The organism is Bradyrhizobium sp. BR 10261 (assembly GCF_019455395.1).
Classification (GTDB): domain Bacteria; phylum Pseudomonadota; class Alphaproteobacteria; order Rhizobiales; family Xanthobacteraceae; genus Bradyrhizobium; species Bradyrhizobium manausense.
The window spans coordinates 1-112,826 of sequence record NZ_JACOFQ010000019.1 but is presented as its reverse complement, the minus strand read 5'-3'; the positions used below and the strand labels follow the sequence as shown (position 1 = coordinate 112,826).

The 112,826-nt window shown below is 64.1% G+C and carries 108 protein-coding genes and 1 tRNA gene (1 of these 109 running past the window's edge); 38 read left to right on the top strand and 71 right to left on the bottom strand.

Translation table 11 applies throughout. The features are described from left to right. The 11 genes from HYH07_RS22340 to nac all read right to left on the bottom strand — a co-directional run. Positions 1–625 carry the 5' portion of an amino acid ABC transporter ATP-binding protein gene (locus HYH07_RS22340; RefSeq protein ID WP_409363905.1) on the bottom strand. The gene continues 152 nt to the left of window position 1, outside the view, so only the first 625 of its 777 coding nucleotides appear in the window; its start codon is at positions 623–625; the stop codon falls past the left edge of the window. After that, on the bottom strand, positions 622–1,380 hold the full coding sequence (locus HYH07_RS22335; protein WP_228749701.1) for an amino acid ABC transporter permease: 759 nt from the start codon (positions 1,378–1,380) through the stop codon (positions 622–624). The genes HYH07_RS22340 and HYH07_RS22335 overlap by 4 nt, the downstream gene beginning before the upstream one ends. Before the next feature lie 2 nt (positions 1,381–1,382). Further along, a complete protein-coding gene (locus HYH07_RS22330; RefSeq protein ID WP_220004522.1) occupies positions 1,383–2,084 on the bottom strand; it encodes an amino acid ABC transporter permease in 702 nt (233 codons plus the stop codon). A gap of 14 nt (positions 2,085–2,098) precedes the next feature. Beyond that, on the bottom strand, positions 2,099–2,866 hold the full coding sequence (locus HYH07_RS22325; RefSeq protein ID WP_220004521.1) for an SDR family oxidoreductase: 768 nt from the start codon (positions 2,864–2,866) through the stop codon (positions 2,099–2,101). Between the two features lie 89 nt (positions 2,867–2,955). Then, a complete protein-coding gene (locus tag HYH07_RS22320; RefSeq protein WP_220004520.1) occupies positions 2,956–3,744 on the bottom strand; it encodes a LamB/YcsF family protein in 789 nt (262 codons plus the stop codon). After that, on the bottom strand, positions 3,741–4,160 hold the full coding sequence (locus HYH07_RS22315; protein WP_220004519.1) for a hypothetical protein: 420 nt from the start codon (positions 4,158–4,160) through the stop codon (positions 3,741–3,743). Before HYH07_RS22315 ends, HYH07_RS22320 begins: the two co-directional genes overlap by 4 nt. After that, entirely contained in the window at positions 4,157–5,143 is a 987-nt protein-coding gene (locus HYH07_RS22310; RefSeq protein WP_220004518.1) for a biotin-dependent carboxyltransferase family protein, read from the bottom strand. The genes HYH07_RS22315 and HYH07_RS22310 overlap by 4 nt, the downstream gene beginning before the upstream one ends. Further along, entirely contained in the window at positions 5,140–5,799 is a 660-nt protein-coding gene (gene pxpB, locus HYH07_RS22305; protein ID WP_220004517.1) for a 5-oxoprolinase subunit PxpB, read from the bottom strand. Before pxpB ends, HYH07_RS22310 begins: the two co-directional genes overlap by 4 nt. Beyond that, complete coding sequence (gene accC, locus HYH07_RS22300; protein ID WP_220004516.1) at positions 5,796–7,148, bottom strand: acetyl-CoA carboxylase biotin carboxylase subunit; 1,353 nt, start codon at positions 7,146–7,148, stop codon at positions 5,796–5,798. The genes pxpB and accC overlap by 4 nt, the downstream gene beginning before the upstream one ends. A gap of 4 nt (positions 7,149–7,152) precedes the next feature. Beyond that, entirely contained in the window at positions 7,153–7,593 is a 441-nt protein-coding gene (locus HYH07_RS22295) for an acetyl-CoA carboxylase biotin carboxyl carrier protein subunit (RefSeq protein ID WP_220004515.1), read from the bottom strand. A gap of 112 nt (positions 7,594–7,705) precedes the next feature. Then, positions 7,706–8,644, bottom strand: a complete 939-nt coding sequence (gene nac / locus HYH07_RS22290; protein WP_220004514.1) for a nitrogen assimilation transcriptional regulator NAC — start codon at positions 8,642–8,644, stop codon at positions 7,706–7,708. Between the two features lie 142 nt (positions 8,645–8,786). Between nac and HYH07_RS22285 the strand changes: the two genes are divergently transcribed. Together HYH07_RS22285 and HYH07_RS22280 are read left to right on the top strand one after the other, a co-directional pair. Next, positions 8,787–9,995 carry an aspartate transaminase gene (locus HYH07_RS22285; protein WP_220004513.1) on the top strand — a complete coding sequence of 403 codons (1,209 nt, stop codon included), beginning with the start codon at positions 8,787–8,789 and terminating at the stop codon, positions 9,993–9,995. Between the two features lie 21 nt (positions 9,996–10,016). Continuing rightward, positions 10,017–10,682, top strand: a complete 666-nt coding sequence (locus HYH07_RS22280; RefSeq protein WP_220004512.1) for an RraA family protein — start codon at positions 10,017–10,019, stop codon at positions 10,680–10,682. Positions 10,683–10,763: 81 nt separating this feature from the next. On the opposite strand, the gene HYH07_RS22275 is transcribed toward HYH07_RS22280, so the two are convergent. From HYH07_RS22275 to madL, 3 genes are read right to left on the bottom strand one after another with little or no spacing between them, the layout of a single operon-like run. Continuing rightward, positions 10,764–11,480, bottom strand: a complete 717-nt coding sequence (locus tag HYH07_RS22275; protein ID WP_220004511.1) for a GntR family transcriptional regulator — start codon at positions 11,478–11,480, stop codon at positions 10,764–10,766. Continuing rightward, positions 11,481–12,245: a malonate transporter subunit MadM gene (gene madM, locus HYH07_RS22270; protein WP_220004510.1), complete on the bottom strand. Its 765-nt coding sequence runs from the start codon at positions 12,243–12,245 to the stop codon at positions 11,481–11,483. Continuing rightward, positions 12,242–12,676, bottom strand: coding sequence for a malonate transporter subunit MadL (gene madL / locus HYH07_RS22265; protein ID WP_220004509.1), 435 nt, complete (start codon positions 12,674–12,676; stop codon positions 12,242–12,244). Before madL ends, madM begins: the two co-directional genes overlap by 4 nt. 194 nt (positions 12,677–12,870) lie before the next feature. Between madL and mdcA the strand changes: the two genes are divergently transcribed. From mdcA to HYH07_RS22205, 12 genes are all read left to right on the top strand, one after another. Further along, positions 12,871–14,517, top strand: coding sequence for a malonate decarboxylase subunit alpha (gene mdcA, locus HYH07_RS22260; protein ID WP_220004508.1), 1,647 nt, complete (start codon positions 12,871–12,873; stop codon positions 14,515–14,517). Between the two features lie 10 nt (positions 14,518–14,527). After that, the gene (gene mdcC / locus HYH07_RS22255) at positions 14,528–14,845 is read left to right on the top strand and encodes a malonate decarboxylase acyl carrier protein (RefSeq protein WP_220004507.1); all 318 of its coding nucleotides are present in this window, start codon (positions 14,528–14,530) and stop codon (positions 14,843–14,845) included. After that, positions 14,842–15,756, top strand: coding sequence for a biotin-independent malonate decarboxylase subunit beta (locus HYH07_RS22250; protein ID WP_220004506.1), 915 nt, complete (start codon positions 14,842–14,844; stop codon positions 15,754–15,756). The genes mdcC and HYH07_RS22250 overlap by 4 nt, the downstream gene beginning before the upstream one ends. Further along, positions 15,743–16,480, top strand: a complete 738-nt coding sequence (mdcE, locus tag HYH07_RS22245; RefSeq protein WP_220004505.1) for a biotin-independent malonate decarboxylase subunit gamma — start codon at positions 15,743–15,745, stop codon at positions 16,478–16,480. The genes HYH07_RS22250 and mdcE overlap by 14 nt, the downstream gene beginning before the upstream one ends. Further along, complete coding sequence (gene mdcG / locus HYH07_RS22240) at positions 16,473–17,120, top strand: malonate decarboxylase holo-[acyl-carrier-protein] synthase (protein WP_220004504.1); 648 nt, start codon at positions 16,473–16,475, stop codon at positions 17,118–17,120. Before mdcE ends, mdcG begins: the two co-directional genes overlap by 8 nt. After that, on the top strand, positions 17,117–17,965 hold the full coding sequence (mdcB, locus tag HYH07_RS22235) for a triphosphoribosyl-dephospho-CoA synthase MdcB (RefSeq protein ID WP_220004503.1): 849 nt from the start codon (positions 17,117–17,119) through the stop codon (positions 17,963–17,965). The genes mdcG and mdcB overlap by 4 nt, the downstream gene beginning before the upstream one ends. Further along, positions 17,965–18,882, top strand: a complete 918-nt coding sequence (locus HYH07_RS22230) for an acyltransferase domain-containing protein (protein WP_220004502.1) — start codon at positions 17,965–17,967, stop codon at positions 18,880–18,882. The genes mdcB and HYH07_RS22230 overlap by 1 nt, the downstream gene beginning before the upstream one ends. Before the next feature lie 432 nt (positions 18,883–19,314). After that, positions 19,315–20,751: a sugar ABC transporter substrate-binding protein gene (locus HYH07_RS22225; protein WP_220004501.1), complete on the top strand. Its 1,437-nt coding sequence runs from the start codon at positions 19,315–19,317 to the stop codon at positions 20,749–20,751. A 61-nt stretch (positions 20,752–20,812) separates the two neighbouring features. Then, positions 20,813–21,736 (top strand): carbohydrate ABC transporter permease, encoded by a 924-nt coding sequence (locus tag HYH07_RS22220; protein ID WP_220004500.1) that lies wholly within the window; start codon positions 20,813–20,815, stop codon positions 21,734–21,736. After that, the gene (locus HYH07_RS22215) at positions 21,733–22,572 is read left to right on the top strand and encodes a carbohydrate ABC transporter permease (protein WP_220004499.1); all 840 of its coding nucleotides are present in this window, start codon (positions 21,733–21,735) and stop codon (positions 22,570–22,572) included. Before HYH07_RS22220 ends, HYH07_RS22215 begins: the two co-directional genes overlap by 4 nt. 10 nt (positions 22,573–22,582) lie before the next feature. Next, a complete protein-coding gene (locus HYH07_RS22210; RefSeq protein ID WP_220004498.1) occupies positions 22,583–23,683 on the top strand; it encodes an ABC transporter ATP-binding protein in 1,101 nt (366 codons plus the stop codon). 31 nt (positions 23,684–23,714) lie between these two features. Continuing rightward, positions 23,715–24,605: an SMP-30/gluconolactonase/LRE family protein gene (locus HYH07_RS22205; protein WP_220004497.1), complete on the top strand. Its 891-nt coding sequence runs from the start codon at positions 23,715–23,717 to the stop codon at positions 24,603–24,605. A 33-nt stretch (positions 24,606–24,638) separates the two neighbouring features. Here the strand turns inward: HYH07_RS22205 and HYH07_RS22200 are convergent, their stop codons facing one another. The 5 genes from HYH07_RS22200 to HYH07_RS22180 all read right to left on the bottom strand — a co-directional run bounded on the left by HYH07_RS22200 (position 24,639) and on the right by HYH07_RS22180 (position 30,336). Continuing rightward, on the bottom strand, positions 24,639–26,477 hold the full coding sequence (locus HYH07_RS22200; RefSeq protein ID WP_228749715.1) for a TRAP transporter large permease subunit: 1,839 nt from the start codon (positions 26,475–26,477) through the stop codon (positions 24,639–24,641). A 47-nt stretch (positions 26,478–26,524) separates the two neighbouring features. Continuing rightward, entirely contained in the window at positions 26,525–27,550 is a 1,026-nt protein-coding gene (locus HYH07_RS22195; RefSeq protein ID WP_220004495.1) for a TRAP transporter substrate-binding protein, read from the bottom strand. A 165-nt stretch (positions 27,551–27,715) separates the two neighbouring features. Beyond that, on the bottom strand, positions 27,716–28,726 hold the full coding sequence (locus HYH07_RS22190) for a transketolase family protein (RefSeq protein WP_220004494.1): 1,011 nt from the start codon (positions 28,724–28,726) through the stop codon (positions 27,716–27,718). Further along, a complete protein-coding gene (locus HYH07_RS22185) occupies positions 28,723–29,562 on the bottom strand; it encodes a transketolase (protein ID WP_220004493.1) in 840 nt (279 codons plus the stop codon). The genes HYH07_RS22190 and HYH07_RS22185 overlap by 4 nt, the downstream gene beginning before the upstream one ends. 24 nt (positions 29,563–29,586) lie before the next feature. Beyond that, positions 29,587–30,336, bottom strand: coding sequence for an SDR family NAD(P)-dependent oxidoreductase (locus HYH07_RS22180; RefSeq protein ID WP_220004492.1), 750 nt, complete (start codon positions 30,334–30,336; stop codon positions 29,587–29,589). A gap of 110 nt (positions 30,337–30,446) precedes the next feature. On the opposite strand from HYH07_RS22180, the gene HYH07_RS22175 reads away from it, so the two are divergent. Continuing rightward, positions 30,447–31,343 carry a LysR substrate-binding domain-containing protein gene (locus tag HYH07_RS22175; protein ID WP_220004491.1) on the top strand — a complete coding sequence of 299 codons (897 nt, stop codon included), beginning with the start codon at positions 30,447–30,449 and terminating at the stop codon, positions 31,341–31,343. A 342-nt stretch (positions 31,344–31,685) separates the two neighbouring features. Here the strand turns inward: HYH07_RS22175 and HYH07_RS22170 are convergent. The 5 genes from HYH07_RS22170 to HYH07_RS22150 all read right to left on the bottom strand — a co-directional run bounded on the left by HYH07_RS22170 (position 31,686) and on the right by HYH07_RS22150 (position 36,916). Then, positions 31,686–31,761: transfer RNA gene (locus tag HYH07_RS22170), tRNA-Lys, on the bottom strand. A gap of 168 nt (positions 31,762–31,929) precedes the next feature. Beyond that, on the bottom strand, positions 31,930–32,508 hold the full coding sequence (locus HYH07_RS22165) for a Spy/CpxP family protein refolding chaperone (RefSeq protein WP_220004490.1): 579 nt from the start codon (positions 32,506–32,508) through the stop codon (positions 31,930–31,932). A gap of 188 nt (positions 32,509–32,696) precedes the next feature. Beyond that, positions 32,697–33,698: a TRAP transporter substrate-binding protein gene (locus tag HYH07_RS22160; RefSeq protein ID WP_220004489.1), complete on the bottom strand. Its 1,002-nt coding sequence runs from the start codon at positions 33,696–33,698 to the stop codon at positions 32,697–32,699. Between the two features lie 308 nt (positions 33,699–34,006). Then, positions 34,007–35,569: a 2-isopropylmalate synthase gene (locus tag HYH07_RS22155; protein ID WP_057750443.1), complete on the bottom strand. Its 1,563-nt coding sequence runs from the start codon at positions 35,567–35,569 to the stop codon at positions 34,007–34,009. 1,029 nt (positions 35,570–36,598) lie between these two features. Next, positions 36,599–36,916 carry a hypothetical protein gene (locus tag HYH07_RS22150; protein ID WP_220004488.1) on the bottom strand — a complete coding sequence of 106 codons (318 nt, stop codon included), beginning with the start codon at positions 36,914–36,916 and terminating at the stop codon, positions 36,599–36,601. A 230-nt stretch (positions 36,917–37,146) separates the two neighbouring features. Between HYH07_RS22150 and HYH07_RS22145 the strand changes: the two genes are divergently transcribed. The 9 genes from HYH07_RS22145 (at position 37,147) to HYH07_RS22105 (ending at position 47,951) form a co-directional block, all read left to right on the top strand. After that, a complete protein-coding gene (locus HYH07_RS22145; protein WP_220004487.1) occupies positions 37,147–38,370 on the top strand; it encodes an SMP-30/gluconolactonase/LRE family protein in 1,224 nt (407 codons plus the stop codon). A gap of 134 nt (positions 38,371–38,504) precedes the next feature. Further along, positions 38,505–39,623, top strand: coding sequence for a D-alanine--D-alanine ligase family protein (locus HYH07_RS22140; protein ID WP_220004486.1), 1,119 nt, complete (start codon positions 38,505–38,507; stop codon positions 39,621–39,623). After that, on the top strand, positions 39,595–40,761 hold the full coding sequence (locus tag HYH07_RS22135; RefSeq protein WP_228749700.1) for an FAD-binding oxidoreductase: 1,167 nt from the start codon (positions 39,595–39,597) through the stop codon (positions 40,759–40,761). The genes HYH07_RS22140 and HYH07_RS22135 overlap by 29 nt, the downstream gene beginning before the upstream one ends. A 213-nt stretch (positions 40,762–40,974) precedes the next feature. Continuing rightward, entirely contained in the window at positions 40,975–42,219 is a 1,245-nt protein-coding gene (locus HYH07_RS22130) for an ABC transporter substrate-binding protein (RefSeq protein ID WP_220004485.1), read from the top strand. Between the two features lie 109 nt (positions 42,220–42,328). After that, entirely contained in the window at positions 42,329–43,204 is an 876-nt protein-coding gene (locus HYH07_RS22125; RefSeq protein ID WP_220004484.1) for a branched-chain amino acid ABC transporter permease, read from the top strand. Position 43,205: 1 nt separating this feature from the next. Continuing rightward, positions 43,206–44,132 carry a branched-chain amino acid ABC transporter permease gene (locus tag HYH07_RS22120; protein ID WP_220004483.1) on the top strand — a complete coding sequence of 309 codons (927 nt, stop codon included), beginning with the start codon at positions 43,206–43,208 and terminating at the stop codon, positions 44,130–44,132. Beyond that, positions 44,132–45,613, top strand: coding sequence for an ATP-binding cassette domain-containing protein (locus HYH07_RS22115; protein ID WP_220004482.1), 1,482 nt, complete (start codon positions 44,132–44,134; stop codon positions 45,611–45,613). The genes HYH07_RS22120 and HYH07_RS22115 overlap by 1 nt, the downstream gene beginning before the upstream one ends. Before the next feature lie 41 nt (positions 45,614–45,654). Then, a complete protein-coding gene (locus HYH07_RS22110) occupies positions 45,655–46,893 on the top strand; it encodes an ABC transporter substrate-binding protein (RefSeq protein ID WP_220004481.1) in 1,239 nt (412 codons plus the stop codon). Positions 46,894–47,051: 158 nt separating this feature from the next. Then, a complete protein-coding gene (locus HYH07_RS22105) occupies positions 47,052–47,951 on the top strand; it encodes an SMP-30/gluconolactonase/LRE family protein (RefSeq protein ID WP_220004480.1) in 900 nt (299 codons plus the stop codon). A gap of 11 nt (positions 47,952–47,962) precedes the next feature. Here the strand turns inward: HYH07_RS22105 and HYH07_RS22100 are convergent, their stop codons facing one another. Genes HYH07_RS22100 through HYH07_RS22065 form a run of 8 tightly spaced genes read right to left on the bottom strand, consistent with a single transcriptional unit; the run spans position 47,963 to position 54,892 of the window. Beyond that, positions 47,963–49,261: an MSMEG_0569 family flavin-dependent oxidoreductase gene (locus HYH07_RS22100; RefSeq protein ID WP_220004479.1), complete on the bottom strand. Its 1,299-nt coding sequence runs from the start codon at positions 49,259–49,261 to the stop codon at positions 47,963–47,965. A 12-nt stretch (positions 49,262–49,273) separates the two neighbouring features. After that, positions 49,274–49,561 carry an MSMEG_0570 family nitrogen starvation response protein gene (locus HYH07_RS22095; protein ID WP_220004478.1) on the bottom strand — a complete coding sequence of 96 codons (288 nt, stop codon included), beginning with the start codon at positions 49,559–49,561 and terminating at the stop codon, positions 49,274–49,276. After that, positions 49,554–50,720 carry an MSMEG_0565 family glycosyltransferase gene (locus HYH07_RS22090; RefSeq protein ID WP_220004477.1) on the bottom strand — a complete coding sequence of 389 codons (1,167 nt, stop codon included), beginning with the start codon at positions 50,718–50,720 and terminating at the stop codon, positions 49,554–49,556. The genes HYH07_RS22095 and HYH07_RS22090 overlap by 8 nt, the downstream gene beginning before the upstream one ends. Further along, complete coding sequence (locus HYH07_RS22085; protein ID WP_220004476.1) at positions 50,717–51,712, bottom strand: sll0787 family AIR synthase-like protein; 996 nt, start codon at positions 51,710–51,712, stop codon at positions 50,717–50,719. The genes HYH07_RS22090 and HYH07_RS22085 overlap by 4 nt, the downstream gene beginning before the upstream one ends. 2 nt (positions 51,713–51,714) lie before the next feature. Then, positions 51,715–52,263 carry an MSMEG_0567/Sll0786 family nitrogen starvation N-acetyltransferase gene (locus HYH07_RS22080; RefSeq protein WP_220004475.1) on the bottom strand — a complete coding sequence of 183 codons (549 nt, stop codon included), beginning with the start codon at positions 52,261–52,263 and terminating at the stop codon, positions 51,715–51,717. After that, the gene (locus tag HYH07_RS22075; protein WP_220004474.1) at positions 52,260–53,390 is read right to left on the bottom strand and encodes an MSMEG_0568 family radical SAM protein; all 1,131 of its coding nucleotides are present in this window, start codon (positions 53,388–53,390) and stop codon (positions 52,260–52,262) included. The genes HYH07_RS22080 and HYH07_RS22075 overlap by 4 nt, the downstream gene beginning before the upstream one ends. After that, complete coding sequence (locus tag HYH07_RS22070) at positions 53,305–54,372, bottom strand: Nit6803 family nitrilase (RefSeq protein WP_220004473.1); 1,068 nt, start codon at positions 54,370–54,372, stop codon at positions 53,305–53,307. The genes HYH07_RS22075 and HYH07_RS22070 overlap by 86 nt, the downstream gene beginning before the upstream one ends. 37 nt (positions 54,373–54,409) lie before the next feature. Continuing rightward, the gene (locus HYH07_RS22065) at positions 54,410–54,892 is read right to left on the bottom strand and encodes an MSMEG_0572/Sll0783 family nitrogen starvation response protein (RefSeq protein WP_027526573.1); all 483 of its coding nucleotides are present in this window, start codon (positions 54,890–54,892) and stop codon (positions 54,410–54,412) included. A gap of 333 nt (positions 54,893–55,225) precedes the next feature. Between HYH07_RS22065 and HYH07_RS22060 the strand changes: the two genes are divergently transcribed. Then, the gene (locus tag HYH07_RS22060) at positions 55,226–56,614 is read left to right on the top strand and encodes a PLP-dependent aminotransferase family protein (protein ID WP_220004472.1); all 1,389 of its coding nucleotides are present in this window, start codon (positions 55,226–55,228) and stop codon (positions 56,612–56,614) included. Between the two features lie 10 nt (positions 56,615–56,624). Here HYH07_RS22060 and HYH07_RS22055 read toward each other — a convergent pair whose 3' ends face one another. The 4 genes from HYH07_RS22055 to HYH07_RS22040 form a co-directional block, all read right to left on the bottom strand. Further along, positions 56,625–57,584: an ABC transporter permease gene (locus tag HYH07_RS22055; RefSeq protein ID WP_220004471.1), complete on the bottom strand. Its 960-nt coding sequence runs from the start codon at positions 57,582–57,584 to the stop codon at positions 56,625–56,627. Further along, entirely contained in the window at positions 57,581–58,693 is a 1,113-nt protein-coding gene (locus HYH07_RS22050) for an ABC transporter permease (protein ID WP_220004470.1), read from the bottom strand. Before HYH07_RS22050 ends, HYH07_RS22055 begins: the two co-directional genes overlap by 4 nt. Beyond that, entirely contained in the window at positions 58,686–60,233 is a 1,548-nt protein-coding gene (locus tag HYH07_RS22045; protein ID WP_220004469.1) for a sugar ABC transporter ATP-binding protein, read from the bottom strand. The genes HYH07_RS22050 and HYH07_RS22045 overlap by 8 nt, the downstream gene beginning before the upstream one ends. A gap of 63 nt (positions 60,234–60,296) precedes the next feature. After that, positions 60,297–61,427 (bottom strand): sugar ABC transporter substrate-binding protein, encoded by a 1,131-nt coding sequence (locus HYH07_RS22040; RefSeq protein ID WP_057750525.1) that lies wholly within the window; start codon positions 61,425–61,427, stop codon positions 60,297–60,299. 438 nt (positions 61,428–61,865) lie between these two features. On the opposite strand from HYH07_RS22040, the gene HYH07_RS22035 reads away from it, so the two are divergent. Both HYH07_RS22035 and HYH07_RS22030 read left to right on the top strand, forming a co-directional pair. After that, positions 61,866–63,176, top strand: a complete 1,311-nt coding sequence (locus tag HYH07_RS22035; protein WP_220004468.1) for an ABC transporter substrate-binding protein — start codon at positions 61,866–61,868, stop codon at positions 63,174–63,176. 474 nt (positions 63,177–63,650) lie between these two features. Then, the gene (locus HYH07_RS22030; protein WP_220004467.1) at positions 63,651–63,830 is read left to right on the top strand and encodes a hypothetical protein; all 180 of its coding nucleotides are present in this window, start codon (positions 63,651–63,653) and stop codon (positions 63,828–63,830) included. Between the two features lie 14 nt (positions 63,831–63,844). Here HYH07_RS22030 and HYH07_RS22025 read toward each other — a convergent pair whose 3' ends face one another. From HYH07_RS22025 to HYH07_RS21985, 9 genes are all read right to left on the bottom strand, one after another. Continuing rightward, positions 63,845–65,014 (bottom strand): Gfo/Idh/MocA family protein, encoded by a 1,170-nt coding sequence (locus HYH07_RS22025; protein WP_220004466.1) that lies wholly within the window; start codon positions 65,012–65,014, stop codon positions 63,845–63,847. Positions 65,015–65,058: 44 nt separating this feature from the next. Then, complete coding sequence (locus HYH07_RS22020) at positions 65,059–65,373, bottom strand: septal ring lytic transglycosylase RlpA family protein (protein WP_057750533.1); 315 nt, start codon at positions 65,371–65,373, stop codon at positions 65,059–65,061. A 102-nt stretch (positions 65,374–65,475) separates the two neighbouring features. Continuing rightward, entirely contained in the window at positions 65,476–66,321 is an 846-nt protein-coding gene (locus HYH07_RS22015; protein WP_220004465.1) for a CmcJ/NvfI family oxidoreductase, read from the bottom strand. Between the two features lie 303 nt (positions 66,322–66,624). After that, a complete protein-coding gene (locus HYH07_RS22010; protein ID WP_220004464.1) occupies positions 66,625–67,563 on the bottom strand; it encodes an ABC transporter substrate-binding protein in 939 nt (312 codons plus the stop codon). Then, the gene (locus HYH07_RS22005; RefSeq protein ID WP_220004463.1) at positions 67,560–68,654 is read right to left on the bottom strand and encodes an LLM class flavin-dependent oxidoreductase; all 1,095 of its coding nucleotides are present in this window, start codon (positions 68,652–68,654) and stop codon (positions 67,560–67,562) included. Before HYH07_RS22005 ends, HYH07_RS22010 begins: the two co-directional genes overlap by 4 nt. Before the next feature lie 27 nt (positions 68,655–68,681). Continuing rightward, positions 68,682–69,854 carry an acyl-CoA dehydrogenase family protein gene (locus HYH07_RS22000; protein WP_220004462.1) on the bottom strand — a complete coding sequence of 391 codons (1,173 nt, stop codon included), beginning with the start codon at positions 69,852–69,854 and terminating at the stop codon, positions 68,682–68,684. Next, positions 69,848–70,642, bottom strand: a complete 795-nt coding sequence (locus tag HYH07_RS21995) for an ABC transporter ATP-binding protein (RefSeq protein WP_220004461.1) — start codon at positions 70,640–70,642, stop codon at positions 69,848–69,850. Before HYH07_RS21995 ends, HYH07_RS22000 begins: the two co-directional genes overlap by 7 nt. After that, a complete protein-coding gene (locus HYH07_RS21990; RefSeq protein ID WP_220004460.1) occupies positions 70,636–71,658 on the bottom strand; it encodes an ABC transporter permease in 1,023 nt (340 codons plus the stop codon). Before HYH07_RS21990 ends, HYH07_RS21995 begins: the two co-directional genes overlap by 7 nt. Further along, the gene (locus HYH07_RS21985) at positions 71,636–72,736 is read right to left on the bottom strand and encodes an ABC transporter substrate-binding protein (protein WP_220004459.1); all 1,101 of its coding nucleotides are present in this window, start codon (positions 72,734–72,736) and stop codon (positions 71,636–71,638) included. The genes HYH07_RS21990 and HYH07_RS21985 overlap by 23 nt, the downstream gene beginning before the upstream one ends. Before the next feature lie 489 nt (positions 72,737–73,225). Here HYH07_RS21985 and HYH07_RS21980 point away from each other — a divergent pair, with 489 nt between their 5' ends. Continuing rightward, positions 73,226–74,206 carry an ABC transporter substrate-binding protein gene (locus HYH07_RS21980; protein WP_220004458.1) on the top strand — a complete coding sequence of 327 codons (981 nt, stop codon included), beginning with the start codon at positions 73,226–73,228 and terminating at the stop codon, positions 74,204–74,206. 244 nt (positions 74,207–74,450) lie between these two features. Here the strand turns inward: HYH07_RS21980 and HYH07_RS21975 are convergent, their stop codons facing one another. After that, positions 74,451–74,870 (bottom strand): hypothetical protein, encoded by a 420-nt coding sequence (locus HYH07_RS21975; protein WP_220004457.1) that lies wholly within the window; start codon positions 74,868–74,870, stop codon positions 74,451–74,453. A gap of 325 nt (positions 74,871–75,195) precedes the next feature. On the opposite strand from HYH07_RS21975, the gene glgC reads away from it, so the two are divergent. Both glgC and glgA read left to right on the top strand, forming a co-directional pair. Then, the gene (gene glgC / locus HYH07_RS21970) at positions 75,196–76,458 is read left to right on the top strand and encodes a glucose-1-phosphate adenylyltransferase (protein WP_220004456.1); all 1,263 of its coding nucleotides are present in this window, start codon (positions 75,196–75,198) and stop codon (positions 76,456–76,458) included. Further along, positions 76,455–77,906: a glycogen synthase GlgA gene (gene glgA, locus HYH07_RS21965; protein ID WP_220004455.1), complete on the top strand. Its 1,452-nt coding sequence runs from the start codon at positions 76,455–76,457 to the stop codon at positions 77,904–77,906. The genes glgC and glgA overlap by 4 nt, the downstream gene beginning before the upstream one ends. A gap of 105 nt (positions 77,907–78,011) precedes the next feature. Here the strand turns inward: glgA and HYH07_RS21960 are convergent, their stop codons facing one another. Further along, positions 78,012–78,806 carry a class III extradiol ring-cleavage dioxygenase gene (locus tag HYH07_RS21960; protein ID WP_220004454.1) on the bottom strand — a complete coding sequence of 265 codons (795 nt, stop codon included), beginning with the start codon at positions 78,804–78,806 and terminating at the stop codon, positions 78,012–78,014. 163 nt (positions 78,807–78,969) lie between these two features. Between HYH07_RS21960 and HYH07_RS21955 the strand changes: the two genes are divergently transcribed. Then, positions 78,970–79,149, top strand: coding sequence for a hypothetical protein (locus tag HYH07_RS21955; RefSeq protein WP_220004453.1), 180 nt, complete (start codon positions 78,970–78,972; stop codon positions 79,147–79,149). Positions 79,150–79,156: 7 nt separating this feature from the next. Here HYH07_RS21955 and HYH07_RS21950 read toward each other — a convergent pair whose 3' ends face one another. Both HYH07_RS21950 and HYH07_RS21945 read right to left on the bottom strand, forming a co-directional pair. Then, the gene (locus HYH07_RS21950; protein WP_220004452.1) at positions 79,157–80,641 is read right to left on the bottom strand and encodes a carboxylesterase/lipase family protein; all 1,485 of its coding nucleotides are present in this window, start codon (positions 80,639–80,641) and stop codon (positions 79,157–79,159) included. Between the two features lie 81 nt (positions 80,642–80,722). Continuing rightward, the gene (locus HYH07_RS21945; RefSeq protein WP_220004451.1) at positions 80,723–80,932 is read right to left on the bottom strand and encodes a hypothetical protein; all 210 of its coding nucleotides are present in this window, start codon (positions 80,930–80,932) and stop codon (positions 80,723–80,725) included. Positions 80,933–81,160: 228 nt separating this feature from the next. On the opposite strand from HYH07_RS21945, the gene HYH07_RS21940 reads away from it, so the two are divergent. From HYH07_RS21940 to HYH07_RS21930, 3 genes are all read left to right on the top strand, one after another. Next, positions 81,161–83,836 (top strand): alpha/beta hydrolase fold domain-containing protein, encoded by a 2,676-nt coding sequence (locus HYH07_RS21940; RefSeq protein ID WP_220004450.1) that lies wholly within the window; start codon positions 81,161–81,163, stop codon positions 83,834–83,836. A gap of 129 nt (positions 83,837–83,965) precedes the next feature. Beyond that, on the top strand, positions 83,966–84,241 hold the full coding sequence (locus HYH07_RS21935) for a hypothetical protein (RefSeq protein ID WP_220004449.1): 276 nt from the start codon (positions 83,966–83,968) through the stop codon (positions 84,239–84,241). Positions 84,242–84,364: 123 nt separating this feature from the next. Further along, entirely contained in the window at positions 84,365–84,670 is a 306-nt protein-coding gene (locus tag HYH07_RS21930; protein WP_057750574.1) for a hypothetical protein, read from the top strand. A gap of 398 nt (positions 84,671–85,068) precedes the next feature. Here HYH07_RS21930 and HYH07_RS21925 read toward each other — a convergent pair whose 3' ends face one another. The 7 genes from HYH07_RS21925 to HYH07_RS21895 all read right to left on the bottom strand — a co-directional run bounded on the left by HYH07_RS21925 (position 85,069) and on the right by HYH07_RS21895 (position 93,774). Next, positions 85,069–85,221 carry a hypothetical protein gene (locus HYH07_RS21925; RefSeq protein ID WP_220004448.1) on the bottom strand — a complete coding sequence of 51 codons (153 nt, stop codon included), beginning with the start codon at positions 85,219–85,221 and terminating at the stop codon, positions 85,069–85,071. A gap of 84 nt (positions 85,222–85,305) precedes the next feature. Then, positions 85,306–85,833 carry a septal ring lytic transglycosylase RlpA family protein gene (locus HYH07_RS21920; RefSeq protein WP_220004447.1) on the bottom strand — a complete coding sequence of 176 codons (528 nt, stop codon included), beginning with the start codon at positions 85,831–85,833 and terminating at the stop codon, positions 85,306–85,308. A 153-nt stretch (positions 85,834–85,986) separates the two neighbouring features. Next, the gene (locus HYH07_RS21915) at positions 85,987–86,151 is read right to left on the bottom strand and encodes a hypothetical protein (RefSeq protein WP_220004549.1); all 165 of its coding nucleotides are present in this window, start codon (positions 86,149–86,151) and stop codon (positions 85,987–85,989) included. Positions 86,152–86,318: 167 nt separating this feature from the next. After that, on the bottom strand, positions 86,319–88,832 hold the full coding sequence (locus HYH07_RS21910; protein ID WP_220004446.1) for a M56 family metallopeptidase: 2,514 nt from the start codon (positions 88,830–88,832) through the stop codon (positions 86,319–86,321). After that, a complete protein-coding gene (locus HYH07_RS21905; RefSeq protein ID WP_220004445.1) occupies positions 88,813–89,220 on the bottom strand; it encodes a BlaI/MecI/CopY family transcriptional regulator in 408 nt (135 codons plus the stop codon). Before HYH07_RS21905 ends, HYH07_RS21910 begins: the two co-directional genes overlap by 20 nt. Before the next feature lie 254 nt (positions 89,221–89,474). Continuing rightward, complete coding sequence (locus HYH07_RS21900; RefSeq protein ID WP_220004444.1) at positions 89,475–91,127, bottom strand: NAD-dependent malic enzyme; 1,653 nt, start codon at positions 91,125–91,127, stop codon at positions 89,475–89,477. 313 nt (positions 91,128–91,440) lie between these two features. Continuing rightward, on the bottom strand, positions 91,441–93,774 hold the full coding sequence (locus tag HYH07_RS21895; protein WP_220004443.1) for a mechanosensitive ion channel domain-containing protein: 2,334 nt from the start codon (positions 93,772–93,774) through the stop codon (positions 91,441–91,443). Positions 93,775–94,341: 567 nt separating this feature from the next. Between HYH07_RS21895 and HYH07_RS21890 the strand changes: the two genes are divergently transcribed. After that, positions 94,342–95,226 carry an MBL fold metallo-hydrolase gene (locus HYH07_RS21890; RefSeq protein WP_220004442.1) on the top strand — a complete coding sequence of 295 codons (885 nt, stop codon included), beginning with the start codon at positions 94,342–94,344 and terminating at the stop codon, positions 95,224–95,226. Positions 95,227–95,516: 290 nt separating this feature from the next. On the opposite strand, the gene HYH07_RS21885 is transcribed toward HYH07_RS21890, so the two are convergent. The 11 genes from HYH07_RS21885 to HYH07_RS21835 all read right to left on the bottom strand — a co-directional run bounded on the left by HYH07_RS21885 (position 95,517) and on the right by HYH07_RS21835 (position 105,674). After that, positions 95,517–96,554 (bottom strand): patatin-like phospholipase family protein, encoded by a 1,038-nt coding sequence (locus tag HYH07_RS21885; protein ID WP_220004441.1) that lies wholly within the window; start codon positions 96,552–96,554, stop codon positions 95,517–95,519. After that, on the bottom strand, positions 96,551–97,480 hold the full coding sequence (locus tag HYH07_RS21880; protein WP_220004440.1) for a polyphosphate kinase 2 family protein: 930 nt from the start codon (positions 97,478–97,480) through the stop codon (positions 96,551–96,553). Before HYH07_RS21880 ends, HYH07_RS21885 begins: the two co-directional genes overlap by 4 nt. Further along, on the bottom strand, positions 97,440–98,459 hold the full coding sequence (locus tag HYH07_RS21875) for a branched-chain amino acid ABC transporter permease (protein ID WP_220004439.1): 1,020 nt from the start codon (positions 98,457–98,459) through the stop codon (positions 97,440–97,442). The genes HYH07_RS21880 and HYH07_RS21875 overlap by 41 nt, the downstream gene beginning before the upstream one ends. Next, positions 98,456–99,337 carry a branched-chain amino acid ABC transporter permease gene (locus HYH07_RS21870; RefSeq protein ID WP_057747268.1) on the bottom strand — a complete coding sequence of 294 codons (882 nt, stop codon included), beginning with the start codon at positions 99,335–99,337 and terminating at the stop codon, positions 98,456–98,458. Before HYH07_RS21870 ends, HYH07_RS21875 begins: the two co-directional genes overlap by 4 nt. 7 nt (positions 99,338–99,344) lie before the next feature. Next, on the bottom strand, positions 99,345–100,049 hold the full coding sequence (locus tag HYH07_RS21865) for an ABC transporter ATP-binding protein (RefSeq protein WP_220004438.1): 705 nt from the start codon (positions 100,047–100,049) through the stop codon (positions 99,345–99,347). Next, on the bottom strand, positions 100,049–100,819 hold the full coding sequence (locus tag HYH07_RS21860) for an ABC transporter ATP-binding protein (RefSeq protein ID WP_220004437.1): 771 nt from the start codon (positions 100,817–100,819) through the stop codon (positions 100,049–100,051). The genes HYH07_RS21865 and HYH07_RS21860 overlap by 1 nt, the downstream gene beginning before the upstream one ends. Before the next feature lie 15 nt (positions 100,820–100,834). Next, positions 100,835–102,145, bottom strand: coding sequence for an ABC transporter substrate-binding protein (locus tag HYH07_RS21855; RefSeq protein ID WP_220004436.1), 1,311 nt, complete (start codon positions 102,143–102,145; stop codon positions 100,835–100,837). Between the two features lie 93 nt (positions 102,146–102,238). Then, the gene (locus HYH07_RS21850) at positions 102,239–102,943 is read right to left on the bottom strand and encodes an NUDIX hydrolase (RefSeq protein ID WP_220004435.1); all 705 of its coding nucleotides are present in this window, start codon (positions 102,941–102,943) and stop codon (positions 102,239–102,241) included. 29 nt (positions 102,944–102,972) lie between these two features. Next, entirely contained in the window at positions 102,973–103,998 is a 1,026-nt protein-coding gene (locus HYH07_RS21845) for an ABC transporter substrate-binding protein (protein WP_220004434.1), read from the bottom strand. Positions 103,999–104,070: 72 nt separating this feature from the next. Then, entirely contained in the window at positions 104,071–104,856 is a 786-nt protein-coding gene (locus HYH07_RS21840; RefSeq protein ID WP_220004433.1) for an ABC transporter permease, read from the bottom strand. Continuing rightward, positions 104,856–105,674, bottom strand: a complete 819-nt coding sequence (locus HYH07_RS21835) for an ABC transporter ATP-binding protein (protein WP_220004432.1) — start codon at positions 105,672–105,674, stop codon at positions 104,856–104,858. The genes HYH07_RS21840 and HYH07_RS21835 overlap by 1 nt, the downstream gene beginning before the upstream one ends. Positions 105,675–105,818: 144 nt before the next feature. Here HYH07_RS21835 and HYH07_RS21830 point away from each other — a divergent pair, with 144 nt between their 5' ends. Together HYH07_RS21830 and HYH07_RS21825 are read left to right on the top strand one after the other, a co-directional pair. Then, on the top strand, positions 105,819–106,604 hold the full coding sequence (locus HYH07_RS21830) for an ABC transporter ATP-binding protein (protein ID WP_220004431.1): 786 nt from the start codon (positions 105,819–105,821) through the stop codon (positions 106,602–106,604). Further along, positions 106,601–108,160, top strand: coding sequence for an ABC transporter permease/substrate-binding protein (locus HYH07_RS21825; protein WP_220004430.1), 1,560 nt, complete (start codon positions 106,601–106,603; stop codon positions 108,158–108,160). Before HYH07_RS21830 ends, HYH07_RS21825 begins: the two co-directional genes overlap by 4 nt. A 124-nt stretch (positions 108,161–108,284) precedes the next feature. On the opposite strand, the gene HYH07_RS21820 is transcribed toward HYH07_RS21825, so the two are convergent. Together HYH07_RS21820 and HYH07_RS21815 are read right to left on the bottom strand one after the other, a co-directional pair. Further along, positions 108,285–109,997, bottom strand: coding sequence for a sulfatase-like hydrolase/transferase (locus HYH07_RS21820; protein ID WP_220004429.1), 1,713 nt, complete (start codon positions 109,995–109,997; stop codon positions 108,285–108,287). Positions 109,998–110,192: 195 nt separating this feature from the next. Continuing rightward, complete coding sequence (locus tag HYH07_RS21815; RefSeq protein ID WP_228749699.1) at positions 110,193–110,846, bottom strand: TetR/AcrR family transcriptional regulator; 654 nt, start codon at positions 110,844–110,846, stop codon at positions 110,193–110,195. A 113-nt stretch (positions 110,847–110,959) separates the two neighbouring features. Here HYH07_RS21815 and HYH07_RS21810 point away from each other — a divergent pair, with 113 nt between their 5' ends. Then, positions 110,960–111,580: a hypothetical protein gene (locus HYH07_RS21810; protein ID WP_220004427.1), complete on the top strand. Its 621-nt coding sequence runs from the start codon at positions 110,960–110,962 to the stop codon at positions 111,578–111,580. A 183-nt stretch (positions 111,581–111,763) separates the two neighbouring features. Here HYH07_RS21810 and HYH07_RS21805 read toward each other — a convergent pair whose 3' ends face one another. Both HYH07_RS21805 and ilvC read right to left on the bottom strand, forming a co-directional pair. Then, positions 111,764–111,952: a hypothetical protein gene (locus tag HYH07_RS21805; protein ID WP_220004426.1), complete on the bottom strand. Its 189-nt coding sequence runs from the start codon at positions 111,950–111,952 to the stop codon at positions 111,764–111,766. 43 nt (positions 111,953–111,995) lie between these two features. Further along, the coding region (gene ilvC / locus HYH07_RS21800; protein WP_220004425.1) for a ketol-acid reductoisomerase at positions 111,996–112,826 on the bottom strand (831 nt) is incomplete at its 5' end.

Sequence of the window (112,826 nt, the reverse complement as noted above, 5' to 3'; positions counted from 1 at the left end):
TTACGCACATCATGGTCATTCCATCACGCGCGAGCCTGCGCATGACCGAGAGCACCTCGCCCACCATCTCCGGATCGAGCGCGCTGGTCGGCTCGTCGAACAGCATCGCCGGCGGCTCCATGGCGAGCGCTCGCGCGATTGCAACGCGCTGCTGCTGTCCGCCGGACAGCTGCGCCGGGTAGTTCTGCGCCTTGGCCGAAAGGCCGACGCGGTCCAGTAGCCGAAGGGCTGTTTCGCGCGCGTCACTGCGCTTGACGCCGTTCACCTTCATCGGCGATAGCATGACGTTGTCGAGCGCGCTCAGGTGCGGAAACAGGTTGAAGCTTTGAAAGACGAAGCCGATACGGCTCCGGAGGTGGTTCAGCGCCGAGCCCCGCAGCTTGGCGTGCACGTCCTTGCCCTCGAACAGCACCGAGCCGGACTGGATATCCTCGAGCCTGTTGACGGTGCGGATGAGCGTCGACTTACCCGAACCGGACGGCCCGCAGACCACCACCACCTCGCCTTTCTTGACCTCGGCGTTGACATCCGTCAGCGCGGCCAACGCTCCAAAGAATTTGTGGACAGCGACGAACTGGATCATGGGAGCGGCATCTGGGGATGGAGTTTCATGCGTCATGGTCATGCCCCTGATACGCTTGCGGATGTGGCGGGCAGTGTGGACGCGGCGGGCACACTTGTAGTTCGGCGCGCGGTAATCCGCCGCTCGACCATGTTGATGGCCTGCGTCAAGGTCCAGCAAACGATGAAATAGCTGATGGCGAGGATGAAGTAGACTTCGAACGGCTTGGTCAGCAAGCGGTTGTTGATCTGGCCGGCTGCAAAGGTGAGCTCCGGGACGTTGATGATGTAGCCGAGCGTGGTCTCCTTGATGGTGGAGACGAACTGGCTGAGGATGCTAGGTATCATGTTGAACAGAGCCTGCGGCAGAATCACGTAGCGCATCGCGCCCAGACGGCTGTGTCCGAGCGCCCGGGCGGCGTCCATCTGACCTTGTGGCAGCGCCTGAATGCCGGCACGCACGATCTCGCTCAGGAATGCGGCTTCATAGCCGACCAGCGTGACCAGCATGGTCGCGAACGCCGGTACGCTATGCCCGATCAAGAGCGGCAGCACGAAATAGACCCACAGGATGATCAGCAGCAGCGGCACGCCGCGCGTGACGTAGACCAGAGCCATGACCGGCCAGCGCAATGCGCGCCACGGCGACAGGCTGGCCAGCGCCATCGCGACGCTCAGCGGAAAGGCCAAGGCAATGCCGAGGACGGAGAGGATAAGGGTGGCCGCGATGCCGCCTAGCGGGCCGTTCGGATACTGGCCGACAAGCAGCAACAGCCAGTTTTCCCTGACGATCTCGATCATGCTCAGGGGCTGCGACATGATCAGACCGCTCCGGCCATGCGGCTGCGCTGCTCGAGATAGTGACCAAGCCACATCAGGAGCAGCGAGCAGACGAGGTAAACGATCGTGGCAATCAGGTAAGTCTCGAACGGACGAAAACTCTGGTTCTCGACCTCCTTGACGGCGTGGGTCAGCTCGGCGACGCCGATCGCCATCGCGAGGCTGGAGTTCTTGAACAGCGAAACCGTATGGTTCACCAGCGCCGGCATCGCGTTGCGGACGGCCTGTGGCAGCAGGATGTAGACCATGGCTCCGAGGTAGCTGTGCCCCAAGGCACGGGCGGCTTCCCACTGCCCCCTCGGCACGGCACGCAGACCGGAGCGTTGATCTTCGCTGAAATACGCAGCCTGGCACAACCCCAGAGCAACGACCGCGAACACCGCTTCCCCATTATGATCGCCGAGCCACATCTGGAGCGAGTCCGGCAGCAGGCTCGAAATGCCGAAATACCAGAGCATGAGCTGCACCAGCGTCGGCACGTTGCGGTGGTAGGAGACGTAGATCGCGACAAAAGCGCTGGCGATCCGGCTCGGCAGCATCCGGACCGCGAGAAGGATCATTCCAAGGCTCATCGCCAGCAGCCATGAGCCAATGAAGATGATAAAGGTCATCTTCACCCCATGGACCAGCATCCGGCTGAACTCCGGATTGAGCAGGACGGCCATGAGGTCGAAACCCTTCATCGCGCGCCCCTCATCTAGGTCGGGAGAAAGGGTTCTGAGGAGCCCCCGGGGCGAGTGGTCGACAAGCCACCCGGCACCTGCAAGGTCGGTGTGATTTCGATGTAACCCACATTCACCGCGACCGGAGCCGCAATCGCAAACGCGATCGCGTCGGCAATGTCCTTTGCCTCGGGCAGTTCAAAGCCGTCGATGAAGTTCGCGCGCGTTTCTGCGCTGTCGCCGTGGACATGGGCGAAGATATCGGTTGCAACCCGCCCCGGGCATATCTCGGTGACACGCACGCGCCTGCCGAAGCAATCGACCCTGAGCTGACTGGTCAGCATGCTGACGGCCGCCTTGGTCGCGTGATAGCTCGAATTGCCTGCGAAGTTGTAAGCGCCGGCGATCGAGGTGATGTTCACCACGTGACCGCGATCTCGCTGAGCCATGCCCGGCACGAGCAGGCGGCATAGATGCAGGATCGCGCGCAGGTTGACGTCGACCAGGAGATCGATGTCTTCCGCATCCGCCTGAAGAAATTTCTTCGGCCGATCGACACCCGCGCTGTTGACGAGCACGTCGACTTCGATGCTGCGAGCAAGCTTGGTGACAGCCGCAATATCCCTGACATCCATCGCGTGCGGGATGCAGCCGGTGCGATCGGCCAAAGCCTTCAGCGCATCCTCGCTCCGTGCGAGCGCATGAACCTTCAGGCCCTCACGCGCCAGTCGCTCGACGACCGCCAGGCCGATTCCTGACGAGGCGCCGGTGACGAGGGCAGTCCTGTAATCGGAGAATGGCATCTGGTTTCTCACCTTCCCAATACGCTAGACGATCGCGTAACTTCCCCGCCAAGACGGATTAACTTTGGTGGGATAAGGTCGCCTTATGATCACCCACCCGCTCCGCCGGAGCCCGCCACAAGCCGGGAAACCGGCACGATCTCCCCGCCGGCAGCCTCGATCGAGGCGCGAATCCCTCGGGCCAGTTCGACGGCGCCCTGGGTATCACCATGCAGCAGGATCGATTTGACCGGCATCGCGAGTGCCTTTCCGCTGGCGGTAATGACCACGCCGTCGCGCAGCAGACGCTCGACGCGCTCGGCGACCGCCCCGGCATCGTGAATGACCGCACCCGGCTTTGCCCGAGACACCAGCAGGCCCTCGTCGTCATAGGCCCGATCAGCCAGCAACGTCGTGGCGACCCTGATACCGCACTGCGCGGCCGCACTCTCGATCGCGCGGCTACTGGAGGAAACGATCAGGAGGTTGGGATCGAACGCCGCGACCGCGCGAACCAATGGTCGGGCAAGATCGGCGTCAGCAGCAGCCATGTTGCCCAGCGCCCCGTGAAAGCTCATATGCGTGACGCGATGCCCGACGGCACGCGCGATGCCGTCGAGGGCGCCGAGCTGGTAGGTGACCATGGCAGCGAGCTCGGTGGTGTCGATCTGCATCACGCGCCGGCCAAATCCCTGACGGTCCGGAAAGCCGACATGAGCCCCAAGGTCGACGCCGCGTGTCTTGGCGCGCTGCGCCGTGCGCTGCATGATCAGCGGATCGCCGGCATGAAAGCCGCACGCGACGTTGGCCGAAGACACGAGGTCGAGCAGCGCCTCGTCGTTGCCCATCGGCCACGGACCAAAACCTTCGCCCATATCGGCGTTGAGATCGATCTTCATGATGCCTCACCTTCGATCGGCTGTAGTACGAACAGCGGGGTGCCGTAGCCGACGATCGTGCCGTGCGCGACCAACACATCGGTCAGCGTTCCTGCCCGGGGCGCGGGCACGGCTAAGAGCAGCGGCCCGATTTGCAGGAATCCGAGAGGATCGCCAGCCTGCACATCGGCGGCGACCAAAGCGATTGCGCACTCGTGAAGCGGGTGACGATCGAGAAAGATGCCCGGCGATGGAGCGCAGACGGTCATCGACGGCGCGTCAACGGACGGCGATTCCTCGCCCTCGACGACGCGCACCGATGCGCCATCGTTCACCAGGCGCAGCCTCGCGCTCGGACCGCGCAGCTCGAGCACCGCGAAATTGGCGTCCTTGAGCCAGGTGCTCAACTGGTCGACGTGATCGAGAGGATTGCTCATCTGCCTCCCCCCTCGCCGCACTGAAGCTCGACGAGACGACGGGCGTTTGCAAGCCAGCGGCGGATATCCGCCGAGGCACGCAGCGCTTCATCCCAGCTGCAGCGGACGAAGCGAACGTTGCTCCCTATCGGCGCCTGGCCGAGACGCCAGAGATCTGCCTCGATCACCGTACCGATCTTGGGATAGCCGCCTGAGGGCTGAGCATCGCGCATCTGGATGATGGGCTGGCCGCCATGGGGCACCTGAATGACGCCGGGCACGATGCCGTGCGAGCGCAGTTCCAGCGGACGCAGCGGATTGAGCTCACGGCCCGCGAGCCTGTAGCCATAGCGGTCGCTCTGCGCGGTAATCTTCCAGGCCGTCGACCACAATGCATCCTGCGATGGTCTGGTGAAGCAGTCGTACTCGGCGGCCGGCAGCACACGAACGGCGGGCACGCCGTCGGCCTCAAGCGGGAGCCCCAGCCCGGGCGGGACCAGACCGAAGCCGGGCACGGCGCGGCCATTCGAACGGCCGGTCGGCAGTTCGTCGCCATCGCGGAGCGGCCGCCCCTCGTGGCCACCAAACGCGCCTCTCAACTGCGTGCTGTGCGAGCCGAGCACGACCGGCACGTCAACGCCATCCGCAATGCAAAGATAGGCGCGGGTCGCCCGCCATGTCGTCGGCTTGGGAAGCGAAAGCGACAGCACCTGCCCGACTTCGGCGCGATGCGCCCACCACGGCAACACCGGCGCCCCATCAAGCCGTCCCGCACAATCGGCGCCGGTGACGGCAAAAACAGTCGAGCGCTCGAAACGAACCTTGAATGGAAAAACCGGGACCTCAACGGCCGCGGCGTTCTCCTCGTTACGCAGCAGGATGTTGCCCGCCGCAAGCGCGAGCGGATCCATGGCGCCCGATGTCCCGACGCCGAGATTGAGTCCACCGGTACGGCCGAGATCCTGGACCGTCGCAAGCGCGCCTGCTGACAAAATCTTGATCATCGCAGCACCCGGGCAACCCTGAAGCGGATGCTGTCGCCTGGCTGAAGCAGCGCGGGCGGGCTGCGATTCACATCGAAGAATGCGACCTGCGTGCTGCCGATCGTGTTCCATCCGCTGGGTCCGTCGGAAGCGGACACGCCGGTCTGATTACCGCCGATCGACACGGCTCCGCGCGGAATCTTCAGCACCGGTACCTTGCGACGTGGCGTCGCGATGCGCGCGTCCATGCCACCGAGGTAGCAGTAGCCGGGGTGACTTCCGAGCGCGAACACAATGTAGGTTGGCGCGCTGTGGCGTTCGACAATCTCATCGACACTCATACCGGTGTGCTCGATAACGTCGGCCATATGCGGTCCAGCTTCGCCACCATAGGCGACAGGAAGGTCGATGCAGCGCCCGACGATCGGAAGCGGCGCGATGACATTCCAGAGTTCGAGAAGCCTTTGTTCGATCTCTTCCGGCCGCCGCGGCGGCTCGACAAAGACCAACATGAGGTTGTTCATGCCTGGCACAGCCTCGCGCACGCCGGGAAATCCGGCAGCCGCGTGCGCCATGGCCCAGATCCGCCGCTGCGCTTCAAGCGTGGTCTCGCCGGGCGCCTCGAACAGCAGGGCCGTCGTCCCGAGCAGGCTTGTACGCGGCCGATCCGTCGTCATGGCTGCCCACTCCGGCGAAGTTTCGCCTCGAGATGGTGGATACTAACACCACCGCGGATAAAATCGGGATCGGCGACGAGGCGCCGGTGCAGCGGCAGGTTCGTTGCAATCCCTTCGATCCGAGCCTCGTCGAGCGCCACCCGCAACCGCGCCAACGCCTCCTCGCGCGTCGCGCCGTGGACGATAAGCTTGCCGAGTAGCGAGTCGTAATACGACGACACGCGGTAACCGCCACTCGCGTGACTGTCGATGCGCACGCCAGGCCCGCCTGGCATCTGCCAGATGTCAATCACGCCGGGTGAAGGCACGAAGCTGTCCGGATCTTCGGCGTTGATGCGGCACTCGAAGGCATGACCGTGACAGGCGATGTCACCCTGCCTGAACCGCAGCCTTTCACCCTGCGCCACACGGATCTGAGCCTCGACAAGATCGATCCCGGTGGTCATCTCGGTCACGGGATGTTCGACCTGGAGGCGCGTATTCATCTCGATGAAGTAGAATGCGTCATCTTCGACCAGAAACTCGAAAGTGCCGACGCCGCGATAGCCGATCTGCCGGCAAGCCTCCGCGCAGCGCTCGCCGATTTCACGGACGAGCGCATCCCGGATTAGCGGAGCTGGCGCCTCCTCAATCACCTTCTGATGCCGCCGCTGCAGCGAGCAATCGCGGCTGCCAAGCCAGACCGCGTCGCCGTGGGTATCGGCGATCACCTGGATCTCGACGTGGCGCGGGCGGCCCAAGAATTTCTCGACATAGATCTCGCTGTTGCCGAACGCCCGCCGCGCCTCTTCCCGGGTCAGGAGCAGCGCGTCGCGCAAGCCGTCGTCAGCCTCCACCACCCGCATGCCGCGACCGCCTCCGCCACCCGCAGACTTCAGGATGACGGGATAGCCGATCTCCCGCGCCGCCGCGCGCACGACATCGATATCCTCAGTCAGGGCTGCATCGGGACCGGGAACGCAGGGAACGCCTGCCGTTCTCATGGCGCGCTTGGCGGCGATCTTGTCACCCATGACACGCATGCTCGCGGCGGTCGGACCGACGAATGTCAGGCCCGCGGTCTCGACCTGTTCGGCAAAGCCGGCATTTTCGGACAGAAATCCGTAGCCGGGATGGACCGCCTCGGCGCCGCTGACCTCGGCCGCAAACAAGATCGCCTTCTGGTTCAGGTAGCTCTGCGCTGCCGCGGCAGGCCCGATACATAGCGCCTGGTCGGCGTGGCGTACATACAGTGCCTCCCGATCGGCCTCGGAATGGACCACGATCGTTCGCAGCCCGAGACGCCGGCACGTCCGCTGGATGCGCAGGGCGATCTCTCCCCGATTGGCGATGAGAACCGAGTTGAACATGGGATCACGCGAACCGTATCAGTTCTTGTCCGGCCTCGACTTCCTGACCGGACGCAACCAGGATCGCCGACACCGTGCCGTCGTGTTCGGCGCGAACCTCGTGAAACATCTTCATCGCCTCGATGACGCAGAGCGGCGTTCCGGCCGTCACGGCCTGCCCTACCGAAACGAAGACCGGCGCATCCGGCGCCGGCTGCAGATGGACAATTCCGAACAGGGGCGCTGCGACGTTCGCCACTCTCTCCGGCGCTACATCGGGCGCGGCGCGAGTTGGCCGCTGTCTGGAGTGCGCGGATGGGACCGTGTTGACCGGAGCCCGAACCATATCGTTCGGCTGCGCCCGACGGACCAGCCTGAGCGACCAGCCGTCTTCGCTAAATTCCATCTCGTTTAGATCGGACGCAACCAACGCATCGATCAGGGTCTTGATCCGGTCCAAATCCATGTTCCGCCACCCATAGGGGATCGTGGCCCTGCACGTGCAACGCCGGCCTCGACGCTAGCGCTATCGATTCCTGCCGACCAAGACGGATTGGCTTTGCCCCTATAAGGGAGCGCTATGACGCCTTTGGGGAGCGCTCTTCGTGCGCAAGGAGGTTTCCCGGCAGACCGGCCACAAGCTCCATCAGGATTTCCTTGATCGCCTGGGCCGGTTCGGAGAGCGGCAAATGATCGGATTGGCACAACGCCAGCGGCGCCTCGATCACCGGATCGATGATGCAAGATTGCCAGGCATCGCAGGACGAAGCGACCTGCCGCGCCATCGATTCGGGCAGGATGGTGGCGCCAAGCCCGTCGGAAATCACAGCGGTCAGGGTGCTGGCGGATTCGATTTCCGCCACGACCTTCGGCACCTTGCCGATGGCCGCGAACGCGTCGTTTACCATCTTGCGGACCACATTGTAGGGACGCGCGAGGTAGAGCTCGGTGTCGACCAGCATCGCGAGCGGCACTTCGGCTGGTGGCGCCACCACGCTACCGCGGCCGACGACGTAAAGCGGCTCGCGCAGTAGCGGCTGGAACGCGAGGCCGTGGACGGCGGTCTTGCCGCCGTACAGAACCGCCAGATCCATGCGGCCATTCATGACGAGTTCGGAAAGCGTGGTGCCGTAGGTCTCGTTCAAATAGAGCAGAATGCCGGGGTGGCGCGCCCGCACCGTTCGCAGCAGCGGCAAGGCCAGTCCTGCCGCTGCTGTCCCTGGCGCGAGTCCCACGGCCACGGCGCCGGAGATGTTCTTCGCGGCCGCATTCATGTCGGCGCGCGCCTGGTCGCATTGCCGGAGAATGAGCTGGGCGTGGCGATACAGCACCTTGCCGGCCTCGGTTGGCACTACGCCGCTTTTGGTGCGCACCAGAAGCTGCTGACGCACCTCGCCTTCCAGCGTCGCGAGCTGTTGACTGAGCGCCGGTTGCGCCACGTGCAGCACATCGGCGGCCTGCGTCAGGCTGCCGACGTCGACGATCTTCACGAAATACTGCAGTCGCCTGAGATTCATGTCGTGTCCTCAGACTACCTTCTGCTTGGGACCGGGAGCAGAGTATCCATAAGATATGCCTATCAGGCCAGATTGAACTCGTGTTGGCCAGCGCCCGGCTCTGTCTCTAGCGTCGCACCTCGCTTAGCCAGGGTCAATCACTATGAACCATCCTCGTATCTCCGCACGCGTGAGGCGCATCAAGCCTTCGCCCAGCTCGGCGGCAGCCGATCGGGCAACGGCGCTGAAGCGGGAGGGCAAGAACATCGTCAGCCTCGTCGTTGGCGAGCCGGATTTCGATACGCCCGCGAACATTCGCGCCGCGGCCTCAAAGGCAATGGACAAGGGCGCAACCCGCTATACGATGTTGGCCGGATCCGTCGATCTCCGCCAGGCGATTGCCGCGAAATTGAAGCGCGAGAACAATCTCGTCTACTCACCTTCCGACATCATCGTCACCAACGGCTGCAAAAGCGGCATCTACAGCGCGCTGGAGGCGACGATCGAGGCCGGCGACGAGGTGATCATCCCGGCGCCCTACTGGGTATCGTACCCCGATATGGTGATCGCCTGCGACGGTGTTCCTAAGATTGTCGCGTGCCCGGAGAGCCAAGGCTTCAAGATCTCGCCGGCGCAGCTTGACGCTGCAATCACCGACAAGACGCGCTGGCTGATCATCAATTCGCCGTCGAATCCGACGGGCGCGAGCTACTCCGCGGCAGAATATCGCGAGCTGGCCGAAGTCCTCGCGCGGCATCCCCATGTGCTGGTCATGACCGATGACATCTACGAACACATCCGCTTCGACGGTCGCGCAACGCCGCATTTGCTGAACGCTGCACCCGAGCTGGCGAACCGCGTGCTCGCGGTCAACGGCGTGTCGAAGACCTACGCGATGACCGGCTGGCGGATCGGCTGGATCGCCGGGCCCTCCGACCTGATCGGTGCGCTGAACACGCTGCTGTCGCAGGCCGCCGGTAACGCCTGCTCGATCAGCCAGGCCGCCGCCGTCGAAGCCCTCAATGGCGATCAGAGCTTCGTTTCCGAAAGCGTCGCTACTTACCGTACCCGGCGCGACCAAGTGCTGACGCGTATCAACCAGATCGAAGGCTTGAGCTGCCTGCCGCCCGACGGCGCATTCTATCTCTACGTCAATTGTGCCGGCCTGATCGGCCGAAGCACACCGGCGGGGGCGCGCCTCGAAACCGACAGCGACGTCGCCATGTACCTGCTCGAAAGCGTTGGCGTCGCCGTGGTTCAAGGCAGCGCCTATGGCTTGTCACCATACTTCCGCATCTCGATCGCCGCGTCGCTCGATGTGCTTGACGACGGCACCAACCGCATCGCTCACGCTGTTTCCCAACTCCGCTAATACCCCGATCGAAGACATCCCATGTCAAACGCTGGCATCGCAAAGAATCCCTCGGCTGCGCAAGTCGATCCTGCGGTGATCGCAAAACTGCGAACCATTCCGGTCGCCCTGCTCAGCGATCAGCTGCACCGCAATTGCGGCAGCACCGGGCTGATCCCCTATCACTCGCCGGCGCCGATGGTGGGCACTGCGGTGACGGTGAAGACGCGCGGCGGCGACAACCTCGCCATCCTGCGCGCCTACGACTTCTGCCGTCCCGGCGACGTGATGGTTGTCGATGCCGGCGGTGATATCTCCAACGCACTGGTCGGCGGCATCATGACACTTGGCGCGGCCTCGCTCGGGCTTGCCGGCATGGTGCTCGACGGCGCCATTCGCGACGTTGCGGAAATCCGTCAGCGAACCTTTCCCGTGTACGCGCGCGGCGTGACACATCGTGGTCCCTACAAGGATGGCCCCGGAGCGATCAACGTCCCGATCACCGTCGGCGGTATGCCCGTGAACGCGGGCGACATCATCGTAGGGGATCAGGACGGCCTTCTCGCTTTCCCACCGTCCCTGGCTGCAACGGTCATCGAGAAAGCACTGGCTCAGGAGCAAAAGGAACACGGCACCATCCAGGCAATCCGTGAGGGCCGATGGGATCGCGCCTTCGTCGATGCGCTCGAGGCTCGTTGCGCGAATTGAGTGCTACACGGTACTTGCACCTCGCCGCGGCGCATCATTTAAGGCCGTTTCCTCAAGAGCCTGTCGCGTTGCCGGTTGTTGTCAGAGATTGTCGGGCTCAGGCCCGTCGACGGGTCTGACGCGGTCTTCGATATAGCGCCGGAGCGCCGCGGCGGCGTTCAGCATGTGCGCCCGCATCCGCCGTGAGGCGGTCTCGCCGTCACCTTCGGCGATCGCCTGCATGATGGCCTCGTGCTCGTCGCGGGACTTGCGGATGCGGTCGCCCTGCCGCAATTGGGTGCGGCGGAAAGCGCTGAGCCGCGCGCGGACATCCTGCGCCTGCTCTGCCATGAACGAGTTGTGGGTCGCGCTGTAGATGCATTCGTGGAAGGTGCGGTTGAAGGCATCATAGGCATCGACATCATTGGCCTCGACCATCGCCAGCGAGCTCTCGTGAAGCTCGATCAAATGACTGCGCTCGAGCGGCGTCATGCGAAAGGTCGCGAGGCGGACGCACATGGCTTCGACCTCTGCGCTGGTCTCGAACATGTCCATGATGCGCTCGGGCGTCATCCGGGCCACCACGACGCCGCGACGGCCGCGGACCTCGACCAGCCCGCTGACAACGAGCTGTCGCAACGCCTCCCGCACTGGCGTGCGGGAGGCGCCAAAGCGATCGGCAAGCTGCTGCTCCTCCAAAGCCGAGCCGGCGACGAGCGCACCGGAGGCAATCTCGTCCGTGAGCGCATTGCGGATGCGATCGGAGAGAAGCCGGCCATCTTCTTCGGCTTCGGTTGCAACTTTGAACAGGCCTGCCATTCAGCTTCCTAAGATTGCGCGCACCGTGAAGTAGAGAATGGACGGTGCGACCAGGCATCCAAGCCCGGTATGAAACGTCGCGGTCAATGCGCCGTAAGGCACCAGACGCCGATCGGTTGCCGCAAGGCCTCCGGAAACACCGCTGACCGTCCCCATCAAGCCGCCGAACACCATCGCGCTGCGCGGATTGTTGAGGCCGATAATCTTCGCGACGAAGGGTGTACCAATCATCACGATCACCGCCTTGAATACACCGGTCGCGATCGAGAGCGCAATGACCGGCGATGACGCGCCGATCGCGGCCCCGGTGACCGGACCGACTATGTAGGTGACCGCACCCGCGCCGATCGTCGTGAGCGATTCGGCATCAGTGTAGCCAAAGGCTGCGGCGACGAGAACGCCCAGAACGAACGGAACGACCGTCCCCAGGCCAAGCGCGACCGCACCGATCAGTCCGGCCTTGCGCGCATGGACGACGTCGACCTCGAAGGCGGTGGCGACGATGGCGAAATCCCGCAGCATCGCGCCGCCCATCAGGCCGATTCCGGTCAGCGCCGGCAGGTCGGCGACGCCCTTCTCTCCGCCGGTGGCGAGCCCGCCGAAGAAGGCCAGCACGAGACCGAGCATGATCGCGATCGCCGAGCCGTGTATGCGGCCGAAGGTGAGGTATTTCGAGATCGCTCCCGAAATCCACATCAGGATCCCGACGGCGGCGAATGCCGTGATCAGCGCATTGGCGGCGAGAACGTGAGAGATCATGGTCATCCGACCCTCCCGGACTTGAAGTGGGGCACATTCGCCTCGATCGCCTCTCGGGCCTCGATCTCGTCCATGGTTTCGACGCGGCCACTAAGCCGGCCGATCAGGGCCACCATCGCGAAGCACACAGCGACCGCGCCGGCGCCCGCAATGAGGACGATCGGACCGCCTTTCGCCGCGGCGACGACGTTCTGCTGCGCGGCCATGGCAACCACGATCGGAATGTAGAAGCTGCCCCAGAACTCGACGCCGGTATTGAGCCCGCGGCTGAGCAGGCCGTGCCGCACCAGCCAGAGCCGGGCGGCAATCAAAAACATCATCGCAATGCCGACGCCGCCGACATTGGCCTTCACACCGAGGGCAACGCCGAGCAGGTCGCCGAGCAGGCTTCCGAGCAGCGTGCAGATCGCGAGGAGCGCGACGCCGGAAATGGTCACGGGCGCCTCCCCTTGGCGAGCGGAGCATCGACTCCCTGATACGGGCCTTCTGCATGCATTCGCATCATAAATTCCCTCCTGTGTATGCGAACATCGGTCGCTTATGGATTAACGTATACAATAATTGACATTGTAAAGGCAATACGCATACATTAACCCCCTCGAAGAGAGTTCCCGCATGCCAAGGAGCCGAAATGAGCGATTGGGGTATGCAAAAGGCCGCCCTCAGTGAGCGCCTCACGGCCGGCCGACAGCACGCCAAAGGGAAGGTCGTCCCGATCCCGAGCCTGCCCGCCTTTCTGAAGGCGGTGATCCGGTCAGGCGACCGGGTGTGCCTGGAGGGCGACAATCAAAAGCAGGCCGACATCCTTGCCTCGGCGCTTGCGAACCTCGAGCCTGCGGATATTCACGACCTGCACATGGTGCAATCAGGCGTGGTGCTGCCTGCGCATCTCGACATCTTCGAGAAGGGCATCGCGCGGCGGCTCGACTTTTCCTATTCGGGCCCGCAATCGTCGCGCATCGCGCGCATGCTGTTCGGCGGGAAGATCGAGCTCGGTGCCGTCCATACCTATCTCGAGCTGTTCGCGCGCTACTTCATCGACCTCACGCCGAACGTCGCACTGATCGCGGCGGTCAGCGCCGACAAGGACGGCAATCTGTATACCGGGCCGAACACCGAGGACACGCCGACCGTCGTCGAGGCGACCAGCTACAAGAACGGTCTCGTGGTGGCGCAGGTCACCGAGATCGTCGACAAGGTGCCGCGCGTCGACATCCCCGGCGACCTAGTGCATTTCGTCGTCGAGGCTAACAGGCCCTTCTATGTCGAGCCGCTGTTCACTCGCGATCCCGCCGCCATCACCGAGACTCAGATCCTGACGGCGATGCTCGCCATCAAGGGCATCTACGCGCCCTACGGCGTGCGCCGGCTCAACCACGGCATCGGCTTCAACACCGCCGCGATCGAGCTGTTGCTGCCGACCTATGGCGAGAAGCTCGGCCTCAAGGGCAAGGTCTGCACCCATTTCGCGCTCAATCCGCATCCCACGATGATTCCGGCGATCGAATCCGGCTGGGTCGAGCAGATCCATTGCTTCGGATCGGAAGTCGGCATGGAGGATTATGTCGCATCGCGCTCCGACATCTTCTTCACCGGGCCCGATGGTTCGCTGCGCTCGAACCGCGCCTTCTGCCAGACGGCGGGCCTCTATGCCTGCGACATGTTCATCGGATCGACGCTGCAGATCGACCTCGAAGGCCACAGCTCGACGGTGACGACCAGCCGCATCGCCGGCTTCGGCGGCGCGCCCAACATGGGCTCCGATCCGCGCGGCCGCCGCCATCCGAGCGAACCCTGGCTCAAGGCCGGCGCCGAAGCCGATCCCGATTCCAGCGCGGCGCTGCGCCGCGGCCGCAAGCTCGTGGTGCAGATCGGCGAGACCTTCGGTGACAGCAATGTCCCGCTCTTCGTCGAGCAACTGGATGCGCTCGAGCTGGCGCGCAAGCTCGACCTCGATCTGGCGCCGGTGATGGTCTACTCCGACGACATCACCCACATCGTCACCGAGGAAGGCATCGCCAACCTCCTGATGTGCCGCAGCAAGGACGAGCGCGAGCAGGCGATCCGCGGCGTTGCCGGCTACACCGACATCGGCCGCAGGCGTGACGCCAAGCTGGCCGAGCAGCTCCGACAGCGCGGCGTGATCCGCCGCCCCGAGGATCTCGGCATCGACCCGCTCGATGCCGACCGGCGCCTGCTGGCCGCACGCTCGATCAAGGACCTCATGCTGGCCTCCGGCGGTCTCTACCGTCCGCCCAGCCGCTTCCGCAATTGGTGAGGAGTTTTGGATGGAAAAGCTCAGCTTCAAACTCTCTGCCCCGCAGCGCGCCAGCGGCACCCGCACGCAGGCGATTGTCGGCGTCGTCGCCTCTGGCAATCTCGAAGTGCTGCTGGAGCGCAGCGCCCCGGCCGACACCTGCACGATCGACATCGCAACCGCGGCCCATGGCTTCGGCGCGGTGTGGGACGCCGTGGTCCGCGACTTCGTCGCCCGCCGCTCTGCAGGCGGCTTGCGCATCTCCATCAATGACGGCGGCGCCCGGCCCGACACGGTCGCGCTGCGACTTGCCCAGGGCGTCCGCAAGATCGAGGAGCCGGAACGATGACAGCCGTCACAGCCAATGATGTCTCGCTGAGCTGGTACGAGGCGAGCGCGCGGCAGCGCATCGAGGCGCTGGTCGATGCCGGCAGCTTCTGCGAATTCATCGGCCCGGAGCTGCGCGAGATCAGCCCGCATCTTGCGATCTTCAACCTGCCGGAGCAGTTCGACGACGGCATCGTCATCGGCCGTGGCCGCCTCGATGGTGCACCCGTGCTCGTCGCGGCGCAGGAAGGACGCTTCATGGGCGGCGCCTTCGGCGAAGTCCACGGCGCCAAGCTCACGGGATTGCTGCGCGCGGCCCGCGCGCTCAAGCAGGACGTGGTGATCATGTTCGACACCGGCGGCGTGCGGCTTCAGGAAGCCAATGCCGGCGAGCTCGCGATCGCCGAGATCATGCGCGCGGTGATCGAGGCGCGGTGTGCCGCCATCAACGTCGTCGGCCTGATCGGCGGACGCGCCGGATGCTATGGCGGCGGCAGCCTGATCGCCGGCACTTGCTCGCGCCTGGTCATCTCGGAGCAGGGACGGCTCAGCGTCAGCGGCCCCGAGGTGATCGAGACCAACAAGGGCATCGAGGAGTTCGACTCGCGCGATCGCGCGCTGGTGTGGCGCACCATGGGCGGCAAGCACCGCTACCTCATCGGCAGCGCCGACATTTTCGTCGACGACGAGGCGCTAGCGTTCCGCGAGGCCGCGATCGTCGCGCTCAGGGCCGGCAGGGGATGCGACGTTACGGTGCTCGAAGCCGAGCAGGCGCGCCTCGAGCGGCGGCTGCAGCGTTTCGGCGAGGCCGAGGACGCCGTCGAGATCTGGCAGTCGCTCGGCATCGAAGATCCGACCGATGTTCCCGCACGTCCGACCGGCGCATTTCTTCGCACGGCCAATCACAGGGAGAACGCTGATGACGCTCGATGACATCCTGGCCGGCCTGTTTCCGAACGGTCGCAAGATCGACACCAGCGGCACGATGATCTCAGGGCAGGCGCTGCTGCCCGATGGGGGACCGATCCACGTGCTCGGCTTCACGCAAGGGCAGCCGCTCGGCGTGGACGAAGCCATCGTGCTCGCAGGACGCGTGATCGAGATCGTCAAATCAGGGGATCGGGCACCGATCCTGTTCCTAGTGGACTCCGCCAGCCAGCGTATGAGCAAGCGCGACGAGCTGCTCGGCCTTAGCGAATACCTGTCACATCTCGCCAAGGCCCTGCTGCTCGCCGAAGCCGAAGGACACCGCACCATCGGCCTGCTCTATGGCGGCAGCGCCGCCGGTGCGTTCATCGCCACCGCGCTCGCCACCGGCACGCTGGTGGCGCTGCCCGGCGCGCATCCCGCCGTGATGGATCTGCCGTCGATGGCGCGGGTCACCAAGCTTCCGATCGATGTCCTCAAGGCCAAGGCCGAGGCTACGCCGGTGTTCGCGCCCGGGCTGGACAACATGGTGCTATCAGGCGGCGTCCATTTCGTCTGGGACGAAGCCGCTCCGCTGGCACCGCAGCTTGCCGCCGTGCTGCAGCGGCCGCACCGACAGGACGATCGCGGCCGCCTCGGTGCCGAGCGCGGCGGACGGCGAAAGGCCGCCGAGCTTGCCGAGCGCGTCGCGCGCGCTGCGGTCTCGCATCAAGGGGCGCGACATGGCTGAAGCCCTCGCGCGCCACAGCATGGTGAAGGCTTCGGCGGCGGGATGGGCTGCGGTGATGAACCGCTATCCGGAACTCGCCAGCGAGCCGATCGTCGCGGGCTGGGCGCATGCGGGACGCCCTCTCGTCGTGCGCCGGCCGGCCTGCAGCGATACCGCAGGCCTCGTTCCACTCGGCCTGCCGCTACCGCCGAGCCATGGCAAGCGGCGCATCGCGGTCTCGCTCGCCGCAGTCGATATCGTCGCGGCCGCGCCGCCGCCGCTATTGGCCGAGGCCGCCGCCGCGGCACCAGCGGCCTGGCGCGCGACGATCGACAGGCTCGTCCAGCTTCTGCCGGAGACCCGCGCCTATGGCAGCCTGGCCTGGCAGCATCTCACCGGCCTGCCCTATCTTTCGGACAGCTCGGACCTCGATCTGCTCTGGCCACAGCCCACCGCAAGGCACGCCGCACATCTGTTGTCCGGCATCGCGGCAATCGCGAAACAAGCGCCGATGCGGCTGGACGGCGAGATCACCGGTCCCGTCGGGGGCGTTCAATGGCGCGAGCTGACCGGCACTGACGAGGACGAAGTCCTCGTGAAGGGTCCTGCAGGCGTCACCACGACGACGCGCGCGGCCTTCCTCGCGGGCCTCGTGTCATGACCTTAGCGCTCAGATGGCAGTCAACGCCGAGCCGCACGCTTGATGCACAGCAACTCGGCCATCTCGCTTCGCTCTGCCTGAAGCTCGAGGTCGAGACCCATCCGAAGCCCGGGCTTGTCAGCCATGTCGACAATGGCGCGCATCGCGACATGGACGCCGCGCTGCTCTGCCTGAGCGCCACAACCCTGATGCCGTTCTACGGCGAGCTTGCCGCCGCGGGCGCCGAGGGCGCGGGCATGAACCGGCTACGTGCCATCGGCGTTGCCGCCGAGCGCGCGATGCTGGCCGCAACACACGGCGTGAATACGCACCGGGGCGCGATCTTCGGGCTGGGTCTGCTTTGCGCTGCGGCCGGATACCGGAACGCCGTCGGCATCCGCAAGTCACTCGGCCAGCTGGTTTCGGAGCGTTGGGGCGACGACATCCTGTCGGGCCCGATCTCGCTACGCAGCCATGGCGCCGTGGCCTCACGGCGCTACGGCGCCGGCGGCGCCAGGGCGGAAGCTGCTTACGGCTTTCCGTCGATCTACGACATCGCCCTGCCCGCGCTACGTGCGGCGCGCGAGCTCGCGCCCCATGACGAGGAGGCCGTGCGTGTTCAGACCTGCATACGGCTGATCGCCGAGGTCACCGACACCAACCTGCTGCATCGGGGCGGAGCGGAAGGATTAAGCTTCGCGCAAGCGAGTGCGTCCGGCTTCCTCGCCGCCGGCGGCGTCGGATCGCCGGAATGGGGCAAGCGCGCGGCCGACATTCACCAGGCGTTCGTCGCTCGCAATCTCAGCCCCGGCGGCTCCGCGGACCTGCTCGCGATGGCGCTGTTTGTAGATCGGCTGGAGGCCTGATGCTGGCCCTGCTCTGCGGCGGACAAGGTACGCTCTCGGACACGATCTTTGATCTTGTCGCGGACCAGCCTGCTGCGGAGCCGGTCTTCGCGGCCGCGGCCGCTTTGCTCGGCGCGGATCCGCGGGAGTTCGTCAGGACGCGGAGTGCGGATGAGCTCTCCGCCAATCATTCCAGCCAGATCCTAACCGTCACCTCGGCGCTCGCGATCCACGCCTGCATCGCCGACCTGTTGACCGAGCAGACCGCCGTCACCGGGTACAGCGTCGGCGAGATGGCGGCCTGGAGCATCGCGGGGATCTGGACCGCCGACGAGGCCTTGCGGCTCACGGATATTCGCGCCCGCTTGATGCTAGATGCGGCGGGGCCGGATGGCCGCCTGGGCTATGTTCGCGGGCTCGACCGGGGTACGCTCGACTCTCTGCTTGCAAAACATGGCTGTGAAATCGCGATCCGTAATCCCGACCTCCTTATCGTTATCGGCGGCGCGGAGCGGGACATCATCGCGCTCTGCGAAGAGGCCACCAAGGAAGGCGCGCGCACGGGCCTTCTCGCCGTAAAGATCGCCTCGCACACAACAAGGCTGGCGCAGGCCTGCACACCGCTTCGAAAAGCGCTCGAGGCAAGCCGGCGCGCGGCCGTTGCGAGTGGGCGCGTACTGCTCGCCGGCGACGGCGGCGAGCGCATCTTCGCCGCAGAAGATGCCACAGCGAAACTCGCAAACCAGGTCGCCCATCCCGTCGATTGGGCGGCAACGCTGGAGGTGCTTTCAGAACTCGGGGTGACCCGCGTGCTGGATCTCGGCCCCGGACATGCGCTGGCCGAGATGATGCAAGCCTTTCGATCCTCTACCCCTTGCTACGCGGCCGACGGATTCCGCACCATTGCGGGCCTGCGCAATTGGATCGCTTCGGCTTGAGCATCGACCGAGCTCCCAACATTTCTGTCGAATCGGCTGGTCGGTGCGAGGCGAGTGGAGTACGTCCTCCGAGGTAGGCCCCTCCGCTTTCAGGTGAACGCTGCTCACGCATGAGTGCAAAGTTCTCATTTGTCGGCCGGTTCCGCCCCGACGCAGACTAGCCCTAAAGACGACGCTCTCGAGCGTTTTGGGGAGGATGCGTACATCTGCAACGCCAACTGGCGTCCATTCAGGTTGCGGGCGATAAGCCCGGACCCGCGATGCGCCTGCGCTGCAAATCCTCGACATAGATGAATTTGTTTCTTCCGGCCAGGTTCGCCGCCGACAGCCTCCATTCAGGACCCGCGGCTGGCTAACCAGGCAGGGATCACGTGAGAAGCGCTCTGAAGCCGGCTCCGCCGGACTCCGGACGCCCAAGAGGAGGAGGAAGGGATGAAGTTCAGGACGTTTCTCGGCGCGTTCGCTGTCCTAGTGCTCGCTGCTTGCTCAGTGCAGGCTGCCGACAAGGATGCGGCCGACACAGCGGTGGAAGCCGCGAAGAAGTATGCGGGTACAACGATCAGCATCGTCTGGGAGGCCGGTCTTCAGTCGCTGGACCCGTTGAACTATTCGGGCCCGCAATGGGAGAAGCTCACCGGCATCAAGGTGAAGGTGGTCGAAGTGCCGACCGACCAGATGTTCACCAAGATCATGCAGGATTTCAAATCGGGCGCCGGAGCGTATGACGCGCTGAACGTCATCCCATCCTGGATGCCCGATCTTGCACGCGCGGGCGCGCTCGAGCCTCTCGACAAGTATGTCGACAAGTTTGGCTACCGCGACGAGCTGCAGGACATCGCGGCCGCCTATCGTGACAACCAGATGCAGTATGACGGGAAGATCTACGGCTTCCCGGACGATGGCGACGTGATGCTGCTCTACTACCGGAAGGACGTCTTCGAGGAGCCGAAGATGAAGGACGAATTCAAGGCCAAGTTCGGCTACGAGCTCGCGCCGCCAAAGGACTGGAAACAATTCGACGAGATCGGCCAGTTCATCACCGACAAGATGGCGCCGAAGGTCTACGGCGCGGGCTTCTTCCGCACCGCGCCCTATCCGCAATACATGTTCCAGGAGCGCTTCCGCATGGAGGGCGGCAAGTTCTTCAATGCCGACACGATGAAGGCGACGGTGAATGGTGAGGTCGGTCTTAAGGTGTTCAAGCAGATGCTGGCGGAGAACAAGTTCATGCCGCCGGGCGTGGAGCAGTGGAATTTCGTCGACAATCTCGCCGCGTTCCTTCAGGGCGCGACTGCCATGACGATCTCCTGGCCGCCCTACGGCCGCTGGGCCGCGGGCTATGGCTCGGGCGAAGAGGCGTTGAAGTGGGTGCCGAAATCGCAAGTCGCAGGCAAGGTTGGTTACGCGCTCACCCCACTCGGCCGTCCCGAGCTCGGCGTCGGCTTTGACTTGTCGGTGTCAGCCACCAGCAAGAACAAGGAGGCTGCGTACCTCTTCATCCAGTGGCTGAACAGCAAGAAGACCAGCCTCGAGCGCGTTCAGCTCCCCTATACGCTGCGCGATCCATTCCGCCTCTCGCACTACGCGAGCGAGAAATACCGTGCGCTCTGGCCCGATGCTCCAGCCTATCTCGATACGATCAAGACATCGGGCGAGAAGGGCCTGCTCGATCTCTCTTTGCTACAACAGGACAAGTACGACGAGGCGATGACCAAGGCGATTTCGAGCCTCTGGGCCGGCGAAGATCCTAAGACCATTCTCGACCGCATGGCTCAACAATTCGACGCGATCACCGACAAGGTCGGCATCGAGAACCAGAAAGCCGTCTACAAGGTCTGGGCCGCGAAGCCCGGCGCCTATCCGCAATAACTGACTGGATACCGCACGGGAGGCATCGCTCTCCCGTGCGGTGCCGTTTTCCGGACCGATGATGACAGTTTCTGTGAGCCTCAACTCTGCCGAGCAACGCCGCCCCAGCCGCTTCGGGCGCGTGCTCGAGGACCGCCTGCCCTATCTCATCGTCGCGCCGGCCATCCTGATCCTCCTCCTGGTTGGCTTGTTCCCCCTGATCTACTCGCTGATCGTGAGCTTCCAGCGCATCACGATGACCGAGAACGATACCTCTTTTGTCGGCCTCTTGAACTATGTGGAGTTGTTCAGGGATACCCGCCTCTGGGCTTCGCTCGGTCATACCGTCATCATCACCGCGATCGCCCTCCCCCTGGAGCTGATGGTCGGCTTCCTGATGGCGCAGCTCTTCATCGATCGCATGCCGGGCCGACAGATCTTCGTCGCGCTGCTGGTGCTTCCGACGGTGATCTCTCCGATCGTCGCGGGCGCGACCTGGCGTCTGATGTTCGACGTCCGCTTCGGCCCGATTGGGCAGATTCTGAGCTTCGTCGCCGGTGAACCGGTCCGGATCCTGTGGACGGTCAATCCTGCCTACGTCTATCCGGCGATCATCATCTGCGAGGTCTGGCAGTGGTCGCCATTCATGTTCCTGCTGCTGCTCGCCGCGCTGTCGAATGTGGACCAGTCGCAGCTCGAGGCTGCGGAGATCGATGGGGCGTCGTACCTGCGCGTGCTTCGCGCGATCGTTCTGCCGGCGATCGCGCCGGTGATCGCCGTGGCCTGCCTGATCCGCGGCCTCGATCTCGTACGCATCTTCGACATCATCTGGGCCCTCACCGAAGGCGGTCCGGGCTCGATGACCGAGACCATCTCGCTCTACACCTATGTGCAGGGTTTCTCGCAATTCGAGACCAGCTACACAGCCGCGATTTCCTTCCTGGTGATTGCGCTGCTGACGCTGATCACGACCCTGGTCCTCAAGCGCATGGAGCTTGTGCGATGAGGATCGGCAGGCTTCCGGCCAGAAAAGCGCGCATTCTCGCCGTCCGCTATCTCGGCGCCGGCGTCGTGACCCTGCTGTTTCTGTTTCCGGTCTATTGGCTGTTCATGATCTCGTTCAAGACACCGGACGAGATCTATCATGTTCCGCCCTTGTGGATTCCCGGGCAGATCCAGTTCTCGAATTATTACGTCCTGTTCAGGGATGGCGACGTCCTGGCGATACTGAACAGCCTGATCGTCGCCGGAGTCAGCTCCGGCATCGCAATCGTTCTCGGGACGCTCTGCGCCTACAGCCTGGCCAGATTCAGCACCGGCGGCGAGAACCTCGCGATGTGGATCATCTCCCAGCGCATGATCCCGCCGATCGCTGTCGTCTTCCCGATCTTCCTGATCTACGTGTATTTCGGCCTCGTCGACGGTTATTTCGGCCTGATCCTGCTCTACACCGCATTCAATCTTCCCTATGTGATCTGGATGATGCGGGGCTACATCGTCGACGTTCCCCTGGAGCTCGAGGAAAGCGCGCTGGTCGATGGCCTCAATCGATGGGAGGTGATCTGGAAGGTCGTTTTCCCGATGGTTCGCCCCGGCCTCATGGCGACGTCGGTCTTCACCTTCGTCTTCGCCTGGAATGACTTCCTCTTCGCACTCGTGCTCACGCGCACCGAGGTCATCACTTTTCCGGTCATGCTCACGCACTATTTCGGCGGCCAATCGAATTTCTGGGCAAAGATCGCGGCGATGTCGGTCCTGGGGACGTTGCCGATCTTCGTCGCGGTCTCGGTAATGCAGCGCTATCTCGTGCGCGGCATCTCGCTGGGCGCGGTCAAGGGTTAGGGAGAGCGGAGTGGCAGACGTTAAGCTGTCCGGTGTACACAAATACTACGGCAACGTGCATGCAGTCCGCGGGGTGGATCTCACCATCGCCGACGGCGAATTCGCTGTGCTGGTGGGGCCGTCGGGCTGCGGCAAGAGCACTCTCTTGCGAACCATTGCCGGTCTTGAGGATCCGGATGGTGGAACGATCACCATCGGGGGCGCGGTGGTCAACGATCTGCGCCCGCGCGAGCGCAACATCGCGATGGTGTTTCAGAACTATGCGCTCTACCCCTATCTGACCGTCGGCGAGAACATCGCCTTCGGTCTGCGCGCCCGCAAAACTCCCGAGATCGAGATTAGGAAGCGGGTCAGTGAGGCCGCCGAGATGCTCGGCATCGGCAATTTCCTGCAGCGCTATCCACGGCAGCTCTCCGGTGGACAGCGTCAGCGCGTCGCGATCGGCCGCGCCATCGTCCGCAAGGCCGACCTGTTCCTGTTCGACGAGCCGCTCTCGAATCTCGACGCCCAGTTGCGTGACGAGATGCGGACCGAGATCAAGCGGCTGCATCACGAGATTACGACGACGATGATCTACGTCACCCATGACCAGGTCGAAGCGATGACGCTCGCCGACCGCATCGTGCTGCTGCGTGACGGAAAAATCGAGCAGCAGGGCGCTCCGCTGGAACTGTTCGAGCGGCCCCGTACGGGTTTCGTAGCTGGCTTTCTCGGCTCCCCGTCGATCAACCTCATCCCGGCGACCCTCAGGACAAACGGTCCCGAGGCGGCAGTGGTGTTTCAGTCCGACGGAGAACTGACGCTTCCGAGCGCGAAGGCGACACCGCTGGCCAGTATGAATGGGCGAGAGATTCTCGTTGGCATTCGGCCCCAGCACTTCAGTCGGGCCGGCGGGCCGCTGCGCGACGGCGTGGTCTCCTATTCGGCCACTGCCGATCTCATTCAGCCGACGGGGACTCGCACCTTCACCACCATCAAGATCGGCGGCGTCGATGCGGTTGCCGAGCTGCAGGCGCACGACGTCAGCAGCCACGGCGAACGAATCGACCTCGCCATCGACCTCAATCGTGTGGTGCTGATTGATCCGGCCAGCGGCCTTGTCATCGCATAATGAGAGCAACGTTCGAGAATGGGAGGGATGAATGGCGTCGAGACTGTTTGCAACCGGAATTGGCGCGCCCGAGGGTCCGGTGTGCCTGCCAGACGGCTCGATGTATGTCACGGAGATGTCCGCGTCGACCCTTTGTGTTACGCGGCTCGATGCTCGCGGCAATCGCCGCGTGATCCGAACAACGGGTGGCCGTCCGAATGGACTGACGACCGATGGCCACGGCCGGATCTGGATCGCGGAAGCTGGCCTCCGGGCCTTGATCTGCATCGACGAGAGCGGCAACGAGATCCGGCGCATGCAGGGCGAAGGCGCTGATCGCTTCCTGTTTCCGAACGATCTCTGCTTTGGTCCGAACGGATTGCTCTACATGACTGACTCCGGAATGGCCGCCGAGGATTTCATCAACGGCCAGGCCTTCGTCGACGGTTATATGGATCTCGACTGGGACGGCCGTGTATACGAGATTGATCCCGCAGCCATGAAGGTGCTCCGCGTGTTCGATCGCAAGATCCGCTTCACCAACGGCATTGCCTTCGGACCCGACAATCACCTTTACGCCAACGCATCCTTTACCGGCGAGATCTACCGATATGACGTGCTTGGCGATGCAGCGCCGAAACGCGTCCTCTTCGGCAACGTGCTGCAGCCGGATTCCAATCCGGACTTCAAAGGGCCGGACGGGATGGCCTTCGGAACGGACGGCCGGCTCTATTGCACGGTCTACAACCAGAGGAACGTTACGGTGCTGGACCGCCGGGGTGAGGTCGTCGATCGTCTGGTCCTGGACGGACCGCAGCCGACGAACTGTGCCTTTACGCTCGAGGGCCGGAAGCTGCGCGTCACCGAGGTCGGCAAGGGGCAGGTCGAGGAGATCGACATGCCCTGCGATGGTCTGCCGCTGCATCTGCCGAAGTTCGCCTGAGGAGGTACCTCGCGGTTTGTCCTCTCCTAGGCGTCAAAGGAAGCCGATCGATAGCCAGGGCACTGCTGCGACGATGAGTGTGCCGATCAGTAGCGCGATCATATAGCCCACGATGGGTTTCATGCCCTCGTCCGGGTTGATGCGGCTGATGGCGCAGGCGGCATAATAGCCAACCCCGAACGGCGGCGCGAACAGGCCGATGCCCATGGCCAGAACGACGACCATTGCGTAGTGCACGTCGTGCACCCCGACCTGCCGCGCGATCGGGAATAGCAGCGGGCCGAAGAGGACGATGGCCGGAATTCCTTCCAGCACGCTGCCGAGGATCACGAAAGTCACGATCGTCACCGCGAGGAAGACCGGTACCCCGCCCGGCAGGCTGGTCATGAACTTGGCGAGCGAGGCGGAAAATCCCGATTGGGTCAGGGCCCAAGCCATCCCTGTCGCCGCGCCGATGATGAGCAGGATCGCCCCGGACAGCGAGGCCGTCTCGACCAACATCGGATAGATGCGACGCCAGTCGAACTGGCGGTAGATGAAGAGACCTGCGCAGAACGAATACAGGATCCCGATAGTCGAGACCTCCGTTGCGGTCGCGACGCCCTCGACAACGGCGGTCCGGATGATAAAGGGCAGCGCTATGGCTGGAATCGCGATCACAAAGGCGCGGCCGATTTGCCGACCGGTGGCCCGTTTGACGTGAGACAGGTCCTCGCGGCGGTATCGCCACCATACGACAGCCGCGAGCATGACCGCGAGCACCACGCCCGGGAGCAATCCGCCTGTGAACAGTGCGGAGATCGACACGCCTGTCACCGAGCCGATCGTGATCAGGACCAGCGAGGGCGGGATCGTCTCGGTCTGGGCGCCGGTCGCCGCGAGAAGCGCAACGAGGTCTCCTGGTTTGGCCCCGCGCTGCCGCATCTCGGGAAACAACACCGGAGCGACCGCCGCCATATCCGCCGCCTTGGAGCCCGAGATGCCCGAGACCAGGTACATCGCACCGACCAGCACATAGTGCAGACCGCCGCGGACGTGCCCCAAGAGGCTCGCCAGGAAGCCGACCATGGCCCGGGCCATGCCCGTCATCTCGATGAGAAGGCCGAGAAAGACGAAGAGAGGCACGGCCAGCAGGATCAGGTGGCTCATGCCCTCGTCCATTCGTCCGATCATCACCACGTCGGGCGTGCGGGTTGTGAGAGCGAGATAGCCGACGGTGGCGAGGCCGAATGCGAAGGCGATCGGGACGGCCGCGAAGACCATTGCGCCGACGACGAAAACGAAGAAGATCAGAAGATTCAGATTGCCAAGCGGCTTCAAGACGGGAGCGAGCAGAACGAACGTCGCGAGGATGCCTGCGACCATCGCGACCGAAGCCAGCAGGTTGCGCAGGGTCGCGATGCGGATCAGCCGGATAACCGCTGCGATCAGCATCAAGCTGATGCCGATCGGTAGCGCCGCCGCGCGCCAGCTGTTGACGATCTCGAGCGCCGGCGTCGTGACAAAGGCCTCGTCGGCCGCAAATTCATAGGCCGGCCAGACAACGAGCGCAAGAAATGCCAGCGATGCTGCGGCCGCGACAACATCCAAGAATGCGCGGACTTCCGCACTGAGGACGCCGACGATGGCGGTCATCCGCATGTGCTCGCCGCGCTGGAACGCAATCACCGATCCGAGCATTGCAAGCCAGAGGAAGAGAATTCCGGCAAGCTCGTCAGACCAGACGATTGGCGAGCGGAACACATATCTGCCCACAATGCCGGCGGACAACACCGCGATTTCCGCGAGCACAAGCAGTGCCGCAGGTACGGCGACGATATGGCTGAGCACAGCGTTCGCTGTCACAACCCAGCTGCGCCGGCCCGCCTGCAACGCGCCGGCCGCCACACCGGCATCGACATGCGGCTTATTCACGCTGGTCACGATAACTGGCCCGCGGCTTTTTCGAGCTGCGACCACGCCTCCTCGCCAAACTTGGCTTTCCAGTCGGCGTAGAAGCTGGTTTTGGACAATGCCTGGCGGAAGGCGGCGCGGTCGACGTCGATGAATTTGAGGCCCTTGGCCGAAAGATCGGCGCGAAGTGACTGGCTGAGCTTTGCGATGTCCGCGCGCTGATCGACGGCAGAGCGGTCGAGCTCGCGCGTCACGATCTCCTGCACATCCTTCGGCAGGCGCTCGAAGGCGCGCTTGTTGCCGAGGATCCAGTAACCATCCCAGACGTGCCCCGTCAGGCTGCACGTGCTCTGCACCTCATAGAGGCGCGCGGTCGCAATGATCGGCAACGGATTCTCCTGGCCGTCGACGACCTTGGTCTGCAGCGCGGAATAGACCTCGTTGAAGTTGATCGGGGTTGGCCCGGCGCCGAGCGCCTTGAAGAGCGAGGTGAGCAGCGGTGCGGGCGGAACGCGGATCTGGAAATTCTTGAGATCATCCGGCGTCCGCACCTCGCGGCCGGACGAGGTCACTTGGCGGAAGCCGTTGTCCCAGGTCTTCGATACCGCCATGATCGGCGTCTTGGCGATCTGCGTCCGGATGTAGGTGCCGAGCTCGCCGTCCATCGCATTCCACACGCTGTCGTAGTCGGTGAATGCGAAGCCGGTGTTCACGATGCCGGCGCTTGGCACCAGGGTGGCAAGGATCGAAGAGGATTGGTTGAAGAACTCGACGCCGCCGCTGCGCACCTGGGTCAGCAGCTCAGTGTCGGAGCCGAGCTGATTGGCCGGGAACAGCCTGATCTCCAACCGGCCGCTGGTTGCTTCGCGGATGCGATCGATCGCCTCTTGCGCGCGGATGTTCACCGGATGGGTCGGGTCCTGTCCGGTTGCGAACTTGTAGACGAACTCGGCGGCAGACGTTGGACGGGTCAGAATCCCGCAGAGAGGTACCGCGCTCGCCGCGATTAATAGCGAACGGCGGCTGATGCGTCCGGACTTCGAGACAGTCATGTTTTCCTCCTGATGCTGTATTGACGTTGTGCAGGCTGTATGAGCCAGCTGTCCGGGCTCTTCGACCGCCGCATTCGGGCGACAGCCATCGCTCGCCCGCCGCAACATGCGGCGGGTGGAACTCTTCACTCGGATTTTGCCTGACTGGCGGTTAGTGCCGGTGCGCTAAAGCCACTGCTTGATCTGCCTTGCGACCTCGGCGGTGGAAATGCCGTAGCGGTCGTGCAGCGTCGGCAGTGCGCCGGCGTCAAGAAACTCGTCCGGCAATGCAATCTGGCGAAACGGCGGATGGACGCCTGAACGCATCAGGAGCGCCGCGACCGCCTCGCCGAGACCGCCAATCGTCGTGTGGTTTTCGGCAACGACGACCAAGCGGCCTGACTTGCCGGCTTCACGCAGTATCGTCTTGGCGTCGAGCGGCTTGATGGTCGGAACGTGGAGCACCGCGGCATCGACGCGGTCGTTCTTCAGAGTTTGGAACGCCTCGATTGCACGCATGGTCATGATGCCGGATGAGATGATCAGAACATCCTTCCCGTCACGGATCAGCTTGGCTTTGCCCAGCTCGAACTTGTAGTCGTATTCGTCGAGCACAACCGGCACCTGGCCTCGCAGCAGGCGCATGTAGACCGGCCCCTGATGCGCCGCGATCACGGGCACCAGTTGCTCGATTTCATGGGCATCGCAGGGGTCAATGACGGTCATGTTCGGCATGGCGCGAAACAGCGCGAGATCCTCCGCGGCTTGATGGCTCGGGCCATAGCCTGTGGTCAGCCCGGGCAATGCGCAGACGATCTTCACGTTGCGGTCTTCCTCCGCAATCGTCTGGTGGATGAAGTCGTAAGCGCGTCGCGATGCAAACACCGCGTAGGTGGTTGCGAATGGCATGAAGCCTTCGGCGGCAAGGCCGGAGGCCGCGCCGAACAAAAGCTGCTCGGCCATGCCCATCTGGTAATAGCGATCCGGAAATTCCTTCGCGAAGATGTGCAGGTCGGTGTACTTGCCGAGATCGGCCGTCATGCCGACCACATCGGGACGGCTGCGCGCGAGCTCGACGAGTGCGTGTCCAAACGGCGCCGGCTTCGTCTTCTGTCCCTCGGCCGCGATCGAGGCGATCATGGCCGAGGTGGTCAGGCGCGGTTTGCCCGGCTGGGGTGCTGATCTGACGGTCTTCATGCCTGCCTCCCGGCTTCCAGCGCAGCCAGCGCGAGCTGCCATTCGTGCTGCTCGACGCGGATGAAATGGTTCTTCTCACGCTGCTCCAGGAAAGGAACGCCCTTGCCCATCAGCGTGTCGGCGACGATCATCCGGGGTTTTGGCGCGGGATGAGACCTGGCGACATCGAACGCGGCAACCACGGCATCGAGATCATTGCCGTCGATCCGCTGCACGAACCAGCCGAAGGCTTGAAGCTTCTCGACCAGCGGCTCGAACGCCATGACCTGTGTCGAAGGACCGTCGGCCTGCTGATTGTTGACGTCGACAATGCCGATCAGGTTGTCGAGCTTGTAGTGGCCCGCCGACTGGATGGCCTCCCAGACCGAGCCCTCATCGAGTTCGCCGTCGGAGAACAACGTGTATACCCGCGCCTCGGATTTCTTGCGCTTGAGCCCGAGGCCCATGCCGACGGCGATGCTGAGCCCAAGCCCGAGCGAGCCGCCCGACATTTCCATTCCGGGCGTGTAGGAGGCCATGCCCGACATCGGCAGGCGGCTCTCGTCGCTGCCATAGGTTTCGAGCTCTTCCTCGGGGACGATCCCCGCCTCGATCAAAGCCGCGTAGAGAGCGATGGCATAGTGGCCATTGGAGAGCAGGAAGCGGTCGCGCTCTTCCCAGGAGGGATCTTCCGGCCGGTAGCGCATCGCGTGAAAATAGGCCACGGCGAGGACGTCGGAGATGTCCAGCGCCTGTGCGATATAGCCCTGGCCCTGGACTTCGCCCATGCGCAGCGCATTGCGGCGAATGTTGTAGGCGCGGTTCGCCAGCTTGGGCGTGTTGGTCAGCGTTTCCATCGATCTGGACCTTATCTGAGTGGCTCAGTGAATGAGCATGCCACCATTGACGTCGATCACGGCACCAGTCACGTAGGCGGAGAGATCCGAAGCCAGGAAGGTGTAGATGCCAGCGACATCGTCCGCCGTGCCGAGGCGATTGAGCGGAATGCCCTCCAGGATCTTCGCCCTCATCTCGTCGGTCAGCTTGCCCGCGGTGATATCAGTGCCGATCAGGCCGGGCGTGACGCAATTGACGCGGATGCCGTCCGGGCCGAATTCACGGGCCATTGCCTTGGCGAGACCAAGCACACCCGCTTTGGCCGCCGAATAATGCGGACCGCCAAATATTCCGCCGCCACGCTGGGCCGAGACCGACGACATGCAGGCGATTGATCCGGACTTGCGCGCGCGCATGTGCGGGATCACGGCCTGGGAGAGGAACAGAACACCTTTCAGATTGACGTCCTGGATACGATCCCAGTCGGCGGCCGAAATCTCCAGGAGCTTCACCGGCTGCGTGATGCCGGCATTATTGATCAAGATATCGATTCCGCCGAATGCTTCCATTACGCGACCGACCGCCCGCTCGCACGATGACTTGTCGGCGACGTCGCACGACACCCCGATATGCTCTGTACCAAGAGTGGTCGCTGCACCTGCGGCAGCTGCGGCATCGATATCGAGAATGGCAACCCGCGCGCCCTCGGTAGCGAACCGGCGCGCCGTGGCAAGCCCAATGCCGCGCGGCGAAGCCGCGCCCGAAATGATGGCCGTCTTACCGCTGAGCAGCATCAGTTCCTCCCACTGATTGTTTTTCCTTGGCAAGGCTAGGAATGCATCGCTGACGCGCAACAGACAAACGCACAGTTGTCACGGATGGATGAATCTGGTTCACTTATGAGATGCTGTCGAATGTCCCGATATCGGCAATTCGCGCCTTTGAGGCCGCCGCTCGCACCGGATCGTTTCGCGATGCGGCGAATGAGCTTCACCTGACGCCGAGTGCTGTCAGTCATGCCATCCGCAAATTGGAGGACACGCTTCGGACCGTCCTGTTCGAGCGCAGCGCGCGGTCCGTGCGGCTCACGCCAGCCGGCGAAAACCTGATGCGCCACACGGGAGCGGCCTTCGATCAGCTCCGCCGCGGTCTGGAGGAAGTCGCCGCGCGCGGACCGCAATTGGTGCGCGTTCACTCCGCGCCAAGCTTTGCCGCGCAATGGCTGGCGCCGCGGCTCGCACAGTTTCTCGCTGCTTATCCGAAGCTCGAAGTTCGATTAGCCGCAAGCACGGACTACGCTCGCTTCAGCAACGATGATTTTGATATCGACATCGTTTACGGTCCGCCGCGTGCGGAGGGCGTGGAGGTTGTTCCTCTCCCGGAGGAGACGGTCACCCCACTCTGCTCGCCTGCCCTCGCGAAATCGATAATGAAGCCTGCCGATCTCCTCGATCAGACCCTGATCCGCTCCGACGTGAAGCAGGTCCAGTGGCACCAATGGTTCACGGCGAACGGATTGGAAGCACCTGCCCTCCACGGCATGAGGTTCGATCGAAGCTTTCTTGCAATAGCGACGGCTGCCGAGGGGTTGGGCGTTGCGTTGGAATCAACACTTCTCGCCGAACGCGAACTGGCGAGTGGACGATTGGTGGCGCCATTGGCGGGCCGCGCCAACGATATTTGCTACATCGGTCACCGCTTGATCTACCCGCGCGCAAGCCGACAACGATCGTCGGTGCGAGCTTTTGCGGATTGGGTCGTGACGCAACTTGAAGGTCAAAATACGCGCTCCAGAGAGTGACCACATCTTTTGGCCCGCCTCTCGGCTTACTTCGCAACGTTTGGTCGGTTTGTGCCGGCCGGATACGGTTTACCGCAGCGCCTGAAGGCGCGGTCGTTGAGGGTTCTCGCGGTCGAGTCGCAGCATGCGGGACCTTCCACAGCGAGGCGTCGAGATCCGTCATCCGCCCCCCCGTTCAGTGCGGCGGAGATTGGGAGTCAAACCGACGGTCACGATCTCCTTCCATCACGCGCGCATCGAGCATCCCACCGCGTGAACCATATGGACTATTTTGCTGTAGCCGCTGACTCGGCTTGTCGGAATGAAGAACCAACAACCCTTTATAAGTACTTGATTTCACAATGGTGGGCGCACCAGGGCTCGAACCTGGGACCCGCTGATTAAGAGTCAGCTGCTCTACCAACTGAGCTATGCGCCCGAAAGGCGGTCAATGCCTTGCGAGGCCGGTCGTTTAGCAAAGCGATCCGGGTCTGGCAAGCGATGCGAGGCATGTTTTCCAAGGTTCTTCCACAGCCCCCGGAAAGGCGAAAAGCCGCTGGATTCCAGCGGCTTCGCAGAGGTTAATGCCCGGGAAATCCCGGTCCGCTCAGAGCCGGCCTTCCCGGTCAGCGCCCTCGTCCCGGTCGCCGCCGCGCATGTGGTCCATGCCGTGATCCATCATGCGGTCCATGCGCTCCCTGAAACGGTGGGGCGGGCCGTCTTCGCCACCGCCGAACGGGCCGCGATGGCGGGTCAGCAGGGCAAGGCGGCGCTTCTGGCCGTCATCGAGGCTCTTGTAGAGCGGATCGGCGGCATCGGCGATCTTCTTCAGGGCTGCCGAGCTCGCGCCCATATCCTCGGCGCGCTGGCGCAGGCGGGCGACCGGGTCATCCGGCTTGTCAGAGTCGCCGGGACCATTCATCCGCGCATTGGCGCGGTCGAGCCGCAGCTTGGCGAAGTCGCGCACCGCGGCCTCGACCGGCGGCCACAGCTTCTCCTGATCGGCGTTGAGCCTCAAGCCGGCATGGACGGCAGCAATACGCGCGTCGACCAGGGCGGCGCGGTCTTCCGGGTTTATGCGGATGTGGTGGAAGTGCTCCATCCACGGGCGATGAAATTGGGCATAGACCGCGCCCGAACCGGCGATGCTGAGCACAGCGATGGCGGCGATGGTGAACTTCTTCATCCGAACCTCCTCTGGAAGGATACCCTGAAGATGAGCGTCGGAAGGCCCGTGCGCAACTTACAACTTGGACAGGAAGCCCGTTCTTACGAGATGTAACGCCTATTAATTTTGGTTCAGCCGCAACCGGAAATCATTCGCAACAAAGAGCTTCCGTGCGGCTCGCACGGAAGCCTCATCGTTCATCCAGACTAGTTGGTCGTGCTCCTGGCTTCCTTCTGGAATTCGTCGATCAGCGGCTGGCCGACGCGGCTCGCGGCGTCCTTGTAGACCGGCTCCATCGCCTTGCGCATCGCTTCGTCCTGCTCGCTCGTAAGCTTGATGATCTCGCTCTTGCCGCTCTTTTTGATCTCGGCGAGCGCGTCGTCGTTTTCCTTCTGCGACTGCGCGTTGTTGAAATCGGTCGCTTCCTTCATCGCCTTCGCGAGCTGGTCGCGGATGTCGGCCGGCAGCTCGTCCCAGAACTTCTTGTTCACGATCACGACATAGCCGATATAGCCGTGATTGGTCTCGGTGATGTACTTCTGCACCTCGTGCATCTTCTGGGTATAGATGTTCGACCAGGTGTTCTCCTGCCCGTCGACCACGCCGGTCTGCAGCGCCTGATAGACCTCGCCGAACGCCATCACCTGCGGCAGCGAGCCGAGCGCCTTGAACTGGGCCTGCAGCACGCGCGAGGACTGGATGCGGAACTTGACGCCCTGATAGTCCGCCGGCGCGATGAGCTTCTTGTTGGCGCTCATCTGCTTGAAGCCGTTGTCCCAATAGGCAAGGCCGGTGATGCCCTTCGGCTCGAGCAGCTTGAGCAGCTTTGCGCCGAGCGGGCCTTCCGTCACCTTCCGCAGCGTCTTCAGATCAGGGAGAATGTAGGGAAGATCGAACACCTCGAATTCGCGGATGCCGAGCGGGCCGAACTTGGAGTTGGACGGCGCCAGCATCTGCACGCTGCCGAGCTGCAGCGCCTCAAGCTCTTCCTTGTCCTTGTACAGCGTCGAGTTCGGATAGACCTCGACCTTGACCTTGCCGTTCGTGTACTTCTCGGCGAGCTCCTTGAATTTTTCCGACGCCTTGCCCTTCGGCGTGTCGGTCGCGACCACGTGGCTGAATTTGATGATGATCGGGTCGGCGCTGGCGGGGCCGGCAAGGCCAAGGGCCAGTGCCGCGACGGATGCCGCGATCGCGAAGCTGCGCATAATCTCTCCCTGTTGTTATTTGGGCCGCCCGCGCGCGGACGGCCGATCTTGAGCCGACAGCACCAATAGCGGCTCGCGCATCGAGCCGCTATTGGCCGTTCGCAGGGCAGCTATTCAACGCGAATGCCGCTGCGCCCCCTCTCCCGCTTGCGGGAGAGGGTCGGGGAGAGGGTCTTTCCACAGCGGGACAATCCCGATGAGGAAAGAACCCTCACCCGCCAGGCGCGGGACGATGCTCCGCATCGCCCGGGCGTGTCGGCCTCTCCCGCAAGCGGGGGAGGCGAAGGCCACTCACAGCAGAGCGCTACTCAGCTCGCCGCGGCTGTCGTCACGGTGTCGCGCTGGCGCTTCATGACGATCTTGTTGAGCGCGCCGAGATAGGCTTTGGCGGACGCCACCAGCGTGTCCGGATCCGCCGCGCGGGCCGTCATCGAACGTCCCTCCTGCGACAGCCGTACCGACACTTCGGCCTGCGCATCGGTGCCCTCGGTCACGGCGTGGACCTGATACAATTCGAGCTTGGCCTCGTGCGGCACCAGGCGCTTGATGCAGTTGAACACCGCGTCCACTGGACCGTTGCCCTCGGCTTCCTCGATCTTGATCTGGCCGTCGACATCGAGCTTCATGGTCGCGCGCTGCGGGCCATGGGTGCCGGCGATCACGGTCAGCGAGGTCAGCTTGATGCGGTCGTGCGAGGCCGCCATCTCCTCATCGACCAGCGCCTCGATGTCCTCGTCGTAGATGTCCTTCTTGCGGTCGGCGAGCGCCTTCATCCGCGTGAACGCATCTTCCAGCTGGTTCGGCCCGAGCTTGTAGCCCATCTCCTCCAGCTTGTGCACGAAGGCATGGCGGCCGGAATGCTTACCCAGCACCAGCGAGGACTGCTTCAGGCCGACCATCTCGGGCCGCATGATCTCGTAGGTCGAGGCATCCTTCAGCACGCCGTCCTGATGGATGCCGCTCTCATGCGCGAACGCATTCCGGCCGACGATCGCCTTGTTGTACTGGACGGGGAACGAGGTTGCGGCCGACACCACCTTCGAGGCGCGGGTCAGCTGCGTGGTGTCGATCTTGTTCCAGTAGGGGAATTTGTCGTTGCGCACGTTGATCGCCATCACGATCTCTTCGAGCGCGGCATTGCCAGCGCGCTCGCCGATGCCGTTGATGGTGCACTCGACCTGACGCGCGCCGCCGACGACGCCGGCCAGCGAGTTCGCCACCGCCATGCCGAGGTCGTTATGGCAGTGGACCGAGAACACGGCCTTGTCGGAGTTCGGCACGCGCTCGATCAGCGTCTTCATGAAGTGGGTGTATTCCTCCGGCACCGTGTAGCCGACGGTGTCGGGAATGTTCACCGTGGTCGCGCCGGCCTTGATGACGGCCTCGACGATGCGGCACAGATAATCCATCTCGCTGCGGGTGCCGTCTTCGGCCGACCATTCGACGTCGTCGATCTGGTTGCGGGCGCGCGCGACCATCGCGACCGAGGTCTCGATCACCTCTTCGGGGGTCTTGTTCAGCTTCACCCGCATGTGCAGCGGCGAGGTCGCGATCACGGTGTGGACGCGACCGCGTTTTGCAAACTTCACGGCTTCGGCGCAGCGGTCGATGTCGGCCGGGTGCGCACGGGACAGGCCGGCGATGACGGCATTCTTGGAGCGGCGGGCGATCTCGCTCACCGCCTGGAAGTCGCCCTCGGAGGTGATCGGGAAGCCGGCCTCGATGACATCGACGCCCATATCATCCAGCAGTTCGGCAACCTCGAGCTTCTCCTCGAAGGTCATGGTGGCGCCGGGGCATTGCTCGCCGTCGCGCAAGGTGGTGTCGAAAATGATGACGCGGTCCTTGTCGGACTTGTTTACGGAGGCCATTCTAAATTCCTTTTGAGCTTTCGCGCCGTCAGTCTGAAGGGCGCCTGAGGTGTCCGGTGATCTCGACCAACCCCTGAGTGCCCAGGCGCGCAGCGCCCAGCCGGCCCTCAGGGGCAGCTAAGAAGAAGCCCGCCAAGAAGCAGGGTGGGCAGCGCGGCCGGGATCGCGGCGGCGGCCAGAGCCACCTCCTCAGAAATCCCATCGATTTGGCCGCGAATCAGCATTGCCAGACCCTTTTGAGCCCCAAAATCCTCGGTCAAAACCGTTGACGGTTGGTTGCCGGGAGGCTCGGTGCACCGTTTCTAGACGACAAATGGCAGCAACTGCAACGCCAAAAGATGGTCAGGGGGATTGACCTGGTTGGGGGATGATTGCGTCGGAGCGACCATATCGATCCCCGTCATCCTGAGGCGCGAGTGGCGCGATGCTAAACCATCGCGCCGGGAGCCTCGAAGGATGCACGGCTTGGCTGGCGCAGCCGGGCCGTCGCCCTTAGAGGCTTGCCCTGCGGCGCGGTGCGCCCCAGGGCGCGCACCTCAGGGTGACGGTCATGGTCGGTGGCTGCGGCTCCCTCAACATCGTCATTGCGAGCGCAGCGAAGCAATCCAGAATCCCTCCGCCGGAGCAGTCTGGATTGCTTCGCTGCGCTCGCAATGACGGAGTATGAGCCGACAGCCTCGCCCGCCAAATGACGCTGTCATTCCCCGCGAAGGCGGGGAATCCAGTAGCCGCGGCTCCTCTGCTAATCATTGCTGTCTCGGAGTACTGGATCGCCCGGTCGAGCCGGGCGATGACAGCGAGCGAGGAGACGCAAACACACCTTCGCCTTCTCGCGGCGCGTTTCGCCCGAGTCCGTCATTCCGGGGCGCGCCCGTTGGCGCGAGCCCGGAATCCATTCACCCCACAGCGCGCCGCATGATGCATTCCGGGCTCGCGCTTCCGCCTTCGCTCTTCGAGCTTCGGCGGACAAGTCGCGCGCCCCGGAATGACGGTCGAATCTTTTGTTGGATTGCGCTTCCGGCGCTCGGCCTATCCCACCCGGCGCGCGCGGGCCCTGCTCTCCCAGCGATCCAGCATCAGACCGAGTTGACCAAGCTCCCCGGTCGCCGCATGTGCAATCTGATTGGCCGCGGTCATGTCGTTCGTGTTGGCGGGTGCATTGGCGTTCAGCCAATCCGGTTGCGCGTAGTCGCTCCGACGGCGGGCTTCCGCACGACGTTTGCGAGACCGCTGATCGCGCAGGAAATAGCCCGCCGCAAACGCAATCCCGAGCAGCACGATCAATATGACGACTTCCACAACCAACTCCGACCTTTCGCCCCAAACAGTTTTTGCGAAGCATCGCATGCGAGGTCAAGGCTTGACATGAGCGAAGCTCGCTTCCCGCGAACTGCAGACACAGAACGAACTGCCGCCCGCCCGAACGCGGCCGCAATGCGGCCATGTTTCGACCTCGACACACCGGATTGTCTCGTAGAGGATGCGAACCTTCCTCTCGCAACCAGGCGCGGACCGGACTAACCTTGCACCTGCTCGGCCGGATCAACCGGCCAGCCAATATGACCGGGAGGACGCGAATGACACGCCAACAGCCGCGTGAGCACGATGCTGCGCTTTCACGACGAACGCTGGTTCAGGGCCTTGCACTCGGAGCCGCGGCCACGATGGCCGGAACAGGCTCGGCGCCCGCCCAGAACGGCCCCGCTGCCCCGCCGACGACCATCACCACACCGCCGCGCGACTTCAGCCCCCGCGGCGCACCGACCACTTATTTCTGGGACCCCGACATCATCGCGGTCGATCCGTCCTTCAACGATCTCGCGCAGCCCAACACTGCGATCAAGCGGCTCCATACCGGCCTGTTGTGGGCGGAAGGCCCGGCGTGGAGCGCACAAGGACGCTATCTGCTCTGGAGCGACATTCCCAACAACAGACAGATGCGCTGGAGCGAGGATGACGGCCATGTCAGCGTATTCCGCATGCCCTCCAACAATTCCAACGGCAACTCGTTCGATTTCCAGGGGCGCCAGCTGTCCTGCGAACATCTGACCCGGCGGGTGACGCGCTACGAGCATGATGGCACCGCCACCGTGCTCGCCGATAATTACAACGGCAAGAAGCTGAACTCGCCGAACGATGTCGTCGCCCATCCTGACGGCAGCTACTGGTTCACCGATCCGCCCTATGGCGGCCAGCTTTACGAGGGCGAGCCCGACGGCCCGGGCGGACCGAGCAATGCGGCCGGCAAGCTCAATCCGAAAATCGGGCAGCCGGCCGGCTTCGCACCCGGCAAGCGCGAGCTGCCGACCAACTGCTATCGCATCGACCCCTCAGGCCGCGTGGATCTCGTCGTCACCGAAGATCAGGTGCCCGACCCGAACGGCCTCTGCTTCTCGCCCGACTACAAGAAGCTCTACGTGGTCTCGACCGGCAAGGGCCCCGGCGACACGGGTGCCGGCGGCAAGGGCGAGGTGTTCGTGTTCGATGTCGGCAGCGACAACAAGCTCTCGAACCAGAAGAGGTTCAGCGACTTCATAATCGATGGCGTGACGTGCGGGCCGGACGGCGTGCGATGCGACGTCAACGGCAATGTCTGGGCCTCCAGCAATGCCGGCCGCGCGGTCGGCTATAGCGGCGTGACGGTGTGGTCGCCGGAGGGCAAGCTGCTCGGTCGCATTCGCCTGCCCGAAGTCTGCGGCAATGTCTGCTTCGGCGGTCCCAAGCGCAACCGCCTGTTCATGGCCGCGAGCCAGTCGCTCTATGCGGTGTACACGGCGACGCAGGGCGCGGGGCCGGGCTGAGGGGGTGTAGGCTGAATTGCGACGAGGCGCCGGCGTGCCCCGCCGGCGCCGACTTGTTTCGAATGTTCATCACCGACGGGTGAACATAGAGGCAAGAGAGGTGACTTCCGCGCGAAGCGCGTGATAGTTGAAGCATGGCAGACAAAATTCGCGTCGTTGTTCTCTATGGCGGCAGGTCCGGTGAGCACGAGGTCTCGCTGAAATCGGCCGCCTCCGTGCTCCGGCATCTCGACCGTGCGCGCTTCGAGGTGATCCCCGTTTCCATCGACAAGACCGGCCGGTGGCAATGGAACGATCTTGCGGCGATCGACCCGGCGCAGCCGTCCTTGCCGATCCTGCTCGATGCACCCGAGATGCGGCTCGCCAGAGGCACTGACGGACGCGGCGTTCTCATGCCTGTTTCCGCAGGCGCAGGCGGCCCGATCGAGATCGACGTCGTGTTTCCAGTCATGCACGGTCCCCTGTGCGAGGATGGCACCGTGCAGGGCCTTTTGGAGCTCGCCGATATTGCCTATGTCGGATCGGGTGTTCTCGCCTCCGCCGTCAGCATGGACAAGGATGTCGCCAAGCGGCTTGCCGCCTTCGCCGGCGTGCCGATCGCGCCCTATCGCGTGCTCACCCGCAAAGCCTTCGTCGCCGATCGCGCCGCCTCTCTCGCCAGGGCGATCGAGGGCCTGAGCCTGCCGGTGTTCGTCAAGCCGTGCAACATGGGCTCCAGTGTCGGCATCCACAAGGTGAAGACGCTGGATGCGCTTGGGCCCGCGCTCGATGATGCGTTTCGCTACGATCTCAGGGTGCTGGTCGAACAGGGCATCGACGCCCGCGAGATCGAGGTCGCCGTGCTCGAGGGCGAGACGCTGTTTGCGAGCATTGCCAGCGAGCTCAATCCCAACGCTCAGCACGAATTCTATTCCTACGAGGCCAAATATCTGGATCCCGACGGCGCGCGCGTCGATCTTCCGGCCAGGCTCGATGCAGCCCAGATGGCGCGCGTGCGCGCGCTCGCGGTGCAGGTGTTCGCGGCGCTCGAATGCAGCGGCCTTGCGCGCGTCGATTTCTTCCTCGATCGGCAAACCGGCGAATTCTGCTTCAACGAGATCAACACGCTGCCCGGCTTCACCTCGATCAGCATGTATCCGAAGATGATGGAAGCCTCAGGCGTGCCGTATCGCGAGTTGCTGACGCGCCTCGTCCATCTGGCGCTCGACCGCCATCAGCAGCGTCATGCGTTGGAACGCGGCTATTCGAGCTAGGTTGTTTTTTCAGGCTTACGGCGGGAAACAGGCCATGCGCGTTGTGATCTGCGGCGGCGGCGTGATCGGGGCCTGCACCGCCTACTTCCTCCGCCGCCACGGCGCCGAAGTCATCGTCGTGGAGCGGACCGAAGTCGCGGCCGCGGCCTCCGGCAAGGCCGGCGGCTTTCTGGCGCGCGACTGGTGTGCGGGCACGCCGATCGATGCGCTGGCGCGGCGCAGCTTTGCGCTTCATGCGCAACTGCCCAAGGAGATCGCCGGCGATTGGGGCTATCGCCCGATGAATGCGTATAGCGGCTATGTCGCGACCGATGACGATGCGCGTCGGACTACGTCGTCCGCGCTCGACTGGCTGAGCGATAGTATCGTCCTCGCGCAACGCATCGGCACGCCCGAGTCGACCGCGATCGTTCACCCCAGAAAGTTCACCTCGGCCGTGATGAATGCGGCGATCGCGCAAGGCGCCGAGCTTCGCCATGGCCGCTTTACTGGCATCGCGCGCGACGCAGATCGCGGCGCTGTCAAGGGCGTCGGGGTGGAAGACGATGTCATCGAAGCGGATGCCGTCGTGATCGCAATGGGGCCCTGGTCGCTTCTCGCTGCAAGCTGGATGAGTCTGCCAGCCCTCCATGCCCAAAACAGCCCGAGCATTTTGTATGACACAGGCACAAAGGTCTCGGCAGACGCCTTGTTTCTGGATACGGAGATCCACGGCCACGCCACCAGCATCGAGGTGTTTCCTCGCCCGGACGGCAGCACCTATGTCACCGGCTTCCCCGACACCTCTGCCTTCCCCACTGATCCGGCCGACGTGAAGCCCGATCCGTACAGCATGAAGTGGTTGCAACAAATATCGGAGCAACTGTCGCCGCTGTTCCGGCCGGAGAAGATCATGGCGAAACAGGCCTGCTTTCGTCCGGTGACGGCGGACGGCTTGCCGCTGATTGGCCGCGTGCCGCAGGATGAAGGGCTCTATGTTGCGACCGGACACAGTGTCTGGGGTATCCTGAATGCCCCTGCAACCGGCGAAGCGCTGGCGGAGTTGATCGCCGAAGGCGCAACGCGCAATGTCGACCTCGCGCCATTCGATCCTGCCCGGCTCAAGCCACTCGATCTGCCGCGGCGGCGATGGCGATGAATGCCGGCGCGCCTGCGATACACGCGCATGCCCATCGACGAAATCTGCATGCCTGCGTGCGGAATAGCGCTCCGCCCTGCCCGATATCTACGCAGCTAGACTTTAGTCCCCATCGTACACTCCTGAATACAGTTCCACTTGCCGAGGATTCTCTCGCCGCTATAGTCGCGCCCCAATAGCTCAAAGAAGCTTGGTTCAAAGGGAGAGAACAATATGAATAAAGCACTCTCTGGTGCATTGCGAAGTGCGTTTGGTGCCGCCGCTGCGGGCGTGATGTTGGCAGCCTCAGGTGCGGCCTTTGCGGCTGATCCAATCAAGATCGGCGTGATCGCGGAGGCGCAGGCGATCGCCGGCGCATCGATCCCGCAGGCGGCGCAGCTCGCCGCCGACGAGATCAACGCCAGCGGCGGTGTCGACGGCCGCAAGATCGAGATCATCGGCTATGACAATCACTCCTCCTCGGCCGATTCCGTCCGCGCCTTCCAGCGCGCGGTGAACGAGGACAAGGTCAATGTCGTCATCGCCAGCTACATCAGCGAAGTGGTGCTGGCGCTGGAGCCCTGGGCCTCGCGGCTGAAGACGCCGTTCGTGACCCCGGGTGCTGCCTCCAACGAGATCAGCAAGAGCGTCCACGCCGATTACGAGAAGAACAAGTACACCTTCCACGGCTATCTGACCTCGGCGGCACTGGCGCTTTCTGTGTGCGACGGCGCCAAGGATCTGCTCGTCGACAAGATGCACATGAAGACCGCGGTCATCATGAGCGAGGACGCCGCCTGGACCAAGCCGCTCGACGTCGGCTACGAGGAGTGCCTGCCCAAGGTCGGCCTGAAGGTGCTCGACCACATCCGCTTCTCGCCCGATACCACCGACTTCACCCCGATCTTCAACAAGATCGAGGGCGCCAAGCCCGACGTGATCATCACCGGCATCTCCCATGTCGGCGTGCAGCCGACGGTGCAGTGGAAGAACCAGCAGGTGCCGATCCCGATGTTCGGCATCTCCTCCCAGGCGACCAACGAAACCTTCGGCAAGGACACCAACCAGGCCGCCGAAGGCGTGCTCTATCAGGGTGTCTCCGGGCCCGGCGTCGCGGTGACGCCGAAGTCGGTGCCGTTCGCGGAGAACTTCAAGAAGAAGTACGGCAACTACCCGTCCTATGCCGGCTACACCGCCTATGACGAGGTCTATTACATCGCCGACGCCGTGAAGCGCGCCGGCTCGCTGGATGCCGACAAGCTGGTCGATGCGCTGGAGAAGACCGACTGGGAAGGCACGATCGGCCGCGTCCAGTTCTATGGCAAGGACGATCCGTTCACGCACTCGATCAAATACGGCAGGGGCCTGATCACCGGGCTGATGCTGCAATGGCAGGACGGCAAGCAGAGCGCGGTCTGGCCCAAGGAGGTCGCCAAGGTCGACATCAAGTTCCCGAGCTTCATCAAGCTCAGCAACTGATCGGAACAGCTCCCGGGACCATCGCCCGGGAGCTTCCACTTGCGGCGCAGCACCTTTCCTCAAAGCGGCAGCCCGACTGCCAGCCCATAGACCGGATTGCCAATCTTCAATGCGAGCTTTCCAGATTCTGATCGATGGCTTTGCCATCAGCGCTCTCTACGCTCTCGGTGCCACCGGCTTCACACTGATCTTCGGCGTCTCCGGCGTGCTCAACCTCTCCCACGGCGCCATCATGGTGGCGGCGGCGGTGGCGGCATGGGCCGCCGCGAGCATTCTGGGCGTCGGCACCTATGCCGGCGCACTTTTTGGCGTCGGCGTCGCTCTCCTCACGGCCTTCCTCACCTACTTCGCCGTCGTGAAGCCGATCCAGGATTCCCGGCGCATCCCGAATGAGGAGAAGGAGATATTCGTCCTCACCGGCACCCTGCTCTGGGGCATCATGATCCAGGAGCTGATCGCCTATTTCTTCACCAACAACGCCAAGACCGTGCTGCCGATCGTGGAAGGCGTGGTCGAGATCCTCGGCGTCCGTACGCCCACGAACGAGATCTTCACCGCGATCGTGTGCTGCCTCGTCATCGCGCTGTTGTGGCTCCTGGTGAACCGCACCCGCACCGGCAAGGCGGTGCTGGCGGCCTCGATGAATCCACGCGGCGTGACCCTGCTCGGGCTCGAGCTCACCAACATCTATATCGTGGTGTGGGCGATCTACGGCATCCTCGCCGGCATCGCCGGCGTGCTGCTCGGCATGTTCCTCGGGGTCAGCTCCTACAGCGTCGGGCCGCTGACCGCGAGCGCGTTCTCGATCGTGGTGCTCGGCGGCCTCGGCAGCGTCTCCGGCTCGTTGATCGCCGCCTTCGTGGTCGGCTATCTCGAAACGCTCACGGCCTATCTGGTCTCGCCGGCCTATCGCACCATTCCGGCGCTGCTGCTGCTCGTGTTCGTGATGTACATTCGGCCCCAGGGCCTGCTGGGGAGGCGCTGAGATGGCCGGCTTCTTGACCTCGCGCCTGTTCTTCGTCTCGCTGGCGCTCGTCGTCATCGCGGCGACGCTGCCGCTCTACGTCTCCGGCTACGTGCTCGGGCTGCTCACGGTCGCGTTCTATTTCGGCGTATTCGCGATGGCCTGGGACCTCTTGTTCGGCTTTGCGGGCGAGGTCAATTTCGGCCCGACCTTCCTGATCGGCGTCGGCGCCTACACGGCTGGCATCCTCAATGCCCAGTTTGGCTGGTCGGTCTATCTCTGCATCGTGCTCGGCGCGCTTGCCTCGGTCATCGCGGGCCTCGTGCTGGCGCTGCCGGCGCTGCGCGTGCGCGGACCGTATTTCGGCCTGACCACGCTGGTCGCGGTGCTGATGCTGCAAAACTTCGTCGTCGTGTTCGCCGACCTCACCGGCGGCGAAATCGGTCTCACCATCCCTGACGTCATCACCATCAATGCCGGCGCCAATTACTGGATCGCGCTCGGCTTCATGACGATCTCGGCCGCGATCCTCTACGGCCTGTCGCAATCCCCTGTCGGTCTCGTGCTGCAAGCCAGCGGCCAGGATCCGGTGCAGGCCGGCGCGCTCGGCTTCAACATCGTCAAGCACAAGCTCGCCGCCTTCATCGTCAGCGCGTTCTTCTCCGGGCTGTCAGGCGCGCTGCTGGTGTTCTACTTCGGCACCGCATCGGTCGGCACCGTCGTCGACGTCGCGGTCGGCGTCAACGTCATCGTCTCGGCCGTGCTCGGCGGAAGGCGCACCGTGCTCGGCGCGGCGCTGGGCGCGATCTTCCTGATCGTCGCCGGCGAGTTTCTGCGCCCGACCGGCGAGCTTGCGACCTTCATCGTCTCGGCAGTGGCGCTGCTCGTCGTCCTGTTCTTCCCCGGCGGCTTCCTAGGGGCGGCCCTCTCGCGCGAGGCTCGCTCGTAATGGATCAGAGGCTTTCCAACCGGCCCGTGCTCGAAGTCCGCGGCCTCACCAAACGCTTTGGCGGCCTGACCGCGGTGAAGAACCTCAACTTCGACGTCAACAGCGGCGAGATCTTTGGCCTGATCGGGCCGAACGGCTCGGGCAAGTCGACCGCGATGAAGAGCGTGATGGGCATCGAGCGCCCGACCGCGGGCGACGTCGTGTTCGAAGGCGAGAATGTCGCCGGCCTGCCCGCACACAAGATCGCGCGCAAGGGCTTTGGCATGGTGTTCCAGCACTCGCGGCCGCTGAACCGGCAGACGGTGCTGGAGAACATCATGGTGGCGCTGCTGCCGGACAGCCTGTTCATGCTGCTTCCGGACAAGGCGCTGGTCGAGCGCGCCAAATGGATCGCCGACCGCGTCGGCTTGGGCTCCGTGATGAACCGCCGCCCGCCGACGCTGCCCTTCGCCGATCTGCGCCGGCTGGAGCTTGCAAAAGCGATCGCACGGGACCCAAAAGTGGTGCTGGTCGACGAGCCCTTCGCCGGTCTCACCCGCGCCGAGGTGGACGTGTTCTCCGACCTGATCCGCAGCTTCCGCGATGACGGCCGCGCGGTGATGCTGGTCGACCACAACGTCAAGAGCGTCGCGGCCCTCGTCGACCGCGTGCTGGCGATGTATCTCGGCGAGGAGATCGTCACCGGCAGGGCCGACGACGTCATGCGAAACGAGACCGTGCGGCGGGTCTATCTCGGCGGCGCCATCGAGACCCATGCGCGGCCCGAGACGAGCTTCAAGGACAAGGTGCCGCTGCTCCAGGTCGAGAATGTCAGCGTCCATTACGGCAAGGCGCAGGCGCTGGAGAATGTCTCCATCCACATCCACGAAGGCGAGTTCGTCTCCATCGTCGGCCTCAATGGCGCCGGCAAGACCACGCTGTTCAACACCATCTCCGGCTTCCTGCCCTACACTGGCGAGATCGTCCGCGGCGGCGAGAAGCTGCGCGGCACCAGCCCCGCCAAGATCGCGCGCAGCGGCCTCGTGCAATGCCCTGAGTCCCGCGAACTGTTCGGCGAGATGACGGTGCGGGAAAATCTCGATCTCGGCGGCCAGCATCTGGACGACGAAGCAAGGGCGAAGCAGCTCGCCTGGCTGTTCGAGCTGTTCCCGATCCTGAAGGAGCGCCAGGGGCAGATGGCGCAAACGCTGTCAGGCGGCGAGCAGCAGATGCTGGCAATCGGCCGCGCGCTGATGATGCAGCCGCAAATCCTGATCCTGGACGAGCCGACACTCGGCCTTGCGCCCGTCATCCTCGAGCTGCTCTCCAAGGCGCTGGAGAAGTTGCGGCAGACCACATCGATCACCGTGCTGCTCGGCGAGCAGAACGTGACCTTCGCGCTGCCCCATGCCGACCGCGTCTATGTGCTGGAGCACGCCAGGATCGTCTGGGAGGGCGATCCCGGCCGCTTCGCCGCGGAAGCCGGCGCCGATTTTCTCTAGTCGCGCGTATCAACAAAGAAAACAACGAAAGGGAAACGACCATGCGATCATCGACAGCTTTCGGCTCTGCCCTCCTCACCTCCGCGCTGGCGCTGTGCCTTGCTGCGCCCGCCTATGCGCAGTCGAACGAGCCGATCAAGATCGGCGTCATCGCCGAGGTGCAGGCGATCGCCGGTGCTGCGACCCCCGGCGGGGCGCAGATCGCCGCCGACGAGATCAACGCGAAGGGCGGCATTCTCGGCCGCAAGGTCGAGATCGTCACCTATGACAACAAGAGCTCCTCGGCCGACTCGGTGCGCGCGTTCCAGCGCGCGGTGAGCGAGGACAAGGTTTCTGCCGTGATCGCGAGCTACATCTCCGAGGTCGTGCTGGCGCTGGAGCCCTGGGCCGCGCGGCTGAAGATGCCGCTGATCACGCCGGGCGCCGCCTCGAACGAGATCACCAAGGCGATCCATAACGACTACGAGAAGAACAAGTACACCTTCCACGGCTATCTGACCTCGGCCGCGCAGGCCCAGCTCGTCTGCGACGCCGCCAAGGACCTGCTGGTCGACAAGATGCACATGAAGACCGTCGCGATCATGAGCGAGGACGCCGCCTGGACCAAGCCGCTCGACGTCGGCTACGAGGCCTGCCTGCCCAAGGCGGGGCTGAAGGTCGTCGAGCATGTGCGCTTCTCGCCTGACACCACCGACTTCACACCGATCTTCAACAACATCGAAGGCAAGAAGCCTGATGTGATCGTGACAGGCATCTCCCATGTCGGCGTGCAGCCGACGGTGCAGTGGAAGAACCAGCAGGTGCCGGTGCCGATGTTCGGCATCAGCGCGCAGGCGCTGAGCCCGACCTTCTGGAAGGACACCAACGGCGCAGCCGACGGCGTGCCCTCGCTTGCGGTCGCGACGCCCGACGTCGCCGTGACCTCGAAGACCAAGCCGTTCGCGGCCGCGTTCAAGGCCAAGTTCGGCGCGCCGCCGGCCTATACCGGCTACACCGCCTATGACGAGGTCTACATCATCACCGATGCAATCAAGCGCGCGGGATCGACCGACCCGGACAAGATGGTCGCCGAACTCGAGAAGACCGACTACGAAGGCACGATCGGCAAGATTCAGTTCTACGGCAAGGATGACGAATTCACCCATGGCATCAAGTCCGGCGCCGGCTTCATCACCGGTCTGGTCTTCCAGTGGCAGGACGAAAAGCAGGTCGTGGTCTGGCCGGAGAAGATCGCGGAAGGCAAGCTGAAGTTTCCGAACTTCGTGAAGCTGTCGCAGTAACAGGCCTAAACGCCAGATCACATGCGCGATGCCCGGGCCCTCCCGGGCATTTCGTTTTCGACCCTTGAAGCGAACCACGCTTGCAAAATTGTCAGGGTCGATCAAAGTAACGACCGCACGCAGGCCCCTCAAGAATCTGCGGCCATCACGGAGGACGCATGCTTCCCTATGTCGTTCACGACCCTCGCTTCGAGAAGCTGGTCATCGGCCATGTCAATCTCGAAAAGCTCTTCACCGGCTGCCGCTGGGCCGAAGGCCCCGCCTATTTTCCGGCCGGGCGCTACCTGATCTGGTCCGACATTCCGAACAACCGGATGATGCGCTTCGACGAGACCGACGGGTCGGTGTCGGTGTTCCGCTCGCCGAGCTTCAATTCCAACGGCAACACCACCGACCGCCAGGGCCGGCTGGTGAGCTGCGAGCACTTCATGCGGCGCGTCAGCAGGACCGAGCATGACGGCTCGATCACCGTGCTGGCTGACGCGTTCGAGGGCCACCGGCTGAATTCGCCCAACGACGTCGTGGTCAAGTCGGACCATTCGATCTGGTTCTCCGATCCGACCTACGGCATCGACAGCGACTATGAGGGGCAGCAAAGCCCGTCCGAGATCGGCGCCTCCAACGTCTATCGGATCGATGCCAACACCGGCGCCATCACGCGCGTCGTGTCCGACCGGGTGCAGCCGAATGGCCTCGCCTTCTCGCCGGACGAGACCCGGCTCTACGTCGCCGACACCGGCGCGACGCATGTGCGCGGATTGCCGCCGACGATCTGGTCGTATGAAGTCAGGGGGCAGACGGTCGGCGAAGCCTCGCTGTTCGCGACCTGCCCGGACGGGCTCTATGACGGTTTCCGCGTCGACATCCATGGCAACATCTGGACCTCGGCGGGCCGCAGCGTGTTCTGCTACGCGCCTGACGGGACCCACATCGGCACGGTCCCGATCGGCGAGATCGTCGCCAATGTCTGCTTTGGCGGCCCGCGCCGCAACCGCCTCTATATCTGCGGACAGACCTCGCTGTATTCGATTTATCTCAACACGCGAGCGGCGGTGTAGGGCGTGCGAGGCTACACAGCCTCGCTCGCTGCATATTGCTCGCGTGGGGCTGCCTGATACTGGCCGGCGTGCGACACGCTCGATCGCGCCTCGATGTGGTCTGCGACAAACTCTGCATCACGCCCGATGCCGACGAACCGGCCCGAGCCCCAGGTGTAAAGCCAGGGCAGGCCGATCACATAGGCGCCGTCGACCGACGTGACGCCCCGCTTGTGGGTTGGATAACCGGTGCCGTCGAACATCGGCAGGTCGACCCAGGACCAGTCGGAGCGGAAGCCGGTCGTCCAGATGATGCTGGTGATGCCGCTCGCTGCGAGATCGAGCTCCTTGGGCACCGCGGTGGGAGTCCACACCGGCTCGTAGTGAGGCGTCTCGGGCGCGGCGATCCTGTTCCTTGCGATGTGCTCGTCGATCATCCGGCAGATGCCGTTATAGACCCGGTCGGCATTGTCGAGATTGACCTGGAGATCATCGCCAAGCTGCAGGCGCGTTCCACGACCGTCCTTGAGGCGACCGTAGAGCTTCATGCCCTCGAGCGCGAATTTGCGCAGATCGATGTCACGGCCGCCGTCCCGTCCGGTCAGGTAATGGTTGGCGTTCTTGCGGACCCCCTCTTTCAACGAATGCTTGTCGACCGGCAGGTCGTACTGGCCGAGATCGTCGAGCCAGTCGACGGCGTCGCGGCCGCGATAGAAACGCGGGCACCGCGGCGCGCTGCCGACGGCGAGATGCACCTTGCGGCCGGCCAGGTGCAGATCCTCCGCGATCTGGCAGCCCGATTGCCCGCTTCCCACCACGAGGATCTCGCCCGGCGGCAGCTGATCCGGATTGCGGTAGGCAGAGGAGTGGAGCTGCATGATCGAGCCATCGAGCCGGTCGGCAAACGGCAGCACTTTTGGAACGTGATAGCCGCTGACGGCCAGCACGACGCTGTCAGCAGCGATCTCACCTGCGGTGGTCTCGAGCATGAAGCCGTGGCCGGATTGCCGCAGGCGCGTCACGGCGACGCCCTCGCGGACTGGCGCATCGATGTGCCTGGCGAAATCCTCGATGTATCTGACGATCTCGTCGCGCAGCATGAAGCCGTGCGGATCGCTGCCGGCATAGGGAAATCCCGGCAGCTTGCATTGCCAGTTCGGCGTCACCAGGCAAAACGCGTCCCACCGCTGCGTCTTCCAGGAATGCGCGATCGTGTTTTTCTCCAGCACAATATGCGCGATGCCATGCGCCTTGAGCTGCGCGCTCATCGCCAGGCCGGCCTGGCCGCCGCCGATCACGACGACCGGATAGTGGGTGTGAAGGTCGGACATGATCAGCTCCTGCTAGTCTTCAAACGAGACGATGGTGACGGAAGCGCCGGGCGTAGCCTCGAACTGTGCGGCCGCCGTCTCGATCCGGGCGAGCTGACCGAGGGCACGCGAGCAGAGGAAGCCGTACTTCTCGCGGACGCGCTCGGCCGCGATCGTCAGCGCGATGCGGCTGCGCTCGCGGAAATCGTCGAGCGCGTAGGTCGTGCCGGCGACAAAATGGTCCTTGATGACGAATGAGGGCGAATAGCAGGCCTCGATCCGCTCATCGGGCCAGCGCACGTGAAAGTGCATCTCAGGCATGTTGCACCTCCCGCATGTCCTGATAGGTCGCCATATGGGCCTTGGCGGTGCGGCGCCAGTCATGAAGCCGGGCGACCCTGGCGCCATTCGCAATCAGGCGCGAGCGCAGCGGCTCAGCGAGCGCGCTGAGGGCGGCATCCGCGATCGAGCCGGGATGATGCGGATCGCACCAGGCAACATCGTCCGCGCCGAGATATTCCGTGAACGGCGCGAGATGCGAGACCACCGCGGGCACGTCACTCGCCATCGCCTCCAGCACCGCCAGGCCAAAGCCTTCGCGCAACGACGGGAACAGCAGCACATCGGCCAGACGAAACAGCGATGGCATCTCGGCATCCGCCAGCGGACCGGTTTCGATGACGGTATCAACAGGCAAGCCCGCGCCGCGCAGCCGCGAACTGAACTGCTCTCGATACGCGCCATGATCCAGCAGAGAAGCCCCGCCGGCGATGACGAGCTGCGCGGACCGGTGCACGGCGTGCACCTGGCGGAAGGCCTCAAAAATGCCGAGCGTATTCTTGCGCTGCTCGACGCCGCCGATGGAAAGCAGGATCGGGCCCGCGCGAAGGCCGAGCCGGGCACGCAACACCTCATCGCCAGGAGCGACAGTGGGCGAATAGCGCGCCGTGTCGACACCATTGCCGACCAGCGTCGCCGCGCGTGACATCTCCGCCTGCAGTTGCGCCTGCCAGAAACGGCTGACGACGAACAGGCCGTCGGCGTGGACGATCGAGCGACGGTCGAGCTCGCTGAGCCGCTCGTCGGCGAATGCATCGATGTGATGAACGGTGCGGACATAGCGCTGGATCAGGCCGCGCTGTTTCAGCGTCGCGAGCGCATTGCCGGAAATGCCGTCCTGGGCGTGGAAGACGTCGAACTGGCGATGCGCTGGATCCTCAAAATATTTGACATAGTCGGCGATACGCGCCTCGACCATCGCGACGACGTCGCCCGAGACTGATGATGCCGGCACCGAGCGCGTCGCGGCGACGCTGCGGCGGAAGAAGCCTTTGCCTGTCGGGTCCGGCGCATGCGCGACCGGCCTATGTCCGAGGTCCGCAAGGGCGTCCGCCAGCGCGAGCGCATGCACCACGCCACCTCTTGGATTGGTGGAGTGCGCGAGGATCGCGATACGAAGCCGGGGCAAGTCGCCGCTCATGCCACGCTCCGCTGCTGATGGCTCTGGCCTGGCGCACAGCCGATCAGTGGCTGCGCCGCAAAATCCCAGACCGTCGCACGAGCGGAACCGGCGCTGATATCGACTGATGTCCCGGCGCTGACCTCTCCGATCGCGGCGGCCGCGATGCCGCGCCGCTGGAAGCGCGACAGGATCTCGTCGACGTCTGCGGGCCTGGCCGACAGGAGATAGCCGAAGCTCGGGAACGTCAGCAGCCAGCGCTCGAGCGGCACGCTCGCGGGAATCGGAATCGCCTCGATGTCCAGCGTGATGGCGACCTGCGAGCACTCGGCCAGCATCGCCGCGGTCCCGACGATGCCGCCCTGGCTGATGTCCTTGGCGGCAAGCGCGAGCCCCGCCTCGGCAATCGACGGCAGGATCTCCAGATCGCCGCGCAACCGCTCCGCCGGCGCGTCGGTCGCCGCCTCCCAATTGGCGAACGGCTCGCGGTAACGGCCGCGCAGATCGATCGCAGCGATGAGCCTGTCGCCGGGCCTGGCGTCGAAGCTGGTGAGAAGCCGCTTGGCGCGGCCGAGGATCGCGACGGCGAACTGGCTCTGGCTGCTGCGCACATTGGTATGCCCGCCGATGACGGGCACGCCGAATGTCTTCGCCGCAGCTTTCAATCCTTCCAGAATCGGCGCGGCCTTGTCCGCACCATTGGACCAGACCGCGTTCACAAGTGCGGTGGGTCGTCCACCCATCGCGGCGACATCGGAGATGTTGACCATGGCGCCGCACCAGCCGGCGAACCAGGGATCGGCAGCGACGAATTCGTTCATGAAACCTTCGATGGCGAACAGGGTGTAGCCGTCACCCTCCGGGATCGCCGCGCAATCGTCCCCCACCGCGATGGCGTCGCTGCCCGACAGGTCGAGCGCAGCGGCAACCGCCGCGATGTCAGCCTTGGCGGCGATGCCGCGGCTATTGCGGAGCGTTTCGGCGAGGCTTGCGAGCGCGGCGTCCGTCAGCATGATCAGGCCGCCAGCTTTGCCAGTGAGAGGAAGCCGGTCTCGGGCGTGCGGAATGGCGGGTAATGGTCGAGGTCGGCCTCCATGCGATGGTGCGGCCGGCCATGGAGCTCGAACTCGCCCAGGGAGTGCCAATGCATGTGCTGGAACAGCAGCGCGTTCTGACTTTGCACATTGGCGAGGAAACGCCGGCAACCGCGCGCATGGGCGGAGGATACCGCAAGCCGGATCAGGCCGGCACCGACTGCGCTGAGACGCCGATAGCTCTTCGCAACGGCAAGGCGGGAGCCCCACCACACATCCGCCTCGTGCTCATCGGCGTGAATGCGCACGGTGCCGACGACCTCGTCCTCGGCGACGCCGAGCAGCGACACGGCCACGAGCGGAATGGCTGAAACGTCGATCGCATCGCGATCATCGCCCGCAAACACGCCCTGCTCGTCGCAGAACACCTTGCGACGCAAGGCTGCGGCCGCGTTGCGCTCCCAGGCTTCGGTTGCGAACTTCACCTGGAATTCCGGTGCAACGAACGGCTTGAACGGCTCGAACATCATGCGCTTGCTCCGCGTTCATAGGTGGACAGGGCCGAGCAGGCGCCGCATTTGCCGCAGCCTGCCTTGATGTCGGTGGCGCGCAGACCGCCGGCGCGCAGCATCTCGGCGAGCGGACGCAGGATGTCATGCATGAATGCCGCGGACGGCGTCGGATGGCTCTCCAGCGGCGTACCGGCGATCGGCACGAACGGCACGACGAAGGGATAGACGCCGAGATCGATCAGCCGGCGCGACAGCGCGAGAATTTCGGACGGCTCGTCGCCAAGTCCCGCGAGGATGTAAGTCGAGACCTGACCGCGGCCGAATACCGGAACGGCCGCGGCAAACGCGTCCATGTATTGCGCGACCTGGACCTGCGCCTTGCCCGGCATGATCCTTTGCCGCACGGCGGGCCCGATCACCTCCAGATGCATGCCGAGCGCGTCGACGCCGGAACTCTTCATGCGCTCGAACCAGGCAAAATCATCCGGCGGCTCGCATTGCGCCTGGATTGGCAGGTCGACGGCGGCTTTGACGGCCTCTGCACTCTCGGCAAGGATACCGGCACCGCGATCGGACGTGTGCGGCGTGCCCGTCGTCATCACCATGTGCCTGACGCCGTCGAGTTCGACGGCGACCTTGGCGACCTCGGCGAGCTGCGCCGGCGTCTTGCGCTCGACCGTGCGTCCCGCCGCGAGCGACTGGCCGATGGCGCAAAACTGGCAGGTCTTGGTGCGGCTCTGATAGCGGATGCAGGTCTGCAGCACGGTAGTGGCGAGAACGTCGCGGCCGTGCAGGGTCGCGATCTTCCAATAGGGAATGCCGTCCTCGGTGGTGCGGTCGTAGAATTTCGGTCGCAGCGGAAACGAGACGTCGGCCAGCACCACGCCGTCGCGCGAGATGCGGCTGCGCCCGGCCGCGTCCGGGCGCTCGACCAGATAGGGGCTCTCGAAGGCCGGCGCGTTGTGGACCGGGATCATCACTGTGGCGCCGTCGATCGTGAACGGCGTGTGATCCGACGGCCCGGCGCCGCCGCGGCGGCTGGTTCCCCCGGTCTTGGGATCAGCGAGCCGGACCCCGAAGGACTGCAACTCGTTGATCAGCTGCTCGGTCGGCATCGCCATTGGAAGCGCCTTGGGCTGCGGCATCTGCGGTCTCATCTGATTGGTCCTTCGGAATGGGTGCGAGGCGGTTCGGGTGAAAGCCGTGCATCGGACGCGCAGGCGCGTCGTTCAGCACCAGCGACAGCAGCTCGGGCCGGGCGTAGTGGCCGACCGAGTCCATCATCCGCTTGCGCTTGGTGATCAGTGCGAGATCGAGATCGGCGACAAGGATGCCCTCGCCGCTGGTCAGCGGCGGCACCAGATGATTGCCTTCGGGCGAGACGATCGCCGTCATGCAGCCGCCGCGCAGGCCCTTGCGCAGGCCCTCCTCCGGCGAGATTTTCGCGATCTGCTCCTCGGTCAGCCAGCCAGTGGCGTTGACGACGAAGCATCCGCTTTCCAGCGCATGATGCCGGATCGTCACCTCGATCTGGTCGGCGAAGACCTGCCCCACCAGCGAGCCCGGAAACTGGGCCGCGTGAATCTCTTCGTGCTGGGCCATCAGCGCGTAGCGGGCGAGCGGATTGTAGTGCTCCCAGCAGGCCAGCGCGCCGACACGGCCGACCGCGGTCTCGACCACCTTCAGGCCGGCGCCATCGCCCTGCCCCCAGATCATGCGCTCGTGAAACGTCGGCGTGATCTTGCGCCGCTTGAGCAGAAGCGCGCCGTTCGCGTCGAACACGAGTTGAGTATTGTAAAGCGAGCCGTGATCGCGCTCGTTGACCCCGAGCACCACCACCATGCCGTAGCGTTTGGCCGCCTGCGCAACGGCATCCGTCACCGGACCAGGAACGACGACGGCGTTGTCATAGAGCTGGATGTGCTCGGCGCCGCTGAGGACCGGCGGACGGACAAAGGAGAAATACGGGTACCAGGGAACGAACGTCTCCGGAAAAACGGCGAACTGGACGCCCTTGCCCGCCGCCTCCGCGATGGCCGCCAGGATCCGGTCGACCGTTCCGGTCGGCGTGTCCAGATCCGGCGCGATTTGAATCGCGCCAGCCCTGACCGTGCGTTTCGCTGTCACTGTATCCTCCCTCGTCCGTCGCGTGGGCCGACCGAGGTCAGACGGTCCAGGTGTGGATCATGAACGCGTCGTCCCTGCGGTGAAGCAGGATGAGGTCGAGCACATCGAGCGGGTTGATCGGCCGGATGCCCGGAATCAGCGACGGCTCGCCATGGCCGTAGAGCGCCTGCAGCGCGAACCGGCAGGCATAGACCTTGCCGCCTTCGTCCATGAATTTCGCGAGCTGGTTGTTGAAGTTCTGCGCGCCGGGGAAGGCCTCGTCGCCGATCTTCGGAAAGCCGCGCTGAATGCCGAGCGTGACACCGGGACCGTAAAGCAGAACCGAGGTCTCAAAGCCCTTCCGCTTCAGGCGCAGCGCCTGCAGAATATTGACGAGGCCGATCGAGCCTTCGAACGCGACGGTGTGGAAGGTGACCAGCGCCTTCTCACCCGGCTTTGCTTTGACGTCCTCGAAAACCTTCTCTTCGTAGTCGACAAGAAAGTCGCCCTTCTGACGCGCGGGCATGTTCACTGCTGGCATAGACACCTCCTGTTCACGTCCGGCCCTCCCGGATCGAGATCAGGTTTTGCAATCAATGTGCCAAGCAGCGTTCTGCACTACAAATCATCAAACCATACAATATGCATTCATTTGTACATTCAATGTTGAATGGAGACCTGACTGGATTTGGTTATGTTCGCGTGACGATCGTAAAATACTGCCTGAAAAATACTGGGCAGCGCGCTCGATCTATGTGCAACGCGCTCAACCGGCACGCCTCGCCAAGGCGATCAAAAAGGCGCAATACAATTGCCTCGACGCTTGCAACAATATACAGTCAATTCTACTGACGTAATTGACCGGAACCGAGCAATGGCCGACTGGCGCCCCGATCTCTCGAACAGCGACAAGCCGCGCTATCTCGCCATCGCCGACGCGATTGCCGACGACATCGCGGCCGGACGGCTGGTGATCGGCGACCGCCTGCCGCCACAGCGGAAACTGGCCAAGCGTCTCGACGTCGATTTCACCACCGTCGCGCGAGGCTATGTCGAGGCGCAGAAGCGCGGGCTGATTGAATCCAAGGTCGGACAGGGAACCTTCGTTCGCGACAAGCCGCGGCCGCGACGTTCGACGACAAGCTTTCCGCCCCGCCCCGTCGACCTCTCGATGAACCTGCCGCCCGAGCCTGACGATCCTGAATTGATCGAGCGCATGCAGGCCGGCGCCGAACATGTGCTGCGCGACATCGCATCGCTGCTGCGCTACCAGGGCTTTGGCGGCACACAAGCCGACAAGGACGCCGCCTCGAGCTGGCTCGGCCGCCGCGCGCTGGTGCCGGCACAAAACCGTATTTTCGTCTCGCCGGGCGCCCATCCGGCGCTGCTCGGCATCCTCTCGATCCTGGCAAAGGCAGGCGAGGTGGTGCTGTGCGAGGCGATCACCTATCCCGGCATCAGGTCGATCGCCGCGCAGCTCGGCATCACCCTCGTCGGCCTGCCGATGGATCAGGATGGCATCGAGCCGCAGGCGTTGACCGATGCCTGCAAGAAGCTGAAGCCGAGGGCTATCTACCTGAATCCGACGCTGCAGAATCCGACGGCGCTGACCATTCCGGACTCGCGACGGCGCGAGATCGTCGCGATCGCCCGCCGCTTCAAGCTACCTGTTATCGAGGACGACGCCTATGGCTTCATTCCCGAGCATGGCCACGGCCACGCGCCCTTTGCCGCCATCGCGCCCGATCTGACCTGGCACGTCGCGGGACTGGCCAAGTGCATCGGAGCGGGCTTGCGCGCCGCCTATGTCGTCGTGCCCGATACGCGCTCGGCCTGGCCGTTCGCCTCGGCGCTGCGGTCGGCGACGGTGATGGCATCCCCCCTCACCGTGGCGATCGCGACGCGCTGGATCGAAGACGGCACTGCGGACACGATGTTGCGCTTCATCCGCGCCGAGACATCGGCGCGGCAGAAGCTCGCCGCCGAGATCCTGCCCAAGGGGTCCTATCGCGGCGATCCCCTCAGCTTCAACCTCTGGGTCGAGCTGCCGACGCCCTGGAGGCGCTCGGCTTTCGTGGAGCATATGCGGCAAACCGGCATCGGCGTGGTCGCAAGCGACGCCTTTGTCGTGGCCGATCCACCGCCCGAGGCCGTGAGAATATGCATCGGCGGCCCGTCAACGCGAACGCAGATCAGGGGCGCGCTCGAATACGCCGCTCACGCGCTGGCCGAAACGCCGGCCCTGGCCTCGCCGTTTCTCTGATGCTGCGGTGTCAGCTCGTGACACGCTCACCGCGGCCGTAGACCAACAGCATGAAGATGATGACGAGGCCGTAGATCACCTGGCGGCCGGCCTCGGGCATGTCCATGATCGAGAGCACGCTGTTGAGCAGCACGATCAGCACGACGCCGATCAGCGTGCCGAGATAGCGGCCGCGGCCGCCGAGGATGTTGGTGCCGCCGATCACCACCGCCGCGATCGACGGCAGCAGATAGGCATCTCCCATGCCCTGATAGGCCTTGGTGGAGTAGCCGGCGAGCAGGACGCCGGCGAGCGCGGCGGCGAGACCGCAAAGCACGAAGCAGATCACCGTGACGCGGCGGGTGTCGACGCCGGCGAGATACGCGGCCGCCTCCTTGTTGCCGATGGCGTAGACGTAACGTCCGAGCGCCGTGCGCTGGAGGATGATCGTGACGATCACAGATACTGCGGCCCAGACGAACAGGGCATTGGGAATGCCGAGCGTGCGCTCGCCGGCCAGCATCCGCATCAGGTCTGTCGCAGCCGTCTGTGGCGCGTAGCCGCCGGTATGCGCGACCATCAGGCCGCGCATCACCGCGTTGACGCCGAGGGTGAAGATCATCGAGGGCACGCGCAGATACGCGACCCCGATGCCGTTGATGAGACCGACCACGAGGCCGACGCCGAGCCCGACCGGAATGGCGAGCGGCCCGCCGATCGATGTCGCCATCATCGCAGCCGCGGCGAGCGTCCACGGCACCGACAGGTCGATCTGCGCGATCAGGATCACCATCATCATGCCGGCGGCAACAATGCCGAGGAAGGCGCCGATCTGGAGTTGCTGCAGCAAATAGGTCGGCGACAACAGCGGCGCGCTGCCGAAACGGGCAAAGGTATAGACCGTGCCGGCGACCAGGATGACGAGGATGAACAGCGCCGCGATCAGGATCGGGCGGTCGTCGCGGGAGAGTCCGAGGGACGCGGTCGTCATCGAAACAGCTCCAGCGTATTCTTGACGCGCAGCACGCCGAGCGCGCCGATGCAGACCGCCCCCAGCAGGATCAGGCCCTCGAACAGCGGCTGCAACAGCGGCGCGATGTCGAAGATGCGGAAGAAGAACGAGATGACGCGCAGCACCATGGCGCCGAAAATCGAGCCGATGGCGCTGCCGGTGCCCCCTAACAGCGAGGTGCCGCCAATGACGACGGAGGCGATCGAGTTGAGCGTATAGGCGCCGGCTTGCGGAATGTCGGCATTGCCGGAAGAGGTCTGGATGGCGAGGAACAGGCCGCCACAGCCGGCAAAGAAGCCGGCGAGCGTGAAGGCCGCGATCTTGGCGCGATCGATCGGCAGGCCGGACATGTAGGCGGCGCCCTCGGCCGAGCCGACCGCATAGACAGCGCGGCCGAGCACGGAGCGGCGGAACGGCACCCAGACCAGAAGCGCAATCAGGATCAGCAGCACGAACGGCACCGGGATCCAGGCCAAAGGGGCGAACCACGCCGCTGCGCCATCGCCAAAGATATGGACGGTCGCGGCGAAATCGCCGAGCGAGTTGGTCAGCGCCCAGTTGAGATCCTCATCGATCTTGCCGCCCGGCGTCGGCCGCAGGAACAGCGCGATGCCGATATAGACCGCGCCGGTCGCGAGCGTCGCGATGATCGGCTGGATGCGCCCATAGACGACGATGCAGCCGTTGATGAAGCCGGCCAGCGCGCCGGTCGCAAGACAGACGACGATCCCGAGCAGGATGCCGCTCACCCCGCCGGGAAAAGTGCCGAGGCCGAGATGCAGGCCGAAAATGTCGAGATGCAGCGGCGTGCCGCCCGCCGCCCCCGTCAGCAAGTAGCTCGCAAAACACCCCACCATGGTCATGACGGCGCCCACGGAGAGATCCAGCCCCGACGCCAGCACCGGCACGGTCTGGGCCATCGCCAGCATGGCGAGCGCAAAGATCTCGTCGCCGTTCTGCACCAGAACCGCCGACGAGAAGCCCTTGGGGTGCGCGAGATTGTAGAGCAGATACAGGATGGTGAACAACAGGACGGCGGTGACGATGCCGATGTTCTGGCGGGCCCTGATGGCGATATCGTCAAGCATGGGTGGCTCCGGCAGCGTCCGGCGCCGCGGCGTCGATGTTCAGCGCGCTCGCGATGATGTTGGTCTCGGTGAGCTCGTCAGCTTCGAGCTCGCGCACGATGCGCCCGTCATACATGATCGCCACCCGGTCGCAGCAGCCGATGAGCTCGTCATAGTCGGTCGAGTAGAACAGGATGGCGGCGCCCTGGTCGGCGAGCTCGCGCATCAGCCGGTAAAGCTCCTGCTTGGTGCCGACGTCGATGCCGCGCGTGGGATCGTTGAGCAGGATGAGCTTTGGCTCGGTCATCAGCCATTTGGCGAGAACGACTTTCTGCTGGTTGCCGCCTGACAGCGTGGAGACCGCATCGCCCGGCGCGCCGATCTTGATCTGCAGGCGCGCGATGGCGCGCTTGATCATGTCGCTCTCGCGCGCGCGGTCGACCAAGGGGCCGGTCGAGATCGCATCGAGCGAGGCGATCACCAGATTGTCCGCGATCGACATCGGCAGCATCAGGCCCTCGGTCTTGCGATCCTCCGGCACCAGCGCGATGCCGACCGACTTCGCCGCCGCCGGAGAACCCGGCCGCACCTCGCGGCCTTCGACGGTAACCTGCCCGGTGACGCCGCGCAGCACGCCGAACAGCGCCAGCAGCAGGGATTTCTGGCCCTGGCCATCGAGCCCCCCGAGGCCGACGATCTCGCCGGCGCCGACGCGGAGCGAGATACGATCGAGGCGCCGGTCCCAGCTCAAATTCTCGATATCAAGCACCGGCGGCGGCGATCCGCGCGGCGGCTTCGGCGGATATTGGGTCGCGATATCGCGCCCGATCATGAGCTGAACGATATCAGCGGTCGAACGCTTGCCCTTGTCGAAGGTCTCGATATGGCGGCCGTTACGGAACACGGAGGCGCGGTCGGCCAGCGCCTCGACCTCGTGCATGCGGTGCGAGATGTAGAGAATGGCAACGCCCTCGGCCTTGAGCCGCGCCAGCATGGCGTACACCTTCTCGACGTCGGCGCTGGTGAGGGCCGAGGTGGCCTCATCCAGGATCAAGAGCTGCGGCTTCTTGCCGAGCGCCTTGGCGATCTCCACCACCTGGCGGCGCGACAGCGGCAGGTCACGTACGCGCATCAGGGGATTGACGTCCTCGCAGCCGATCTCGGCCAGCAGCTGTTCGGCACGGCGGCGCTGCGCCCGCGCGTCGATCAGGCCGAAGCGGCGTGGCGGCGATGAGATCGAGATGTTGTCCGCGACCGAGAGATCGGGCATCAGCGACAGCTCCTGGAAGATGCAGACGACGCCGGCGGCATTGGCGGCGGAGGGCGTCGCGAAGCTGACGTCCTGTCCGGCAAGCCGCATGCTGCCGGAATCGGGCTGCACCACACCCGAGATGATCTTGATCAGCGTCGACTTGCCGGCGCCGTTCTCGCCGAGCACCGCATGGATCTTGCCGCGCTCGCAGGCGAAATCGACCCCTTCGAGCGCGCGCACGCCGGCGTACCGCTTGGAGATTCCTGACAGCGTGAGGAAGGCGTGACGGGTCAGAACGGCATCGGACATGGCGGGCTCACGCAGCGGCGGCCCGGCGAAGGCCGGGCCGCAACCGTGACGTCTCCAGCAGGCTCACTGGGTATTCTTTTCGCTCTGCGACATGATCTCCGGCGCCGTGAAGTTGACGCCACAGGGCGTGAACTGGTTCGGCGCGAAGAAGTTTGCATTCAGCTCCGGCCAGTAGTTCTCGCCGGGCTTGAGGTCCTTGTAGGTCGCGACCGGAATCGGGATCGAGATCAGCTGCGGCATGACATTGCCCTGCAGCGCCGAGATCGCCGCCTTGGTGGCAATCGCGACCAGCGCCGGCGACTGGCCGTAGGACATGCCCTTGAGCCCGTCCTTGGCGTGATCGGCGATCTGCTTGCGGAACTCGTTCTCACCCTCGCCCGACATCGGCACGAAGGGGTGCTTGGCCGCCATCATCGCCTGCACGGTGCCGTCGGAGCCGCCTTGCGTGAACACGCCGTCGAAATGGCCGTGCACCGCGAGCGCATCCGCCGTCACCTTCTGCGAGGTGCCGGTGTCCCAATTGCCGACCACTTCGGTGATCTTGAAGCTGTTGCCCGGCGCCTCCATCACCTCGCGGAAGCCGAGATGGCGGTCGCGGTCGACCGAATTGCCCGGCAGGCCGCGCACTTCGAGAATGTCGCCGCTCTTCTTGCCGCTCTCATCGATCAGCCATTTCGCCGACATGCGGCCCATTTCCTTCTGGTCCTCGTTGACCATCATCACCTTGTCGGTGTCGAGGACGTTGTCGAAGGGCACCACGACCACGTTGTTCTTGTCGGCGAGGCGAATGATGCGGTCGAAGCCGTCAGGGGCGACCGCGATGGTGACGATGGCGTCAAAGCCCTGATTGATGAAGTCCTCCATCGCGCCGAGTTGCGCTGCAACATCGGTGCCGGTCGAGACCACCTTGAACTCCTTGATGTTCTCCTTGATGCCCGGCTGCGCGGCGAAGGCCTTTGCGGTCTTCACCATCTGGATGCGCCAGGTGTTGCCGACGAAGCCGTTGACGAGGGCGATCTTGTAGGGACCGGGCTTCTTGTCCCACTGGAAGAACTTGGTCTCCGATGACCAGGGCTTGAAACATCCGGGATCAGCGCCCGGACCGGATACGACCTTGGGCCCTGCGAGGGCGCTGACGGAGGACAGCAACAGGCCAACGCAGGCGAGCCCCGTAAAACGAAGCGTCCAAACCATATCTCTTCTCCTGAGCTTTTGTTTCCACCCATAATGCGGCGCAATGCCAAGCCGGGAATTGGGCTTCCCGTGCAATTTACCGCGCTAGGATGCCACGCAACCTCCGAGGCGCACAAGCCGAATGCCGGTCATCGGCCCTGCCCTGCTGCGAACGCGTGATGCAATGCCATCGCATCGGCGGGAGACGATGTCGCGTCGCGGCGAAGCTGAAAACCCGCGCGTGACAAGCGGATGTTTGCTCCCCCTGATGCAGCGCAATCGAATGATTGCGAACCAAAGAACGGCGCAACGCAAAAAGAATGAGACTCAGGGAAAAATGCCGCGCGATCATGCATCCGAATTGCCTAGAGCGGAGCATGTTGACTTTGGCAGACGCCCTCCAAATACTCGCCAGAAAATAAAAGCCAGTCGCAAATGACTGATCCGAGGGAGGATAGGATGCCGACTTCACGCAGGCAGCTGCTGAAGGGTACGGCGGCGGCTGCCGCCACGCTCAGCCTCGATTGGACCCGGGCCCAGGCGCAAGCCGAGACTCTGCGCATCGGCCTGATCTACGATCTCACCGGACCATTCGCCGCGGGCGGCTCGGTCGCCTCCTCGGTCGGCGCGCAGATCGCGATCGATCTCGTCAACGAGAAGGGCGGCATTGGCGGCAAGACCAGGATCGTGCCCGTCGCCGCAGATTCCCAGAGCAAGCCCGACGTGGCGATCAACGAGGCCGAGCGCCTGATCAGCCAGGAGAAGATCGACATCCTGAACGGCGTCTATGCGAGCGCGCATGCGGTGCCGCTCGCAGCCAAGGTCGAACAGCAGAAGAAGATCCTCTGGATCACGACCGCGGTGTCGACCGCCGTGTTCAAGGACAAGAACCTGCAATATGTGTTTCGCGCGCAGATCCATTCGGATCAATACGGCCAGGCCTTTGCTGGCTTCATGAGCGAGCATGCCAAGGCGAAGCTCGGCATGGAGCCGAAGGACGTCAAGATCGCGCTGATCCATGAGGACGGTCCCTATGGCGTCGGCGTCGCCGCTGCGGACGAAGCCTATGCCAAGGAAGCCGGTCTCCAGATCGTGCTGAAGGAGGGTTATTCGGCATCGGCCCCCGATCTTTCGGTGCTCGTCACCAAGATCAAGCGCGCCAAGGCCGACGTGATCTCGCATGCCGGTTACAACCCCGACATCACCCTGCTGCTGCGGCAGGCGCGCGAGAGCGGGCTGCGCTTCAAGATGCTGTTTGGCAACGGCGCCGGTTACAGCCAGCTCGACAAGTTGCGGGCGACCTTCGGCACCGACATCGACAATTTCTGCAACATCGATCCGGTGCCGGCGCAATTGCTGGATCCGTCGAAGCTGGCGCCGGGCTTGGGCGAGCTGATCAAGACCATGGTCACGCGCTACCAAGCCAAGACCAATGCAACTGACGTGCCGCCGCACTGCTCGATGGGCTTTAATCAGACCTGGGTCTTGCTCAACAACGTGCTGCCGGTGGCGAAAGAGAAATACGGCAGCTTCGAGCCGGAAGCCATTCGCAAAGCCGCGCTCGACGTCGACATCCCGCCCGGCGGCACCATCCAGGGCTACGGCGTCAAGTTCTTCCCGCCGGGCACGCCGCTATCAGGCCAGAACGAACGCTCCACGCCGGTGGTGATGCAGAACGCCGGCGAGCACATTTCCGTGGTGTGGCCGACCAACATCAGGACACAAGACCCGGTGTTTCCGCTGCCGAAGGGATCGACCTACGGGGCCTGAAAGAGGCGACTTGCCCTCCGCAGATCTATCGCAGATGGATGCACGATGCGACGGCATCGGCACTGGGCTCCCTCTCCCGCAAGCAAGCGGGAGAGGCGGAGCAAGCCCGCAGGTCGTCGTCTATTCCAATGGTGACTGCCCGGAGGGGGAAGAAAGCGGCGTCGACAACACGTCGGCGCCGACCGCGTGCAAGCAGGAACACTTACACCCACCGGTCATTGTTTGCGCGCTATGGTTGGATTTTGGGCCGCCCGGCAACTCGCGCTGGTTGTGAGACGAAGTCTCTTTGAAACAAAAGCCATCTAGAGTGTGAACTGGGTTACTGGCGGCGCTCGATTTTCGTGCGTACAAACCGGACAGCCAACGGCATTTCAGCTCGGGTTGGCCTCTCAGGCAAACCGGCTCGCATCTTCGAAGAAGCCGTGCAGCGGGATCAGATATTTCAGAGCTTGAATTGCAGCGATGGGGGTGACAATGCCCGCCATATTCGAACTGCTCTACAAGGAATTCTGCCGTGCCCGCCTTGCCGAGATGCGCAAGCAGCTTCTGCTCATCCGCAAGCATCCAGCGCAGTTTCTGCCGGATGACGCTCCTTCCGACCCTGATGGGATGGACGGGCAACACGACGCAGAATTGAAGCGCTCGAGGGAATAGTCGCTTGGCGACAGCTACAGCACCACCCGCCGCCCCTCCTCCGCCGCCCAATAGCCGGCATAGTTGACCTTGATCGTCTCGTAGGCCAGCGCGAGGTCCGACAAAGGCTGTCGTCCCGTGGCGGCGCATTCCATGAAATCCTGGATCTCCTGGAGATAGCCTCGCGTCCATTCCTCCTCGAGGCAGACATATTGCCAGCCGGTTTTGCGGTCGACCTTCTCGGTGATGTAGACACTCGCGAGCTTCTCCTCGGAGGTCTGGTAGCTCATCAGATGATTGTTCGGCGTGATGTTGGCGAACAGCGATCCGCCCGACGTGTAGGTCTCGATCAAATTGCGCACGCCGCCCATGATCATGTCACCGGAGAATATCGTGGCCTTGGTGCCGTCGGAGAAGGTCGCGGTCAGCGTGCCCCAATCCTCGACGTCGACGGGCTTGGCCTTGATGTAGGTGCGTTCGTCCGGCCTGAGGACGGCGGTGACATTGCCGATATCGCCGGTGACGCTGACGACATGGATTTTCTCCGCTCGCGTGCGCGCTTCGACCTGCTTGAGATAGAGCACCGCCGAGAGCGGATGGCAGCCCATCCGGATCAGCGAGCCGCCGCCGGTCATCGCCCATTGTGCGGCATGCGCGGCGTGCGAGCCGGAATGGCTCTCCTCGCCCTTCATGAACAGGATCTTGTCTTTGGTGGCCTTGAGGATCTCGGCGGTCTTGGTCACTGCAGGCGCGTAGATCCAGTCCTCGGCATACATGAAGAGTTTTCCGGTGCGCTCGATCGCGGCGCGGGTGGCGTCCATCTCCTCGATCAGGCGCTCATACATCAGGGCCTTTGGCACGTGCCTGCCGATCGGCTGCTGGTCCCCATCGCGGCCGAAATAGCCGGCAAACGGCTTTTCGCAGATGACGTGCTTGCCGGCCTGCATGCTGGCGACGATCATCTCGGCATGGAGATTGGGCGGCGTGCAGATGTCGATCACATCGAGCTCGCGGTCCGCGATCAGCTCCGCAAAGCTGCGATAGACGCGCGGGATGTTGTGGCGGCCCGCGAATGCGACGACATGATCGCCGCGCGCGGCGACCGCGGTCACCTCGACATCCACGCCATAGACGCGCCGGAAGGCATACATATGCAGCTCCGACACGAAGCCGCAGCCGACGAGTCCCACCCTGATGCGAGCCATAATGCCCCCCTTGCCTCGGGCGGCACTATAGCGCGAAGGCAGAGCTATTCCACCGAGACCCGCACCACGCCTGCACTCATCATGCCGAGCGCACGGGCGGCGGGCACCGAGAGATCGACGATACGGCCGCGGATGAAAGGGCCGCGATCATTGACGCGGCACTGAATCGTCCGTCCGCTATAGGACACTTTCAGCACGCTGCCGAACGGACGCGTCCGGTGCGCGCAAGTCAGCTCGCCGCTCCTCGCGGCTTTTCCATATCCATAATATGAGGCAAGTCCGCTTTCGGCGTGGGCGACGGAAAATGCAGAAAGCGAGAAAATCGTCAGGCAATACAATAGCGTCGGCTGCGCTCGCACGGCACCGCTCCCGGTTCGCCCTGCCCGGCGCGGCAACGTCGTCCGGTTCCAATGGTTCCGGGAACTCCGCCGGGCCATGCCCGGCGGGTCCATCACACATTGTTACTGTTTATGAAAGACGAGGGTACGCACCTCGATGCTTTCGCGCGGCGGGGCATCCGGTGGCGTGGTCGGATCGACGAAGGCGGTGTGCGGCGCGAAGCGGGTGCGGCCGTCAGTTGCGGAATCATAGCATTTGAGCAGCAGCGCCTCGTCCGGTGTCATTTCGGGAAAATAGAACCAGCGATGATCAGGATTGTATTTCACCGAATAGGTCTCACCGCGCCGATTGGGATAGATCAGGTCCGAAGCGACGAGATCTTCTGAAGCCACCGTCGTGCCGTCGGCGATGGCGAGCGGTGAATCGCGCAAGGGACCGCGGATCGGCCGCCACAGATTGATCACCTGCACGCGGCCCTTGAGCAGCTCCTCCGCCTCGTCAGGCAGATGCTCGCGCACGCGATTGGCGCCGGAGACCACGGTCTGGTCGACATGCACGCGCGTCGCAGGCTGGCGTGGCCCGCCGTCGCGAATGTCGGGAGCACCTTCGACGCGCTTGCGGACGGTATGGTCGAAGATGAAGACACGGTCGGCCTTCAATGTCGCGCGCAGGAAAGCCTCGACGGCAGGATAGTAGACGCTGCGGATTTCCTCATCGTTGTAAAAATCCTTCACTTGATGCGGATGGCGCACCAGCGCAAAACCTTCGCGATCGAGCGAGAAATTTTCTGCGATCAGCCGCGCATCGAAGATCGGCACCAGATGCGGCTCCGGCAGCGAGGTGCTCTTCGGCTCCCCCGGCGGTGGATCGAAAGCATAGGTGCGCGGCTTGCCTGACACAGGCGCGAGGTAATTGAGTTCAGCGGTGGTGAAGGGAAGCGATTCGATTTTTGTTTCTTGCAGGCCCATGGCCGGTCTCCCGATGTGGTCGTCTGGATGATTTTTGAGGGGATGGAGCGGCCCGCAAGGGAGGTGGTGCAAATAGAAATGAGGGTGTTGTCGGCGTCACGAAATGCAGAAGGAACGTTTCGAGGATCGGGATAGTGCTGGAACGTCTTCTTCCTTCCTCACGGATGCTTGAGGGGCCCGTGAGGTCTCATACCCACAGCCGTCATTCCGGGGCGCCCGAAGGGCGAACCCGGAAATATCGCGACTTCGTCGCGCCCCGGAATGACGCCGGTGTTACAGCGCGTCCCGGATACCGGCGCGTCGCTACAACCCCGCCTTGGCGATCGCGTCCGCAAAGGAGCGATCGACGATCTCGCCGGCATCGAGTTTCTGCTTGATCAGGCCCCAGCGGAAATAGAGATCGATCGTGCTCTGCTCGTCCGCAACCACGCCGTCATCGATCGGCGCGATCCGGATTTTTGCGCGCGAGAGCCAGTTCTGCGGCACGGCGGTCGGGATGTTCATCAACCTGCCCCAGGTCGCGGCATAGCTGTCGATGTTGTTCAGCGACCACGCCCGCGCCGCGGTGAGGCGGCGGACGAAGTCGGCCAGTTCGGCCCGCTTGTCGCGGATCGCGTCCGGCCGCGCCACCTGGAAGCTGAGGCCCGGCGTCAGGCCTTCCGAGCTGATGACACGGCGCGATTTGAACAGCACCTCCTCCTGGCTGACATAAGGCTCCCAGGTCGACCACGCATCAACCGAGCCCTGCGTGTAGGCGATCTTGGCATCGGACGGCGCCAGGAACGCGATCTGCACGTCGCCAGCACTCCAGCCGTTCTTTTCGAGCGCGGCGAGGATCAGCTGATGCCCGATCGAGCCGCGGCCGGTCGCAATCTTCTTTCCGCGGAGATCGCCGAAGGTCTTGATCGGTGAGTTCTCGGGCACGAGGATCGCAAGCCCCTCGCGGGTCTGCCGGATCGCCGCAATCGCCTTCACCGGCGCACCGGAGGCGGCGGCAAAGGTGAAGGGCGCATCGCCGACGAGCCCGGTCTCGATCGCGCCGGCGCTCAGCGCTTCCAGCAGCGGCGCCGCGGCCGGAAACTCCTTCCACTCGATCTTGTAAGGCACGTCGTTGAGCACGCCCGCGGCCTCCATCACTGCCCGCGCGTTGCCCTTCTGGTCACCGACGCGCAGCGTCGTTTGCGCGACCGCGAGATCAGCGCCCGCAAGCGCGAGCGCCACAGCAACAATGAGTCGGATCATTCCGCCGCAATCCCCCGCTGCTGGTCGCGTTCGGCGATCAGCTTGCGCGTCAGCGGGATCAGCTCACGGCCATAGTCGATGGCATCGGGCAGCGGATCGAAGCCGCGGATCAGGAAATGGCTGACGCCGAGGTCGTAATAGTCGGCGAAGACCTCGGCGACCTGCTCCGGCGTGCCGACCAGCGCGGTCGAGTTGCTGTTGGCGCCGGTGAGTTTTGCAATTTCGGTCCACAGCCGTTTGTCGATGCGCGCGCCCTGATCGGCCAGCGCAAGGAGACGCTTGGCGCCGTCGGTGGCGTGATTAGGCCGGCGATAGCCGGTCTGGTCCTGCAGCGCTGTGGCACGCTCGAGGATCCCTTCGGCCTTCTTCCAGGCCTTTTCCTCGGTGTCGGCGAGGATCGGCCGCACCGACAGGCTGAAGCGCGGGCTCGGCCGCCCATGCTTCGCGGCCGCCGCGCGCACCCGCGCGGTGACGTCGCGCACCTGCGCGTAGGATTCGCCCCACAGCGCAAAGGTGTCGGCGTGCTTGCCCGAGACCTCTATCGCAGCGTCCGATCCGCCGCCGACGAAGGTGTAGATGCCGCCCTTCTGCAGCGGCTTCACCTGCGAAAAGCCGTTCTCGACGGTGTAGTACTTGCCGCTGTAGTTGAACGGCTTCTCGCTGGTCCATTCCAACCTGACAACGTCGAGGAATTCGCTGGTGCGGGCGTAGCGCTCGTCCTTGTCGTCGAGCGTGTTGCCGTCCTGACGCAGCTCGATCGCGTTGCCGCCGGTGATGACGTGCAGCGAGACCCGGCCGCCATACAGCTGGTCGAGCGTGGCGAGCTGGCGCGCCAGCAATGTCGGCGCGGTGAAGCCAGGCCGCTGCGCGATCATCACCTTCAGCTTCTTGGTGATGGCCAGCACATGCTGGGCGACCTGGAGCGAATCCGGCGTGGTCGAATGGAACGCCAGCAGCGCTCGGTCGAAGCCGGCGAGCTCATGCGCCTTGGCCACCGTCTCGATATAGTTCGGATCGAGGATCGGTCCCTGGCGTACGATGGTCTCGGAAGCGTTGCTGTTGGCGATAAAGCCGATGAATTCGACCGACATGATGGTCTCCCTGTTGTTTTCTGAAAGCTAGAGGCCCAATGCGGCGCGGCCGAGGCCGGTGCGCGTGGCGTCATCCTGCGGCGTATGCACCCGGCCGCACAGGACGTCGCGATAGTGCCGCTCCAGCGGATTGCTGCGGGACAGTCCGTGATTGCCGGTCAGCGAAAGTGCGTCCTCGACCACAGCGACCGCGTTGTTGGTCACCGTCAGCTTGATGACGTTGGATTCGCCGGCGGAGAGCCGGGCCCCGTCATCGAAATCGCGGGCAAACGTGTCGAGCAGCCGTGCATTGACCGCGAGCCTCGCCTCGATCGCTCCGAGGATCTCCTGCGCGCGGGCCAGGGTCGCGAGCGGCGCGCCAAGACTGGCGGGGACGCGCTGCTTCAGGAACCGGACGAACCAGTCGCGCGCGGCGCGGGCGATGCCGTCATAGATCGCGGCGACGAAGACGGTATGCACGGTCGCCTGCGCGATATCGGGCGCGCGCCAGTCCGCCGGCTTGCGAACATCGATCTCCGCATCGAGCGGGATCACCACGTCGTCGAAGATGATGTCGTGGCTCCCACTGGCCCGCAGGCCGTGGTGATCCCAGGTCTCGACGATGCTGGTGCCCGGCAGGCCCGCCGGCACCAGGAACTGGCCGACCCGCGGCTCGGCTTCGTCCGTGCGGGCCCAGATCAGATACCATTTCAGGATGGGCGAGCCCGTCGAGTAGATCTTGTGGCCGGAAAGACGCCAGCCGGTTTCGGTGCGGCGCGCGATCGTCGCCGGCAATCCGCCGCGCGCCGGCGAGCCGAGCTCGGGCTCGACCCGCAGGGCGTTGATCAGCGCGACGCCTTCGACGGTCTCAATTGCGAGCTTGCGCGAGAGTTTCAACGGCCAGCTCGGGCTGCGTGCCATCACCAGATGGTTGATGTAGTGCATCGACAGCACCAGTGCCGTCGACGGGCACGCCTTGCCGATGAGGCCGAGGACGCGCGCGGTGTATCTTGCGCCGGCGCCGGCGCCGCCAAAGGCGGCCGGCACCGTCAGCGAGAGCAGGCCGGCCTCGGAGAGCTCGCGAAAATTCTCGAAGGGAAAACTGCCGGTGCGGTCATGCTCGGCCGCACGCGCGGCAAAGGCTGGCGCCAGCGCCTCCGCGCGCGCGATATAATCGGGCTCGCTACGAGCCACCCGTCCCTGAGCGACAGACGTCACCATGTGGCATCCAATCCCAACAGGCCCAGAATCTGGCGGCGCAGATCGGCAAGATACGGATCGCCGCGATGGCGCGGATAGGGCCGGTTCACCCGGATGTCGGCCTTCACGCGCGCGGGGCGCTCGCTGAAGACGATGACGCGGCCCGCGAGCACCAGCGCCTCCTCGGCATCATGCGTGACGAGCAGGGTGGTAAAGCCCTTGCGCTGCCACAGCGACACCAGCTCGGCCTGCATGGTGATGCGGGTCAGCGAGTCGAGCTTGCCGAGCGGCTCATCCAAAATCAGGATCTTGGGATCGTTGACCAGCGCGCGCGCCAGCGCCACGCGCTGCGCCATACCGCCGGAGAGCTGATGCGGATAGGCATTGCGGAACGAGGACAGCCCGACCAGATCGAGCGCGTCGTCGACGCGCTGGCGCTGACTCTTGAGGATACCCTGGGCCTCGAGGCCCAGGGCGACATTGTCCCAGACCGACCGCCAGGGAAACAGGGTCGGATCCTGGAACACGACGACGCGCGACGGATGCGGCCTGACGATGCGAACCTCGTCCTCGCGCAGGCTTCCCGCCTTGGGCTTGTCGAGGCCGGCGACGAGCCGCAGCAAGGTCGACTTGCCGCAGCCGGAGGGGCCTAGCAGTGCGACGAACTCGCCGGGCTCGACGGCGATGCTGACATCGCTCAGCACAGGCAGCTCGGCGCCGTCGATATCGAAGGCGTGGCTGACCTGCTCGATGTCGAGGGCGGCGCCGGCGGACGGATATGTGACCGCTTCGGCGAGAGCAGCTACCATTTCACGGTCCCCTTCTGCCAGACCAGCAGACGATCGCGGATCGCAAACAGCAGCGTGATCGCGCCAGAGCAGAGCAGCGACATCACGATCAGCGCCGCATACATGTTGGCATAAGCCGCCCAGCCCTGCGCCCATTGCAGATACCAGCCGAGCCCGGCCTTGACGCCGATCATCTCGGCGACGACAAGCACGGCAAAGGATGCACCGAGCCCCATGAACAGGCCGACGAACACGTGCGGCAAGGCGGCGGGGATCGCGACCTTCAGCACCAGGAAGGATGGCTTTGCCCCGAGGGTGCGCGCAACATCGTAATAGGCCGTGCTGACGCTCGCCACGCCCGACCAGGTCAGCACCGTGACCGGAAAGCCGGTCGCCAGCGCAATCAGGAAGGTCGAGGCGCTCCAGCTCGAGGGGAACGTGAAGAAGGCAATCGGCAGCCAGGCGGTCGCCGGCAGCGGGCCGATGAAGCGCAGCACGGGATGCACCCAATAGCCGACCGCGCGCGACCAGCCGATCGAGACACCGGTCAGGAAGCCGACCACGGCGCCGATGATGTAGCCGCCGAGCTGGAGCTTGACCGATGCGAACACGCTGTCGAGCAGCTTCGGCAGATCGTCGGTATAGACCTCGATGATCGCCTGCGGCGGCGGGAAGAACGGCAGCGGCAGCCAACCGAATTTTGCGGTGGCGACCTCCCACACCGTGAGGAATACCCCGAACGCGGCGAGCCAGGGCGCGCGCTGACGCAAGCCGCGACCGGCTGAACCGACATAGTCGGCACCGACCGTTCCGAACAGGGCGACCGCAGCGATGATGAACGCCGCAATGCCGAGCGAATGCGTGCGTGACCAGTCGCCGACGTCCTCCCACCACAGGCAGGACAGACCGAAGGCGATCCAGGCGGCGCTGGCGGCAACACCGGCACCGGACTCCCTGAACCAGGCGGCAAGCCAGGGCGCGCGCGAGACTCGCCTCGCGCCCGAGGCTAGCCCGTCAGACAGAGAATACGTCGACATAGATGCGCTCCGCGAATTTGGTCGTATCGGTGCTTTGCTTGAAGACCTGCACGCTCTTGAGATCGTCGGCGTAAGCCTTCAATTCGCGCTTCAGCACCTCGCCGGTGGGGTGATGGTGATGCGTGTGGTAGCGCACCATGCCCTCGATATCGGCCAGCGTTGCGGCCTTCGGCGCATAGGGCTGGAATGACTTCGCCGCAACGGCCGGACTCTGCGAGGTGAACATCGCGGCATCGAGCAGCGCCTGCGTGATCGCACGCGCCACCTGCGGCTCCTCGCGCACCAGGCTGCCGCGCAGGCCGACGATGCAGCAGCTCTTGTCGCGATAGTCACCGTCGAGATTGGAGGCAACTTCCCTGTACTGCGTATCCTTCAGCCAGAGATAGGCGAGCGGATCGGAGGACAGGAAGGCCTGCACCTCGCCTTTCTGGACCGCAACATCGAGCAGATTTCCGGGATAGGCGCGCCAGTCGACATCCTTGTTCGGATCGATGCCGAGTTTTGCCAGCTGGATCGAGAAGAAGTTCTTGTCGGGGCCGGCGAGATCGCCGACCGCGACGCTTTTGCCCTTGAGATCGGCGAGCTTGGCCACGCCGGAATCGGCGCGGCTCAGCACGCGCATGCAGCCGCCATGGGTGCCGGCCGCGATCTTGACGTCAAAGCCCTGCTCCAGCGGCTTCAGCCAACGCAGCGCCATGCCGAGGCCGGCATCGCTCTTGCCGGTGGCGATCGCCTCGAGCAGCTGGTCGGTCGAGCCAGAATAATTGACGAGCTCGACGTCGAGATTCTGCTTCTGGAAGAAGCCGTGCTCGATCGCGACCGGCAGCGGCGCAAGGCAGACCGCGCCGGCATTCCACGACAGTTTCAGCTTGCGCGGCGCGCCTGATAGTGCTGGCGCATCGGAAGCTGTGCGGCAGAGCGGGAATTCCGAGAAATCGATGCCCGATGCAGGCGCCGGTGGCACGAAGGCCTGGGCGCCCAAGGCTCCGAGCGGCGCGGCGAAAGCCGCCGCCAGACCCGCTTGAAGCAGGTGACGCCGGTCGAGTCCCGATCCAGCGCGCTTGTTGTCGTTGCCCATCAGCCCCGCTCCTTAAGTTGGCACGACTCCGCCGTCCGCGCAACGCATCGCGTTGCGCATGTTCCGTACGGAGCTGCGTTGAGAGAATATTTTCTCGCGAGCGCTTCCGGCGTCGCGTTGATGCGATGTGCAAATCATGCGGCGCGGGTGCCGCATCGTCAATAAAATGGAATTTCGAATGTAGGGCGCCGCGAAGTCATTCTCTCCATTGGTGCGCGCTGCAACGATGAAAGGATTTTTCGCAGATTCATCAGCTCGCGCGCACGTTACGACTCTGCGAGAGGCGTCCCCGTCACGCAGTCCCAGGTCAACGCGCGCCGCTTTTCTCGAAAGCACTCGTTCGTTGAAATGTCCTTGCTCGATGCGCGCGCAATACGGTTGGCCATTTCATTGACTGAAGACCGCGCGATCATAGACTTGATCGCCTCGCTGCATCGTTCGCTCTCACGTCGTGAGCCAAAGTAACAAACAAGCAACAAGACAGATCACATGAGCCTCAACTCTTCGGACCATCCCATCACGCGCCGCCTGGCCGCCTCGCTGTTCGCCGCGGCCGTCACCCTGTCGACGGCGGCCGCATCGTTCGCCGCCGACAATGTCGTGCTGCGCGTCGGCGATCAGAAAGGCGGCAACCGCTCGCTGCTGGAGATCTCCGGCTATGCGAAGGAACTGCCTTACAGGATCGAATGGTCGGAATTCCCCGCGGCAGCTCCAATCCTGGAAGCGCTCAACGCCGGCGCGCTCGACGTCGGCTATACCGGCGATCTCTCCTTCCTGTCGGTCTACGCGGCCGGCGCGCCGATCAGGGCGATCGGCGGCACCAGGTCGGATGCGAAGACGCAGGCGATCCTGGTCCGCCAGGATTCGCCGATCAAGTCGGCCGCCGATCTCAAGGGCAAACGTCTCGCCGGCACGCGCGGCGGCTGGGGCCAGTTTCTGATCGACGCGACCTTGGAGAAGGCGCAGATCAAGCTGGAGGACGCGACCTTTGCGCCGCTCGGCCCTGTCGATGCCAAGGTCGCACTCGTCGCCGGCTCGATCGATGCCTGGGCGGTGTGGGAGCCCTACGTGTCGTTCGCGACCTTGAAGGACAAGGCTCGCGTCATCGCCGACGGCGACGGCCTGACGCCGACCATCACCTTCATCGTCGCCTCGGACAACGCCATCGCCACCAAGCGCGCAGCGGTGCAGGACCTCGTGCAGCGGCTGAACAAGGCCCGGCTGTGGTCGCTGGATCATATTGCCGAATACGCCAAGAACACGGCCGAGCTGACGAAACTGCCCGAGGATGTGCTGCTATCGGCCTACACCGCGCAGCGTACCAGCCCGATTCCGATCGACGAGGTCGTGATCAGGGAGGTGCAGAAAGCCTCCGACCGCGCGACGCTCTACGGCATCCTGCCCAAGACGCTCGACGTCGGCAAAGCCGTCGACCGCAGCTTCACCGCCGCGGCCGCGGGATCGAATTAGGATCCGACGAGATGAGGCGTGCCTCGCACCCCAAACGGCAGTGCGTTCCCTCCCCCCTTGTGGGGGAGGGAACGGAGAGGGCGCCGCTGTGGCCAGACTCAATTCGACTTCAATTTCACGCGCTCAAAGCGGAGGCGGCGACATGACTAGGCTTCGCCTCAAGGCCGGCCCGTTGCATCTCGCCGCGATCGTGCTCACGCATTTTGCCTGCATGAGCCTGATCGTGTGGCTGTCGCTCTAGCGCTCACCAATAGCGGCGGTAGTAGTGACCGTAATACGGCCGGTAGTAGCCGTAGCGATAGCCGTAATACGGACGGTAGGGCCGGTAGTAGCGAGGATAGGCCGCCCCGTAGCCGTAGCCATAATAGGCCGGCGCATAGCCATAGCCGTACCCCGGATAACCGTAGCCGTAATACGGTCCCCCGCCATAATAGCCGTAGGGCGCGCCGGCGATGGCGCTGCCGATGATCGCACCTGCCGCGAAGCCGCCGAGGCCCCAGCCCCAGCCGCCACCACGCCAATGAACCTGGGTGACGTCATCGCCGGCCGCGGCCTTCATGGTCGCGACATTGGTCGGCATCGGCGCCGCTGATGCCTGCCCGATTTGGCCGGCCATGACACCTGCTGTCAACGAGCAGGCGATTGCCAGCTTCCAGATACTCATCGTCTTACTCCCTGTCTGACGTTTCGTTCGAAACAGCATCGCATGCCATGATCTTGCATCCTTGCGCGAAGTCAAAGCCCCGAATTTGCGTGCAGCGCACAAGACGGCCGGGCATGCCTGATTTATGACCCCGGGCGAGGGCGCCGAAGGGCTGCCGCCGCGGCCAAAGCGTTAAGCTTCCCATGCGTTCGCAACCAACAAGCATCTTCACGATTACCTATTCGTACCGTTACTATCGGTTCCAATGATGCGCGGCCGCAAGGTACTTCGCGAAGCCTTCGGTTTACGCCAGAATTTGGCAGCGCCAGACGAGTGGGAGGAAGACATGAGTGCTGCCGGAAATGAGCCGCTTGCCCGCCAGGCTTTGGCATTTGTCCTGGCGGGCGGCCGCGGCAGCCGGCTGCTGGAATTGACCGACCGGCGCGCCAAACCCGCGGTCTATTTCGGCGGCAAATCCCGCATCATAGATTTCGCGCTGTCGAACGCGGTGAACTCCGGCATCCGCCGCATCGCGGTCGCCACCCAATACAAGGCGCATAGCCTGATCCGGCATCTCCAGATGGGCTGGAACTTCTTCCGCCCCGAGCGCAACGAAAGCTTCGACATCCTGCCTGCAAGCCAGCGCGTCTCGGAGAACATGTGGTATGTCGGCACGGCGGATGCCATCTACCAGAACATCGACATCATCGAGTCGCACGCCTGCCGCTTCATCGTCGTGCTCGCCGGTGACCACATCTACAAGATGGACTACGAGGTGATGCTGCGCCAGCACGTCGACAGCGGCGCCGACGTCACGGTCGGCTGCCTCGAAATGCCGCGCGCAGAATCCTCCGGCTTCGGCATCATGCATGTCGACGAGAACGGCTGGATCCAGCAATTCCTCGAGAAGCCCAAGGATCCGCCGCCGATGCCGGGCAAGCCCGACGTCTCGCTCGCCAGCATGGGCATCTACGTGTTCAACGCGAAATTCCTGTTCGACGAGCTCAAGCGCGACGCCGAGGATCCGAACTCGAACCATGATTTCGGCAAGGACATCATCCCCTATATCGTCAAGAACGGCCGCGCGATCGCGCATCAGTTCTCGACCTCCTGCGTGCGCTCGGGCAGCGACCCCCGCGCCTATTGGCGCGATGCCGGCACCGTGGATGCCTATTGGGCGGCCAATATCGACCTCACCGACGTGGTGCCGGAGCTCGATCTGTTCGATCGTGCCTGGCCGATCTGGTCCTATGCGGAGATCACGCCGCCCGCCAAATTCGTCCATGACGAGGAGAGCCGGCGCGGCCAGGCGGTGAGCTCGCTGGTCTCGGGCGGCTGCATCATTTCCGGCGCCTCGCTGCGTCGCTCGCTGCTGTTCACCGGCGTGCGCATCAACTCCTATGCCAATGTCGAGAACGCCGTGATCATGCCTTACGTCCATGTCGGGCGCGGCGCGCGTTTGAAAAATGTCGTGATTGACCGCGGCGTCGAGATCCCCGAAGGCCTCGTGGTCGGCGAGGACCCCGAGTTCGACGCCAAGCGCTTCCGCACCACCGAGCAGGGCATCTCGCTGATCACCCAGCCGATGATCGACAGGCTCAATACATGACGCCTGTTCGCGTCCTGGCGGTTGCTTCCGAAGTCTATCCCATCGTCAAGACCGGCGGCCTCGCCGATGTCGCCGGCGCACTGCCGCTTGCGCTGAAAGTCCACGGCGTCGAGATGCGCACCTTGATGCCGGGCTATCCTGAGGTGATGCGGCGGCTGGCGGGCGCGGATGAGATCCGGCTTTGGCCGGATTATTTCGGCGGGCCGGGACGCCTGCTTGCCGGTTCGCACGACGGGCTCGACCTGTTCGTGCTCGACGTGCCTCATCTCTATGCGCGTCCCGGGAACCCCTACGTCACCGCCGAGGGTGTCGACTGGCCGGACAATGGTGTGCGCTTCGCGGCACTGGCGCGCGTCGCGGCCGATATCGGCCGCGGTCTCGTCGCAAGCTTTGTCCCTGACGTGGTCCATGCCCATGACTGGCAGGCCGGGCTGGCGCCGGCCTATCTGCACTACGATGGCGGGGCGCGGCCCGGCACCGTAATGACGATTCACAATATGGCCTATCAGGGCAAGTTCGACCACGCGTTGGCCGGTGCGATCGGCCTGCCCTGGGACGCCTCGTTCGACATCCATGGCCTGGAATATTTCGGCGGCATCAGCTTCCTGAAAGCCGGGCTGCAACTGGCCGATCGCATCACCACGGTGTCGCCGACCTACGCACGCGAGATCCAGAGCGACGAAGGCGGCATGGGACTGGGCGGCCTGCTGCGCGAGCGCGCCGGCGTGCTCAGCGGCATCCTCAACGGCATTGACGTCGCCGTGTGGAATCCGCAGACCGATCCGCATATCGCCTATCGCTTCGGTGCGGAGGATCTCACGTTCCGGGCCGCCAACAAGGCGGTGCTGCAGCAGCAGTTCAATCTCGATTCTTCCGACGAGGCGCCGCTGCTCGGCGTCATCAGCCGGCTGTCCTGGCAGAAGGGCCTGGACCTGCTGCTCGAGGCGATCCCGACGATCCTTGAGCAGGGCATGCAGCTTGCGCTGCTCGGCAGCGGCGACCGCGATCTCCAGGATCGGTATCAGGCCGCAGCGCGCGCCAATCCCGGCCGGATCGGCGTGACGATCGGCTATGACGAGATCCTCGCCCACCTGATCCAGGCCGGGTCGGACGCGCTGCTCGTGCCCTCTCGGTTCGAGCCGTGCGGGCTGACCCAGCTCTGCGCGCTGCGCTATGGCGCGGTCCCGATCGTCTCCCGTGTCGGCGGTCTGGAGGACACCATCGTCGACATCAGCGAGACCGGCCGCGACGCCACAGGCTTCAAGTTCGCTCCGGTGACGGCCGACGCGCTCACCGGCAGCTTGCGCAGGGCCAACGCGGCCTTCCACGACAAGGCCACCTGGCGGCGGCTGCAGTTAAGCGGACTCGCGACCGACGTGTCCTGGCGCAACCGCGCCGGCGAGTATGCGGCGCTGTATCGGAGCCTGATGGCATCGCGCAACGCGTAGGGCGGATTAGCCCGCGGCTGCGTGTAGCGCAGTCCGCTGGCGTAATCCGCCAGCTTTGCGGGCGGCCCAATGGCGGATTACGCTTCGCTAATCCGCCCTACGGATTTATCCGAATACATACGACGCCATCGCGACGTTGGCGACCTCGTCGACGAAGACGCGCTTGCCGACGTCGCTGCCGGCAGCACCGGCCGCGACCATCAGCGGCAGAAGATGATCCTCGCGCGGATGCGCCAGACGCGCGCTCGGCGCGGTCTCCCAGTCGACCAGCATGGCGTTGCGGCGCGCCGCATCCGGATTGCTGATCGCCTCGTTCAGATAGGCCTCGAAATCGTAGGAGACGGGCTTCGACTCTGCGCGGCCAAAGCCGCGCATGTTGTGATAGGTGAGCCCGCTGCCGACGATCAGGATGCCCTCGTCGCGCAGCGAGGTGATCGCCTGCCCGACCTTGATGTGCTCGGCCGCATCATAGCTCGACTTCAGCGACAGCAGCACGATCGGCATGTCGGCATTTGGATACATCAACCCGAGCGGCACGAAGGTGCCGTGATCAAAGCCCTGCTTGGGATCCTCCCGGCAATCGAAACCGGCGCGCGCGAGCAGCGCCTTCACCTCTGCTGCGAGCTCGGGCCGGCCCGGCGCCGGATATGTGATGTGGTAGGTATGCTCGGGGAAACCATAGTAGTCATACACCATCGGCGGATGTGCCGAGGTCGACACCGTGAAGGCGTCGGCCTCCCAATGGCCGGTGATGACCAGCACCGCCTTCGGTCTTTCAGGAAGCAGCTGCGGCAGCCGGCCGAACTCCGCGGCAGTCTTGGCATATTGCACCCGCCGGTCCTCCATGAAAGGCCAGGGGCCGCCGCCATGCGACAGAAACAGGGTCGGAAATCGCGTCATGTTTTTCAGGCTCGCCTCAAGTACATCTTGCGCGGATGAGACCTCCGCGCGCTCCGCGGGCGAGCATAGGCAAACCGGCATGGTTAGCAAGCCGTTAACGATTTGCCGCTCACAATCCTGATGTGGCCGCAGGAATCGGCCAGAAGACATGCGAGACGTTACGATGAAGAAGTTTGCGCTGGGGGACGTCGTCAACTCTGACAAGGGCCGCCGCGGCGTCGTTCGCGCCGCCTACCTGTCCAAGGAAGGCCAGCAGTTCTATGCCGTCGAGAAGGATGGCACGATGGACTATCTCGAAGAGGACCGCCTGACGCCGGCGCCGCGCGTCGAGCTCGCGGCCTAGCTCCAACTCACTTCTCGCTTTCGCGCGCGAGCCGGTCCAGACGCTCCGCCCAGGGGTCGTCGCCGCTCGCGATGCGCTCGTTCGCGATCAGCAGCAGATGGTCGCGGTCCGCGACCGCATCCCAATGCGGCAGCTCGGCCCCGTTGGGATCGCCGTTCTTCGCGAAGTTGATCCAGTAGGATCGCATGCGGCTTGCGACCTCGCGATCGCGCCGCGAGAAGATGCCCGCGCCTGGCACGCCCTCCACGCCGAAGATGAACTGCAACTCGCGTCCATGGCCTTCGTCGGGATTGCCGCGCCGGGCTTCCGGCACGTAGGTGAAGCGATAGCGGAAGGTGGGCGCGCCGGTTGAGGCATGAAGCCGGCCGAGCATTCGCACCGGCTCGGAGAAGACCTTGTCGGTGTAGAAGCTGGCGGCAATTTCAGAGGGCGTCCTGGCATCAGGATAGAGCCTGCGCAACTCATCGAGGCTCGCGGTGGAGGATGACAACGCCTCCTTGACTTCCAGCTCGCTGTCGAAACGGGTCTCGTCATCGTTCGAACCGATGATGAGGGGAATGCGGCTCTCGTGTCCTGACCCAAATCCCGCGGCGATATCTTCGGTCACCAGGTTTCCGTCCATCGCCGGCGCAAATCTGCGCGGCGATTTCTCCAGCAGTTTTCTCTCGGCGGCCAGCAGCCGCGCCGGTTCGACGGCGCGCAAATCCGCCTGCTTCCCGAGCGCGGCGACGAATTGGCGCCCGGCAGCCTCGGCCTCCTGTGACGATGGCAGGCGCGCGCGGCCGGGCACCGATTGCAGGATCGCCTTCTGGAAGAGATCGCGGGATTGCGCGCACAGCATCAAGAGCGCGATCGACGTCGCGCCCGCGCCGTTGCCAAACAGCGTGACGTTGTTCGCATCGCCGCCAAAGGCCGCGATGTTGTCGTGCACCCAGCGCAGCGCTGCGATCTGATCCATCAAGCCGAAATTGCCGGAGCCATTCTCAGACAATGCCGGATGGGCGAGCCAGCCGAGCGCGCCGAGCCGATAATTCACGGTGACGACGATGAGGCCGGCCTGGGCGAATCTTGCACCGTCGAACAGCGGATCGTTGGCGGTACCACCGACAAAACCGCCGCCATGGATGAACACCATCACCGGCAGCGGCCCGTCGACGCCGAAGGGCCTGAATACGTTGAGCGTGAGGCAATCCTCGCGCGCGGCCGGCAGCGACGGCTGCAGACAGGGGGCGCCATAATCGTAGGCCGTGCTCATCTCCGAACTCTCGGGCAGGTCCTGCGGCGGACGCCAGCGCAGGCTGCCGACCGGCGGCGGCGCATAGGCAAGCCCCTTGAAGGAGGCCACTTCGCCTTCGACCGCGCCGAGCATCTGGCCTGCGCGCGTCAGCGCAAATGGATACTGGCCGACCGGCTGGGCGACGGCGGGACCGGCGCAGAGCAATCCAAGAGCTGCCAATCCAAGGGCTGCAATGAGCGCAAGCAGGGATCGCATCTTCAGGAGATCTCGATGCGCGGAAATGGTCCCGGCAGGTTACGTCCGCAGGGCGCGGCGAGGCAAGCGCCGTGGCGTCAGCTAACCGCCCTTGGCGACGATCTCCGCGAGCGCGCGCCGCGCGATGATGCCGAGTTCGCCGAGGGTGGAATGGCCGGATTGTGCCGCCTGGATCAGGCGCTCGGCGATGAACCTGCGACTATCGTGATTGCCGCCATGCGGCAATTGCCGGCACGTCTGCTCCAGGACGACGTCCATGTTGGCTTTGGTTCGCTCACTCAACTCTGTCATGACGCCCGGCTGCTACGCGTGGCTAGTAGCCGCAAGCATACACAGGCGGATCGTCCATGATTAGCCCGGGTAATCACGGCCATTGTACATCGCGACGCGTGCATCGAGGCAAACGTTCGCGCTGCCATGGTGCCGCAAACGGGACTACCGAAGATTGCACCGTTCTGATGACAAGCCGGGCCTGCCGGACTAGCCTGCGGGCAAACAAAAGACACGGGAGGAATAACCATGCCGGAAGCAATGGTCGCCGCACGTCCGTCCGAAGCGGCTGATGGAACTCTCCAGCAAGTCGATGTTGCCGTGGTCGGCGCCGGATTTGCCGGCCTCTATCTGCTCCATCGCCTGCGCAAGGCCGGCCTGTCGGCCGTCGGGCTCGAGGAAGCCGGCGATGTCGGCGGCACCTGGTATTGGAACCGTTATCCCGGCGCGCGCTGCGATATCCAGACCATCGACTACAGCTACACGTTCGACCCGGAACTCGACAAGGCATGGACCTGGTCGGAGAAATACGCGACCCAGCCCGAGATCCTGCGCTATCTCGGCTTCGTCGCCGATCGCTACGATCTCAGGCACGACATTCGCTTCGGGACCAAGGTCACCGCGGCCAATTGGGACGAGAAGGCCGAGCGCTGGCAACTCACCACCGATAACGGTGCGCCGGTCTCCTGCCGCCATTACATCATGGCGACGGGCTGCCTCTCCGCGCCCAAGCCGCCGGAAATCGACGGCGTCAAGGATTTCAGAGGCGAGGTCTATTTCACCGGACGCTGGCCGCATGACGGCGTCAACCTCGCGGGAAAGCGCGTCGCCGTGATCGGCACCGGCTCGTCCGGCATTCAATCGATCCCTGTTATCGCCGAGCAGGCCGCACATCTGACTGTATTCCAGCGCACGCCGAATTTCGCGCTGCCCGCCCATAACGGCCCCTCGCCGGCCGATCGCAGGGACCTGTTCCAGAGCGACCGCGCGGCCTATCGCGCGCAGGCGCGCCAGTCGATGTCCGGGGTGCCCTATCCGCAGCAGACCGTCGTCAGCTGGCAGCTCAGCGATGCCGAGCGTCGCGAGCGGTTCGAGCGTGCCTGGGCCGCCGGCGACCTCGTCCACATCCTGACGCAGCTCTGGGCCGACCAGGCGGTCGATGTCGACGGCAACAAGATCGTCCAGGACCTGATCCGCGAAAAGATCCGCGCCGCCGTGAGGGATCCCGAGACGGCGGCGGCGCTGATGCCGGACGATCATCCGTTTGGCGCCAAACGCCCCTGCCTCGAGACCAATTATTACGCGACCTACAACCGGCCCAACGTCACGCTGGTCAATCTGCGCCAGGAGCCGATCAAGGCGATCACCGCAGGCGGCATCACGACGGCCAAGCGCAATGTCGACGTGGATGTCATCGTGTTCGCGACCGGCTTCGACGCCATGACCGGCGCGATCCGCGCCGTGCATCCGATCACCGGACGTGGCGGCAAGTCGCTGACAGACGTCTGGGCGCAGGGGCCGCAGAGCTATCTGGGGCTCACGGTCGCGGGCTTCCCGAACTTCTTCATGATCACCGGGCCCGGCAGCCCGTCGGTGCTGTCGAACATGGCTGTTTCGATCGAGCAGCATGTCGACTGGGTCGTGGATCGGCTCAAAGCGCTGCACGAGGCCGGCTTCACCACGATCGAGCCGACCGAGACGGCGCAGGCCGGCTGGAACAGGCATATGGCCGACTGCTCGATGCTGACGCTGCACCGGCTCGCCAACACCTGGTACACGGGCGCCAACGTGCCCGGCAAGGTGCAGGGCCTGATGCCCTATACCGGCGGCGTCGGTCCCTATCGCAGCATCTGCGACGAAGTCGTCAGCCGCGGCATGCTCGGCTTCAGGCTGACCGGCCCCAACGTCGCAGCACAGTGCAATGACGGCGAGGTGGTGCGGCTGCAGCCGGACGTGCGGCTGGTGCTGAACCTGCTCGCCTCGCTGAACCTGCCGCCGATCGAATCGATGGGGGCGGCCGGCGCGCGCGCCTTCGTCAACGAATTCAACAAGGGTCGGCCGGCGGGACGGCCGATCGGCGACATCGTCGACGGCACGCTCCCCGGCGCCGACGGCCCGCTGCCCTATCGCGTCTACAAGCCGGCAACGCCGGGCCCGCATCAGGTCGTGGTCTATTTCCACGGCGGCGGCTGGGTGCTCGGCGATCAGCAGTCGGATGAGCCGTTCTGCCGCGACATGGTGCGGCGGACCGGCATGATGTTCGTCAGCGTCGGCTATCGCCACGCCCCGGAGCATCGCTTCCCGGCCGCGGCCGAGGACGGCTATGCCGCGACGCGCTGGATCTCGGAGCATCTGGCCGAGCTCGGCGGCATCCAGAGCCCGGTGCTGGTCGCCGGCTGGAGCGCCGGCGGCAACATCGCCGCCGTCGCCTGCCAGCTCGCGCGCGACCGCGGCGGGCCGCAGATTGCGGGTCAGCTGCTGGTGTGTCCGGTGACGGACAGCAGCTTCGACCGGCCCTCCTACAACGACAATGCAACCGGCTACTTCCTGACACGGTCGCTGATGTACTGGTTCTGGGACCTGTACTGCTCACCAGATGATCGCACCGATCCGCGCGTCTCGCCGCTGCGCGGCAAGGTTTCAGGCCTGCCGCCGGCCTTCATCGTCACCTGCGAGTTCGATCCGCTCCGTGACGAGGGCATCGCCTATGCCGAGGCGATGGCCGCCGCCGGCGTCCCGGTCGAGCAGCTCAAGGCGCACGGCCATTTCCACTCGTCCTTTGTGATGGTGGACGTGGTGATCACAGGCGTCCAGGGCCGCGTACAGATGGCGCAAGCCCTGCGGCGCCTTGCAGGGCTGCCGCCGGAGGTCAGAAGCGGCGACGAGACCAGCCACGGCCACGAAATCGCAGCCGCCGCGAGTTAGGCGAGAGCGGCCGGGAACCTTTTCCCGGCCGCCGCGTTGTCGGTGCATGGCATTGAGATGCAGCGATTTGTAATGGGCCCTGGCACGCAAGGCTCGCGTGCCAGGGTTCTTTTTGCGTGAGGCGGGGCGATGGGGGACACATCATCTTCGGCGACAAAGGTCGATTTCAGCGCGCTCGCGGTGCTGCAGAAATGGCCGTCCCTCGGAAATCAGCGCAGGCCGGACCGCGAGCCCTATCAGGTCAGCGAGGGCACGCTCGATGCCTGCATCACGGCATTCATGCAGAAGCCAGCACCATCAAGGCATCTCTATGAAATCCGCACGGCGGCACAGCCGCCGCTGGTGACCGATATTCTCTCACCCGAGCACGTCATCGAGCTGTCGCGCTTGAGAGAATTTCTCTGAACCGCAGGTGAACACCGCGGCGTGCCTGCAACGAACGTCTTATCCGCATCCCGGACTCTGCAGGAACCTTCTTCCGGATTTTCCCGTTAACGGAGATCGGAAAGCCGAGACGTGAGCAATCCAATGCTTGAAGCTGGCGTACCCTCCCCGATCGTGCCCTATGGCGCCGACCAGACCCTGTTCGTGGTGATCGATCGCCTCGACGAGACCACTGAAATTCGTGTCGAGCGAAGCGATCTCGATGCAGCGATCAACGAGCTCGTCGCGGGCTGCTTCAACGATCCCATCAAGGTGATCTCGTTCAACACGCTCGAGCACTGGATGAAAGACATCTCGACCGATGTTGCCGATGAAATCCAGGCGCGCTGCGATATCGACGGCGTGACGCTACCTGATTATCTCAGCGATTTCGTCGAGAGCCATAGCTGAGCGCGCGGCCATCGCGACAGGCTCGCAGGCAACAAAAAAGCGCCGCTTCCGCGGCGCTTTTTCGCGTCTGCATCACGCTCTCAGTGATGCCAGAAGATTGCCAGCAGCAGGATGATCGGCAGCGGCACGCCAAGCAACCAAAGCAAAGCACCTCGTCCAAAGCCCATGATTTCCTCCTCCATGGTCATGACTGACATGACGCCGGAGAGAAGAAGAAGTTCCGCAGCGAACGGAGGGGGCAAATGCGTTCAGAGCATGGATCCAAAGCGCGACAAGATCTGGTTGAATTGTCATCGCGCTTTGGCTCTTTGTTTGAGCATGATCTCCGCGCAAACGCGTTCCGCTGATGTCGCGAGGGAAAACCGCTTCACGCTTTTCCGGATCATGCGCTCACGGCGTCAGCCGCGCCGCTTGGCGGCGATGACCTCGATCTCGCGGCGGCGCTCGCCGGCGAAGGTCAGGAGCTTTTCGATCGTGGGCGTATCCGTGATCCGTTTGGCAAGCCGCTCGGCGCGCGCCGCCTGATCTTCAAGATACTGGATCGTGTTCAAGCGCCGTCTCCCCCAAAGCCCCGAATTGCAGGACGCCCATGGTGCGGGAGAGCCGCTAAAAGTCGGTTAAGCGCGGATCATGCTCTATCGCACGACATCGAGCCTGACGTTGGCAAGGCCCTTGTCGACCATGCCGAGCGCCTCGGCCGCGGAGGGCGAGACGTCGACGACGCGCCCGCGGACAAAAGGCCCGCGGTCGTTGACCCTGACGGTCACGAAGCGGCCGGAAGAGACATCGGTGACGCGCAGCTTGGTCCCGAACGGCAGCGTGGGATGGGCCGCAGTCATTTCGTTCCTGTCGAACCTCTCCCCGCTCGCGGTCTCCGTGTCCGAATAGAAGCTCGCCAGGCCCTGCGCCCCCGTCGATTTGGCACTCGCTGTCGCGCTGGACCGATGCGGCCTGTAGATCGGTCGTGGATGCAGCGCCGCGACGCGGTGCGGGTGCTCGATTGCAGCCTGCTTCGTGGTTGGAGCGAGATCGGCCCTCTGGCGGCCAACCGGTGATTGCGCGCAGGCGGCGAGCGATGCGGCCCCCATGATGGCGAGCAGCAACCGGGATGCGGTTGCCGGCGAAGCCAGGGTCGTCGTTTCGGCACGTGCAATGCAAGACATGATGCGCCCTCCGAACACACCCTGAGTTTCGGTGGGCAATGAGGGCAGAACCTTGGCTGAACAAAAGCGGCCTTGCGGCCGCCATCGTTTCGCGCCGGCTGTGATGAATCCACCACAGTCACCTGTCCTGAATCGAGACAAAATGGCGAGAAATCAGCCCGATACGACGCGCCAGATGACCGGGCGCGGCTCCGGCTGCGCCTCGCCAGTCTCGACGTCACCCCTCATGAGCCGCGCGAGCTCGCGTCGATAGAGCAGCCGCCAGCCGGTTTTCAGGCTGACAAGAAAGTCGAGCTCCCGCTGCGTCAGCATGCACATCACGAACCCGATCCGCCTGCGGGCCGCACCTGAGGTCCCAAGTTGGCGGCTGTATCCTTTCGCGGCAAACTACCAAGCGTAGTGTTACACAACGTAACGCTTGCGGCGGGTGGGCGCAAGCCGGGATCGCCGGCCTCCCTCCCGATCACGGCAACGCGAACGCGCAGCTAGAAATTCGGCCCCAGCGCGATCTTGGTGATCGTCCCGTTCCTGACACCGATGCGCCATTCCGCCGAGCCGTTGGCGAACTGGGCGAGATAGATGTCGCTGTCGAGCGCGGTCACGCCGCGGAACGAGACGGCGCGGAGCGCACCAAGCCGCGCCAGGATCGCCTGGTCGAACGGAAGCTGCGCACGCGTGATGTCGGCGACCTCGGTCGTCATATGATCGTAGTCGGGCCGCCCCTTGCCGACACCCTCGATATACTGCCGCAGCATCGCCTCGCCATTGGCGATCGGAACTGCACGACGCGCGGCGCGCCCCAGCAGCGTCCCGACATTCGCGGCCTCGACATTGTGGAAGCGCGTCTGCCGCCCCGGCACCAAGATCTCCACGCATTTCCCTGATTTGTCGGCAATGACCCACGGATTGTTCACGGTGGTCAGCGTCACCCAGGTCATGTCTGACCTGACGACGCTCTGCGCCTTGCGCTCGCCATTCGCATCGAGATTGAAGACCTGAATGTCGTCGTCGGTCTCGTTGTAGAGCATGATCCTGATCGGCGACGTGCCGGCACGGCCGCGCACGCCAGCCTCTTCCGAACACGGGACGATGCCGCCGAGCTCGTCATTGCCGTCGGGCCGGAAGATGACGTCACCGGCCTTGCCGTCGGGCTCGATCAGCAGACGGAACTCGGCGGTGCCGTTCTCGAACTTGGCGCCATAGATGTCGTAGCCACCGGGCCCGACCCCGCGGAAGAAGATCGACTCGACCGCGCCGAGTGCGGCGAAGGTCGCGCGCAATTCATCGAGGCGGCGACGGATGTTGTCGGCGAGCGGCGCGCTCATGCGATCATAGCTCGGCGTGCCGCGGCGCATATCCTCGATCCCTTTCAGGATCATCTCCTTGCTGCCGGCCGCGGGGACCTGCTCCCTGAACCTGTCAGGCACTTCCGCGAGGCGGCGGGCGAAGTCGGCCTCGACCGCCTGGGCCTGCGCCGCATCGATCCGCGAGGCCAGGCGCGCGCCGGAGGCGGCGTTCTGGACCAGCACGCGGGAGACGCTCGCCTGTTCATCACGCAGGAAGATCAGGAGATGATCGCCGCGGACGGAGAAGGCGTCGGTGCCTTCAGGCAGCGCCAGTGATCGGCCCCGCCCGGTCTCCTGCACCTGCAGACCTTCGCCGTCGCGCCTGACGGTGAGCACGCGGTTCGGCGCGATCCTGTACCAGCCCACATATTGATCAAGCGACGCCGGATCCGTCGTCGGCGCCGGCATGGCGGCGACGTGGACGGCCCGCACGTCGCGGCCGTGCATATGCAGCGTCAGCTCGGACGAGCGATGCTGCAGATCGATGGGAAACGTGATCTCGCCAAATGACGCCGCGTAGGACACGGTGCCGTCGCCCGCAACGGCCAAGGGCTGCCTGCGCTGGCCAGTGAGCTGCCCAGAGAGCTTATCGCCCTCGCGGAAGACCGCGAACACCGAAGCCGGGCCCATGGCGTAGAAATTCACCGACGGATGGTAATGCTCGGCCGGCACGAGACCGAGATCAGCACCTGATGGCACCGGATCCGGCGTGCGGTAGGCGATCATGCCGGCCGACACGATCACGACGGGCACGATCGACGCCGCGATCCACAGCCGCTTGCGCCAGCCGACCGCCGCGGGCATGGCAGCGGCAGCGATGATGCGCTCGACCCGCGCGCGCACGGTCGAGACCTGCGCCATCGCAAGCTCCATTGGCCGCGGCTTCACGGACGTCGCGACGTCGAGCAGGATCTCCGCATAGGACAGCCGGTCGTCGATCATCTCGATGGCGCGGGCGTCGCTGATGATCTCAGCAAGCTCGGCCAGACGCGCCAGCTGCCACCACGAGAACGGGCTGAACCAGAACATCATGCGATTGAGCGAGGCCAGCAAAAGAACATAGAAATCGCCATTGGCAACATGCGCGCCCTCATGCGCGAGCACCGCGAGGCGCTTCTTGGCGTCCCAGCCGAAAAACTGCGGCGGCACCAGGATGGTCGAGCCGAAGGTGACGGGGCCGCCAACGTCGCGGCTGACGCGCACGTCCGCGCCGATCATGCCCTTCACCGGCTTTGCGGCGCGCACCAGACGCCAGGTCAGGCACAGGCCGATGGCGAGCCGCATCAGCAACAGTGCGGCGACGCAGGCATAAACGATGGTGGCAACCACCCACCAGTCGATCGAGATGCCGTGCTTCGCCATCGGAGCGATGGCAGTGCCAGGCGCGATCGGCAGGGACGGCGGCGGCCGGTCCAGCATCGCGATATCGGCCGGCCAGGCTTCATCCGTCACCGGCGTGGACAAAGGCAGCCGGTCCAGGGTGAGCGTCGGCCAATGCATCACGAATGGCATCGCCAGCGATGCCAGCAGCACAACCACCCACACCGTCATGTGCACGTGCGGATTGCGCACGCGAAACACAGTGAGACCGATCCAGACGACGCCTCCCAGCGCAAAGGAGCGTAACGCCGCCTCAGCCAGAGCTGCGATCATTCCTTTTTACTCCCCTCGCCTTCTTCGCTTTGGCCACCTGGTCCGCCAGCGCGCGCAATTGCTGCTGGTCGAGCATCGCATTGTCCACCATGCCGACGAGGACTTCCTCCATCGAGCCGTTGCAGAACCAGTCGACGATGCGCTGCACCGCCTTGGCCGCGACCCGGGCACGCGCCTCGGTGGCATGGTAGACGTAAGTGCGTCCCTCAACCGTGTGGCGAGCATAGCCTTTTTCTTCGAGGCGGCGCAGCACCGTCCGCACCGTGGATTCCTTCAGACGCCGCGACAGGCGCTCGCGCACGATTTCGGCCGTGACCGGCCCATGGGCCCATACTATCTGCATGACCTCGTGCTCGAGATCGCCCAGGTCGGGCAAACGATCGTCCATGGTGGTTGACCTATTGAGATTCTTGTAACGCTACGGAGCGTCGCACATAAGGCCACGACAGACAATCGCAATTCCGGGCGTGGCGGGCAGCTTGCTTTTCGGCCATCCGTCGAGACGCCCTCCTGCGGCGGGCCCTCAGGATGAGGTGGTGCTTGCGGCGAGATATGTGACCCTCATGGTAAGGAGGCCGCCAAAGCGAGCGTCTCGAACCATGCAGACCGAGCTTTCCCGGCAGTCTCCAGCCGTCCCAGGCCTCAGTATTTCGGCTCGTACATCTGGGACTGGACCAGGCCCTTGACGTCGTTGGGCGCGAGCCCGTCCGCAAGCCCCCGCTGATAGGCGACATCAGCCACGGCCGCCGCGATGCGCGCCGACACCTCCCGTATGCGCGGCAGCGCCGGATACAGGCTGCCCTGATCGAGATCCTCCCTGCCGACGCAATTGGCAAGCGTATGAGCGGCCGCCATGAACATCTCGTCGGTCACGAGCCGCGAGCGGCTGGCGATGACGCCGAGGCCGACGCCGGGGAAGATGTAGGAGTTGTTGCCCTGGCGCGGCACGAAGGTGTGGCCATTGAGCGTGACCGGGTCATAGGGACTGCCGCAGGCGAACAGCGCGCGGCCCTCGGTGTAGCGATAGGCATCCTCCGCCGAGCACTCGGCCTTCGAGGTCGGATTGGACAGCGCGAACACGATCGGCTGCTCGTTGAGCTCGGCCATCGTCTTGAGCACCTCGGGCGTGAAGGCCCCGCCGACCGCGGCGACGCCGATGATGGCCGTCGGCTTCAGCGTCTTGATCGCGGTGAGGAAGTCGGCGATCGGCGCCTGGTCGGTGTGGGCATAGCGCAGCTTGTGGCCGGAGAGGCCGTCGCGGCCGCTGACGACGAGGCCCCGGGAATCCACCAGCCAGTTGCGCCGGAGCGCCTCGGCTTCCGTTGCGCCCTCCGCCATCATGGCGGAGACGACGAGATCGGCGATGCCGGTCGCTGCCTCGCCCGCACCCAGGAACAGGATGCGCTGATCCCGGAGCTTGCCGCCGTTCACTTTCAATGCCGAGAACAGGCCGGCGAGCGCCACCGCTGCGGTACCCTGGATGTCGTCGTTGAAAACGCAGGCCTCGTCCCGGTACTTGTGCAACAGCTTGAACGCCGAATGATTGGCGAAATCTTCGAACTGGATCAGCACGCCGGGGAAGGTCTTTCGCGCGGCGGTCATGAACTCGTCGACGAAGCTGTCATAGGCTTCGCCCGTGAGGCGGCGCTCGCGCAGGCCGAGATAGTAGGGATCGCTCAGCAATTCCTCGTTGTTGGTGCCGACGTCGAGCACGATGGGCAGGCACGCTTCCGGATGCACGCCGGCGCAGGCCGAGTAGAGCGACAGCTTGCCGACGGGAATCCCCATGCCATTGGCACCGAGATCGCCCAATCCCAAGATGCGCTCGCCATCGGTGACGACGATCAACTTGGCCTGATAAGGCCAGTTCTTCAGAACCTCGCCAATCTGACCGCGCTCGCGCGAGGAGATGAACATGCCGCGCGGGCGCTGAAAGATCAGGCCAAACTTCTGGCAGGCGAGCCCGACCGTCGGGGTGTAAATGATCGGCTGGATCTCATCGATGTTGTCGACGACAACACGAAAGAACAGCGCTTCATTGCGGTCATGCAGCGCATTCAGGGCGACGTATTTTTCGAGGTCGGTCGGCAGCGAGCGTAGATTGATCAGCACGCGCTCGACCTGCTCCTCGATCGTCAGGACGCAAGCTGGCAGCAAGCCGCGCAGCCCGAGTGCATCGCGCTCGGCTTCCGTGAAGGCCGTGCCCTTGTTGAGCAGGGGATCGCGCAGCAGCGTCATGCCGTGCGTGGTGTCGGATGATATCGAATGGGCGCTGACCCGAGCAGGTCTATTCACGAATTCCCCCAGGGAGTTTCTTATTGAAGGGCAGGCATTGTCCGCCACCGTCCCTCTGAGATCAAGGACGTTGCCCCCTGGGCCGGGATTGTGATCTCGCACCGCAGCGAGACTTTCGCGGGCGATCCGCTGGTTATTCTCTCCCCGCGTCATTCCGGGACGCGACGAAGTCGCGGGCCCGGAATCCATCGGGCCGCAGAACTGTCGTGCGATGGATTCTCAGGTGCGCAATTGCGCACCGTAGTCCGCGCTGACGCGCGCCCCGGAATGACCGGAAATCCTCAGGAGGCAAGCCGGAAAATCCGCAGCGCGGTTATCCGGCCGCCCGTCTCGGCGTCAGGTTGGCGGCAAGATCGGCCGGCGGCGCGACATGCATCAAAATGGTCTGGGTCGCGGATGCGACCTCGATGCCGTTCTGCTGGAAGCGCTGCTTCATGCGACGGTTGAATTCGCGCTGGACCGGCCAGCGGCCGGCCTCGGTGCAGCGGATCTGACCGACGATCGACACCATTGCACCATCGACCTTGTCGATGCCCCAAAGCTCGAGGTCGCCACGGATCAGCGGGCGGAATTCGCTCTCGCGGCGCATCTCGTCGACAATGTCCTTGAGGATCTGACCGGCGCGATCGGTGTCCTCCTTGTAGGCGACATTGACGCTGACGGAGGCATTGCCGGCGCCGCGGCTGGCATTGGTGATGGTCGTCACCGCGCTGAATGGCACGATGTGCACGGCGCCGTCACCCGCACGCAGGCGAATGGTGCGGATCGAGACGTTCTCGACCACGCCTGTGAGCCCCGACACGCTGACCGTGTCGCCGACTTGCACCGTGTTCTCCAGCAGCAGGAACAGGCCGGTGATGAGATCCTGCACCAGTTTCTGCGAGCCGAAGCCGATGGCGATGCCGACGATGCCGGCGCCCGCGAGCAGCGGCGCGACATTGACGCCGATTTCGCTGAGCGCGGTGAGGCCGACGACGGTGGCGATGAGGCACAACAGCGCCGTGCGCAGCATCGGCTGGAAGGTGCGCAGCCGCGCGGCGCGGGCATAATGTCCGTCGCGCGACAGCGTGTTGATCTGGCGATCCAGCAGCGCATTGCTGGCCTCCCAGATCGCCGCGGCGATGGCGACGGCGACGCCGATCGTCGCTACCGCCGACAACAGCCGGCCGCCGATCTGGCCGCCATAGAACCAGACGACGGCGTCGACGCCCCAGACCTCGAGCACGGCGACGAAGCCGATGAAGGCAATGACGCCGGAGACGATCCTGCGCAGCAGCGGCAGATAGCGATTGGCGCGGATTTCCAGGCCAGGAAAGCGATGGAGAATTTCCGGCTGGATGCGGAAGCCGCGGTCGATCAGGCTCAGCGTCACCATGATGGCGACCCGCGTCATCAGCGCCACCACGACGGTCCCGACGAAATATTGCAGCAGCAGCGAATAGCCATTGCGGATGTTCAGCGCCCAGACCCCCCACAACGCGAGGTCGAGCGCGATCGCAAGATAATGCCAGCCGCCGGCGATGCGATGGCGCAGACGCGCCGCAATGCCTTGCCGTTCGGCGGGCGCGCGAATGACGTCCGCCACCTGGCGGCGGCATTGCAGGATGATGACGACAACGAAGAGATGGACGACCAGCATCACCATGCGCAGCAGCGCGGCATAGCCGGTGCGGGGCAAGCCGAGCAGGAGGGCGACATTGGCAAGGGCGATGCCAGACACGCCAACGCCGACGATGCGGCGGGCCCAGATCTCGACATAGGCCGCCGTCTCGGCTCGGACCGGAAACAGGCCGAACGGTCCCGCCAGGGCACGAACGATGCAGATGAGCCCGCGCGAAAACGCATAGGCATTGACGACCGCGAGGATCACGAGGCGGACCGTTGCGGGTTCGCCGATCTCCGTTCCGAGCAGCGCGGTCGAAAGACCGACGAAAACGAACACCGGCAGCAACTCGAGCACGAGCCGTCCGAGCACCAAGGGCAGCCGCAGCAGCAATTGCCAGACGCGTGCGAGGCTGTGCCGGTGCCTGTGCAATTCGGCCGCAGGAGTGACGTCGGCGACCGATGACGGCGGATCGGCAATGGGAAGCGCCTGGGCCGACAGGCGCGCGGTCTGCGGCACTCGTCGTTCGAGGAAGGCAACGGGACGCCGGATCAGGCGGACAATCACCCATTCCGCCGCGAGCGCGCAGCCGAACACCAGTGCCAGCTTCCAGGCGATCTCGATCAGCAAATGATAGGCATCAGGGTCATTCGCGGTCCGCACGATCCAGTAATAGAATGCCGGGAAATTCGTGAGCGTCCGCGCCATGTCGGCAACGTCGCGCGAAATCTCGCCGATCTCCTCGGACACGGTCAGCAGAAGCTGTGCGCCGAGTCCATCGGACGAGAGCGGGATTGGCGACTTCTGCTCCGGCGCCGGCGGCCGCTGTTCGCCCGACGCATCGGCGATCGCGCGCAGTGTGTCGATCATCAGCGCGCGCTTCTTGTCGTCCTGAAGCGTCTCCAGCGCCCGCTTGGCCTCGTCGGGCGACAGTGAGGCCGCCCTCTTGGCGGCGGGCGCTGGCGGCTCTGCATGGACTGGGGAGAAAGATGAGAGCGCGAGAAGGAAGGCTGCGACAAGCGCCGAGGCGAACTTATGCGACACGCGGATTCCCTAAAAAAAATGAAATGCGCTGGCAGCGGTCGAATCGTCGCCGCACCAAACGCATGCGTCATGTCGGAAGCCGCTATTCGCCCCGATCGTATGTCGGAAGTTTGCCGGTGAGGCGACGATCTCTAGGCATTTCATTTCATGCAGCGAACGCGTCGAAAACGCACAGCGCCGGGCAGGTAGGGGCTCTGCCTTACTGTCTGCAGCCCACTAAACCTTGACCCGGCGTGCCGTTCGCGGTTTCTGCCGCTATGCGATAGTCCGAACGAGCTCCATCGCACTTAACGCGGCTGGATTTGCGGAGGTGGAGTCATAGACCTCCCCTTGCTCATGAGGTGGACGTTACGCGTCGCGCTGATCGCGACCACAGCCATGCTCCTCCCATGACATAAAACTGTCAAGCGGGATCAATGTCCCCAAGGATCACATTTGCACAGCTGTTCCGGGACAGACTGACCGCGTAGGAGACGCGCAGGAGCGCGGAATAAATCCCTCTCCGCAGCGTTTGTGTGAGAGACGATCTCCGCCTCCCTCGCCATCCCCTTTCTCAGAAAGCCAGAGATGAAAGCGTTATCTTGCATCGCCGTTGTCGCGGCCCTCGTCACCGGTTCAACTCTCGCGCAGACGCCGCCGCAGACCTCGACAAAGAAAGTCGAGGGCACCGACAATGTCTACGTCTTCCGCTATGGCGGCCATCAGTCGATGTTCGTGGTGACTCCGAAAGGCGTGATCGCGACCGACCCGATCTCCTATTTGCGGCCGGCAAAACCCTATATCGACGCGATCAAGGCGGTCACCGACCAGCCGATCAAATACGTCATCTACAGCCACCACCATTACGATCACATCGCCGGCGGCCAGCCGTTCAAGGATCTCGGCGCCACCTTTATCGCGCATCGCCGCACCAAGGAGCGGCTGCTCGAGCTCAAGAAGCAGAATTCGCTTTTGGCCGATGTCGTGATGCCGGACCAGTTGGTCGACAACCAGAAGATCATCACGCTCGGCGGCACCACGCTGGAGCTCGACTATGTCGGCCGCAACCATTCCGACAATTCGCTGGTGATGCGGCTGCCCAAGGAGAAAATTATCTTCGTGGTCGACTTCGCGCCGATCGAATCCGTCCAGTTCCGCAACATCCCCGACAACGCCTCGCCGCTGGAATATATCGCCTCGCTGAAGAAGCTGGCCTCGCTCGATTGGGAGCGGATGATCCCCGGCCATCCCAGCGCCGGCGGCCGGCTCGGGACCAAGAAGGACGTCGAGGACGACATTGCCTACATGGAGGATCTATCGGCGGAGGTGAAGAAGGCGGCCGATGCCGGCAAATGCTTCGACACCGCGATGAAGGAAGTGAAGCTGCCGAAATACGAGAAATGGGCGAATTACGAGGCGGGCCTGCCCGCCAATATCGAGCGCTTCTGCTACTGGTGGGGACGCGGGTACTAATGGCCTTGCACTGACGCGACGAGCTTCGCTCGCGCTGAAATCGTAGGGTGGGCAAAGGCGCACTTGCGCCGTGCCCACCATCCCTCTCGGAACGTGGGCACGCTTACGCTTTGCCCACCCTACGAGAGCTGTCGCGATGATGACATCATGCCCCTGTTTTGCCCGACGGATCAAGCAATTTTCTAAAAATCAGAATATCAAGCGCATTCGCCGGCAAGCTATTGATTCCATGACCCAGGGCTACTGTGCATGGGGTTGTTTTCGAACTTTTCTCGATGGCTCTCAGCGGCCTAGAGAAACATGTCCGTCACGTCGACCGTCGAGGACTTTCCGATCCGGTCAAAGTTTTGCGTCAGCCAGCTTCGCGCGGCCTCGCGGCCCTCATCGCGCAGACGACACAAGAGGCTCCATTCGGGATGGAACTGGGTTGCCGTTCCGAGTTGCGACATCAGCTGGTCGTTTCCGATCCAGTGCATGAACATGCGGCTATGCGTATTGCGATCGAGCTCGCCGTTGTCGATGAGCCGGGTCGCGAACGCAATCGCGCGCATCTCGCGCATCAGTGACGAATTGAAGCTGATCTCGTTGATGCGATGGAGGACGTCGGCGGCGCTTGCCGGAAGCTCGTCACGCCGGATCGCGGTCACCTGCACGATGATGACGTCGTGACTGCCCTTGCGATAGATCAGCGGAAATATCGCGGGATTCCCCAGATAGCCGCCATCCCAATAATGCTCGCCGTCGATCTCGACCGCCTGGAAATAGGGCGGCAGGCAGGCCGACGCGAGCACGGTCTCTGCGCTGAGCAGCGGCGTCTGGAACACCTTGATCTTGCCGGTTCGGACATTGGTGGCGTTGAGAAAGAGCCGCGGTGCGTCCGGCGACGAATTGAGCCGGTCGAAATCGATCACGCGTTGCAGCAAGGACCGGAGCGGATTGAAGTGGAACGGGTTGAGCAGGTTCGGTGGCACCGTGTGCGTCAGCGTATGGATGAAGGCGTGGAAGGGGTGATATTCCGGCGGCAGCTTGAGGGCCTGGATCACCTGGTTGACGGGTGAGAACAGGTCATAGAGCTGGTCCATCCGCGAGACCTCGTACCAGAACGCATGCAGGTTCTGCCGCGCCGCCTCGGCTCCGCCGATGGCCATGCCCGAGGCGAGCGCCACCGCGTTCATCGCGCCCGCGCTTGTGGCGCTGATCGCCTCGATCGCGAGCCTGCCGTCCTCGAGCACCTGGTCGAGCACGCCCCAGACGAAGGCGCCGTGCGCGCCGCCGCCCTGCAGCGCGAAGTTGACGTTCTTCTGGTTCCTGGTCTCGGGAGCGGTCACTTCTTGCGCTTCCTTCCTCCCTTCCCCTCGCTCTCCAGCGCTTTCCGGACCTCGGCAAACTCACGCAGCGAAGCCTTGTCGGCACGGGGGAAGCGCAGGTCCAGCTTTTCGAGCTCCGCCACGATCACGGAGCCTATCACAACGCGGGCAAACCATTTGTGGTCGGCGGGCACGACATACCAGGGCGCGTGCGGCGTTGCGGTGTGGCGCACGATGTCCTGATAGACCGCCTGGTAGCGCGGCCACAGCGCGCGCTCCTTGATGTCGTCCATCGAGAATTTCCACTGCTTGCCCGGCTCTTCCAACCGGTCGAGAAAGCGCTTGCGCTGCTCCTCCTTGGAAACGTTGAGGAAGAATTTCAGCACCACGATGCCGTTGCGCATCAGGTAGCGCTCCCAGGCGGCGATGTCCTCGAACCGCTCCCTCCAGATGTTCTTGGTGACGAGCCGCTGCGGCAGCTTTTCCTTGGCGAGGAGCTCCGGGTGCACGCGCGTCACCAGGCATTCCTCGTAATGAGAGCGGTTGAAGATGCCGATATGGCCACGCTCCGGCAACGCGACCACGTGACGCCAGAGGAAGTCATGGTCCAGCTCCTTGCTGCTCGGCGCCTTGAAGGCGGAGACCTCGCAGCCCTGCGGATTGATGCCCTCGAAGATCGCCTTGATCGCACTGTCCTTGCCGCCGGCATCCATGGCCTGGAACACGATCAGCACCGACCAGCGGTCCTGGGCGTAGAGCTTCTCCTGGAATTCGACGAGACGCTTCTTGTTGGCATCGAGAATCTCCTGCGCCTTATCCTTGTCCAGATTGCCCTTCTCGTTGGTCTTGTAGTCTTTCAGGTGAAACTTGCCGGACCCGTCATGGCGGAATGGCGTGATGTAGCGGTCAAGTTCCTGGGCGAGCGATTTGGACGGCTTTTTGCTCATGAGCGCGGGGCACCTTGCGTTGCGGCTTCAATCGATCGAGCAGGCTACCAAGGATGCCCTTGGGAAGAAATATGATGAAAAGCACCAGCAGCACGCCGTAGACGAGATTGTCCCAGCCGACCGCCTTGGTGCCGAAGCCGATCCGCAAGGTTTCCGCGAGCAGGATGGTGATGACAGCACCGACGGTGGGGCCAAGCGACACGAACAGGCCGCCAACAATGGCCGCGAACACCATCTGCAACGACACCGCGATGCCGCTGACGGTGTCGGGCGTGATGAACATCTGGTACTGGCAATAGATCGCGCCGGCGAGCGCGGTCATCAAGGCGCTGATCAGCGTGATCTTCAGTTTCTCCGCGGTGACATTGACGCCAGCGGCGGCCGCGGCGTCCTCGTCCTCCGAGATCGCCTCCAGCGCATAGCGGCTCATGCTGCGATCGATCAGATGCCAGACGACGATGCCGACAAGCCAGACCGCAAGCGCGATCAGATACCAGCTGGTCTTGTCGTCGAATTGCAGCGCCAGCAGCTTGTTGCCGGACGCCCGGTTCGGCGTGTAACCGAGCGAGCCGCCGGTGTAATCGCGCGTCGCCGTGATGACCTGAAGCACGATGCCTGACAGCGCCAGCGTCACCAGCACGAAATAGTGCCCGGTGATGCGGAAGCGAAAGCAGGGATAGCCGACGATCAGCGCCAGCGCGCCGGCCGCGACCATGCTGACCGGAATGCCGATCCACGGCGACAGGCCGAGGTGATTCCACAGCAGCGCGGTGACATAGGCGCCGATGCCCATGAAGCCGCCGTGCCCGAGCGAGACCAGGCCGAATCGCCCCATCATCGACCATGATGTGTAGGCGAACGACCAGATCAGGATCAGCACCAGGATGTGCAGATGATAGGGATCGCGATAGACGAAGGGCAGCGCGACCAGCGCCGCCAATCCGATCCCCCATGCCGCAAGCCATCCCTGCCCTATCATCGCCGCCTCGCGAGCAGGCCCGCGGGCCGGATGAACATCATGACAATGAAGAAGGCAAAGGCGAGCACGTAGCCCCATTCGAGATCGGAGAACAGGCCGCCGAGCGAGATGATCTCGGCGAACACGAAGGCCGCGATGAAGCCGCCGATGAAATTGCCGAGACCGCCGAGCACGCAGATCAGGAAGGTGATCGGCCCGAAGGAGAGACCGACGAAGGGGTGCACGTCATATTGCAGCACGAGCAGGCAGGCGGCTAGCCCGGCCAGCCCGCCGCCGATGGCGGACGTGATCAGATAGATGCGTTTGGTATCGACGCCCATCAGCGCCATGATCTGTCGATCCTGCGAGATGGCGCGGATCGCGGTGCCGGTGAAGGTGCGGGTCATGAACAGATAGACCGCGACCATGCCGACCAGCGCCGCCAGGAACGAGAGGAGGCGCGCGTAACTGAAATTCATGTCGCCGAAGGCGAGCACCGGCAGGCGGATGCCGAGGTTGCGGAAGTCGATGCCGAAAGCGACTGTGGCAAAGCTCTGCAGCACGAACAGCACGCCACCGGTCGCAAGCAGCTGGTTGATCGGCGGCGCTGTGAGCAGCGGCGCGATCACGAGATAATGCAAGAGTGCACCGAGGATCGCGACAAGCAGGATGGTCAGGGGCGCCGCGATGAAATAGCTGAAGCCGTAATACTGGACCATGAAATACATGGCGTACATGCCGATCATCACCAGTTCGGCGTAGCAGATCCAGGTGACGTCGATGACGCCGAAGATCAGGTTGAGCCCGAGCGCAAGCAGCGCCAGCACGCCGCCAAGCAGGATGCCGTTGATCACCGCTTCCAGCAAGTAGATGTCGAAAATGTCCAGGACCGCCTGCATATGCGCCTCATACCCCCAGATACGCTTCCTTGACCGTGTCGCTCGCCAGCATCTCGGCTGAAGTGCCCGAGCTGCGAATCGTGCCAGCCTCGATCAGATAAGCGCGATCGACCACCCGCAGCACCTGCTGCACGTTCTGCTCGACGATCAGCACCGTCAGCCCGCTGGCCCGGATCCGCTTCACCAGCTCGAACACCTGCTGGACCACGACCGGCGCCAGCCCGGCGGACGGCTCGTCGAGGAGCAGAAGTTTTGGGTTGGACATCAGCGCACGGCCGATCGCGCACATCTGCTGCTCACCGCCCGACATGGTACCGGCCATCTGATGGCGGCGCTCCTTCAGCCGGGGAAACAGGTCGAACACGACCTCCAGCCGCTCGGCATAACGACCGCGCGCCTCCTTCATGAAGGCACCCATCTTGAGATTATCGTCGACCGAGAGCTGCGGAAACAGCCGCCGGTTCTCCGGCACATGCGCAATGCCAAGGCTGACGATCTGGTGCGCCGGCGTAGCAAGCACGTCGACGCCCTCCATCGCGATCGATCCGCGCGAAGGTCGGATCAGGCCGGAGATGACACGCATCAAGGTGGTCTTGCCGGCGCCATTGGGACCTATCACGCCGACGGCCTCACCAGCCTTGACGTCGAGATCGACGTCGAACAGCGCCTGGAAGGTGCCATAGCCTGCGCTGACGCCACGAAGCTCCAGCATCATTGGCCTCCCGCGCGACGGCGGGCTTCGGCGGCCGCGGCCTGGGTGGTCTCGGCATCAGTGCCGAGATAGACCTCGATGACGCGGGGGTCGCCGGCAACCGCGCTCGGCAGCCCTTCCGAGATTTTTTCGCCGTGATCGAGCACCATGACGCGGTCGACGACGCGCATCAACACGCCCATGATGTGCTCGACCCAGATGATGGTGATGCCGAGCTCGTCGCGGATGTTGCGCAGCATGTCCGCCGCCTGGTCCATCTCGGTCTCGTCGAGACCGCCGAGGCTCTCGTCAGCAAGCAGAAGCTTTGGCGCGGTGGCGAGTGCTTTCGCAAGTTCGAGCTTCTTCAAACCGGCCGCGCCGAGGCCGTCGACGCTGGCCTGACGATCGGTCGGCAATCCTACCATCCCAAGCGAGCGCTCGGCCGCCTCCTCGGCCTTGACGCGACTATGGCAACCCTGGCCATAGAAGCCGGCAAGGGCAACGTTCTCGAAAATGGAGAGGCGACGGAACGGCCGCGGGATCTGGAAGGTGCGACCGATGCCGCGGTTGATGATCCGGTGCGGCGCAAGGCCTGCGATCTCCGAACCATCGAACAGGATCGATCCGGCGCTCGGCGAAAGCGTGCCTGAGAGCATGTTGAAGATCGTGCTCTTGCCCGAGCCGTTGGGGCCGATCAGCCCGACAATCTCGCCCTGCCCGACCCTGAACGACACGTTGTTGACGGCGGTGAAGCCGCCGAACCGCTTCACCAATCCGTTCACTTCCAGCACAGCCCTGCTCCGCCGCTACTGGTTGCTGTAGGTGGTGCCCTTCGGCAGCGGCAACACGGCTTCGCGCTGCGCCTGACTCTTGGGCCACACCACCCAGGACTTGTCGTCGATATACTGGATCACGACAGGGAACGAGCGCTCGTTCTGCCCTGCCATTGGCGTGCCCTCACCGAAGAACTTGACGCCGAAGCCGAGCATGGTGCCGCCCTCGGGGATATCGGTATCCAGCGCAGCCTTGCGCAACGCCTCCGGATCAACCCCGCCATACTTCTCGATCGCGCGCGGCAGCACGTCATCCATGAAGACGTAGGTGTTGGACGCGCCGATGCCGACATGAGCCGAGCGGATAGCGACGCCGGGCTTGATCTTGTCGAACTCCTCGCCGACCATCTTGATGACGGGGGCAAGCTTCGGATCCATGGTCTTCTGGTTGGCGAGCCAGATCGAGATCGGATCGGCGTTGAAGACGTAGCTCGCGTCAGCGCCCATCCCTTCCTTGAGCTTTTCGTAGACGCCGTAGCCCGCGCCGTGGCCGACGAGCGCTGCGAACTTCAGCCCCTGCTCGCGTGCTTGCCGCAACAGCAGCGTGATATCAGGGTTGTAGCCGGTGTGGAAAATGACATCAGGCTTGGCACGCTTGAGCTTGGTCACCAGCGCGGAGAGATCTGGCGCGGTGGCCGAATAGCCCTCCTTCAGCACGATGTTGAAGCCGGCCTTCCTGGCGCCCGCCTCGTTACCCTTGGCGACGTCGACGCCATAGGAGCCATCCTCGTGGATGATGGCGACGCGGAGGTCCTTCGGCTCCTTGCCCAACTTCGCCTGAGCGTTCTGCGCAATGAAATCCATCGTCATCGCGCCGAACTGATCGCCGCTGGCCTGCGGACGGAAGACGTATTTGTAGTTCTTGTCGGCGAACACGGCAGACGAGATGCAGGTCGTCATCCACATGAACTTCTTGAGCTGCTCGACGCGGGCAGCCACCGGCACGCATTGCGCCGACGAGAAGAAGCCGAGCACCAGGTCGACCTTCTCCTGCTCGAGCAGGCGAACGGATTCGTTGATGGCGATGTCGGGCTTGCTCTGCGCATCGGCGTAAACAGCCTCGACCTTGTAGCCCGCGACGCCGGTCTTGCTGAAATGGTCGAGGATGATCTTGGTGCCGAGATATTCGAGTTCCGAGCCGCCGCCCGCAAGCGGGCCGGTCAGGTCGAAAATCACGCCAATCTTGATCTTCTTGTCTTGAGCCTGGGCCGAAGCCGCCAGGCCCATCGCTGCAATCGCGATCAACAGCCCACGTACCAAGCGGGCAGCCATGCGCAGGCGCATCTAAACCTCCCTGGACGATTGTGCGTCGTGTTCTTGTTGCTTTTGCTTCTTGCCCATCACATGGGCTGCGCGCGGCGATGTCAAGCCTCGCGCTCAGCGCGAGGCGAACTGCTGCTCGACGAAGGCCGTGACAAATCGCGGCATGGCCGGCGTGAGATCGCCCATTCCGCGCACGAGATGAATAGCCGACAGCTCGGGCTCGGTCTCGCGTGCAAGATTGGCCTCGATCCGGGCGCGGGCCACGTCGCCCGGCACATCAAGGTTGAGGACCTGTATCATTGCAATCGACGGGCCGGTGACGATGCAGTGCCAATCCGGCTCGGCCCGGTAGTCAACAGCGGTCAGCCCGGTCTCTTCCCCGAGTTCTCGGACGACACTGCCGGGAATGTCGAGGACTCCCTCACTGACGTCATCGAGGTCGGGCGTACCAGAGGGGAAATAGATGCGGCCGGCATTCGCAGTGTGGGTCGCCATCTCGCCCATGATGAAGGCGCCGTCTGAGGCGCGCAGCGCGCCCATGCCAAAGCCGTTGAACACGGCCTTGTCGGGAAAGCCCCAGTCGCGCCAGGCGAGGAAACTGGCGAAATCGGTCTCGAAATAGGTCGCGGCAAGACGACCATCACTGAACACGGCATCGCGCCCGAGCAGGACGCGCCCGTTCCAGAGCTTCGGCCGCTCGCGCTGCTTCTCGGCGAAATGCGCCGCGATCTCGGCGCGCCGTTCCTCCGCGAACGGCCAGACGATCGGCCGCACCGCAAGGTCGAGCGTCGTGACGCGATGAATGACCAGGGACGTCATGACGCCTTGTTACTACGCCTTCGCGTCAGTTATTTGGCGCTCCCCGTGGTCTTCTTGGCCTGGTCGACGAACTTGTTGGTAAATGTTTTGCTGACGTCGATCTTGGCGTTCGCGACCTCGGGCGAGCCGACGCTGAACACCGCGAGCACGGCATCCGCGCCCTTCGGGTCCATCTTGCCGGTCTCGGAGAACATCGGGATCGTGTTCTTCAGCGCAGCGAGATAGAGGTCCTTGTTCTTGCCGACCATCTCCTCCGGCATCTTCGCCATGATTTCCTCGGGAGAGTGCGAATGGATCCAGGCGAGCGTCGACAGCATCGCATTGGTGAGCGCCTGCACCTCCTTCTCATGGCCAGCGACCCAGGCCGCCGTCGAGTATAGCGCGCCACCCGGATATTCACCGCCGAAGGTCTCGAGCGTGTCCTTTTGCGTCCGGGTGTCGCTGAGGATACGCAAGTCCGGATGGCTGCCCTTGAGCACCGTGACGGAGGGATCGAGCATCACCGCGGCGTCGATTTGCCCCTGCTCCATCGCAGCCACCGCGGTGGCGCCGAGGCCGACGCCGATCACGGCGGTACCGGCGGGGTCGAGACCATTCTTCTTCAGGAGATATTTCAGGAAGAAATCGGTGGAGGAGCCGGGTGCGCTGACGCCGACCTTCTTGCCGGCAAGATCCTTGATCGACTTGATGTCGGCCGTGTGCGAGGGCGCAACCACCAGCACGAGGCCGGGATAGCGGTCATAGACCACGAACGCCTGCAACTCCTGCTTCTTGGCGGCCAGGTTGACGCAATGGTCGAAATAGCCGGATACGACGTCGGCGCTGCCGCCGAGCACGGCCTTGAGCGCGTCCGAGCCGCCCTTGAGGTCGACCAGATCGACATTGAGGCCGGCCTTCTCGTACTCGCCAAGCTGCTTGGCCAGCACCGTCGGCAGATAGCACAGGCACGCGCCGCCGCCGACCGCAACCGTAACTTTGCTTTGCGCTGCGGCAAGCGAGGTGGTGAGCGTCAGCGCAAGCAAGGCGCCGGCGAGCCTGGCAATCGTGTTCTTCATTGGTTTCCTCCGTTCGGCTGGCGGCACCATAGAGCAGCGGGGTGGGCTTGAGAAGGCGACTAACGGATACGCCTACCCGCGGCCGTCTACGGTCGGACGCCAGACCAGCAGGCGCCGCTCCACCAGCGTCACCCCGAAATCGATCAGGATGACGAAGGCGGACAGCACGAACATGCCGGCGAACACGCCGGCGACATCGAACACGCCCTCGGCCTGCTGAATGAGATAACCGAGGCCGGCCGCCGACCCCAGATATTCGCCGACGACGGCGCCGACCACGGCGAAACCCACCGACGTGTGCAGCGAGGAGAACATCCACGACAGCGCCGACGGCCAATAGACGTGCCGCATCAACTGCCCCTCGCTCATGCCGAGCATGCGGCCGTTGTCGAGCACGGTGCGGCTGACTTCCTTGACGCCCTGATAGACGTTGAAGAACACGATGAAGAACACCAGCGTCACGCCGAGCGCAACCTTGGACCAGATGCCGAGGCCCAGCCACAGCGCGAAGATCGGCGCGAGCACCACGCGCGGCAACGCATTGACCATCTTCACGTAAGGGTCGAACACGGCGGCAACCAGCGGCTGGCGCGCGAACCAGAAGCCGATGAGAACGCCGCCGAGCGATCCGATCACGAAGGCCAGGATCGATTCCATGAGCGTAATGCCGAGATGCTTCCAGATCACGCCGGAGACGAACCATTTGACGATCTGATCGAACACATCGACCGGATTGGAAAAGAAGAACGGCGGCAGCAGGATCTTGCCGAACACCGGCACCGTCGACAGCAACTGCCACAGCACAATGCCGACGATCGCGACCAGGAGCTGCAGCGCAAGCAGCGAGACGCGCGACATCAGACCGCCTCCGCCGCGTGGGTGGATTGCGCGTAGCCCTTCATCACCTCGTCCTTGAGCACGCTCCAGATCTCGCGATGAAGCGCATGGAACTCCTTGTCGAGCCGCACCTCGAAAATGTCGCGCGGGCGCGGAAGCGTGACGCGCCAATCGCCGATGATGCGCGAGGACGGCCCTGCCGACATGATCACGACGCGGTCGGCGAGCGCAATGGCCTCCTCGAGGTCATGGGTTACGAACAGCACGGCCTTGCGGTCGGCATTCCAGAGATCGAGCAGCAGATTGCCCATGACTTGCCGCGTCTGCGCATCGAGGGGCCCGAACGGCTCGTCCATGAGGAGGATTTTGGGATCACGGATCAGGACCTGCGCCAGCGCCACCCGCTTGCGCTGGCCGCCTGAAAGCATGTGGGGATAGCGGCTTGCAAAGGCGCCGAGGCCCACGGACGTCAGCCATTTTTGCGCCTGGGGTAGCGCCTCGGTTCGGGCCGTGCCCCTGATCTCGAGGCCGATGGCAACGTTGTCGAGCGCGGTCTTCCAGGGGAACAGCGCGTCGGCCTGGAACAGATAGCCGGCATCCCGGTTCAGCCCCCCGAGCGGCCGATCAAAAATCCTGACGCTGCCGGCGGCCGGCTTGAGCAGGCCGGCGGCGACGTTGAGCAGCGTCGATTTTCCGCAGCCGGTCGGCCCGACAATGGCGACGAACTCGCCCTGGGCGACCGTGAGATGGGCCTTCTCCACCGCTGTATAGACCCGCCCGTCCCCCAGCCGGAACGCAACCTTGGCATCTTCCAGCGCCACCGCCGTGGGCGTTGTCATATGTTCCCTCCAAACTTGGCTTGATGCCTTAGCCGCTCGCGCGACCAAGTTCAATCAAGCGGCCAGGCGTGCTACGCATGGGCCTTGGCCCTGCTCTCGCCCTCCCTGGAGGGGGAGGGTAAGAGAACAGCGAGCCCGTCAGCGATGCCTTCCAAGCCGGCGATCAGCTACCGAAACGTCAGCAAGAGCTTCGGCGCCCTCAGGGCTGTCGACGATGTGTCGCTCGACATCGCCGAGGGCGAGCTTCTGGCCGTCGTCGGCGGCTCGGGCTCGGGCAAGACGACGCTGCTGCGGCTCGCCAACCGGCTGATCGAGGCCGATGGCGGCACCATCACGATCGAGGGCGGGAACGTGCAGGACATCGATCCGGTCGCACTGCGGCGCCGGATCGGCTACGTTTTCCAGAGCGCCGGGCTGTTTCCGCATTTGAGCGTCGCCGACAATATCGGGATCACGCCAAAACTGCTCGGCGCGCCGGCAGCCGAGATTGTCGCGCGCGTCGACGAGTTGATCGAGCTGATGCAGCTCGACCGTGCCTCCCATCGCGACCGGCTGCCGGAGGCGCTTTCGGGCGGCCAACGCCAGCGCGTTGGCGTGGCGCGGGCACTGGCCGCCAAGCCCCGCATCATGCTGATGGACGAGCCGTTCGGTGCGCTCGATCCCCTCACCCGCGACGCCCTTGGCGAGGATTTTCGCGAGCTGCACCGCAAGCTCGGCCTGACCACCGTGATGATCACGCACGACATGACGGAGGCGATCTTGCTCGCCGACCGGATCGCGGTGATGCGCGGCGGAAGGCTGCTCGCGCAAGGTACGCCGACGGAGCTGTCAGCGAGCAGCGATGCCTATGTGCTGGAATTGCTGCGCACGCCCCGCCGTCAGGTCGAGCGGCTGAACGCACTGCTGCTACGACAGGGCGGTGCCGCATGAGCCTCTTCAACGATCCGCGCTGGGGCGAGGCGCTGTCGCATCTGCCCGACTATCTCGGCAATCATGTGCGGGTGAGCCTTGCCGCGCTGGCGCTTGGCCTCCTTGTCAGCCTGCCGCTCGCCATCCTGACGCGCAATCGTCCGGCGCCGCGCGCCATCCTGCTCGCCCTCGCCAGCATCGTGCAGACCGTGCCGGGGCTGGCGCTGCTCGCATTGTTCTACCCCCTGTTGCTGTTCGCAGCCTCGGTGACGCTGAAATGGTTCGGCGTTTCCTTCTCTGCGTTCGGCTTCCTGCCGGCGATGCTGGCGCTGGCGCTCTATTCGATGCTGCCGGTGCTGCGCAACGGCATCACCGGACTGAACGGCATCGATCCCGCATTGATCGAAGCCGCCAAGGGCGTCGGCATGACCCCACGGCAGTCGTTGGTCATGGTCGAGCTGCCGCTGGCGCTGCCGGTGATGATGGCCGGCATTCGCACCGCTGCGGTGTGGGTGATCGGCACCGCGACGCTGTCGACGCCGATCGGGCAGACCAGCCTCGGCAATTACATCTTTGCCGGACTCCAGACCCAGAACTGGGTGTTCGTGTTGTTCGGCTGCGTCGCCTCGGCCCTGCTGGCGCTCGCGGTCGACCAGTTGCTCGGCCTGATCGAGAGCGGCCTGCGTCAGCGCGGCCGCTTGCGTACTGCGCTCGGCGCGACCGGGATCGCGGCGCTGGTTGCGGCGACGCTGGTGCCGACGATGGGACGCTCGTCGTCCGGCTACGCTGTCGGCGCGAAAACCTTTGCCGAGCAATATGTGCTCTCGGCCCTGCTTCGCGACCGCCTCCAGGCCGCAGGCCTCTCCGCAACGGCGCGATCCGGCCTCGGATCGAGCGTGGTCTTCGGGGCGTTGAAGGCCGGGGATATCGATCTCTATGTCGATTATTCCGGCACGCTTTGGGCCAATCAGTTGCACCGCACCGATATCAAGCCGCGCGCAGAGCTGGTCGCGGAGTTGAAGACAGCGCTCGCCAAGGACAACATCACCCTGCTCGGCGAGCTCGGCTTCGAGAATGCCTATGCGCTGGTGATGCCGAAAAAGCGCGCCGACGCGCTCGGCATCCACACCATCGCCGATCTCGCCGCGCACACCTCGACGATGTCGATCGCCGGCGACTACGAGTTTTTCTCGCGACCGGAATGGGCGGCGTTGCAGAAGGCTTACGGCCTTCAGTTCGGCGGGCAGCGCCAGATGCAACCGGACTTCATGTATGCGGCGGTGGCGAGCGGCGAGGTCGACGTGATCGCGGGCTACACCAGCGACGGCCTGATCGCGAAATATGATCTGGTGGCCCTCGACGATCCCAAGCAGGCGATCCCGCCCTACGACGCGATCCTGCTGCTGGCGCCGAAGCGCGCCGGCGACGAGCGGCTCAAGGCGGCGCTGAGCCCGCTGCTCGGCAAGATCGACATCTCCACCATGCGCGAGGCAAACCTGCGCGCCAGCGGCAACGATGCGAACTCCTCGCCGGATGCAGTGGCGAAGTGGCTGTGGGAGAAGGTCGGTGGGCGATAAGGTGAGAGTTCGTAGGGTGGGCAAAGGCGCATAAGCGCCGTACCCACGGTCTCTGGATGCATGTGAGAGGTGGTGGGCACGCTTCGCTTTGCCCACCCTACGGATTTTCAGAATTGCGGTGAAACTACAGCCCCCTGATCATGCCCGCATCGATCAGCAGCCGGTTCAGCCGCCGCGCCTCGGCGCCGTCCTTGCAGCCGTAGAAGATGCCCTTGCAGCGGAGCATGATCTCCTTCTGCTCGGCGAACGACGGATCGAGCGGGATGCCGGCAGCCTCCTGGATCACCAGCGGCAGATAGGGGCCATCGATCGTGTCCATCACGGCGTCGCTCTTCACCGGCTCGAAATTGACCGCGTCGATGGCGTAATAGGTGGCGTAGAGGCGCGGATCATAGGCGTCGAGCCTCTTGCCGATCGCGCCTTCGTCGAGCCCGGGCTCGAGGATAGCAGGGGCGAACTCCGGCTGGTGATCGCCATAGCGCACGATCAGGAACGGCTCGCCCGGAAAATTCTTGGTCAAGCCTGCGAGGAAGGCTTTGTATTGCTTGGCACTCATGGCCTGGCGGCGCAGATATTCGTCGATGGACGGCAGGTTGCCCGGCGCGCGCCAGTTCGGCAGCAGGTCGGGACGGAAGCGCGTTTCCCAGGGGAAATGGTTGGCGCCGAGATAGATGAAGGTGAACAGCGGCTTGTTCGGCGTGCGCTCGGCCATCAACCGCAGCGTCTTGTCGTAGAAGAAGCTGTCGGGCTCGACGTCTTTGGCGCCGAGATCATGAGAATCGAGGAAGCGCTCGACGCCGGTCGTCATCTGGAAGCCGCGTGCGCTCATGAAGCCGCCATAGGCAGGGTAGAGCGACATGGTGTCATAGCCGCAACGGCGTAAGCTGAGCGGCAGGCCACGCTCGACCCGGCCCGACGCAAGGCGCGTCACGAAATAGGCAAAGCGGCCGAACGAGCGCGAGGACAGACCCGCCAGCACGTTGTATTCGGTGAACCAGCTCGGCCCGCCATTGCTTTCAGCCAGGAAGGTGCGCTCCTTGCCGTCCCAGGACTTGAAATGACTGCCGTAGCCCGGTGGCACCTTGATGCCCTGCGCGGCGCGGATATCGAAGCTCGATTCATCATGGATCATGATGATGTTCGGTCGGCGGCCCGCCGGGTGGCAGGCGTCGACCAGCGGTATATTGAGCCGCTCATTGGTCGTGGCGGCCGACTCCATGAAGCCGTACTCCACAAAATCGGACACCGCAGTGACGCCGGAGCGGAAGAACTTCGAAAGATAGCCATCGTCGTAATAGCCGCGCCAGGCCTCGTCCGGATGATAGGCGGAATAGAACACCAGGGCGGCGAGACAGGCGAGCTTGCAGGCCAGCGCTGGAAGGCGGCGGATGCGGAACGGATCGAGCCACCACAGCGCATACATCAGCGGCAGCGTGACAAGGCCAGCCCCGATTACCGACCAGCGCAAATTCGGGAATATCGTGAACAGGAACGCGACCGTGTCGCGATCGATCATCATCAGGTCGATGAAGTTCACCGTCATCTGCACGACGTCGTGCTTGAGCCGGGACAGCAGCACCAACACCACGACCATCGTCAGCGACAATGCGCCCGACAGCGCCGGCCGGCGCAGTAGCGTGATCCAGAAGAAGTTGAGAATGCCCCAGGCGAGCAGGAAGGACAGGCGCGAGCCGAAATCGGTCTCGGTCTCGTACATCAGCGCAAGAGCAGCGACATGCGGCGCGGCCACCGCCAGCAGCCGCCAGATGCCGACCGCGGCGACGCTCGCCAGAACGGCGGTGGTGGCAGAAGGACCTGGATTGGGCGCGGACGCCATCGACGACACGCTGAACTTGGGTCCGGCGCGGTGATGCCAAGCCGTCTGGCCAGCCTCGAGGCCGCCAAGGCGGACGGCGCAGCCGGCTGCACCGTGTCACAAAACTGTAATGGAACGGTCACGAACAGGCAACGCGCGCGGCGATCCGACCCTCGCTTAATGTTAGCGGACGGCGAAGGGCCGCACTTGGATGACCTAGCTCTTGGCGATCCCTGCGATGAACAGATCGATCACGCCCTCCGCCATCCGCTCGATCTCCCCCTCCTCGACGCCCCAGCGCGGGAAATGGCCGTCGAGGTTCATGCGGGCAAAGCCGTAGATCAGAGCGCGGCCGGCGATCAGGATACGTTTCAGATCCGGCGAGCGCAGCAGGCCCTGCGCGGCCGCCTCAGCCAACATTCGTTCGGTCAGTGCGACGAGCTCGGCGTTGTCGCGGAGCAATTCGGCCGAGCTGCCATACGCGAAATAGCGTCCCGTGGAGATGATCTCGAAATGCGCGGGGTTGTGCATCGCCCAGCGCACATAGGCGATGCCGAAGGCGCGGAAGCGCGCCAGCGGATCAGCGGAGCTCGCTTCCGCCAGCGCGGCCTCGATCTCGGCGCGAAAGCGCCGCTGCGCCTCCTCGGCCACCGCAGCCATCAAGGCGTCGCGGTTGGGAAAGTGCCGGAACGGCGCTCCCGGCGAGACCGCGGCGCGGCGCGCGGCCTCGCGCACGGAGACCTCGGCACCCTCCGCCGCCAGTTGCAACGCAGCATCGATCAGCACACGGCGGAGGTCGCCGTGGTGATAGGGCCGGGCTTCGGGTGCCTGGCGACGGGCGCGGGGCTTTGAAATCCGGGGCTTGGGCATAATGCTTCCTAGCATCACCCGAACGTGAATGTAAGCATCGATTACACTATTGACGATTACGCCCCCTCGAAATGTAATCGATGATTACATTACATAACGGAGGAGACGCTACGATGTCGCAACGTCACAACTGGTTCGAAGGCTGGCGGCTGCTTGCCGTGCTCACGCTGAGCCTGATCGCCTTGAGCCTCTGGATCGCCTCGATGCGCCAGTTCGAGGTCGAGGGCGTCCGCATGGTGATCCGCTTCACGGCGCGCAGCTCGCTGCTGCTGTTCTGTCTGGCCTTCAGCGCTGCAGCGGTGGCCCGGCTCTGGCCCAACGCCTGGACGCGCTGGCAGCGGCGCAACCGCCGCTATCTCGGCCTGAGCTTTGCGGTCTCCCACGCCATCCATGCGGCGGCGATCGTCGTCTTCGCCAGGATGGATCCAGCAGGCTTTGCGGAAGCCACTTCGCCGGCCTCCTACATCTTCGGCGGCATCGGCTATGCCATGATCATTGCCATGAGCGCGACCTCGTTCGATCGTACTGCCGCACTGCTCGGACCGCGGGCCTGGCGCACGCTGCACCTCGTCGGCGGCTACTATCTCTGGTTTCAGTTCATGGTGTCGTTCGGCAAGCGCGTGCCCGCCATGCCGGCCTACGCCGCGTTCCTCATTCCGCTGCTCGCGGTCATGGCGCTGCGGATGATCGCAATGGCCCGCCACCCGCGCGGGCAAGCCATCCCGGCGAGCTGAGAGGACGGCTTGCAAGAAGGCGTATCGGGTGTGCGTTCTTAAGATGAAGCGGCGTGCGAATGTTGCCAATCGCGATCGATGATGCCTTGAGAGCGCGGATGAAGAGCCGGGTTCTACCCGCTGAGAGCATTGCGGTTTTGATGATCAGGGGCTCTGAAAAAAATCTTGAAAAACGACGCGAACTCAAGAATGTGGTTTAAGCGTCAGTTCTTCGCTCTCTGAAAGCACATCAAGGCGCGAAGAATTTGAATGAAGCAGCAATGCTTCGCATGAGAAGAAAAGAGCGAGACCGCTGTTTGCGATCTCGCTCAGATTTAATCGCGAAGATTTAAGATTTGGTTTGGCGAGCGAAGCTTGTGCTTCATTCGTCATTCCGGGTTGCGCTTTCGCGCCCCCCGGAATGACGGCGCTGTCGTCAGTTCTTCGACTTGTCGACCAGCGCGCCCTTCTTGATCCAGGGCATCATGTCGCGGAGCTTTGCGCCGACTTCCTCGATCGGGTGCGCGGCGAGCTTGGCGCGGGTCGCCTTGAACGAGGTCTGGTTGACCTTGTTCTCCAGCATCCAGTCGCGGGCGAACTTGCCCCCCTGGATGTCGGCGAGAACGCGCTTCATCTCGGCCTTGGTCTCGGCGGTCACGATGCGCGGGCCGGTGACGTACTCGCCGTACTCGGCGGTGTTGGAGATCGAGTAGTTCATGTTGGCGATGCCGCCTTCATAGATCAGGTCGACGATCAGCTTCACTTCATGCAGGCACTCGAAATAGGCCATCTCCGGCGCGTAGCCGGCCTCGACCAGGGTCTCGTAGCCGCCCTTGATCAGCTCGACGAGGCCGCCGCAGAGCACGACCTGCTCGCCGAACAGGTCGGTCTCGCACTCTTCCTTGAAGGTGGTCTCGATGATGCCGGCACGGCCGCCGCCGACAGCCGAAGCGTAGGACAGGCCGAGATCATGGGCATTGCCCGAGACGTCCTTGGCGATCGCGATCAGGCAGGGCACGCCGCCACCGCGCTGATATTCCGAGCGCACGGTGTGGCCGGGGCCCTTCGGCGCGATCATCAGCACGTCGAGATCGGCGCGCGGATCGAGCAGGTTGAAATGGACATTGAGGCCGTGCGCGAACACCAGGGCCGCGCCCTTCTTCATGTTGTCGTGCAGGTGCTCGCGATAGATGTCGCCCTGGAGCTCGTCAGGGGTCAGCATCATGACGAGGTCGGCCCATTTGGCGGCTTCGGCCACTTCCATCAC

Excerpts from the sequence above, each read along its gene's own strand:
- HYH07_RS22335 (WP_228749701.1), bottom strand. The coding sequence starts at position 1,380 with ATGTCGCAGCCCCTGAGCATGATCGAGATCGTCAGGGAAAACTGGCTG.
- HYH07_RS22330 (WP_220004522.1), bottom strand. The coding sequence starts at position 2,084 with ATGAAGGGTTTCGACCTCATGGCCGTCCTGCTCAATCCGGAGTTCAGC.
- HYH07_RS22325 (WP_220004521.1), bottom strand. The coding sequence starts at position 2,866 with ATGCCATTCTCCGATTACAGGACTGCCCTCGTCACCGGCGCCTCGTCA.
- HYH07_RS22320 (WP_220004520.1), bottom strand. The coding sequence starts at position 3,744 with ATGAAGATCGATCTCAACGCCGATATGGGCGAAGGTTTTGGTCCGTGG.
- HYH07_RS22315 (WP_220004519.1), bottom strand. The coding sequence starts at position 4,160 with ATGAGCAATCCTCTCGATCACGTCGACCAGTTGAGCACCTGGCTCAAG.
- HYH07_RS22310 (WP_220004518.1), bottom strand. The coding sequence starts at position 5,143 with ATGATCAAGATTTTGTCAGCAGGCGCGCTTGCGACGGTCCAGGATCTC.
- pxpB (WP_220004517.1), bottom strand. The coding sequence starts at position 5,799 with ATGACGACGGATCGGCCGCGTACAAGCCTGCTCGGGACGACGGCCCTG.
- accC (WP_220004516.1), bottom strand. The coding sequence starts at position 7,148 with ATGTTCAACTCGGTTCTCATCGCCAATCGGGGAGAGATCGCCCTGCGC.
- HYH07_RS22295 (WP_220004515.1), bottom strand. The coding sequence starts at position 7,593 with ATGGATTTGGACCGGATCAAGACCCTGATCGATGCGTTGGTTGCGTCC.
- nac (WP_220004514.1), bottom strand. The coding sequence starts at position 8,644 with ATGAATCTCAGGCGACTGCAGTATTTCGTGAAGATCGTCGACGTCGGC.
- HYH07_RS22285 (WP_220004513.1), top strand. The coding sequence starts at position 8,787 with ATGAACCATCCTCGTATCTCCGCACGCGTGAGGCGCATCAAGCCTTCG.
- HYH07_RS22280 (WP_220004512.1), top strand. The coding sequence starts at position 10,017 with ATGTCAAACGCTGGCATCGCAAAGAATCCCTCGGCTGCGCAAGTCGAT.
- HYH07_RS22275 (WP_220004511.1), bottom strand. The coding sequence starts at position 11,480 with ATGGCAGGCCTGTTCAAAGTTGCAACCGAAGCCGAAGAAGATGGCCGG.
- madM (WP_220004510.1), bottom strand. The coding sequence starts at position 12,245 with ATGACCATGATCTCTCACGTTCTCGCCGCCAATGCGCTGATCACGGCA.
- mdcA (WP_220004508.1), top strand. The coding sequence starts at position 12,871 with ATGAGCGATTGGGGTATGCAAAAGGCCGCCCTCAGTGAGCGCCTCACG.
- mdcC (WP_220004507.1), top strand. The coding sequence starts at position 14,528 with ATGGAAAAGCTCAGCTTCAAACTCTCTGCCCCGCAGCGCGCCAGCGGC.
- HYH07_RS22250 (WP_220004506.1), top strand. The coding sequence starts at position 14,842 with ATGACAGCCGTCACAGCCAATGATGTCTCGCTGAGCTGGTACGAGGCG.
- mdcE (WP_220004505.1), top strand. The coding sequence starts at position 15,743 with ATGACGCTCGATGACATCCTGGCCGGCCTGTTTCCGAACGGTCGCAAG.
- mdcG (WP_220004504.1), top strand. The coding sequence starts at position 16,473 with ATGGCTGAAGCCCTCGCGCGCCACAGCATGGTGAAGGCTTCGGCGGCG.
- mdcB (WP_220004503.1), top strand. The coding sequence starts at position 17,117 with ATGACCTTAGCGCTCAGATGGCAGTCAACGCCGAGCCGCACGCTTGAT.
- HYH07_RS22230 (WP_220004502.1), top strand. The coding sequence starts at position 17,965 with ATGCTGGCCCTGCTCTGCGGCGGACAAGGTACGCTCTCGGACACGATC.
- HYH07_RS22225 (WP_220004501.1), top strand. The coding sequence starts at position 19,315 with ATGAAGTTCAGGACGTTTCTCGGCGCGTTCGCTGTCCTAGTGCTCGCT.
- HYH07_RS22220 (WP_220004500.1), top strand. The coding sequence starts at position 20,813 with ATGACAGTTTCTGTGAGCCTCAACTCTGCCGAGCAACGCCGCCCCAGC.
- HYH07_RS22215 (WP_220004499.1), top strand. The coding sequence starts at position 21,733 with ATGAGGATCGGCAGGCTTCCGGCCAGAAAAGCGCGCATTCTCGCCGTC.
- HYH07_RS22205 (WP_220004497.1), top strand. The coding sequence starts at position 23,715 with ATGGCGTCGAGACTGTTTGCAACCGGAATTGGCGCGCCCGAGGGTCCG.
- HYH07_RS22195 (WP_220004495.1), bottom strand. The coding sequence starts at position 27,550 with ATGACTGTCTCGAAGTCCGGACGCATCAGCCGCCGTTCGCTATTAATC.
- HYH07_RS22190 (WP_220004494.1), bottom strand. The coding sequence starts at position 28,726 with ATGAAGACCGTCAGATCAGCACCCCAGCCGGGCAAACCGCGCCTGACC.
- HYH07_RS22185 (WP_220004493.1), bottom strand. The coding sequence starts at position 29,562 with ATGGAAACGCTGACCAACACGCCCAAGCTGGCGAACCGCGCCTACAAC.
- HYH07_RS22180 (WP_220004492.1), bottom strand. The coding sequence starts at position 30,336 with ATGCTGCTCAGCGGTAAGACGGCCATCATTTCGGGCGCGGCTTCGCCG.
- HYH07_RS22175 (WP_220004491.1), top strand. The coding sequence starts at position 30,447 with ATGCTGTCGAATGTCCCGATATCGGCAATTCGCGCCTTTGAGGCCGCC.
- HYH07_RS22165 (WP_220004490.1), bottom strand. The coding sequence starts at position 32,508 with ATGAAGAAGTTCACCATCGCCGCCATCGCTGTGCTCAGCATCGCCGGT.
- HYH07_RS22160 (WP_220004489.1), bottom strand. The coding sequence starts at position 33,698 with ATGCGCAGCTTCGCGATCGCGGCATCCGTCGCGGCACTGGCCCTTGGC.
- HYH07_RS22155 (WP_057750443.1), bottom strand. The coding sequence starts at position 35,569 with ATGGCCTCCGTAAACAAGTCCGACAAGGACCGCGTCATCATTTTCGAC.
- HYH07_RS22150 (WP_220004488.1), bottom strand. The coding sequence starts at position 36,916 with ATGCGATGCTTCGCAAAAACTGTTTGGGGCGAAAGGTCGGAGTTGGTT.
- HYH07_RS22145 (WP_220004487.1), top strand. The coding sequence starts at position 37,147 with ATGACACGCCAACAGCCGCGTGAGCACGATGCTGCGCTTTCACGACGA.
- HYH07_RS22140 (WP_220004486.1), top strand. The coding sequence starts at position 38,505 with ATGGCAGACAAAATTCGCGTCGTTGTTCTCTATGGCGGCAGGTCCGGT.
- HYH07_RS22135 (WP_228749700.1), top strand. The coding sequence starts at position 39,595 with ATGCGTTGGAACGCGGCTATTCGAGCTAGGTTGTTTTTTCAGGCTTAC.
- HYH07_RS22130 (WP_220004485.1), top strand. The coding sequence starts at position 40,975 with ATGAATAAAGCACTCTCTGGTGCATTGCGAAGTGCGTTTGGTGCCGCC.
- HYH07_RS22125 (WP_220004484.1), top strand. The coding sequence starts at position 42,329 with ATGCGAGCTTTCCAGATTCTGATCGATGGCTTTGCCATCAGCGCTCTC.
- HYH07_RS22120 (WP_220004483.1), top strand. The coding sequence starts at position 43,206 with ATGGCCGGCTTCTTGACCTCGCGCCTGTTCTTCGTCTCGCTGGCGCTC.
- HYH07_RS22115 (WP_220004482.1), top strand. The coding sequence starts at position 44,132 with ATGGATCAGAGGCTTTCCAACCGGCCCGTGCTCGAAGTCCGCGGCCTC.
- HYH07_RS22110 (WP_220004481.1), top strand. The coding sequence starts at position 45,655 with ATGCGATCATCGACAGCTTTCGGCTCTGCCCTCCTCACCTCCGCGCTG.
- HYH07_RS22105 (WP_220004480.1), top strand. The coding sequence starts at position 47,052 with ATGCTTCCCTATGTCGTTCACGACCCTCGCTTCGAGAAGCTGGTCATC.
- HYH07_RS22100 (WP_220004479.1), bottom strand. The coding sequence starts at position 49,261 with ATGTCCGACCTTCACACCCACTATCCGGTCGTCGTGATCGGCGGCGGC.
- HYH07_RS22095 (WP_220004478.1), bottom strand. The coding sequence starts at position 49,561 with ATGCCTGAGATGCACTTTCACGTGCGCTGGCCCGATGAGCGGATCGAG.
- HYH07_RS22090 (WP_220004477.1), bottom strand. The coding sequence starts at position 50,720 with ATGAGCGGCGACTTGCCCCGGCTTCGTATCGCGATCCTCGCGCACTCC.
- HYH07_RS22085 (WP_220004476.1), bottom strand. The coding sequence starts at position 51,712 with ATGCTGACGGACGCCGCGCTCGCAAGCCTCGCCGAAACGCTCCGCAAT.
- HYH07_RS22080 (WP_220004475.1), bottom strand. The coding sequence starts at position 52,263 with ATGATGTTCGAGCCGTTCAAGCCGTTCGTTGCACCGGAATTCCAGGTG.
- HYH07_RS22075 (WP_220004474.1), bottom strand. The coding sequence starts at position 53,390 with ATGCCGCAGCCCAAGGCGCTTCCAATGGCGATGCCGACCGAGCAGCTG.
- HYH07_RS22065 (WP_027526573.1), bottom strand. The coding sequence starts at position 54,892 with ATGCCAGCAGTGAACATGCCCGCGCGTCAGAAGGGCGACTTTCTTGTC.
- HYH07_RS22060 (WP_220004472.1), top strand. The coding sequence starts at position 55,226 with ATGGCCGACTGGCGCCCCGATCTCTCGAACAGCGACAAGCCGCGCTAT.
- HYH07_RS22055 (WP_220004471.1), bottom strand. The coding sequence starts at position 57,584 with ATGACGACCGCGTCCCTCGGACTCTCCCGCGACGACCGCCCGATCCTG.
- HYH07_RS22050 (WP_220004470.1), bottom strand. The coding sequence starts at position 58,693 with ATGCTTGACGATATCGCCATCAGGGCCCGCCAGAACATCGGCATCGTC.
- HYH07_RS22045 (WP_220004469.1), bottom strand. The coding sequence starts at position 60,233 with ATGTCCGATGCCGTTCTGACCCGTCACGCCTTCCTCACGCTGTCAGGA.
- HYH07_RS22040 (WP_057750525.1), bottom strand. The coding sequence starts at position 61,427 with ATGGTTTGGACGCTTCGTTTTACGGGGCTCGCCTGCGTTGGCCTGTTG.
- HYH07_RS22035 (WP_220004468.1), top strand. The coding sequence starts at position 61,866 with ATGCCGACTTCACGCAGGCAGCTGCTGAAGGGTACGGCGGCGGCTGCC.
- HYH07_RS22030 (WP_220004467.1), top strand. The coding sequence starts at position 63,651 with ATGCCCGCCATATTCGAACTGCTCTACAAGGAATTCTGCCGTGCCCGC.
- HYH07_RS22025 (WP_220004466.1), bottom strand. The coding sequence starts at position 65,014 with ATGGCTCGCATCAGGGTGGGACTCGTCGGCTGCGGCTTCGTGTCGGAG.
- HYH07_RS22015 (WP_220004465.1), bottom strand. The coding sequence starts at position 66,321 with ATGGGCCTGCAAGAAACAAAAATCGAATCGCTTCCCTTCACCACCGCT.
- HYH07_RS22010 (WP_220004464.1), bottom strand. The coding sequence starts at position 67,563 with ATGATCCGACTCATTGTTGCTGTGGCGCTCGCGCTTGCGGGCGCTGAT.
- HYH07_RS22005 (WP_220004463.1), bottom strand. The coding sequence starts at position 68,654 with ATGTCGGTCGAATTCATCGGCTTTATCGCCAACAGCAACGCTTCCGAG.
- HYH07_RS22000 (WP_220004462.1), bottom strand. The coding sequence starts at position 69,854 with ATGGTGACGTCTGTCGCTCAGGGACGGGTGGCTCGTAGCGAGCCCGAT.
- HYH07_RS21995 (WP_220004461.1), bottom strand. The coding sequence starts at position 70,642 with ATGGTAGCTGCTCTCGCCGAAGCGGTCACATATCCGTCCGCCGGCGCC.
- HYH07_RS21990 (WP_220004460.1), bottom strand. The coding sequence starts at position 71,658 with ATGTCGACGTATTCTCTGTCTGACGGGCTAGCCTCGGGCGCGAGGCGA.
- HYH07_RS21985 (WP_220004459.1), bottom strand. The coding sequence starts at position 72,736 with ATGGGCAACGACAACAAGCGCGCTGGATCGGGACTCGACCGGCGTCAC.
- HYH07_RS21980 (WP_220004458.1), top strand. The coding sequence starts at position 73,226 with ATGAGCCTCAACTCTTCGGACCATCCCATCACGCGCCGCCTGGCCGCC.
- HYH07_RS21975 (WP_220004457.1), bottom strand. The coding sequence starts at position 74,870 with ATGAGTATCTGGAAGCTGGCAATCGCCTGCTCGTTGACAGCAGGTGTC.
- glgC (WP_220004456.1), top strand. The coding sequence starts at position 75,196 with ATGAGTGCTGCCGGAAATGAGCCGCTTGCCCGCCAGGCTTTGGCATTT.
- glgA (WP_220004455.1), top strand. The coding sequence starts at position 76,455 with ATGACGCCTGTTCGCGTCCTGGCGGTTGCTTCCGAAGTCTATCCCATC.
- HYH07_RS21960 (WP_220004454.1), bottom strand. The coding sequence starts at position 78,806 with ATGACGCGATTTCCGACCCTGTTTCTGTCGCATGGCGGCGGCCCCTGG.
- HYH07_RS21955 (WP_220004453.1), top strand. The coding sequence starts at position 78,970 with ATGAAGAAGTTTGCGCTGGGGGACGTCGTCAACTCTGACAAGGGCCGC.
- HYH07_RS21950 (WP_220004452.1), bottom strand. The coding sequence starts at position 80,641 with ATGCGATCCCTGCTTGCGCTCATTGCAGCCCTTGGATTGGCAGCTCTT.
- HYH07_RS21945 (WP_220004451.1), bottom strand. The coding sequence starts at position 80,932 with ATGACAGAGTTGAGTGAGCGAACCAAAGCCAACATGGACGTCGTCCTG.
- HYH07_RS21940 (WP_220004450.1), top strand. The coding sequence starts at position 81,161 with ATGCCGGAAGCAATGGTCGCCGCACGTCCGTCCGAAGCGGCTGATGGA.
- HYH07_RS21935 (WP_220004449.1), top strand. The coding sequence starts at position 83,966 with ATGGGGGACACATCATCTTCGGCGACAAAGGTCGATTTCAGCGCGCTC.
- HYH07_RS21930 (WP_057750574.1), top strand. The coding sequence starts at position 84,365 with ATGCTTGAAGCTGGCGTACCCTCCCCGATCGTGCCCTATGGCGCCGAC.
- HYH07_RS21920 (WP_220004447.1), bottom strand. The coding sequence starts at position 85,833 with ATGTCTTGCATTGCACGTGCCGAAACGACGACCCTGGCTTCGCCGGCA.
- HYH07_RS21915 (WP_220004549.1), bottom strand. The coding sequence starts at position 86,151 with ATGTGCATGCTGACGCAGCGGGAGCTCGACTTTCTTGTCAGCCTGAAA.
- HYH07_RS21910 (WP_220004446.1), bottom strand. The coding sequence starts at position 88,832 with ATGATCGCAGCTCTGGCTGAGGCGGCGTTACGCTCCTTTGCGCTGGGA.
- HYH07_RS21905 (WP_220004445.1), bottom strand. The coding sequence starts at position 89,220 with ATGGACGATCGTTTGCCCGACCTGGGCGATCTCGAGCACGAGGTCATG.
- HYH07_RS21890 (WP_220004442.1), top strand. The coding sequence starts at position 94,342 with ATGAAAGCGTTATCTTGCATCGCCGTTGTCGCGGCCCTCGTCACCGGT.
- HYH07_RS21880 (WP_220004440.1), bottom strand. The coding sequence starts at position 97,480 with ATGAGCAAAAAGCCGTCCAAATCGCTCGCCCAGGAACTTGACCGCTAC.
- HYH07_RS21875 (WP_220004439.1), bottom strand. The coding sequence starts at position 98,459 with ATGATAGGGCAGGGATGGCTTGCGGCATGGGGGATCGGATTGGCGGCG.
- HYH07_RS21870 (WP_057747268.1), bottom strand. The coding sequence starts at position 99,337 with ATGCAGGCGGTCCTGGACATTTTCGACATCTACTTGCTGGAAGCGGTG.
- HYH07_RS21865 (WP_220004438.1), bottom strand. The coding sequence starts at position 100,049 with ATGCTGGAGCTTCGTGGCGTCAGCGCAGGCTATGGCACCTTCCAGGCG.
- HYH07_RS21855 (WP_220004436.1), bottom strand. The coding sequence starts at position 102,145 with ATGCGCCTGCGCATGGCTGCCCGCTTGGTACGTGGGCTGTTGATCGCG.
- HYH07_RS21850 (WP_220004435.1), bottom strand. The coding sequence starts at position 102,943 with ATGACGTCCCTGGTCATTCATCGCGTCACGACGCTCGACCTTGCGGTG.
- HYH07_RS21845 (WP_220004434.1), bottom strand. The coding sequence starts at position 103,998 with ATGAAGAACACGATTGCCAGGCTCGCCGGCGCCTTGCTTGCGCTGACG.
- HYH07_RS21840 (WP_220004433.1), bottom strand. The coding sequence starts at position 104,856 with ATGTCGCGCGTCTCGCTGCTTGCGCTGCAGCTCCTGGTCGCGATCGTC.
- HYH07_RS21835 (WP_220004432.1), bottom strand. The coding sequence starts at position 105,674 with ATGACAACGCCCACGGCGGTGGCGCTGGAAGATGCCAAGGTTGCGTTC.
- HYH07_RS21830 (WP_220004431.1), top strand. The coding sequence starts at position 105,819 with ATGCCTTCCAAGCCGGCGATCAGCTACCGAAACGTCAGCAAGAGCTTC.
- HYH07_RS21825 (WP_220004430.1), top strand. The coding sequence starts at position 106,601 with ATGAGCCTCTTCAACGATCCGCGCTGGGGCGAGGCGCTGTCGCATCTG.
- HYH07_RS21820 (WP_220004429.1), bottom strand. The coding sequence starts at position 109,997 with ATGGCGTCCGCGCCCAATCCAGGTCCTTCTGCCACCACCGCCGTTCTG.
- HYH07_RS21815 (WP_228749699.1), bottom strand. The coding sequence starts at position 110,846 with ATGCCCAAGCCCCGGATTTCAAAGCCCCGCGCCCGTCGCCAGGCACCC.
- HYH07_RS21810 (WP_220004427.1), top strand. The coding sequence starts at position 110,960 with ATGTCGCAACGTCACAACTGGTTCGAAGGCTGGCGGCTGCTTGCCGTG.
- HYH07_RS21805 (WP_220004426.1), bottom strand. The coding sequence starts at position 111,952 with ATGACGAATGAAGCACAAGCTTCGCTCGCCAAACCAAATCTTAAATCT.